70 protein-coding genes, 1 tRNA gene, 1 pseudogene and 3 riboswitches are annotated in these 81180 nt (G+C 59.1%); of the genes and pseudogenes, 40 read left to right on the forward strand and 32 right to left on the reverse strand.

The window, feature by feature from the left end:
- From KP699_RS07050 to KP699_RS07085, 8 genes and pseudogenes are all read left to right on the forward strand, one after another.
- Nucleotides 1-783: MFS transporter (locus tag KP699_RS07050; protein WP_374196899.1), on the forward strand; the 783-nt coding region annotated here is incomplete at its 5' end.
- A gap of 38 nt (nt 784-821) precedes the next feature.
- Nucleotides 822-1084: riboswitch (cobalamin riboswitch) on the forward strand.
- 160 nt (nt 1085-1244) lie between these two features.
- A complete protein-coding gene (locus KP699_RS07055; RefSeq protein ID WP_077931030.1) occupies nt 1245-1697 on the forward strand; it encodes a DUF1636 domain-containing protein in 453 nt (150 codons plus the stop codon).
- Entirely contained in the window at nt 1694-2755 is a 1062-nt protein-coding gene (cobW, locus tag KP699_RS07060) for a cobalamin biosynthesis protein CobW (RefSeq protein WP_077931031.1), read from the forward strand. Before KP699_RS07055 ends, cobW begins: the two co-directional genes overlap by 4 nt.
- Nucleotides 2756-2772: 17 nt before the next feature.
- On the forward strand, nt 2773-6462 hold the full coding sequence (gene cobN / locus KP699_RS07065; protein WP_215762097.1) for a cobaltochelatase subunit CobN: 3690 nt from the start codon (nt 2773-2775) through the stop codon (nt 6460-6462).
- Nucleotides 6459-7862: a cobyrinate a,c-diamide synthase gene (locus KP699_RS07070; RefSeq protein ID WP_252346855.1), complete on the forward strand. Its 1404-nt coding sequence runs from the start codon at nt 6459-6461 to the stop codon at nt 7860-7862. Before cobN ends, KP699_RS07070 begins: the two co-directional genes overlap by 4 nt.
- A gap of 113 nt (nt 7863-7975) precedes the next feature.
- A pseudogene (locus KP699_RS07075) lies at nt 7976-8584 on the forward strand (histidine phosphatase family protein); the annotation flags it as partial.
- Between the two features lie 107 nt (nt 8585-8691).
- Nucleotides 8692-9321 carry a cob(I)yrinic acid a,c-diamide adenosyltransferase gene (gene cobO / locus KP699_RS07080; RefSeq protein ID WP_215762099.1) on the forward strand — a complete coding sequence of 210 codons (630 nt, stop codon included), beginning with the start codon at nt 8692-8694 and terminating at the stop codon, nt 9319-9321.
- Between the two features lie 14 nt (nt 9322-9335).
- The gene (locus tag KP699_RS07085; protein WP_215762134.1) at nt 9336-10958 is read left to right on the forward strand and encodes a cobyric acid synthase; all 1623 of its coding nucleotides are present in this window, start codon (nt 9336-9338) and stop codon (nt 10956-10958) included.
- Between the two features lie 411 nt (nt 10959-11369).
- Here the strand turns inward: KP699_RS07085 and KP699_RS07090 are convergent, their stop codons facing one another.
- Nucleotides 11370-12194, reverse strand: a complete 825-nt coding sequence (locus tag KP699_RS07090; protein ID WP_208864079.1) for a mechanosensitive ion channel family protein — start codon at nt 12192-12194, stop codon at nt 11370-11372.
- Between the two features lie 364 nt (nt 12195-12558).
- Between KP699_RS07090 and KP699_RS07095 the strand changes: the two genes are divergently transcribed.
- The 4 genes from KP699_RS07095 (at nt 12559) to KP699_RS07110 (ending at nt 16636) form a co-directional block, all read left to right on the forward strand.
- Nucleotides 12559-13083, forward strand: a complete 525-nt coding sequence (locus KP699_RS07095) for a DUF523 domain-containing protein (protein WP_215762100.1) — start codon at nt 12559-12561, stop codon at nt 13081-13083.
- 448 nt (nt 13084-13531) lie between these two features.
- Nucleotides 13532-14515: a DUF1852 domain-containing protein gene (locus KP699_RS07100; RefSeq protein ID WP_215762101.1), complete on the forward strand. Its 984-nt coding sequence runs from the start codon at nt 13532-13534 to the stop codon at nt 14513-14515.
- Nucleotides 14516-14558: 43 nt separating this feature from the next.
- Nucleotides 14559-15587, forward strand: a complete 1029-nt coding sequence (locus KP699_RS07105; RefSeq protein ID WP_215762102.1) for a methionine synthase — start codon at nt 14559-14561, stop codon at nt 15585-15587.
- Nucleotides 15588-15718: 131 nt separating this feature from the next.
- Entirely contained in the window at nt 15719-16636 is a 918-nt protein-coding gene (locus tag KP699_RS07110; protein ID WP_215762103.1) for a LysR family transcriptional regulator, read from the forward strand.
- Between the two features lie 12 nt (nt 16637-16648).
- Here KP699_RS07110 and KP699_RS07115 read toward each other — a convergent pair whose 3' ends face one another.
- Nucleotides 16649-17620, reverse strand: a complete 972-nt coding sequence (locus tag KP699_RS07115) for a zinc-binding alcohol dehydrogenase family protein (protein ID WP_215762104.1) — start codon at nt 17618-17620, stop codon at nt 16649-16651.
- A gap of 675 nt (nt 17621-18295) precedes the next feature.
- On the opposite strand from KP699_RS07115, the gene KP699_RS07120 reads away from it, so the two are divergent.
- The gene (locus KP699_RS07120; RefSeq protein WP_308164893.1) at nt 18296-19171 is read left to right on the forward strand and encodes an arginase family protein; all 876 of its coding nucleotides are present in this window, start codon (nt 18296-18298) and stop codon (nt 19169-19171) included.
- Between the two features lie 53 nt (nt 19172-19224).
- On the opposite strand, the gene KP699_RS07125 is transcribed toward KP699_RS07120, so the two are convergent.
- The 6 genes from KP699_RS07125 to cbiB all read right to left on the reverse strand — a co-directional run bounded on the left by KP699_RS07125 (nt 19225) and on the right by cbiB (nt 27254).
- Nucleotides 19225-20115, reverse strand: a complete 891-nt coding sequence (locus KP699_RS07125; protein WP_252346857.1) for a LysR family transcriptional regulator — start codon at nt 20113-20115, stop codon at nt 19225-19227.
- Between the two features lie 138 nt (nt 20116-20253).
- Entirely contained in the window at nt 20254-21540 is a 1287-nt protein-coding gene (locus KP699_RS07130; RefSeq protein WP_252346858.1) for an MFS transporter, read from the reverse strand.
- A 69-nt stretch (nt 21541-21609) separates the two neighbouring features.
- The gene (locus KP699_RS07135) at nt 21610-23301 is read right to left on the reverse strand and encodes an alpha-keto acid decarboxylase family protein (protein ID WP_212375015.1); all 1692 of its coding nucleotides are present in this window, start codon (nt 23299-23301) and stop codon (nt 21610-21612) included.
- A gap of 40 nt (nt 23302-23341) precedes the next feature.
- Nucleotides 23342-25255, reverse strand: a complete 1914-nt coding sequence (locus tag KP699_RS07140; RefSeq protein WP_308164894.1) for a hypothetical protein — start codon at nt 25253-25255, stop codon at nt 23342-23344.
- Between the two features lie 377 nt (nt 25256-25632).
- Nucleotides 25633-26271 carry a 5,6-dimethylbenzimidazole synthase gene (gene bluB / locus KP699_RS07145; RefSeq protein WP_215762105.1) on the reverse strand — a complete coding sequence of 213 codons (639 nt, stop codon included), beginning with the start codon at nt 26269-26271 and terminating at the stop codon, nt 25633-25635.
- Nucleotides 26268-27254, reverse strand: a complete 987-nt coding sequence (cbiB, locus tag KP699_RS07150; protein WP_215762138.1) for an adenosylcobinamide-phosphate synthase CbiB — start codon at nt 27252-27254, stop codon at nt 26268-26270. Before cbiB ends, bluB begins: the two co-directional genes overlap by 4 nt.
- A gap of 142 nt (nt 27255-27396) precedes the next feature.
- Here cbiB and cobD point away from each other — a divergent pair, with 142 nt between their 5' ends.
- From cobD to KP699_RS07165, 3 genes are all read left to right on the forward strand, one after another.
- Entirely contained in the window at nt 27397-28443 is a 1047-nt protein-coding gene (cobD, locus tag KP699_RS07155; RefSeq protein WP_215762106.1) for a threonine-phosphate decarboxylase CobD, read from the forward strand.
- A complete protein-coding gene (locus KP699_RS07160; protein WP_215762107.1) occupies nt 28440-29255 on the forward strand; it encodes a histidine phosphatase family protein in 816 nt (271 codons plus the stop codon). Before cobD ends, KP699_RS07160 begins: the two co-directional genes overlap by 4 nt.
- Before the next feature lie 201 nt (nt 29256-29456).
- A complete protein-coding gene (locus KP699_RS07165; RefSeq protein WP_215762108.1) occupies nt 29457-29753 on the forward strand; it encodes a helix-turn-helix domain-containing protein in 297 nt (98 codons plus the stop codon).
- Nucleotides 29754-29774: 21 nt separating this feature from the next.
- Here KP699_RS07165 and KP699_RS07170 read toward each other — a convergent pair whose 3' ends face one another.
- The 6 genes from KP699_RS07170 to cobT all read right to left on the reverse strand — a co-directional run bounded on the left by KP699_RS07170 (nt 29775) and on the right by cobT (nt 34937).
- Nucleotides 29775-29978: a hypothetical protein gene (locus tag KP699_RS07170; protein ID WP_212375005.1), complete on the reverse strand. Its 204-nt coding sequence runs from the start codon at nt 29976-29978 to the stop codon at nt 29775-29777.
- A 107-nt stretch (nt 29979-30085) separates the two neighbouring features.
- On the reverse strand, nt 30086-31573 hold the full coding sequence (locus KP699_RS07175; RefSeq protein WP_215762109.1) for a glucosyltransferase domain-containing protein: 1488 nt from the start codon (nt 31571-31573) through the stop codon (nt 30086-30088).
- 122 nt (nt 31574-31695) lie between these two features.
- On the reverse strand, nt 31696-32415 hold the full coding sequence (locus KP699_RS07180; RefSeq protein ID WP_212359770.1) for a CbtA family protein: 720 nt from the start codon (nt 32413-32415) through the stop codon (nt 31696-31698).
- 21 nt (nt 32416-32436) lie between these two features.
- Nucleotides 32437-32661, reverse strand: a complete 225-nt coding sequence (locus KP699_RS07185) for a CbtB-domain containing protein (RefSeq protein WP_086656431.1) — start codon at nt 32659-32661, stop codon at nt 32437-32439.
- A 36-nt stretch (nt 32662-32697) separates the two neighbouring features.
- Nucleotides 32698-32833, reverse strand: a riboswitch (cobalamin riboswitch).
- A 134-nt stretch (nt 32834-32967) separates the two neighbouring features.
- Nucleotides 32968-33822 carry an adenosylcobinamide-GDP ribazoletransferase gene (locus KP699_RS07190; protein ID WP_215762110.1) on the reverse strand — a complete coding sequence of 285 codons (855 nt, stop codon included), beginning with the start codon at nt 33820-33822 and terminating at the stop codon, nt 32968-32970.
- Entirely contained in the window at nt 33819-34937 is a 1119-nt protein-coding gene (cobT, locus tag KP699_RS07195; RefSeq protein WP_215762111.1) for a nicotinate-nucleotide--dimethylbenzimidazole phosphoribosyltransferase, read from the reverse strand. The genes KP699_RS07190 and cobT overlap by 4 nt, the downstream gene beginning before the upstream one ends.
- Before the next feature lie 140 nt (nt 34938-35077).
- Between cobT and cobU the strand changes: the two genes are divergently transcribed.
- Nucleotides 35078-35632 (forward strand): bifunctional adenosylcobinamide kinase/adenosylcobinamide-phosphate guanylyltransferase, encoded by a 555-nt coding sequence (gene cobU / locus KP699_RS07200; RefSeq protein ID WP_215762139.1) that lies wholly within the window; start codon nt 35078-35080, stop codon nt 35630-35632.
- A 17-nt stretch (nt 35633-35649) separates the two neighbouring features.
- On the opposite strand, the gene KP699_RS07205 is transcribed toward cobU, so the two are convergent.
- Nucleotides 35650-36762 (reverse strand): glycerophosphodiester phosphodiesterase family protein, encoded by a 1113-nt coding sequence (locus KP699_RS07205; RefSeq protein WP_215762112.1) that lies wholly within the window; start codon nt 36760-36762, stop codon nt 35650-35652.
- Nucleotides 36763-37241: 479 nt separating this feature from the next.
- Between KP699_RS07205 and KP699_RS07210 the strand changes: the two genes are divergently transcribed.
- The 4 genes from KP699_RS07210 (at nt 37242) to KP699_RS07225 (ending at nt 41769) form a co-directional block, all read left to right on the forward strand.
- Nucleotides 37242-38417, forward strand: coding sequence for an autotransporter strand-loop-strand O-heptosyltransferase (locus KP699_RS07210; protein ID WP_374196904.1), 1176 nt, complete (start codon nt 37242-37244; stop codon nt 38415-38417).
- A gap of 195 nt (nt 38418-38612) precedes the next feature.
- A complete protein-coding gene (locus KP699_RS07215; protein WP_077931052.1) occupies nt 38613-40067 on the forward strand; it encodes an NAD-dependent succinate-semialdehyde dehydrogenase in 1455 nt (484 codons plus the stop codon).
- 276 nt (nt 40068-40343) lie between these two features.
- A complete protein-coding gene (locus KP699_RS07220; protein WP_086654805.1) occupies nt 40344-40928 on the forward strand; it encodes an acyl-homoserine-lactone synthase in 585 nt (194 codons plus the stop codon).
- Nucleotides 40929-41013: 85 nt separating this feature from the next.
- Complete coding sequence (locus tag KP699_RS07225; RefSeq protein WP_077931054.1) at nt 41014-41769, forward strand: autoinducer binding domain-containing protein; 756 nt, start codon at nt 41014-41016, stop codon at nt 41767-41769.
- Nucleotides 41770-41823: 54 nt separating this feature from the next.
- Here KP699_RS07225 and KP699_RS07230 read toward each other — a convergent pair whose 3' ends face one another.
- Nucleotides 41824-43287, reverse strand: a complete 1464-nt coding sequence (locus KP699_RS07230) for a deoxyribodipyrimidine photo-lyase (RefSeq protein WP_215762113.1) — start codon at nt 43285-43287, stop codon at nt 41824-41826.
- A 228-nt stretch (nt 43288-43515) separates the two neighbouring features.
- On the opposite strand from KP699_RS07230, the gene msrB reads away from it, so the two are divergent.
- The 4 genes from msrB (at nt 43516) to KP699_RS07250 (ending at nt 45887) form a co-directional block, all read left to right on the forward strand.
- Nucleotides 43516-43899: a peptide-methionine (R)-S-oxide reductase MsrB gene (gene msrB, locus KP699_RS07235; RefSeq protein WP_025826220.1), complete on the forward strand. Its 384-nt coding sequence runs from the start codon at nt 43516-43518 to the stop codon at nt 43897-43899.
- Between the two features lie 32 nt (nt 43900-43931).
- A complete protein-coding gene (locus KP699_RS07240) occupies nt 43932-44336 on the forward strand; it encodes a DUF4112 domain-containing protein (protein WP_215762114.1) in 405 nt (134 codons plus the stop codon).
- 99 nt (nt 44337-44435) lie between these two features.
- Entirely contained in the window at nt 44436-44939 is a 504-nt protein-coding gene (locus KP699_RS07245; RefSeq protein WP_077931057.1) for an RNA polymerase sigma factor, read from the forward strand.
- Nucleotides 44940-45887 (forward strand): FecR domain-containing protein, encoded by a 948-nt coding sequence (locus KP699_RS07250; protein WP_212374986.1) that lies wholly within the window; start codon nt 44940-44942, stop codon nt 45885-45887.
- A gap of 28 nt (nt 45888-45915) precedes the next feature.
- On the opposite strand, the gene KP699_RS07255 is transcribed toward KP699_RS07250, so the two are convergent.
- Together KP699_RS07255 and KP699_RS07260 are read right to left on the reverse strand one after the other, a co-directional pair.
- Nucleotides 45916-48354 carry a TonB-dependent siderophore receptor gene (locus tag KP699_RS07255; protein WP_252346860.1) on the reverse strand — a complete coding sequence of 813 codons (2439 nt, stop codon included), beginning with the start codon at nt 48352-48354 and terminating at the stop codon, nt 45916-45918.
- 184 nt (nt 48355-48538) lie between these two features.
- On the reverse strand, nt 48539-49228 hold the full coding sequence (locus KP699_RS07260; RefSeq protein ID WP_252346861.1) for a TetR/AcrR family transcriptional regulator: 690 nt from the start codon (nt 49226-49228) through the stop codon (nt 48539-48541).
- A 164-nt stretch (nt 49229-49392) separates the two neighbouring features.
- On the opposite strand from KP699_RS07260, the gene KP699_RS07265 reads away from it, so the two are divergent.
- From KP699_RS07265 to KP699_RS07280, 4 genes are all read left to right on the forward strand, one after another.
- Nucleotides 49393-50733 carry an AI-2E family transporter gene (locus KP699_RS07265; RefSeq protein WP_374196903.1) on the forward strand — a complete coding sequence of 447 codons (1341 nt, stop codon included), beginning with the start codon at nt 49393-49395 and terminating at the stop codon, nt 50731-50733.
- A 73-nt stretch (nt 50734-50806) separates the two neighbouring features.
- A complete protein-coding gene (locus KP699_RS07270) occupies nt 50807-51739 on the forward strand; it encodes a DMT family transporter (protein WP_215762115.1) in 933 nt (310 codons plus the stop codon).
- 152 nt (nt 51740-51891) lie between these two features.
- Nucleotides 51892-53517: a bifunctional aspartate transaminase/aspartate 4-decarboxylase gene (locus KP699_RS07275; RefSeq protein WP_212354735.1), complete on the forward strand. Its 1626-nt coding sequence runs from the start codon at nt 51892-51894 to the stop codon at nt 53515-53517.
- Nucleotides 53518-53847: 330 nt separating this feature from the next.
- The gene (locus tag KP699_RS07280) at nt 53848-56016 is read left to right on the forward strand and encodes a TonB-dependent siderophore receptor (protein ID WP_252346862.1); all 2169 of its coding nucleotides are present in this window, start codon (nt 53848-53850) and stop codon (nt 56014-56016) included.
- A gap of 59 nt (nt 56017-56075) precedes the next feature.
- Here KP699_RS07280 and KP699_RS07285 read toward each other — a convergent pair whose 3' ends face one another.
- The 5 genes from KP699_RS07285 to KP699_RS07305 form a co-directional block, all read right to left on the reverse strand.
- Nucleotides 56076-59198, reverse strand: coding sequence for a Hint domain-containing protein (locus tag KP699_RS07285; protein WP_252346863.1), 3123 nt, complete (start codon nt 59196-59198; stop codon nt 56076-56078).
- 1099 nt (nt 59199-60297) lie between these two features.
- Nucleotides 60298-60837 carry a Dps family protein gene (locus KP699_RS07290; protein ID WP_077931062.1) on the reverse strand — a complete coding sequence of 180 codons (540 nt, stop codon included), beginning with the start codon at nt 60835-60837 and terminating at the stop codon, nt 60298-60300.
- Between the two features lie 130 nt (nt 60838-60967).
- The gene (locus KP699_RS07295; protein WP_077931063.1) at nt 60968-61210 is read right to left on the reverse strand and encodes a bacterioferritin-associated ferredoxin; all 243 of its coding nucleotides are present in this window, start codon (nt 61208-61210) and stop codon (nt 60968-60970) included.
- A gap of 206 nt (nt 61211-61416) precedes the next feature.
- Nucleotides 61417-61493: transfer RNA gene (locus tag KP699_RS07300), tRNA-Arg, on the reverse strand.
- A 136-nt stretch (nt 61494-61629) separates the two neighbouring features.
- Nucleotides 61630-63057 (reverse strand): glycosyltransferase family 39 protein, encoded by a 1428-nt coding sequence (locus KP699_RS07305; RefSeq protein WP_215762117.1) that lies wholly within the window; start codon nt 63055-63057, stop codon nt 61630-61632.
- Between the two features lie 216 nt (nt 63058-63273).
- Here KP699_RS07305 and KP699_RS07310 point away from each other — a divergent pair, with 216 nt between their 5' ends.
- From KP699_RS07310 to KP699_RS07325, 4 genes are all read left to right on the forward strand, one after another.
- The gene (locus tag KP699_RS07310) at nt 63274-63720 is read left to right on the forward strand and encodes a hypothetical protein (protein WP_215762118.1); all 447 of its coding nucleotides are present in this window, start codon (nt 63274-63276) and stop codon (nt 63718-63720) included.
- A 9-nt stretch (nt 63721-63729) separates the two neighbouring features.
- Nucleotides 63730-64323 carry a GAF domain-containing protein gene (locus KP699_RS07315; RefSeq protein WP_252346864.1) on the forward strand — a complete coding sequence of 198 codons (594 nt, stop codon included), beginning with the start codon at nt 63730-63732 and terminating at the stop codon, nt 64321-64323.
- Nucleotides 64324-64410: 87 nt separating this feature from the next.
- Nucleotides 64411-64809 carry a hypothetical protein gene (locus tag KP699_RS07320; RefSeq protein WP_215762119.1) on the forward strand — a complete coding sequence of 133 codons (399 nt, stop codon included), beginning with the start codon at nt 64411-64413 and terminating at the stop codon, nt 64807-64809.
- A gap of 106 nt (nt 64810-64915) precedes the next feature.
- Nucleotides 64916-65263, forward strand: a complete 348-nt coding sequence (locus tag KP699_RS07325) for a DUF3147 family protein (protein WP_025829046.1) — start codon at nt 64916-64918, stop codon at nt 65261-65263.
- A gap of 32 nt (nt 65264-65295) precedes the next feature.
- Here the strand turns inward: KP699_RS07325 and KP699_RS07330 are convergent, their stop codons facing one another.
- Entirely contained in the window at nt 65296-65748 is a 453-nt protein-coding gene (locus KP699_RS07330; protein WP_252346867.1) for a CHRD domain-containing protein, read from the reverse strand.
- 117 nt (nt 65749-65865) lie between these two features.
- A complete protein-coding gene (locus tag KP699_RS07335; RefSeq protein ID WP_025829041.1) occupies nt 65866-66057 on the reverse strand; it encodes a hypothetical protein in 192 nt (63 codons plus the stop codon).
- Nucleotides 66058-66180: 123 nt separating this feature from the next.
- Nucleotides 66181-66391, forward strand: a riboswitch (cobalamin riboswitch).
- 37 nt (nt 66392-66428) lie between these two features.
- On the opposite strand from KP699_RS07335, the gene KP699_RS07340 reads away from it, so the two are divergent.
- Nucleotides 66429-68756 (forward strand): TonB-dependent receptor, encoded by a 2328-nt coding sequence (locus KP699_RS07340; RefSeq protein WP_215762121.1) that lies wholly within the window; start codon nt 66429-66431, stop codon nt 68754-68756.
- A 4-nt stretch (nt 68757-68760) separates the two neighbouring features.
- On the opposite strand, the gene KP699_RS07345 is transcribed toward KP699_RS07340, so the two are convergent.
- The 3 genes from KP699_RS07345 to KP699_RS07355 are packed head-to-tail and all read right to left on the reverse strand — an operon-like array spanning nt 68761 to nt 71120.
- Nucleotides 68761-70143, reverse strand: coding sequence for a S41 family peptidase (locus KP699_RS07345; RefSeq protein ID WP_215762122.1), 1383 nt, complete (start codon nt 70141-70143; stop codon nt 68761-68763).
- A gap of 42 nt (nt 70144-70185) precedes the next feature.
- The gene (locus KP699_RS07350; RefSeq protein WP_215762123.1) at nt 70186-70848 is read right to left on the reverse strand and encodes an SdpI family protein; all 663 of its coding nucleotides are present in this window, start codon (nt 70846-70848) and stop codon (nt 70186-70188) included.
- Entirely contained in the window at nt 70809-71120 is a 312-nt protein-coding gene (locus KP699_RS07355) for a metalloregulator ArsR/SmtB family transcription factor (RefSeq protein ID WP_215762124.1), read from the reverse strand. Before KP699_RS07355 ends, KP699_RS07350 begins: the two co-directional genes overlap by 40 nt.
- Nucleotides 71121-71281: 161 nt before the next feature.
- Here KP699_RS07355 and KP699_RS07360 point away from each other — a divergent pair, with 161 nt between their 5' ends.
- Nucleotides 71282-72580, forward strand: coding sequence for a DEAD/DEAH box helicase (locus KP699_RS07360; RefSeq protein ID WP_215762125.1), 1299 nt, complete (start codon nt 71282-71284; stop codon nt 72578-72580).
- A 132-nt stretch (nt 72581-72712) separates the two neighbouring features.
- Here KP699_RS07360 and KP699_RS07365 read toward each other — a convergent pair whose 3' ends face one another.
- Nucleotides 72713-73585, reverse strand: a complete 873-nt coding sequence (locus KP699_RS07365; RefSeq protein WP_215762126.1) for an META domain-containing protein — start codon at nt 73583-73585, stop codon at nt 72713-72715.
- Between the two features lie 257 nt (nt 73586-73842).
- On the opposite strand from KP699_RS07365, the gene KP699_RS07370 reads away from it, so the two are divergent.
- Both KP699_RS07370 and KP699_RS07375 read left to right on the forward strand, forming a co-directional pair.
- Nucleotides 73843-74103 (forward strand): hypothetical protein, encoded by a 261-nt coding sequence (locus KP699_RS07370; protein WP_077931081.1) that lies wholly within the window; start codon nt 73843-73845, stop codon nt 74101-74103.
- A 42-nt stretch (nt 74104-74145) separates the two neighbouring features.
- The gene (locus KP699_RS07375; RefSeq protein ID WP_086655883.1) at nt 74146-74532 is read left to right on the forward strand and encodes a hypothetical protein; all 387 of its coding nucleotides are present in this window, start codon (nt 74146-74148) and stop codon (nt 74530-74532) included.
- Between the two features lie 129 nt (nt 74533-74661).
- On the opposite strand, the gene KP699_RS07380 is transcribed toward KP699_RS07375, so the two are convergent.
- The 3 genes from KP699_RS07380 to KP699_RS07390 form a co-directional block, all read right to left on the reverse strand.
- Complete coding sequence (locus tag KP699_RS07380; RefSeq protein ID WP_215762127.1) at nt 74662-77325, reverse strand: TonB-dependent siderophore receptor; 2664 nt, start codon at nt 77323-77325, stop codon at nt 74662-74664.
- Between the two features lie 187 nt (nt 77326-77512).
- The gene (locus tag KP699_RS07385; RefSeq protein WP_215762128.1) at nt 77513-77722 is read right to left on the reverse strand and encodes a hypothetical protein; all 210 of its coding nucleotides are present in this window, start codon (nt 77720-77722) and stop codon (nt 77513-77515) included.
- Between the two features lie 208 nt (nt 77723-77930).
- Entirely contained in the window at nt 77931-78641 is a 711-nt protein-coding gene (locus tag KP699_RS07390; protein ID WP_215762129.1) for a S24 family peptidase, read from the reverse strand.
- A 159-nt stretch (nt 78642-78800) separates the two neighbouring features.
- Between KP699_RS07390 and KP699_RS07395 the strand changes: the two genes are divergently transcribed.
- From KP699_RS07395 to KP699_RS07405, 3 genes are read left to right on the forward strand one after another with little or no spacing between them, the layout of a single operon-like run.
- Entirely contained in the window at nt 78801-79493 is a 693-nt protein-coding gene (locus tag KP699_RS07395) for a hypothetical protein (RefSeq protein WP_215762130.1), read from the forward strand.
- Nucleotides 79490-80440, forward strand: a complete 951-nt coding sequence (locus KP699_RS07400) for a winged helix-turn-helix domain-containing protein (protein WP_215762131.1) — start codon at nt 79490-79492, stop codon at nt 80438-80440. Before KP699_RS07395 ends, KP699_RS07400 begins: the two co-directional genes overlap by 4 nt.
- Nucleotides 80441-80444: 4 nt before the next feature.
- A complete protein-coding gene (locus KP699_RS07405) occupies nt 80445-81071 on the forward strand; it encodes a hypothetical protein (RefSeq protein ID WP_215762132.1) in 627 nt (208 codons plus the stop codon).
- Nucleotides 81072-81180 lie beyond the last annotated feature (109 nt).

Genomic DNA, 81180 nt, shown 5'->3' on the forward strand with positions numbered 1-81180 from the left:
GCCTCCATGGGGGGCGTTCTGGGGGTGCCGGGGGCAGCGGCGCTCGGGCATTTTGCGGGCTGGCGTATCGCGATGCTGGTTGTGGCGGGGCTGGCAGCGTTTCTGACTGTGCTGATTGCCGTCTGCCTGCCGCCCGTTGTCAAACCGGCGGGGCGTCCGTCCGGTCCGTATAAGGCCCCGCGTGAGGCTGTGCGCGCCTTCGGGTGGGTTGTGGCGGCAAACGCCATGTTCTTCCTCGCCCATAATGTTGTGTACACCTATATCGCTCCGGTGCTGATGGCGCATGGCCTGCCCGAGCAGTCCGTGAGTCTGGCCTTGCTGATTATTGGGGTTCTGGGGCTGTCCGGCCTCTGGGCTTCCGGCCTGATGGTGGATCGCTGCCCGCGTGTGGGGATGCTCGGCGCAGGAGTGGTCATGGCGTGCGCAATTGCGCTGCTGGGCGGTACGCTGGTGCCGGGCTGGGGGAGTGTGGCGGTTGTCTGCCTCTGGTGCGCGGCCTATGCCTGCATCATTCCGTTCATCATGTCCGGGGCGATCCGCACCCGCGCCACCTCGGCGGATACGGCGGGGGCGGCGGTCAACAGCACCAGCAATATCGGTATTCTGCTTGGCTCGGCCCTTGGGGGGCAGCTTTTGTCCGCGTATGGCGTTGCGGTTCTGGTGCCTGTTTCTGTGGCGCTGTGCTGTGTGGCCATGCTGGTAGTGGTGCTGAGCGGCAATGCCTTTCCCGTCAGGCTGGCGGAGCATGAGGACGAAGAGGCGGCAGAACAGGTCTGCTCATAAAGCGCCCGGCTTACGGCTTGAAAAATACCGGTATTATGCGATGCTTGCCGCATGATGGTGTCCCGCGAGGGATGAAAAGGGAAGACCGGTGCGCAGCATCCGCTGCAAGGCCGTCGCTGCCCCCGCAACTGTAAGTGATTGCATGGTCCGCTATGGGCCTGCCGCCTCTGGCGGGCAGGTCCATGCCACCGGCTCCGGTAAGGGGACCGGGAAGGCAGCCGGACCCGCAGGCTGCAAGGTTTATTCCGCGCAGGCCCGCACGACACAAGCCAGGAGACCTGCCATCATCCGCGCTGCCCTCCGGGGCGGGCGGCTGTCTGAGGTGTCGTGTCCGGCGGGGTGCCCGGAAGACGAGGGTGCGCGGGGCTGGCGCATCACTCCTGTGCCTGCAGGAGCACTGTGCATGCACTCCGTTTAAGGGCCGCATCCTCCCAGAGCGGCGCCTGATCGGGAATTTTTTTATGCCTGCGTCTGTTCCGCATTCCGCCCCGTCCTCCCACGCGCCGCCTGCCGTGGCAGAAGGCCCGGTGCTGCATGTCTGCACCACCTGCCGGCGCGGCGGCCCCGGCATGGATCACCCTCCGGGAGCACAGTTGCTGGACCGCCTGACGGCCCTGCTGGAGGCCTCACAACAGGACTGCCCAGTCACGCTGCGTCCCGTTGCCTGTCTGGCATCGTGTGACCGCGGGTGTACGGCGGCCATTGCCATGCCGGGCCGCTGGACCTGGCTGCTCGGCCATCTGGGGCCGGAAAAGGCGGAAGATCTTCTGGCCTATGCGCGGCTCTATGCAGCCTCGGCCAAAGGCACGGTCATGCCGTCCCGCCGTCCGGCCTCTCTTTCTGATATGATTCTGGGCCGCGTGCCCGCTACCCTCTACCCTGAGGCCACAGTTTCTGAACAGGAGCCGTCATGACCGCATCCACCCGCGTTCCCGTCACCATCATCACAGGCTTTCTGGGGGCGGGCAAAACCACGCTCCTGCGCCATATCCTGCAAAAAGCGCAGGGCCACCGTATTGCCGTTGTCGTGAATGAATTCGGCTCTCTGGGCATTGATGGAGAAATCCTGCGCGGCTGCGGCGTGGAAGGCTGCCGGGAGGATGATATTGTGGAACTCACCAATGGCTGCCTGTGCTGCACCGTGGCGGATGATTTCCTGCCCACCATGGAAGCCCTGCTGGACCGGGCCGACCCGCCGGAACACGTGGTGATTGAAACCTCCGGCCTTGCTTTGCCTAAGCCGCTGCTTAAAGCCTTTGGCTGGCCCACCGTGCGCAGCCGCATGACGGTGGATGGCGTCATCACGGTGCTGGATGCCCCCGCCGTCGCCTCCGGCCGCTTTGCGGATGATCCGGAGGCCGTGGCAAAACAGCGCGAGGCCGATCCCTCACTGGATCATGACAACCCTCTGGCGGAAGTGTTTGAAGACCAGCTTAACGCGGCGGATCTGATTGTTCTGAACAAGACGGACCTGCTGGATGCCGCACAGCTTGATGCGGTGGAAGCAGAGATCAAAACCCTCTGTCCGCGCCCGGTGCGCATTATCCGCGCGCAGGATGGCAAGGTGGACCCCGCCGTGCTGCTGGGTCTGGGGGCGGAAGCCGAGGCTGATCTCCAGTCCCGTCCGTCGCACCATGATGCGGAAGATGGCGAGCATGAGCATGATGATTTTGAAAGTTTCGTCGTCACCGTGCCGGAACAGCTTTCCGTCGAACGCTTTCTGACCCTGTTGCAGGACGTGGCGGCCCGGTATGACGTCCTGCGCATGAAGGGCTTTGCCAGCGTGCAGGGCAAGCCCATGCGGCTGGCCGTGCAGGGTGTCGGCACCCGCTTCCGGCATGAGTTTGACCGCCCCCTGACCCCGCAGGAGGCCCGCACCGGCCGCATTGTGGTCATCGGGCAGAAAGGGCTGGATCAGGCTGCGATTACGGCCGCGCTGGCGGCAGATCCGTCCGCAACGTCCGCCGGTTAAGCAGGCGGCCAGCTCCCATGCACCTCCTTGTGCGGGACAGCCGGACGCTGGATGAGCAGGACGTGGCGGAAGACCTCGGCCTGCCTCCGGCGGAACTTGTAGTCCTGTCCTTTACGGAAAGTGACCTGCTCGGCCTGCTGCACGCACAGGCACGGCTGAAGGTCGGTCCGCGCGGGGAGGGGGAGCCGCTGCCCTCTCTTCAGGTCACCAGCCTTGCCCGGCTGCGGCACCCCATGTCGGTCGATCTGTATCTGGAGACCACGCTGGCGCAGGCGCGTTGTGTGGTGGTGCGGCTGCTCGGCGGGCTGGATTACTGGCGCTATGGCGCTGAGGAACTCGCGGCATGGTGCCGGGCGCACCATATCCCGCTGGCTCTGCTCCCCGGAGAAGCCCGGCCACAGCCGGATGCCGGTGCCCCGCTGTCGGATGATAGCCGTCTGGCGGATCTCTCCACCGTGTCGGGTGAAATACGCAGGCGGCTGAACGGGTTTTTTCAGTATGGCGGTGCTCACAATATGGAGCATGCCCTGCGCCTGATGGCCAGCCTCGCCGGGCAACGCGCGGATGATGGCGCACGGCCGGAACCCCTGCCGCCGTGGGGAGTGTACCGCACAGTTGCAGCATGCACAGATCTTAAAACAGAAGATGCAGCAACACTCAGTCAGGATTCTGTTCCTCTGCCAGAAGGCCACACGCTGCGGGCCACACTGATTTTCTACCGCGCCCATCTGATGGTGGGGGATATCGCAGCTCTGGACGCGCTGGCGGATGCCCTTGCCGCACAGGGCTGCGGGGTGGAGATGCTGTTTGTCACATCTCTTAAAGACCCTGCTGTTGCCAGTGGCGTTGCCGATGCGCTGAGAAATTTTCAGCCAGATATTGTCCTCAACGCGACCCTGTTTTCTTCCAGAACTCCGCAGGGGCATTCTCCGCTGGCGGTTGCCGGGGCGCCAATCCTGCAACTGCTCCAGCCGGGGGCGACACAGGAGGTCTGGGGGCGTAGCCCGCGCGGTCTCTCCCGGTCGGATCTCGCCATGCAGGCCGTGCTGCCAGAACTGGATGGCAGCATCGCAACACTCCCCATTTCCTTCCGGCAGGATGCGCCGCCTGGCCTGCCTGCGGCCCGCACGCCTTATCTGCCCGGTATCCGGCATACCGTGGCGCGGGCGCTGGCATGGGCACGCCTGCGGCATCTGGCTCCGGAGCAGAAGCGGGTTGGTATTATCCTCTCAGACTATCCGGGAGCCGGGCTTGCGCGGGAGACGGGGCATGTGGCCCATGCCGTGGGGCTGGACGGGTTTGCCAGTCTGGCCTCCATCCTCGCTCTGCTGCGGGCGGAGGGGTATCAGACCGGGCCAGCGCCTTTGCCAGACGCACAAACCCTCATAACTCTGCTGGCCCAGACGGCCCCACGCCCGCTGATAAGCCTCCCCACATACCACGCGCTGGCGGAGGAGCTGGATGCCGGGTTTATGGCGTCCGTCACGCAGGCATGGGGTGCGCCGGAGCAGGACCCATGCGTGCAGGAAGGCGCGTTCCATCTGCGCGCGCTGGAACTGGGGCACCTGACGCTTGCCGTGCAGCCAGACCGGGGGCGTCAGGCCGACCGGAAAGCCCGGTATCATGACCCGGATATCCCGCCCTGCCATGCCTATGTGGCGTTTTACCTGTGGCTGCGCAGCGTGCGGCGGCTGGACGCGCTGGTGCATCTGGGCACGCATGGCACGCTGGAATGGCTGCCGGGCAAGGCCGCAGCCCTTTCCGCCGCCTGCGCGCCTGCGGTGTTGACGGAGTCTTTGCCCGTTATTTACCCGTTTATCGTCAATAATCCGGGTGAGGCCGCCACCGCCAGACGGCGGCTCGGGGCCGTGACCATTGGCCACATGACGCCTCCGGTCCGGCAGGCTGACCTCTCGCCCGAAATGCAGGCGCTGGAACGGCTGATTGATGAATATGCCGAGGCCGATGGTCTGGACCCGCGCCGTGGCGCATTACTCCGCAAGGAGATTCTGGAAAAAGCCGCCCGGACCGGCGTGCTTTCAGAAAGTGGGGTCCGCCCCGGTGAGGAGGATGAGGCCGAAGCCCTCGCCCGTCTGGATGCATATCTGTGTGATGTGAAAGATTTGCAAATCCGGGACGGCCTGCATATTTTTGGCCAGACCGCGCCCGAGGCCGAGACCCTCGCTCAGACAATTCTTCAGGCCTGTGCGCCACAGGCAGACACACCACAGCCAGACAGTGCGCAGGGTCTTTCCGGCCAGATGGATCCACTTCCGTCAGAGCAGACCGCACCCCTGTTCCAGACTATTACCGACCGCATCCGTCAGAGCGGCCCGGCGGAAGCGCAGGCGCTTCTCGCGGCTCTTGCAGGCCGGTTTGTCGCCCCCGGTCCCGCCGGTGCGCCTACGCGCGGGCGGCTGGATGTTCTGCCCACCGGGCGGAACCTCTTCACGCTGGACCCACGTGCGCTGCCAACGCCCTCCGCCATGGTGCTGGCTGAAAAAATGGAAAAACTGCTGCTCACCCGGCATATGCAGGAGCAGGGGGAACCGCTGACCCATCTGGTCATGGATTTGTGGGGCTCAGCCAGCATGCGCACCGGCGGGGAGGATATGGCCCTCGCACTCCGGCTGATGGGGGTTACGGTGCAGCGCGCCGCAGGCACCGGGCATGTCAGCGGGTTTGAAATCATTCCGCTGCCCGTGCTCAACCGCCCGCGGGTGGATGTCACGTTGCGTATTTCCGGCCTGTTCCGGGATGCCTTCCCAGACCAGATCGCCCTGTTTGATCAGGTGGTGCAGGCCGTTGCCAGCCGTCGGGAAGCCGCGGAGTGGAACCCTCTGGCCGCCAGCGTACAGGGGCTGGAGGGTGCGGCCCGAACCCGTGCGACCGCCCGCATTTTTGGCGCAGCGTCCGGTTCTTACGGCACGGGGCTGGAGGACGCCCTGCACACCGGCACGGGGGCGGATCAAGCGGCCCTTGGTCAGGCATGGCTTGAAAATTCCGCATGGACTTACGGCGGCGGCCGGGATGGCGGGCAGGATACCGCGATCCTCGCCCGGTTACTGGGGCAGGCGGATGCCGTGCTGCATGTGCAGGACCACGCGGAAACCGATATGCTGGAAAGCCCGGAAAATGCCGCGCATGAGGGCGGACTGGCCGCAGCGGCGGCGGCCCTCGGAGCCAGCCCGGCTCTCTGGCATGGCGATACCTCCCGGCCGGAAAGCCCGCGCCTGCGTGCCACCGCGCAGGAAGTGGCCCGCATTGTGCGCGGGCGGCTGGCCAACCCGGACTGGATTGCCGGGATGCAGAAGCACGGCTACGCAGGCGCTGCGGAACTGGCGCGTGGGCTGGAGGCCCTGCATGGGTTTGCCGCCACCCTGCCACAGCGGTTTGACCAGCAGTTTGACAGGGTTTTTGCCGCCACACTGGGGGATAGCGCGTGTGATACGTTCCTCCAGCGCACCAATCCCGCCGCGCGGGAGGCCATGCGCGCCCGCTTTGCGGACGTCTGGCAGCGTGGCCTGTGGCACCCGCGCGGCAACAGTGTGGCGCAGGTGCTGGAAGGCGGTCTGCCGCCCGTGCTGCATGCCGCCGCCGGCCCGGAAGTTTCCCCACAAATGCCCGAAGACCAGATGGTCCGCGAACAGACGTTAAATGCGCAAGGGTCTCAGCAGAACTCTCACACGCCGGGGGAGCGCGCATGAGCGTCCGTGCAATTATGGTGGCCGCCCCGCGCTCCGGCGGCGGGAAAACTACCGTTACGCTGGCGCTGCTGGCGGCCTTCCGGCGGCGCGGTATCCGGGTGGGGGCGGCAAAAACCGGCCCGGACTATATTGACCCGGCCTTTCATGCCGCCCTGACAGGCCGCCCCGGCCTGAATCTGGATAGCTGGTGCATGAACCCGGCCCTGCTGGCCGCAACGCTGGAGGCTGCCCGGCAGGATGTAGACCTTGTGGTGGTGGAATCCGCCATGGGGTTGTTTGACGGGCTTGTGGCACCGGAGGGTGCACGCGGCGCACCGTCAGACATCGCTTCGCGCTTCAATATTCCCGTGCTGCTGGTGCTGGATGTCTCAGGGCAGGGCCAGACGGTCGGGGCCGTGGCGCATGGTTTTGCCACATGGCAGCCGGAGGTGCAGGTGGCAGGCGTCGTGCTGAACCGCGTGGCCTCTCCCCGCCATGCCCGCCTGACAGAAGAGGCCATTCGGGCGGCGGGCCTGCCGGTCTGTGGCACCTTGCTCCGCCAGCCCGGCACTCCGCTGCCGGAGCGGCATCTGGGGCTGGTGCAGGCGCGGGAGCATCATGGCCTGACAGACTGGCTGGAAGATCTGGCGGACAAGGCCGAGCGGGAACTCAACCTCGACGCCATTCTCGCCACTGCCCGCCCTCTGCCGGATACGCTTTTGCAGGCTGAAAACTCTCAGAATGGAAACCGTCAGGCCGCCCCCCTTCCGCCCGGTGCGCTCCCGCCGCCCGGCCAGCGGATTGCGCTGGCGGATGATGCCGCGTTCTCATTCCTGTATGGCCATCTGGCCCTGTTCTGGCGGAGGGCAGGGGCCGAGATCGTGCCGTTTTCCCCACTGGCGGACGAGGCCCCGGACCCGTCGTGTGATGTCTGCTGGCTGCCGGGCGGATACCCGGAACTCCACGCCGGAAAGCTGGCTGCGGCGGAACAGTTCCGGCGTGGTCTGGCCACATTCGCCACCACCCGCCCGGTGCATGGGGAATGTGGGGGCTTCATGGTGCTGGGTGAGGCGCTGGAAGATGCGCAGGGCACGCACCATCGCATGACGGGCCTGCTGGGGCACGTCACATCCTTTGCGCGCCGCAAGCTCAATCTGGGTTACCGGGAGGCGACCCTGCTGGCACCCTCGGTACTGGGGCAGGCTGGCACCACCCTGCGCGGGCATGAATTCCATTACGCCACAGTGCTGGAGGCCGGAGCCGATGCGCCGCTCGCGCAGCTGCGGGCGGGGGATGGTACGGACCTTGGCCCATGCGGCGGGCGCAGGGGCGGTGTGTCCGGTTCATTTTTCCATGTGCTGGCTTGTGGTCCTGCGGCGCTGCCCCCACATCCTGCCGTGCCTCATACCGGCTCTGCCTGAAATGCACGGAGCCGGGCGGGGCAGTGCTGCGTTGAACAACGCGGGTTGTAACAGCAGGCCCGCGCGCGCGCCGGGGCGATACCGGCCATGCAGGTCTGCCTGAGGAGAGAAAAATGGCGCAGTCTTTCCCCGTTTTGTTAGTGCGCCACGCACCGGTCATGGTGCCGGAGGGCGTATGTTACGGGCGGCAGGACGTCGCCTTGCGTCCGGGGTGGGAACGGGTCACATCCGGGCTGGCCGTACTGGCGCAGGGCGCAGTCTGCCGGGTGCTTTACACCTCTCCCGCCGCCCGTTGCCAGCAGATGGCCCGCAAGCTGGCAGCCTCCACAGGCATGGAACTGCGCATTGACCCCCGGCTGGCGGAAATGAACTTCGGGGAATGGGAAGGTCGGCTCTGGCAGGATATTGACCGCGGCTTACTGGATGCATGGGCGGCGGACCCGGAAGGATTTGTCCCGCCGGGTGGTGAGAGTGGCCGCGCGTTATGCCATAGGGTCCGGGCATTCTGGCAGGAGGTGCAGCAGGCAAGCACCCCGGCCTGTGTCCTGTCTCACGGTGGGCCGCTGCGGGTGCTGAGTGCGCTTGCCGCCGGAATACCGCCCGCCTTGCTGGCTCCCTCCATGCCACAGGGGTTTGCGCGGCTGTTTATGGTCAGCGCCTCCGCAAACCTCTCGCCGGAGAAGGAGGAGGCGGCAGACCCTCAGCGTCCTTCCCGGCTGCATACTCCGCGCAGTGCGCGCGTCGTTCCGCTCTGGCCACGCAACGCCCGTCGCGCAGCGGCCGAGAGCCATTTCACATTCCCAAAAACCGACACAGGCCCCGTTCTGACATGATCTCTGCCATACCCCCCTCCACCCCGGAGCAGGACGCCGCCCGCCACCGCGAGAAAATGCAGAAACGCAAGGCCGTGCAGGATCAGGAAGTAGCGGGTAAGCAGATCGAAAAAGGTCTGCTGATGGTCCATACCGGGCCGGGCAAGGGCAAATCGACCGCCGCCTTCGGTCTGGCCCTGCGCACCGTAGGGTATGGTCACCGCGTCGTGGTGGTGCAGTTTATTAAAGGCGCGTGGGACACAGGGGAGCGCCGGGCGCTGGAACGGTTTGAAGACCTTGTGGCGTTTCACGCGCTGGGGGAAGGCTTTACGTGGGAAACACAGGACCGCGCACGGGATATTGCAGCCTGCCAGCAGGCATGGGCCGTCGCGAAAGAGGCCCTTTGCCGCCCGGATGTGGCTCTGGTCGTGCTGGATGAACTCAATATCGCCCTGAGGTATGATTATCTGCCCCTGCCGGAGGTTCTGGCCGCCTTTGCTGCCCGGCCTCCCGGTCAGCATGTTGTCGTGACAGGCCGGAACGCTAAACCGGAGCTGGTCGAGGCGGCGGATCTGGTTACGGAAATGTCTCTGGTCAAACATCATTTTAAAAATGGTGTGCGCGCCCAGCAGGGCGTGGAGTTTTGAGCGCACGTGTTCTCATGGTGCAGGGAACAGGCTCAAGTGTCGGTAAATCAACTCTGGTGGCGGGGCTGGCGCGGGCCTTTACCCGGCGCGGCCTGCGGGTGCGGCCCTTTAAACCGCAAAACATGTCCAACAATGCAGCCGTAACAGCCGACGGCGGGGAAATAGGGCGCGCGCAGGCCTTGCAGGCCCGTGCGTGCGGCGTGCGCCCGACTGTGGATATGAACCCCGTCCTCCTCAAACCGCAGGGTGAGACCGGGGCGCAGCTTGTGGTGCGCGGGCAGGTGCGGCACAGCCTCGGCGCGCGGGACTATCAGAACCGCAAAGACACACTTCTGCCTGTGGTGGCCGAGAGTTTTCAGACTCTGGCCGCACAGGCCGATCTGGTTCTGGTGGAAGGGGCAGGCTCCGCGTCTGAAATCAATTTACGGGCGCGTGACATTGCCAATATGGGCTTTGCAGAAGCCGTCAACGCCCCGGTCGTGCTGGTGGGGGATATTGACCGGGGCGGGGTGATAGCCAGTCTGGTTGGCACGCAGGTTGTCCTGCCCCCGCAGGATGCCGCCCGTATCAAAGGCTTTATTGTCAATAAAATGCGCGGTGATATCTCACTGTTTTATGATGGGATGGACTTCATCGCTCAGCGCACCGGCTGGGCTGCTCTGGGGCTGGTGCCGGACCTTCCGGCTGTCCGCTCTCTCCCGGCGGAAGACGCTGCCGACCTTATGAGCACACTGGCAGCCTCTCAGTCGGCATCCCGGCCAATATCCCGGCCCGCATCCCAGAAGGTCTCTCAGTCTGCCCCTTCTGCGGCCCCTGTGTACATCCCTGTGCATAACGGGGATGATAAACCCCCATCCCGCCTGCGTATCGCAGTAATTCTCCTGCCAATGATTGCCAATTTTGATGATCTGGACCCGCTCTGTTCAGAACCCGGCGTGCAGATCCTGCCTGTGCAGCCCGGCCAGAGCCTGCCGGAGTGTGAGCTTGTCCTGCTCCCCGGTTCCAAAGCGACACTGGCGGATTTAGCAACATTCCGCGCGCAGGGCTGGGCAGACGCTCTCAAGGCCCATCTGGCGCGTGGCGGGCATGTTATGGGGCTTTGCGGTGGGTATCAGATGCTTGGGCAAAGCGTTGCAGACCCACACGGCACGGAAGGCGCCGCCGATGTGGCCTCCGGTCTCGGCCTGCTGGCGGTGGACACGGTGCTGAGCAGCAGCAAGCGCCTGCAAGAGGCATCCGGCCATCTTGCCGGAACAGATCATGCAGTCTCCGGATATGAAATTCATACAGGCCAGACTACCGGGCCGGACCGTGCCCAGCCGCTTCTGGTCCTGAACGGGGCCAGGGAAGGGGCTATCTCTGCCTGCGGTCAGGTTTGCGGCACGTATCTGCATGGGGTGTTTGACCATCGGCCTGCCCGCATGGCTCTGCTGGCGCGTGCGGGCGGAGCGTCTTTCCGCCCCGGTGGCTGCTGGTATACGGCCAGCCTGCCAGAGCGGCATGAGGACGTTGTGGAACAGGCGCTCGACAGGCTGGCGGACCATCTGGAAGCCCACATCTCTCTGGATGCGCTTCTCGCTCTTGCGACCGTGCCGAGTTATGCAAAGTGCCTGACAGAACAGGTAGTTTCTTCGTAAGGGGTCACAGCCGCCTCAGCATAGGGCACCCCCAAAGCCAGCAGATCAGTCTCAGGGGTGTTTCATAATGCCTTTCCAGCGGGCCACGTCCTGCGCCATACCGGCGGTGGACGAGGTGTCAGTCTGGATATCGTCCGTGCCGGTCACAATTTTTACCCAGTGGTTAGGTACTAATTCCCCCGCTCAGAGCACCACATTTTCCCTTTTTCCAGTTACTCTCTTCATCCGCATGCGCGAGAGAGACAGAAGAAAACGTGATAACAGCGAGAGCCCCACGGTATTTTTTATCAGGCATCCATAAGGAGAAATAAAAAAAGACCGTCAGAATACCAACCATAAAAAAACGCGGCCTTCCGGAACAGGAAAGCCGCGCCCAGAACGCTCAGGTAGAGTGTTCTGTTGTCCCCGAGCTTAGCTGGCCGGAGCCGTCCGTGCCGTGGTGCCGAGACGATACCCTTCGCGTTTGAGGATCTGGATGGCCGTTTCAGAATATTTTCCCGTCAGCGGTGTGACATCCCCCGGCGCACACCAGAAGCTGAGGGTTACGGCAATATTGGCAGGCTGCGGCAGAAAGCCGACAGCGGGGGCCGGTGTTTTGAGAACAAGCGCATCATTCTCAACCGCTCCAAGCAGGAGCGCACGCGCTTTATCAATATCATCGTTATAATCAATCAGCACCGTAACGGATGCCTGAAGCCTGTCAGACTGAGAGCTGTTGACAACGATATTATTAGAAAGAGTGCCGTTGGGCACATAAATCATCTCGTTTTTGGCGTCACGCAGAACGGTGCGGAACATCTCAATGGATTCCACCGTTCCGGCGCTGCCGCCAGCCACAATGGAGTCCCCAACCTTGAAGGGGCGGAACAGCAGGATCAGCACACCACCGGCAAAGTTCGCAAGGCTTCCCTGCAACGCCATACCCACGGCCAGACCAGCAGCACCCAGCACAGCAACAAAGGATGTGGTGGCAATCCCCACCATGGAGGCCACGCTGATCAGCAGCAGCGCCTTCATCAGCAGCCCCGCAACGCTCAGCAGAAAGCCCTGAAGTGTGGGCTCAATATGGCTTGCGGACATCATCCGGCCCATGGCGTGCGTCACCATGTTGATAATTTTCCAGCCGACCAGCAGCACAATAAGAGCCAGCACAACTTGCCCCGTGTAGCTCAGGACTGTCGGGAGCCAGGCATTCAGCTGGACCCATAATGAATTGACCTGATGTTCCATAACCATCCCTGAATTGTCTGTTCATCACGCGTACGCACCAGCGCACTTCCCTCTTTAGTCCAGCCTATTATGGGCAATTTCAAGACCAGAGACAGGAATTGTGACTGCATAAAACCCCTCGCTTCCCCAAAACTCTCTCGCTGAGCCGCGTTCCAGCCACATCCGGCCCTCGGTATGGCGGAGCAAAAGCCCATAGTCTCTTTTTCGATACAAAGTGAAGGAGAAGGTAAAAAATTCTAACATATTGAAAAAATGAAATATTTCAGAAAATCCGCAGCCGGAAGAGTTTTAAAAACCCGTAACAGGGGTACCCCTGAACCCGTTTCTGACATAAAACAAAGACTTTACTGCCAGACAGGAAGCAAAGCCCGTGTCAGCCCCAAAAATTCTGATCAGCGCCTGTCTGCTGGGCCGTCCAGTCCGTTATAACGGCTCTGCAAAGACCGTTCAGCATCCCGCTCTGGCTGTCTGGCAGCAGGCTGGCCAGCTTGTGGTAATCTGCCCGGAAGTCGCCGCCGGGTTCAGCACGCCGCGTCCCCCTGCGGAAATTACACACGGCCAGTCCGGCCCCGACGTGCTGGCACACACCGCGCGCGTGCAGGATACAACCGGGGCGGACGTCACAGCCCAGTTTCTGATGGGAGCCAGAGCCGCTCTTGCACTCGCTCAGGACCATAACTGCCAGTTTGCCATTCTGACGGACGCCAGCCCCTCCTGCGGCAGCAGCCATATTTATGACGGGTCATTTAAAGGCAAAAAACATCCCGGCATCGGTGTCACCACGGCCATCCTTCGCGCTCATGGCGTGCAGGTTTTTGCGGAAACGGAAATTGACCAGTGCGTGCATTTGCTGAATCAACGGGAACAAAAAAATTTTTCGTCCCGAGAAAAATAAAATCCTGAAAAAATAGAATAAATATCAATAAATTATAGTAATACCATTTTTTATCTTAACAAATAACAAGCTCGGCAGCTTAATTCTGCAACCTGCAACCTGCAACCTGCAACCTGCAACCTGCAACCTGCAACTTGCAACTTGCAACCTGCATTTCAGGGGTTGTCCGGCTTGATTCCGGACGCCAAAGCAAGCTCTTGTGCTGGTTTCTTTCGTGCAGGAACGGTGAGCACTGCGGACGGGGTTGGGATAAGCATGAACAAAATTCATGGTTCAATGAAATCAAATCATTTTTATTCAATAGCTTGCTCAGGCATATATTCCGCACCGTTCCTAACATGACGACATGAAGAAAATTACAGGCTGAAAGACCAGAAGAGCGCGGGAGTATCCCAGCCCTTTTTGAAAAAGAGTCTGATTTTTCGGGTAATGAAGGCAAGATATCGCGATGATTACAGAGTCCAGCTTCAGTATTAAACGCGTTCGTTTTGATGAGGCTTATCATCCGCTCGATAAAACCCGCCTTACAACCAATTTCGCCAATCTGGCGCGCGGGGAAAGTCGTCAGGAAAACCTGCGGAATGTTCAAGGCATGATTGATCATCGTTTCAATGCCCTTGCCTGCTGGGATAATCCCAAAGGGAACCGCTATGCCGTTCAGCTTGATATTATTTCTGTCGAAATGGTAGTTGAAAACGCAGGGGGCCGTGACCTCTTCCCGCTGATCGAAGTCCTGAACACGACAATCCTTGATAAAAAGGAAGGCAAACATATTGCCGGGATTGTCGGGAACAATTTCTCTTCTTATGTGCGGGATTATGATTTCAGTGTCCTCTTGCCAGAGCATAACAAAGGCAAAGCGGATTTCAGCACGCCGAAGCATTTTGGAGACCTGCATGGAAACCTGTTTAAGTCTTTCCTAAACTCTTCTGTTTACAAAGAAAGCTTTAGAAAACTTCCGGTTATATGCCTGAGCGTTTCAACCAACAAAACCTATCACCGGACTGAAAATGTTCATCCTGTGCTGGGGGTTGAATATCAGCAGCCAGATTTTTCGTTAACGGATCAGTATTTCGGAAAAATGGGCATGCAGGTACGCTATTTTATGCCGCCAGGCAGCGTCGCACCGCTGGCATTCTATTTTTTTGGTGATCTGCTGTCAGATTATACCCCGCTGGAACTGATCAGCACAATCAGCACAATGGAAGCATTCCAGAAAATCTACCGTCCTGAAATTTACAACGCCAATGCGGCAGCCCCGAAAGACTATCAGCCCAGCCTGCGGCATCAGGACTATTCCCTCACGCGCATTGTGTATGACCGTGAGGAACGTAGCCAGCTGGCCATTGCACAGGGTCAGTTTACAGAAGAGCACTTTATCAAACCTTACCATGCGCGCCTTGCGGAATGGTCCGCCAGTTTTGCGGCCTGATCCTTCAAAAACACGCAGTTCTTAAAAACAAGGTCTTACTCTTATGAAAACACTTTTACCCACGTCCACGGCTGGCAGCTTGCCCAAACCCTCATGGCTGGCGCAGGCGGAAACGCTCTGGTCACCCTGGAAATTGCAGGGAGAGGCTCTGGCAGAAGGCAAGCAGGACGCGCTGCGTCTGTCTCTGGATGATCAGGATCGGGCCGGGATTGATATTGTCAGTGATGGTGAGCAGACACGCCAGCATTTCGTGACGACCTTTATTGAGTATCTCGGCGGCGTGGATTTTGAAGATCGTCAGACAGTCCGGATCAGAAACCGCTATGATGCCAGCGTCCCGACCGTCGTTGGTGCTGTCACGCGGGAAAAGCCTGTTTTTGTTGATGATGCCCGTTTCCTGCGCACGCTAACAAAAAAACCGATCAAATGGGCACTCCCCGGCCCCATGACCATGATCGATACGCTGTATGACAATCACTATAAAAGTCGGGAAAAGCTGGCATGGGAATTTGCCAAAATCCTGAATCAGGAAGCCAGAGAACTGGAAGCCGCTGGTGTAGACATTATCCAGTTTGATGAACCGGCCTTTAATGTCTTTTTTGATGAAGTGAATGACTGGGGTATCGCAACACTGGAAAAGGCGATTGAGGGCCTTAAATGTGAAACAGCCGTACATATCTGCTACGGTTACGGCATTAAGGCCAATATCGACTGGAAAAACTCTCTCGGCTCGGAATGGCGGCAGTATGAAGAAATTTTCCCAAAACTTCAGAAATCACATATCGATCTGATTTCACTGGAATGTCAGAACTCCCGTGTGCCGATGGATCTGATTGAACTGATTCGCGGGAAAAAGGTCATGGTCGGTGCCATTGACGTTGCAACCCGCACTATTGAAACTCCCGAGGAGGTTGCCAGCACTCTGCGCAAAGCTCTTCAGTTTGTGGATGCCGACAAACTTTACCCTTGCACCAACTGTGGCATGGCTCCGCTGCCGCGCGCCGTCGCCAGAGGCAAACTGAGCGCGTTAACGGCAGGGGCGGCAATTGTCCGGAAAGAACTCTCGGCCTGAAGAGCGTAAAACAGGCACCTTTGCTGGCATCCGCCGGGGCAGATTTTTGCGTCAGAAGACGGTTTTATAAAAATGTTCAGGAATGATATGGTGTCCTGAGACCTTGATAATCTGCCTTGACGGAGTGGGGTGTGGACGTTCTTGAGCGAAGCCATCTGAAAATCATTCAGGAAGTCGCCCGTGAAGGCTCCTTAACGGCCGCGGGCGCACGGCTGAATCTCACCCAGCCCGCCCTCAGCCATGCAATCCGGAAAATTGAAACCCGGCTTGGCGTAAAAATCTGGCGACGGGAAGGGCGCTCTCTCGTGCTGACGCAGGCGGGAACATGGTTGCTGGCCCTCGCCAATCGCCTGCTTCCACAGTTTGAACTGGCGGAAAGCCGGCTGGAGCAGTTTGCAAATGGGGAGCGTGGCACGCTGCGGATCGGCATGGAATGTCACCCCTGCTACCAGTGGCTTCTGAAAGTTGTCTCACCCTATCTGGATCGCTGGCCAAAGGTCGATGTCGATGTGCGGCAGAAGTTTCAGTTTGGTGGAATTGGTGCTCTGTTCAGCAATGAAATTGATATTCTGGTTACTCCTGATCCGCTTTATAAACCAGAACTCAACTTCACGCCGGTGTTTGATTATGAACTGGTTCTGGTCGTCGGGCCGGAGCACCCTCTGCGGGGGGAGACATATGTTGTGCCGGAACAGCTTGCCGGTGAGACCCTGATTACTTACCCCGTGCCCTCAGAACGGCTTGATATCTACACCCAGTTTTTGCAACCGGCAGGAATAGCACCACGGCAGCAGAAGCAGATAGAAACGACGGATATCATGCTGGTCATGGTAGCGCATGGCCGGGGCGTTGCCGCACTTCCCGGCTGGCTGGTGGAGGAATATGCCGCACGGTTTGACCTTTATCCCGTAAAACTGGGGAAAAACGGAATCATGAAACAGATTTTCCTTGGCTGCCGTGAAACGGACGAGGAAATCCAGTATTTGCAGAATTTTATAGAATTTGCCGCCTCACCGTTCTTAACACAATCCCGCACGGAAACGTCCTGACTGCATCAGGCCTTAACAGCGCAAAAGGATGCTCCCTGTTGCGCGGCGTGACGCAAGCCGGTCATACGCTGCTTCAAAATCGTTCAGGGGCCAGATGCTATCAATAGCCGGACGGACCTGACCGTTTACAATAAAACCGCGCAGAGCCTCAAAAGCCTGAGCAACTGCTTCATCCGTTTCAAGCCAGGCATCATACCCCAGCAGACGTTTTTCATGAATAACAACGTCCGTCAGTGTAAGAGTGCTCTCTATCCCTCCGACAAACCCGATAGAAACAACTGCACCGCGCGGGCGGAGAGCGGCCATCAGGTGCGGGAGCAGGCTGCCGCCTACCGGGTCAAACGCAAGATCAGCACCCTGACCGTCAGTTGCGTCTAAAACGGCGTCTTGAAACGTATGCTCCGAAAAAACAAGAACCGTTTTCACACCACTTTTTTGAGCAGCCTCAATCTTGCTGGCGTGGGAGACAATGGCAATCGGAACAGCCCCAAGGCTGAAGGCCAGCTGGCTTAAGGCATGCCCGACAGAACCAGACGCTCCTGAAATCAGAACGGTCTGACCGGCTTTAACCTGCCCCACACGCGTCAGAGCCTGATACGCAGTGATAAAATTGATGGGGAGCGCTGCCCTTTCCTCCAGACTGAGCGTGTCAGGAAGAACAAAGAGCCGTTTATTTTCAACGCAAACCCATTGCTGCTGCAACCCGTCCTGCGTAATGCCGAGTTCTCCGCCCCCATAAATGGCAACCCGCGTGCCTGCGGGAAATACAGCGCTTTCTTCCACAGTGCCCGAGCCATCATTGCTGAGCACACGGGGCGGCTGCGCGATAGCAAGCACACCCTGCCGGATTTGCGCGGAAAGCGGATTGACCGTGGCGGCGTACATTTTCACCACACTATAACCGGGTTTCCCGACAGGCTTAGGCCGGTCTTCCAGACTCATCTGTGGGGCTGTGCCAAAGCGTGTTGCGACCAAAGCTTTCATGGTTATTCTTTGCTAATCGGTTTCTCTGAGTGGGTGCCGGGTGAAGAGTGATCAGCTTCTGTCATAAAGCGGCGGGATGTTTTGAGAGGGGGCAAGACTGTTGACCTGAAGCCTCAGTTCTCGTGCTTCGTGAATGATAATTTCAAAAGCTTAATTTCAAGGAATCAATTGGAAAATAAAAGAACGATAAAAGATACAGAACAACAGAACTCTAGGAACGATTTGATGAATTTGTGAGTTTGTAAGTTCCGCTCACGCACTATCTGTCAGCACAATTTTTTGAATCCTATGTAATACTGAAAAAGCTCCTACATCAGGAAATCCACACGTATTGTCAGGAGTCAGTGTTCCAGAACACGAAGACTCCTTCTTTGGGTTTCCAGAATTCTTTCGGACATCATCATGATGTCAGCCCTCTGATCCTCCCTTAATATAATAAAAAAGGATGCCATGACTATAGAGTGTTTCATCAAGATGATAATGAATATTTTTCAGGAATAGAGATCTATGAAATACAGATAATTCATGAAAAGATGATCAGGAATGAGAGCGTTGGCGCAGGCTCGTCTCCTGTGCGGCATAGCTGCATCGGGGTCTGATCAGACTGTTGCCTGATGATACAAAACCGCAAAAATATGCAGACGTTCTCTGGTCCGCTATTTCAGGAGAGAAACTGTGTCGAAGCAGGATAAAAACACACTCCGTCTGATTTTCCCGCAATGGCAGGGCGGGGATAATCCTCCTTATTATCTTGGGTCCCGGTTGCTGGCATGGCTCGCCCCTCCGGCCACTGGCCCGGTGGAAGAAGTGCCGGTTCCCGCACCCACAGACACACCCCTGCCGCTTGAAGAGGATATGCGGGGCCGCACGGTGCTTGTGAAGCAGATCCGTGAAGCCCGCGCTCTTATTGAGCGGCATAATCCGCAGTCTCTTGTGGTTCTGGGTGGTGACTGTCTGGTATCTCTCGCCCCGTTTGCCTGGCTGGCGGAACAGTACGGCGATAAGCTTGGTATTCTCTGGATTGATACGCATCCGGACGTCCAGACACCCGCCCAGTATAAAAACGCGCATGCGCATGTTCTGGGCGCGTTAATGGGGCATGGTGATCATGATCTGACGGATGCCGTCAAAAAACCTGTGCCCGCAAAAAACGTCATGATTGCCGGTATTCACGACCCCCTGCCGTATGAAGCACAGTTTATTGCCGAACATGGGATTCCCACCTGTTCCCCGCAGGAGGTGCGGGATGGTGCGCAGCCCGTCATGCGCTGGCTGAATGAGAGCGGGATTGAGGTTCTGGCAATCCACCTCGATCTGGACGTGCTGGACCCGCATAGTTTCCGTTCCCTTCTTTTTGCAAAACCCGGACGTGGAAAGCATGATTTTGGGGATGTTGCAGAAGGAAAGCTGACAATCCCGGATGTTTTAAAACTGATTGGGGAAGTCACGACAGAAAAACAGGTGGTCGGCATGACGATTGCCGAACATATGCCGTGGGATGCCCTTAACCTTCAGGAAATGCTCAAAAAACTGCCGCTGCTCGGCGCCTGAGGCGTTAGGCCTGCGTGCGGCTCATGGCTCGCTCAGTATGAGCCTCGCGCAGGTTATTGCAGCTTCATTTCTTCAATAAAGAGAGAAAGCGGCATGGAATGTTGGTTATGGCGAGGGTAAAAAAGGTGAAACCCGACATGAGTCGGGCAGAATTTTTCCAGAACCGGAACCAGCGCGCCGGTCGTAATATGCGGCTCGGCAACAACTCGCGGGATATAGGCCAGCCCTATCCCGTCAAGGCAGGCATCGCGGGTTGAAAACACACTATTGCAGGTAAACTGGCCATCCGGCTGGAATTTAATATTTTTCCCATTCTGCCGGAAAAGCCATTTGTAAATTTTTCCATAGGTTGGCAGCCGCACCCCAATGCAGTTATGCGCGGTCAGGGCATCCGGTTTTTTAGGGGCTGGATTCTCAGAAAAATAGGTGGGTGCGCCAACAACCACAAAATCTATGGCGGGAGAAATCGGCACAGACATCATGCCGTGCGAGACCATTTCTCCAAGTCTGACACCGGCATCAAACGATTCCTCTACAATATCGACAAGCTTGAGGTTGGCTGAAACCTCCACCCTTATATCCGGATATTTTTTCAGGAAGTCTGCCAGTCTGGGCCGCAGGAAGCAGGATAACGCTTCCTCTGTGACAGTAATCCTAAGTGTACCGCGTGGAACGCTCCGGAATTCATCCAGACTTGAAAGCCTGTTTTCTATTTCATCAAACAATGGCTGGATTGTGCTGAGCAGATATTCCCCCGCACTTGTCGGCACAACCCGGCGCGTTGTTCTGGTCAGCAGGGTTACGCCTAAACGCTCTTCCAGCAGCCGCATGGTATGGCTCAGGGCAGAGGGTGTAACCCCGCGCCGGGCGGCCGCGCGGGTAAAACTTCTCTCCTGAGCCACCGCAAGAAAACTGAGCAGTTCATTAAAATTCTCGCGGGACATTCTGGAAAACCTGATCATTCTGAAGGTCGGGCAGCATAGCGCATCCCCGGCCTGCATGGCCAATTGTCCTTTGCGACATAAAAAAAGGCGCGGCCCCCGTAAGGTCCGCGCCTTTTTGTAAACCCGACTGGCAGAGGCTTATTTCTGCACAGCCCAGCCTGTTTCACGCAGGCGGAAAGCCAGCAGGATCGCCACAACAATGCCGATCACCAGCGGCAGGAAGGCCCGGTGGAAGACTTCCATGGAATCCCCGCCGCTGCCCATCAGGGCGGAGACCATGGGGGAGAGAACACCGGTCGTGCCAAACACGAGGAAGTTCATCACACCCGCAGCCGTACCCTTCACTTCCGGCGGATTGACTTCCTTCATGGCGGAGAAGGGGATCATGGCCGCACCGGAGGCAATGCCCATCACCAGCGCTACAGAATAGCGGGGCATCACGCCAACCGGCACGTACAGTGCGCACAGGGCTGCTGCCAGCAGCACAATCGCGCCGCCAATCAGCACCGGCTTGCGGCGGCCGATCTTGTCAGAAATCCAGCCCAGAAGCGGGCAGCCAATCACCCAGCCAATTGGCACCATGGAAATGTCAGAGGCCGCAAACGCCATGGAGACATGCTCGCCCTTGTTGAGCATGGAAGCCCCCCAGCCCAGTGCGCCAATGGTTGTCGGCACAAACAGCAGCCCACCGATAATCCCGGCATACCAGCTCTGCGGGTTTCCAAAGATGATCTTGAACGGCCTGAGCAGGTTTTCCGTGGAGAGATGGCCGTGGTGGGCGGAGCTGTCCCCGGAATCACGCGGCATGACAAACCATGTGGCAATGGCCAGACAGACGCCAATCACCCCAAAGCCCAGCCACACGGTCTGCCAGGGCAGATGGAAGGACCCGGCAGGGTCAATCAGAATACGGGTGGGTTTGGAGCCAAACGCGGCCCCGGCCATGCCAAGGCATTGTGTCAGCCCCACAAACAGGGCCAGTGTGCGGGCGGGCAGGTAACGCGCGGCGACGTAGGAGGACCCCACAAACGCGCAGATGGCGCCCAGAGCCTGAATAACATACCCGCCAATCCCTGCGGCCACGCTGCCCTGTGCAAAAATCAGGCAGCCAACACTGGTTACGGCAATCCCCACCGGCATAGTGGCATGCGCACCATAGCGGTCAAGCAGCACGCCTACGGCCAGAGCAGCCAGTGCATAAACAATGTAATAGGAGGCAATCATCAGCCCCAGATGGCTGTTGCCCCAGGCCTGCGTCAGCTCGTCCTGCATAATGCCGGGGGCTGAGCGGATGGCGTACTGATAGAAGTAGAACAGGGCGCAAAGAAACCACGCCAGCACATAAAGCGGCTGTATTTTCTGCGGCTGGCCTGCCGGCGCGCTTTGCGGCTGCGGGGCGGCGCTGGGTGTGTTGGAAGCCGACATTAAAAATCGCTTTTCAAAAAGGTGCAGGCTGTGCCCGTGCCTTGGTGGGGCACAGCCATGCAGGTTGACTTATTTTGCAGGCGGACGGCCGTTTGCCGTGGCCACATGGCGGCCCCAGGAAATCAGCTCGGACGTGCAGTCATCACGCGGGATCACACATTCAATCAGCGTCGGGCCTTCCTTGTTGTCCAGCGCGACCTTTACGGCATCTGCCAGTTCACCCGCCGTTTTGGCGCGCAGACCAATGCCTTTGCCATCTTCAGCGTTAAATGCGCTGATGATGCCTGCGTAATCCCAGTTCTTGATGTTGTTGTACGGACCATCATGAATTTCAACTTCAATGGTGTAGCCCGCATTGTTGATCAGGAAGATGATCACCGGCAGTTTGCGGCGGATCATCTGGGCCACTTCCTGCGCTGTCAGCTGGAAGGAGCCATCACCCACCATCAGAATGGTGCGGCGTTCCGGAGCCCCCACAGCGTACCCAAAGGCGGCCGGGACAGACCAGCCAATATGGCCCCACTGCATTTCCAGTTCCACACGCGCACCGCGCGGCAGTTTGGTGCGCATCACGTTAAACCAGCTATCCCCCGTTTCACCAAGAATGGTGGTGTCGGGCGTTACAAGGCTCTGCAACGTCTGCTGGATGTCAGCGCGGGTCAGCGTATCATCACCGGTGCCGGTGGTTTCAACCGTTTTACCGGTATGCACACGCTTGTACTGGACCAGCGTGGACTCCTTCTTCGGCTTGTTCTGGAAGTAGTCTGCCAGGCCTTCCAGCAGTTCCTTCAGATGGATGTTGTCGAAGGAGTAGCCGTGCAGTTTGGTGATGTTCTTGTCCAGAACAGCCACGTTCGGGCCCTGCGGCCATGCCGTCCAGCCTTCGGTGGAGTAATCGTTAAAGATGGGGGCCAGCGCAATAATGCTGTCCGTCCAGTTGAAGATTTCATTCACACCCGGGGTAGAGGCGCTGCCCCAGTAGGTGCCAACGTAACCGGGGTGATCTTCCGGGAAGAAGCTTTTGGCAGCCGCCATGGTTGCCACAACGCAGCCCAGAGCATCAGCCAGTTTGACGGCGGCCTCTTCCGCACCGGCGGCGCGCAGGCGGCTGCCAACCAGAAGGGCAGGCTTTTCATGTTTTTCAATGAATTCCGCAACAGCTTTCACGGCTGCGTCCAGCGTGTCCTTGTTGGAAGCCGGGGCATCCAGAACAGCGCTGATGGGGCCGGGGGCGGCACAGGGCTGGGCAGAGACGTTACAGGCAATTTCAATATAAGCCGGTTTCTTCTCGCGCAGCGCGGTGCGGATGGCGTGGTCAATCTTTTCCGGTGCATCATCAGCGGATGTGATGGACACCGCAGCACAGGTCAGCTTTTCAGCAATCTGGAGCTGGTAGGAATAGTCCGTGGTGCCAATGGTGTGGTGCAGGATGTGCCCGCTGCCGTGATCATTGGAGTTCGGCGCACCGGAAATCAGGATAACCGGCAGGTTTTCCGCATAGGCGCCACCAATGGCGTTCAGGGCGGAGAGCGCACCCACGCTGAAGGTCACAACGGCGGCCCCGGCACCGTTTGCACGGGCATAGCCTTCGGCAGAGAAGCCGCAGTTCAGCTCGTTACAGCAATAGACCTGTTCACAGTCTTTATTCATCAGAAGCTGATCAAGCAGAACGAGGTTGTAATCCCCGGCAACTGCAAAATGGTGCTTCAGGCCGATCTGGGCAAGACGCTCAGCAAGGTAAGTACCAACTGTATAAGACATTGAGTTCTCTCTCCTTTGGCGAGTATTTTGCCACTCCATTTTACTGGAACGGCAAATATCGGAAGGTGACGTAAACCGTGTTGCCCGATGTTGTGGGGTAGACACTGTTGCCATTGCCATCATTGCCTCTGAAGGCAAACTTCCGGATATAAGTATATTGCAGGCCGCCCATCACGCTGCCGTAGCGGCCTTCCACAAAGTGCCACCAGCCCCCGGCGGTCAGGGACGCCAGCGTGCGGGTCTGGGCGTTACAGGTGCCGAATTCCACATCGCACCCGCCCAGATTGAGGTCATTCACCCCGTACCCGTACTGCGCGCCATCCGCCCCCATGTAGCGTTTACGCCCGGCTGTCTCGATCCCCCCGTAGGTGTAAAGCAGCACCGACGGGGTGGGGTGGCCGATAAGACCAAGTGAGCCCATCAGCTCCGGCACGGGGGACAAAGCGCCACGCGCATTGGGGGTGGTATCCGGGATCAGACTTGGCCCGTAACGGCCAATGCCTTCACCCGCTGTGACATTGCCCGCCATCTGGAGTTTTTTGGTGCCCAGAGGGACCGTCATGCCAGCCCCGACGCCACCACCAAATGTGGTGTGTTTGCGGGTGGTGGTCATGCCCGGCTCCACCGCGAGGGAGCGGAACCAGCGCGCCAGACCAAACACTTCATAATGCCCGATGGACGTATCCACAGCGCCTTTGAGGATAATGTCCGGGGCCGGGTTGTAGGTATATTGCGCGCTCGGGTTCAGCAGCACGCCGCCGCTGTTGGCGTAATACACCCGCGCGCCCACTTTCTCCCCATACGCTGCGGGCAGGGTGCCGCCGGAGGACAGTGCGGAGGAAAACGCAACCGTCGCCTGCGGGTCTTCCACAGACAGGCCCAGCCAGTATTTCTGGTGCCAGTCCTTGCCAATGCGGATCTGCGGGACGCGGGTAAAGGTAATACCGGGGATCTGGTTATTATCCGTTACCGCGGGCAACTGTTCCTGCCGGGGCAGGATGCCTTTGGCGTAGTTGGTGGCAAGGCTCCACGCCTGCCCCATCAGGATATGCAGGCCCCAGTCCTTCTGCGTGAAAGTAAAATAGCCCTGCCGCAGGCGGGGCGTATAACCGCTGATCTGCACACTGTTTGTGGTGCCCGCGGAGCCGCCAAAATCACTTTCCACATAGGCCTGCAACCGCACATCTTTGGAGGGGTTCGCCTCCATCAGCACAGACATACGGCTGAGCTGCGCGGACATGCGTTCTTCACTCAGCCCGTGGTTGGGGCTGTTGGCGTAAGGGAAGTTGTTCCAGGCCGTGGCGGGGCCACTGGTCATGTTGGAATCACGCCAGATGTTGGAAAATTCCACAAACCCGCCAAGTTTGACGGAAATGCCGCCAATACTGAAAATAGGCGGCAGGCTGTCCACATCTGTCTGGGTAATGGAGGACGGGCTGGAGGATGTGAGGTCAATGGACGATCTGGACGGCGTATGCTCCGGCTGCTGCGGCAACCATCGGAACCCCGCAAAACCGGAGCCACTGTTCAGTGCGGGCTGCCCGGCATTCCCCACCTGAACAGGCTCGCTCCCGCCAGAAAAATGGATCCCCGGATCAGCCGGGCCATCGGTCCGCAGGCCGGACGGCACGCCGGAGAAACCGCCCTGCGTGGTGGTTGCGGTGCGTACCCCGCTGTAAGAGGGCGTCCTGCTGGCAGTAGCCGTATGGCGCGCCCCGCCCACAGCCCGCGCCGAGGCAGCCTGATGCCCGTTTTTGAGCGCCTGCCGGTGTTCAATCGCTTCCACCTGTGCGGCCAGCCTGCGCATCTGCTCCTTGATGGCGGCCAGTTCCTGTGCGTCATCAGCCCGCGCGAGGGAGGGTTCGCTCAGAACACAGGTAAGAGCCGTTCCGAGCAGAAGCCTGAAATCCAGCTTTCTGGTGTCGGAAAAGCCCGGGAACACAGGCGGTTTCACGCTAGATCCTCTGAAAATTATCAAACTTTGTTATAGATAGGCCTGTTTTCTGTGCAACAGGTAGAAGTCTCAATGATCCACATCAATATTACATAGGGTTAATTATATCAAATTGCGCCCGAAAATAATTCAGAACACAGGATTTATAAAAATAAAGTATATGCCGTGAGATCTTAAAATAAACTTTATAGTTTTCTGGTGCGCTGAAACTGCTGGAAAGAGGAAATAACTGCGTTCTTCAGACGATATTCAGATTTATTTTTTAGAGCCTGACAGAGAATGATTGATAGGAAAACATCATAAACCGTCAAAAAAGAGTCATGCCTGCCAGCACCTATGCAGGACATTAAAAGAAAATTTCATAATGTGCGATGGCTTTAACGGATAATCCACCGCCTGCGTGCCGGGTTGCGCTGTTCCCACCCCCGGCGTTCCAGTTCCGGTGTGTCGGCCTGTTCCGCCGGATAGCCCACGCACAGATAGGCCAGAAACTGCCAGTCCGGCGGCATGCAGAGCGTGCGGCTGGCTTCATCCGGTTCCAGAATGGACACCCACCCCAGCCCGACGCCCTCCGCCGTTGCCGCCAGCCAGAAGGTATGGATGGCCATCACGGCGGACCACACGGTGGTTTCCGGCATAGTGCCGCGCCCCAGCCCGCGCCCCTGTGCGGGGTTGGTGTCACAGAAGACGGCAATCTGGTGCGGCGCATCATCCAGCCCCGCCAGTTTCAGGGTGGCGTAGCGCCGGGCATCTTCCCCGCTGTGGCCGGTCAGGGCGTCGGTATTGCAGCGGGCAAAGTTCTCCCGAATGGCCGCCCGGCGGCCCGGAGCCTCCACCCGCACAAAACGCCAGGGTTCGCTCAGCCCTACAGAGGGCGCAAGGCAGGCGGTTTCCAGAAGGCGCGTCAGCACGGCTTCGGGCACCGGGTTCGTGCGGAAATGGCGCACGTCCCGCCGCCAGGTAAAAAGCTGGTCCAGAGATGCACGGAAAGCGGGGGGAAAAAGCGGGCCTGTCATGCCGGGATCATGAAGAGAAGTGCCCCCACCAGCAAGACCCCGACCAGAATAAGGCAGGCGCGCCGATACAGCACCAGCCCCCGGTCCAGATCGGCTACGGTTGCGTCCGGCGTGCCGTCCCCCATCCACGCATCGTCCACCCGCACGCCTTTATACAGGCGCGGGCCAGCCAGCCGCAGCCGCAGCGCCCCGGCCATGGCGGCCTCGGGCCAGCCCGCATTGGGGGAGCGGTGGCGTGGAGCATCCCGCCGTACGGCCGCCCGCGCCGGCGCACGGCGTTCTGCCGGGGCGGCCAGAATCAGGCACAACGCGGCAAGGCGGGAGGCAGGCAGATTCACCACATCATCCAGCTTCGCCGCAGCCCAGCCAAAGGCGGCATGGCGCGGGGTCAGATGGCCAATCATGCTGTCCGCCGTATTGACAGCCTTGTAAAAGACCGCTCCCTGCAGGCCGAACAGCGCCGTCCAGAACAGGGGGGCCACCACACCATCGGAAAAATTTTCGGCCAGACTTTCCAGTGCGGCCCGCACAATCCCGGCTTCATCCAGTGCGACGGTGTCCCGCCCGACAATCTGCGCCACGGCCTGTCGCCCTCCGGCCAGACCACCCTGCCGCAGGCCGGTGCCCACGGCCCGCACATGCTCCCACAGGGATTTCTGCGCAACTAACGTACAGGCCGCCACCGCCTGCACGCCCAGCATGAGGGGCGCAGGCAGAACACGAGAGCCCAGATCCAGCACAGCTTCCGTCACCCAGAGCGGCACGCCTATAATCAGGATCAGCGCCAGAATGCCCATTATCCGGCGTTTCTGCTCAGAAAAATCCGGGCGGTTGAGGGCGGTGTCCAGCATGTCTATCAAGGCGCCGATCCACATTACCGGGTGCCCGATGGCAGGCAGTAGGGCAGGCGGATACCCGCAGGCCGCTTCCAGAACGGCGGCAAGGGCTGCTACGGGGAACGTGACGGAAAGAGGAAACACCATGCGGGCAGCAGACTCACTCAGCGGGCAGGCCGGAGCAGAACCGGCCAGAAACGTGCAGGCAAGCCAGCAGACTACCACGCCCGCCTCTTCCAGGTCGATGCCCGTGCCGCCGCCCGCAGCATCATGCGCATCCACGCCCGTCATGGTATCAGAGGATCTGCCTCTTCCTTCCCACGGCGGACAAATGCGGGCCGTTATGGCGCATTTTCCTCAGGCTCCCCGGCCGGCTTATGACCTTTCAACTGGCATCAGTCCCTACACCTATCCGTTGCGTCTGCCAGATGTATCCGTGCTGGCCCGTCTCCCGGAAGAAGATGAAGAAGCCGATCTACAGGCCGCTGCGGCCGCTGCATATGGTCTGGCTAGCCCTGCCATGGTCGTTGCGGGGGCGGGGAGCCAGAGCCTGATTGCCCTGTTGCCGCGCCTGCTGCCCGCGCAGCGCGTGTGTCTGCTGGGGCCAACCTATTCCGGGCACGCCCAGACCTGGCACATGCAGGGCGTGCCGGTGCAGGAGGTGACGGACCCGTCAGACCTCCTCCACGCGGCCCGTCACCCCGGCACCGTCTGTGTCGTCTGCAACCCCAATAACCCCGACGGACGTCTGCTTTCCGCGGACTGGCTGCACACACTGGCAGACCAGTGTGCCGCCCACGGAAACATCCTGATTGTTGATGAAGCCTTCGCGGATTTTGAGCAGGAGAGTGTCGCCCCCCTTCTGCCCCATCCGGCGCTGCTGGTGCTGCGGTCTTTTGGAAAAACCTACGGCCTGCCCGGTGTGCGTCTGGGGTTTTTGCTGGCCAGCCCGGAGCGCGCCGCGCTGGCCCGTGCGTTTCTGGGGTCGTGGCCGGTTGGCAGTCTTGGTCTGGCAGCAGGGCGGCAGGCTTTGCGAGACACCGCATGGCTGTACGCCGCCCGCGCACAGGCCTGCGCGGCGCATGGTCGTCTGACGCGACTTCTGGATGCCGCCGGTCTGTCCCACACCGGGCAGGCCAGCCTGTTTACGCTGGTGCTGTACCCCACGGCTCCGGCGCTCTGGCGGCATTTCTGCACCTACGGCCTCGTGACACGCATTTTTGCAGACCAGCCGGGCCGTCTGCGGATTGGCCTGCCCCCGTCCGAGGCTGCATGGTCCCGGCTGGAAAGCGCTGTGCAGGCATGGGCTGCCCGCCCTGTGGGTGATGCCGAATGACCCGCGTCTCTACCCCCCAGACCCTCCGCCTGATCTGCCTGACAACCAGCCTGCCGGACGCGGTGAAGCAGGGCTGTATTCCCGCGCGCGAGGCATGTGGTCTGGTGGCTCTTCCCACGAATACGGGCGGCTTTTCCCTGCCGCATCTGCGCAAACCCCCGCAGTTTAGTCAGATCATTCTGGCCGAAGACTGCGTCTGTCTCCCCGCTGACCCTCAGGCAGACCCACTGTCTGACCCGGACAGCGCATCTCCTTCAGTCCGCTCAGGCAATGCACCCTTCCTACCAGCCGGAGGAGCGTCCTCTTTGCAGACCGGGGAGGCACCGGACGACATACCGTTTATTTCTCCTGAGATCCCCATCACACATGAAACGCCCATCTCACACACCGCAGCCCTAAGGGATCGCGATTACGGCACATGGCACGGACAGGCTCTGAAAAGCCTTGCGCCTGAAGCCCTGCATGCTCTGCTGCATGACCCGGATTTCGCGCCGCCGGAGGGGGAAAGCCTGCGTCAGTTCCACGCGCGGGTCGGGACCGGGCTGACCACATTGCCGCAGGAAGAGGCCGCGCGCGGTACGATACTCGCCGCTGCCCGCCCTGCCGGTTCCGGGGCACAAACGCTGCTGATTATTGCGCGCCCTGCCGTTGTACGCGCTCTCGCCTGCGCAATTCTGGGAGGCGGGCCGGAGATGGCGGCAAAGCTGGATATCCCGCCCCAGACCACCAGCCTGTTCACCCGCCACGCCGGACACTGGCGCGTACGGGCACTGGGGGCAGGGCAGGATACCGGGCCTGACTCTCAGGGCTGATCTGCCGCACTGAGCAGGCCAGATTTCCAGATTTATTGTCTCTGCGCGGCTCTCATTTTCACCGCCTTCGTCACAAGCAGAGTACTGATTTGCGCCAGTGCAAATGTGAGCAAGACAGTCGGCCAGAAGGCGTCCCGGATCTGGAAATACCGCATACACGCCACATCCAGCGGGATAAAAATAAGGGCCGCCCCAATAAAAATGACGATTTTCTGTGTGGTGTCTGACAGTTCTGTCATCTGGCGTATTTCAAAATCTTCCATGGATCGAAAATGTGCGGACCAACTGGAACAGGCCGGGCTTGTCAGCCGCCATGTGCAGCAGATTATGCCGCCAAGCGTGGAATATCGGCTGACACCCGCAGGCCAGATTTTTATTGAACCGATAGAAATGCTCTACACATGGGCCATAGACCACACGGCAGATCTTGACGCTCTGGCCGCCCAGCAGGCCGCCGGGTCCACAGCCCAGACGGCGGACGCTGAAGAGGACCCGTAACGCTCTGCCTGAGCGGCAGCGTTATTTTTTACGGGTTTTCTGGCGGTAAACGGCGAGGACCAGCAGCAACTGCATCCCTGCCAGACCACCATCAAGCAGCCCTTTTTCAAAATCTGCGACCGGAAGATTTGAGACAGCCAGCATCAGTAACGGCGCGAAGGGAATGAGAAGCAGGGTCTGCAAGGACTTGTTTTCAACAGCTTTTGCTTTGCACCGTGTACGCATTTTCCAGATCCTTTTCCGGCAAACGACTCACTGACAAACCGTAATAAAAAAGCTGGCATATCCTCAGGCAGGGCGCAAGAGCCTTTGCTGCGTGGCCGCTCCGTGCGTCACAGCCCTGTCAGGCGTGAGGCAAACCTGTGCCCGTCCCGGTACACCGCAAAGCGGGGTGTTTCATGCAGCAGGTGGCTGGTCTTCAGCAGGGCATGCGCCGTTTCCCATTCCGCAGGCGTATGTTCCCGGCTGTCTATGCCCACCTGCCGCAGGCGGATATAGCCAAAAAACGCATCATCACTCATTTGCTGGCGCGGCAGCACGTCCGCCAGATAGGGCAGGGCGGTAATAGCGTTCCGCACAATGGGGGCCTCTGCTTCCGTGCCGTAGAGGAACAGATCATCTCCGGGGCGGAAACCGGCTTCATCCAGCATGCTGGCCAGCCGTTCCACCTGCTCCTTTTCAAACTGTTCCTGGGCCTGCATGGCGTTTCCAAAATCAAAGGACACCACATAAAAATACAGGAGCGGCACAACCGCCAGCCAGCGGAGTTTCTGGCCCACAGCCGTCTGTAGAAAAAACAGATTGGCCAGAATAACGCAGGCGGAAAAGGACATAAAAATCCGTGGCGCAATGACCGTATCCGCCAGAATCAGCACAATCCCCGGCACCAGCAGCACAAGGAGAAATGGCACGCTCACCAGTGCCAGCGCGTTCAGCTTTGCAACTCTGTCCGCCCGGCGCAGGGCTGGCAGCACACCAGACCACACAAACGCCGCCCCGAGCGCATAAAACAGGCCCAGAACAACGCCCGGCCCGCCGTGCAGAAGGGAGGCCAGCAGGGCGCGCGCCTGTTGCAGGTTGCTCCACAGCATTCCGGACAGCACATCATGCAGGCTCATGGTCCCGCTATGGGGGCCAGCGTAGGAGCCATGCACAAAATGGCGGATAATCACAAAGTGATACACACCATAGGTTACGCCCAGTGCGGCCATCCGCAGGCCCAGCGCCCGCCATGCCGCCTGATCCCGCCCCTCACAGGTGTCACACACAAACAGAAGCACGGCGAGGGCCAGAAATGTGTTCAGCGCTGGCTGATAAAAACACATGACCGCAAACAGAAAAGCCGCGCATGTGGCAAACAGCCGCCGACCAGACCAGCCCTCCGGCACCAGCGCCGCCAGAACCGCGCAGCTCTGGGCCATAAGCATCGGCAAGGCGTCGAATTTATAAGACAGATTTTCCAGAAAAAACGGCTGCACCGCCAGCGGCAGGGCGCACAGGCAGACGGAAAGATCATCCATCCTGCGCCCGCGCAACAGCCGCGCGGCCAGCAACGCCCCGCTGCATGAAAGGGCCAGCAGGCCCAGAATCTGCCCCAGCGGAGCAAGATCAAGAACATTGCGGCTGCGCAAACCCAGCGTGTTCATCAGGAATGTCGAGAAAATGCGCCCGCTGCGGCTCCATGTGTAGCCGTATAAAACGCGCGCGTTATCATCCATATACGGCACGTTGACCAGAAAAATGGGCAGAGCAAACAGGCAGCTTAACAGGAAAAGCAACCAGACATGTCTGGAATGTAGTTTAGGCCAGCTCTGGTCCATATCCGCCACACAGCTCCTTCTGGTCACTAGGGTGCTGGTGTCTGTTATCGCATCATCTGTTTTTCAGAAAGAGCAGGGAGGGAGAAATACCCCTCACCTGCGCGCCACGCAGCGGGAGAGGCTCAGCTCCGGCTGCGGCCCAGCAGCACCGGCGTTGCCAGCGCGCCAAAAATCAGCCCCATGCTGCCCCACAGCACCACCTGCATGCCAAGGGCGGCCTCGCGGAAACGCCACAGCACCACGGCAGGAAATCCGTCAGGTACCTCATTCACATCCGGCAGGCCAAACTGCACAAGGGCGGCCAGCCCCACAAAGACAGCGCCACCGCACAGCCAGCCGGTCCAGTTATCGCGCACCTGCGCCACTTTCTGGCCAATCAGGCAGGCAATGGCCGCCACACAGATGGAAAGCGCAATCATGACAAAATAGGTTTCCGTCCGCAGCGCCAGCGTGGCGGGGTTCCCCACGGCAGGCGGGTTGGGCGGGTATTTCAGGTCCGGCACCAGCACCACGGTCACAAACCCGGCGGCAGCCAGCAGAAGCGCCAGCACGCGGGGGGAGGAGAAAGAAAGCCGCCCGTAGGCAAAGGAAAACACCAGCGCAAACAGCCCACCAAACCCCGCGCCATAAAGCAGCGTGGCGGTGGCCAGACCATAACTGGCCTGCACGGACCGGCTGACCATTTCCGGCTCCGGCGCAGCCCCTTCCGCCGCGCTGCGCGCAGCCTCAAACGCAATGGCCAGCGCCACCTGTGGTTCCCCAAACAGGCGGGCAAACGCAAAGGCAAGTGCAGCCGCAAGGCACCCGGCAATCATGCCGCGTGCCAGCAAACGTCCAGCAATCATCAGAAAAAACCCTGCGGTTTAGTGGCAGGGAAAGCCCAGCAGATGGCGGCCATCATGCACAAATTCATGCACTTCATGCCCGGAAATCAGGGAAACAGCCCCCTGTTCCGCCCCCACAAAATACAGCATCAGCACGGACAGCAGCAGGCCAAACACGGCCCAGGGCAGCAAGGCGCCAACGGGAATGGCAACGGGGGCAGGTGCGGCAATACCCTGCGCGCGGGGGGAGGAAGGATGCATCATCAGACAGGCTCCGCTGGTAAAAACGCGTTCCGCGGTGAACAGAAAAACAAGGCTGGAGGTCTGACTTCCCGCTTGCAGCAAGCGGATTACAGTGGCGCGACCGTGCCGGATTTCCACCAGCTTCCCCAGATCAGCCTTTAGTCTGAACGGCCCCTGCGCCCCTGTCAATTTATTCAGCCTCCGTCTGACACCCCTCGTCTGGCACCCTCCGTCTGGCAACCGCCCGTCTGGCGTGCATCCACAGGGCTCTTGCCTGCACTGTCTTAATTGTTCTTGCGTGTTGCCCGGTTTTGCGCGCGGTGCGCCTCAGAGCACGGTTGTCAGAGCGGGCAGCACACAACATTCCGTAACAATTGCCGCGGCGCCCAGCACATCTCCCGTATAGCCTCCCAGCATCCGGCGGGCCGCGCCTCCCACCAGAAAGCAGGCCATCAGAGCAGCCCCCGTAGCTACAAGCCCGGACTGGAGCCACATCAGATTTTCACGGGAAAGCCAGCCGCCCATCGTTGCGGTGGGAGCGTAGAGCATTTCCCGCAGTATCCCGCCCATACACCCCGCAGCCAGAAGCAACCCCAGCCATAGAGGCCTGCGCGGCAGCGGACTGAGTGAGCGGGCCAGACCGTCGGGCCGGGCCGGGGGCAGGCAGGCGGCCAGAACCAGCAATGCCACGCGCGCCAGACAGCCGGACACAACCAGCGCCAGCACCGCCATAGTTGCAGGAAGCGCCGCAACAGCGGAGGCCCGCACCAGCAGGCTCAGGCTTAAGGCCAGCACGCCGTAACTGCCAGTCAGGCTATCGCGCATAATCTCCAGCCGACGCTCCCGCGTGGCCCCGCCGCAGCCGTCCGCCATGTCAGCCAGTCCGTCCTCATGCAGGCCGCCGGTCAGCACACACTGGAAGGCCAGCGCCAGCCCCGCCGCAGGCAGAGCCGCCATATGGCTCAGCCGCAGCAGCCAGAACAGCATCCCCACCAGCCCGCCAAGGCCCGCGCCGATCAGCGGCCAGCACCAGATAGAACGGCCCATAGGCCAGAGCGCCGTGCTGGCCCGCTGCGCGGGGGACAGCAGCCAGCTTACCGGCAGGCGCGTCAATAAACTCAGCCCACAGGCCACATCCAGCCGCACCCGGGCCACACAGGATTCAGCCGGGGCAGGCTTCATTCTGTACGGCCTGAAACCGCAGCCTGCGTAAAAGTCGCCATGCCATTATGGCACGCCACCGCCGCCCGCAGCAGCGGGACCGCCAATGCCGCGCCGGAGGCTTCCCCCAGCCGCAAACCAAGGTCCAGCAACGGCACCAGCCCCAGCTTTTCTGCGAGCCGCGCATGGCCTGCCTCGGCGGAACAATGGGAAAGGCGCGTATGGGCCAGTCCCCCCGTTGCAGCCAGCCGCGCCAACGGAGCCACCGCAGCCGTGCAGACAAATCCATCCAGCAGCACCGGAATGCCGGAATGCCGCGCCGCCAGCGTCGCCCCCAGCAAAGCCGCGAGTTCATACCCGCCGAGCCTGCGGGCTATTTCCAGCGGGTCATAGGCAGGTGTTACCGCGCCCAACCGCTTTGCGTGTTCGCTCTTCGCCGCAGAGGCCCCCTGTGTCGCCGCCACTTCTGCCTTATGGTGCGCCAGAGCGGCATCAATCACCCGCGCTTTATGCGCCACGCCGGGGGCATCCAGCCCGGTGCCGCGCCCGGCCCAGTCGGCCCCGGTGCCGCCAAACAGAGCCGCCGCCAGAGCCGCTGCCGCCGTGGTGTTGCCAATGCCCATTTCTCCCAGACACAGCAGGTCACATGGACGCAGCACGGCGTTATACCCTGTTTGCACCGCGTCCAGAAAGGCTTCTTCCGTCATGGCCGGGGCCGTGGTGAAATCCGCCGTGGCAGCCAGCCCGCGCACAGGCACAACCTGCAACGTCGCACCCGCCACACGGGCAAGCTGGTTGATGGCAGCCCCGCCTTGTTCAAAATTCTGCACCATCTGGGCCGTCACATCCTGCGGCCAGGGGGAAACGCCCTGCCGCACGACGCCATGATTGCCCGCAAAAATCAGAATCTGCACCCGGTCCAGCCGGGGCTGCGCCCGCCTCTGCCAGCCGCCCAGCCACTGTGTCAGCTCTTCCAGCCGCCCCAGACTGCCCGCCGGTTTGGTCAGTTCGGCCTCACGGGAGGCAATCTGCTGCTGAGCCACAGCATCCACCCCCGGCAGCGCGAGGCATGCAGCGCGCAGGGCGGCGAGGGACGCAAACGGAGGAGCAGGAGTGGGGGAGGAAGCTGGTGGCATGACCCTGAATTTATGCTGTTATAAACGCCATACTGACATGGCAGCAGGAAAGCGGATAGCGCATGAACACTCTCTCGCTCAAGGCAGACACTGCCCCTCCGTCGGGCCAGCAGCCCACAGCCTCGCCCGCTGCGGCGGTTATGCCGGAACAGGAGACAGCCCTGCTCCCCGCAGGCCTGCCTGGCACAACATTAGTTCTGGGCGGTGCGCGGTCTGGCAAGAGCCGCCATGCGGAAGCCCTGATTACAGCGTTGCCCGCCCCGTGGGTCTACCTTGCCACAGGCCGCGCGTTTGATACGGAAATGCAGGAGCGCATTGCCCACCACCGTGCCAGCCGGGCGGAGGGCTGGCAGACAGTAGAAGAGCCATTTGCCGTGGCCGATGTTCTGCGCGCCCACGCCACGCGCCCGGTCCTGCTGGATTGCCTGACCCTGTGGCTGACCAACCTGCTGCTGGAAGAGCGGCGTATTCCGGACGCTACACACGCGCTGCTCGCTGCACTGGCGGAGCGGCGTGCCCCCACTGTGCTGGTCGGGAATGAGGTCGGGCTGGGGATCGTGCCGGAACACAAACTCGCCCGGCAGTTCCGGGATGAAGCCGGTCTGCTTCATCAGCGGCTGGCCGCACAGGTCGGGAAAGTGCTGTTCATTGCGGCCGGATTACCGCTTGTCTTAAAAGAACCACCCCCGGCCTGACATAGCGGGTTCTCTGCTCAGAGCTGATCTACCGCCATCCGGCCAATTGCCGGGTCGTCTGTAAAAAACCCGTCCAGCCCCATATCCAGATACCGCCGGATATCGGCAATAGACCCGGCGACATTGCGGGCGGCGTCGCCCTCTCCATTGCGCAACTGGCGCGGCAGGAAATAGTTTTCCGGGCGGCAGGTATAAGCATGCACCAGCAGGCCCGCCGCATGGGCATCCTCCACCAGAGAGGACGGTTCAAGCCAGTTCCCCTGTGCATCACGCGGAATAAGGTCAGTCAGGGACGGGCCAATCACATCCGCATAGCGCCGCACGTCTTGCAGGCCAGCGGGGGTCATCAGGTCCGCGAATGTGGTTTTCTCGCCCAGGGCGGCCAGATCAGGCGGCACTTCCTTCCGCTCTCCCATCAGCAGCATCAGCCGCGCCTGCGGGTTGATGGTCCGCACATCTGCCCCGATGCGTTTCAGGTTGCCTGTTTCAAAGGACTGCACTTCCAGCGGAGCCGTGCGGGTATAGTTATGCGCGGCAATCGTCCGTAAAAACACCGCTTCCGGGTCAAACCCGAGGGCGTGGAAATGCGTGGAGTGTTTGATCTCGGGGATCAGCCCCAGAACACGCCCGCGCGCCGCGGCTTCCGCCGCAACGCAGTCAATCATTTCCTCAAAAGTCGGAATGTCAAAATGCCCGTCATAGCGGGTATTATGCACCCGCAGTCTGGCCAGCCGTTCTTTCGCCCGCAGGGTTTTCAGTTCGGCGAGGGTAAAGTCCGTCGTAAACCAGCCGGTTTCTGTTTTGCCATCAATGCTGAGGCTGCGTTTACGGCTGGCAAATTCCGGCCGCTGCGCCACGTCGGTCGTCTCGGCAATATTGGCTTCATGGCGGCAGATCATCACGCCGTCTTTGGTCATCACAAGGTCCGGCTCAATAAAGTCCGCCCCGTCCGCAATGGCTTTCACGTAGGAGGCCAGTGTGTGCTCCGGCCGCAGGGCCGAGGCACCCCGGTGGGCAAATAGCAGCGGACGCGGCGCGAGGGACGGTGCCGCCACGGCCCGCCGTACGCTCCCGCAGAGTGCGGCGGCACAGGAGGCCGCCAGAACAGAACGGCGTGAAAAACTCTGCATCAGAATGGCCTTAAACGTGAAAATTTCACGATAGATTGGTCTTGCTGCACTGTGATCATTCTATGAATATCGTGCAACAGTACCGCATGATTTATGACATTTCAGAGAAAATCCGGAGGAACTGACCCAGTCCGGAAGTAATTTTTGAGAAAATATTAAAAAACACATAACATTTCCACCGTATCGTCCTTCTGATGCTCAGAGAACGCACAAACTATAAAACGCATGGACAAATCTTAAGTGTTCCTGCACGGGTTTAATTCGTAAATTTTTTGTCACGAATTTTCCGTCTCTTTATTTTCGTCTCTTTCTCTGGGGAACAGTCTTTGTCCGAAACTGCCGTTCTCGTTTCTTCCGCCACAGAGGCTCCCCCGGTTGCCGGTCAGCCTCAGGCTGCGCCAGCTACCCCGCCGCAGGAGGCTGCCGCCGCCTGTGCCGCCGCACAACCCGCGGCCAAAACCCCGGATAAACCCGCCTATCTGCCCCCGCCCGCGCTCCCGGTGATGGAAGGGCCGCACGGCATCCGGTATGACTTCAATCTTGGCGCGCGCGTGCATGTGCCCGAGCGTAAGGACGGAACATGGCGCGTCATCCTGCGGGATCTGGATACAGGGAACATCCTCTTCCGGCATGAAGCCGCCGGGGCCACCATCACGTCCAGCAAACGCTATTATGTGCGCTTCGGGATTGAGGTCACGGATATTGGCGCAGACGGGGTGGAACGCCCGGCCTTTACCTGTGAGTATGATGCCCGCGGGCAGGACGTCATCATCCAGCTTCCCGTCGGCACGCTGGGGGATACGCTGGCATGGTTCCCGTATGTGGCGCGCTTTGCGGAAGCACACGGCGCAAAAGTGACCTGCCTGCTGTCCGGCGTTATTCTGCCGCTGCTGAAAGACGCGTACCCCAACCTCACGCTCATGACATCGGAAGACGCGGAGAAAGCTGGGATCACGGGCAAATCCTACGCTACGTACTGCATCGGTCTGTTTTTTGACGATAAAGAGTGCAACCAGCAGCCTACGGATTTCCGGTTTGTCGGCCTGCACCGCACGGCAGGCTATATTCTGGGCGTCTCCCCGCATGAGGAAGCCCCGCGCCTGCATCTGCCCGATGAGAGCCGCCCCATCCCCGAGCCCTATGTCTGCATTGCCGTGCAGGCCAGCACCCAGTGCAAATACTGGAACAACCCGACCGGCTGGCAGGATGTGATCGCCTTCCTGAAGAGCAAAGGCTACCGGGTTATCTGTATTGATCAGAAAACCGTGCACGGCACCGGCCTTGTCTGGAATCATATTCCGCATGGAGCGGAAGATGAAACAGGTAACCGCCCCCTTGCAGAGCGCGCCCGCTGGCTCAAACATGCGGACGCCTTTATCGGCCTGAGTTCCGGCCTCGCCTGGCTGGCCTGGGCCGCAGGCACAAAGGTGGTGATGATCTCCGGCTTCACGCACCCGACCAATGAGTTTGAAACACCCTATCGCGTCATCAACTGGCACACCTGCAATTCCTGCTGGAATGACTCCAGTGAGCGGTTTGACCACCATAATTTCCTGTGGTGCCCCCGGCATGAAAACACGCCACGTCAGTTTGAATGTACGCGCCTGATTACCAGTGAGCATGTGATCAACGTGCTGAAAAAGCTCCCTGCCTGACGGAGGGGCAGCAGGCGCTGCCCCCTTGCATCTGCCTGCTGATGGTGCTTTTTCCTCAGGACTGCTTCAAAAATTATCGCATTCAGGCGCAAAATTTTCTGCCGGATCTCCGCTGCGGAGTTTTGAAACAGCCTCTTAAAGTTATAAGATAACGCCAGAGCAGCACGTCTGTCGTTCCAGTCGGGGAGATACGCAATGTCACAGGATTTTATCAGCACGCAGCTTCTGGTGGCCGGGCAATGGCAGGACGCGGCAGATGGCCGCACCCTGCCGGTCTTCAACCCGGCCACGGGGGAAGAAATCGGTAAGATCGCCCACGCCTCCAAAGCGGATCTGGCACGGGTGGCGGACGGCGCCGCACAGGGCTTTGCCGCATGGCGCGCGCTCACAGCGTGGGACCGCTTTGTTATCATGCGCAAGGCCGCCAATCTGCTGCGTGAGCGTGCGGAGAGCATCGGCCGGATTATGAGCCGTGAGCAGGGCAAGCCGCTGGAGCAGGCCATTATCGAAATCAACGGGGCCGCTGGCGTCATCGAATATTTTGGTGAAGAAGGCCGCCGCCTGAATGATACGCTGATCCCGCCGCGGGTGCCGAATGTTGAGCAGCGCGTGCTGCACCGCCCCGTGGGCGTGGTCGCGGCCTTTACCCCGTGGAACTTCCCCATCAACCAGATTGCCCGCAAGCTGGGGGCCGCGCTGGCCGCTGGCTGCGCCGTGATTGTCAAAGCGCCGGAAGATACCCCCGCATCCCCTGCGGAACTGCTGCGGGCCTTTTGTGATGCTGGCGTCCCGGCAGGGGCTGTCTCGCTGGTCTACGGGGACCCGGCGGAAATTTCCGAATATCTGATTGCTCACCCCGTTGTGCGCAAAATCTCCTTCACCGGCTCCACGCCGGTTGGCAAACATCTGGCCGCACTGGCTGGCGCGCAGATGAAGCCCGTGACAATGGAACTCGGCGGCCACGCCCCCGTGATCGTCTGCGAGGACGCGGATCTGGACGCCGCTGCCCAGCGCCTGTGCGCCGCCAAGTTCCGTAACGCCGGGCAGGTGTGCATCGCCCCCACGCGCTTCCTGCTGCACAAGAGCATTGCGTCCAGCTTTGTCGATAAGTTCAAGGCGCAGATGAACGCCCTCAAGATCGGCTCCGGTCTGGATGAAGGCGTGACCATGGGCCCGGTCGTCAATGAACGCCGCCTGAAAGCCCTGAATGAACTGGTGGCCGATGCGCGGGAAAAAGGGGCAACTATCTGGCAGGCCGACGTGCCGCTGCCCAATGAAGGCTGCTTCTTTGCCCCGACCCTTGTGCTGAACCCCACGCTGGCCATGCGGATGATGCAGGAAGAACCGTTTGGCCCGATTGCTATTGTATCAGAATTCACCTCCCTGACGGACGCCGTGCAGGAAGCCAACCGCCTGCCGTATGGTCTGGCCGCCTATGCCTACACCCGGAACGAGCGCACGGAGCGCCTGCTGGGAGAACAGGTGGAAGCCGGGATGATCGCCATCAACCACCACGGTCTTGGCGTGCCGGAAGTGCCGTTTGGCGGCATCAAGGATTCCGGTTACGGCACAGAAGGCGGCCCGGAAGCCGTGCGGGCGCATACGCTGATCAAATTTGTTTCAGCGGAACATGAAAAAGCTGCCTTTTGAACAGATAAAAGTCTTAATGTATAAAACGGGGGGCGGGCACGTCTTTTAGTGCCCTCCCTCCGTATTCAGCACAATTCTGCTTTCTTTTTAGCACAAAAAAGACGTCTTATAATAAGATCCTCTTGGAAATAATATTTTTGATTTCTTCCAAAGTTTATGGGGTGGTTTTGTCGGTTTGAACGTCAGCACACGTACTGAGGTGCTTAAAGCCGTCAAAATAATCCGGAGAACATCATTAAATATCAGATGCTATGAGATTAAGAGCAGGCCTGTCACATGATTTACCATTTTTCCTATAATGAACGGAACCATTTTCCAGAAATTTATGAGAAAATATTATACTCCCGTCGTGTATTCTTTGAAAAAAACTCAGAATGGAACGATTTTTTTCATAAAACCCCGGAAGAAGACCGGTATGATCTGGAGTGCAACCCCCTCTACATCGTCGCGGTGGAAGACGGAGGGGATGCCGTAGCGTCCGTCCGTATTCTGCCCACAACGGGGCCGACCATGCTGCGGCAGGATTTCGCGCCCTTCTTCAAAGGCTGCCCGGATATTATCAGCCCTGATGTGTGGGAACTTTCATGGTTCTGCACCTCGGCGGATACGTCCTCGCCCACAGGGCGCAACCTGCTGCTGGATGTGTTGAAAACCGTGTGTGAGTATAGTCTCGCGAATGATATCCGGCAGATTATCGGCACCTATCCCCGCGCCAGAATGCGGCTGTACCGGCGCCTTGGGGCGGTGCCCTATGCCCTGTGCTCAGGGGAAATCAGCGGGCAGGAATTTTGTGTGGGCGTTCTGGATATTACCCTGCTAACCTTGCGGCATGTGACGGAAGTGCAGCAAAGGCCATTTTAACCACATCATCGTCTTTTCAGGGTGCGGGGTCTGAGGTCAGTCACAGGACGCCCGGCCCGGCCCAAAGTATGTTAGAGTCAGGGTCATGCCATTTAAATATAACCCGCCCACCCTTATTCTTCCCACCGCCCTGCAGGAGCTTGTCTCGGCCATCAGTACAGCCCATTCTCTGGAAGAACTGTCAGACGTCGTCAGGACTATTCCTGAAAAATGCAATATGTTTCATGTTGTCTATTATTTCGCCGGTTCGGGCGAACAGCTTCTGGACCCGCATAATTTTATCAGCACCACATACCCGCGCGCCTGGCAGGAACGCTATTACACACACGGCTATCTGCATGCGGACCCGGTCTTAAAGCGGAGCATGGAAAGCGGCCTGCCGTTTGAATGGCGGGAGCTTGAGGTAGAAAAAGGCACGCTGGCCGATACCATTTTGCAGGAAGCGCAGGACTTTACCCTCGGCCATTCCGCGCTGACCCTGCCTCTCGCCGGGGTGGACGGCTCACACGGTCTGTTCGTCATTACCAGCCTTGACCCCACAAAGTTTGACGGCATCGCCCGCATCAGCGCGGTGCGTGATTATCAGATGCTGGGCAACCATGTGCATGAGGCCTATTTGCGGATTACCGCCCACCAGTCCTCCAGTCAGGTCGATCTGTCTGATGAAGAAAAATCATGCCTGAAACTGGCGGCAGACGGGCTGCTGGGGGCGGAAATTTCCAAAAAACTCAAACTGCCGGAATCCGTTGTCCGGCTCTGCCTGCGCGTGGCCCGCTACAAGCTGGGCGCAGCCACAACGGATATCGCCATTTTGCACGCCACCCGCTCCGGGCTGATCTGACCTTAATCTTATCGGCCCTGACCCCGGCTCCGTATTTCGGGCAGGGCGTTTTGGTCAGTTCTGGGTCTGGTCGTCTTTTTTCAGCGTTCTGTACCGCTCCAGCGCAATAGCCCGCGCCTGCTTCAGGTCCACAATCGGGTGCGGGTAGGTCTTGCCGGGCACAAAGCGCAGGGAGCGGCTCAGGGCTGCATCCACTTTCCACGGGGTATGGATCAGTTTGTCCGGCAGGCCAGCCAGTTCCGGCACCCATGTGCGGATATAGGCGCCTGAAGGGTCAAATTTTTCAGACTGCCCCACCGGGTTAAAAATACGGAACCAGGGGGAGGCATCAATGCCTGTCCCGGCACACCATTGCCAGTTCATGGCATTCAGCGCCGGGTCTGCGTCCACCAGCCGCTCATAAAACCAGCGTTCGCCCTTGCGCCAGTCTGTCAGCAGATGTTTGGTCAGAAAGGACGCTACAACCATCCGCACCCGGTTATGCATGGTGCCGGTGGCCCGCAACTCCCGCATCCCGGCATCCACCAGCGGATAGCCCGTGCGCCCTTCCGTCCAGGCGGTAAAGGCTTCAGCGTCATTCTCCCAGGGCATCTGGTCGAATTCAGAGCGCAGGTTACGGGTGGGCATATCGGGTTCATAAAAAAGCTGCATCCAGCCAAAATCCCGCCAGCCCAGCTCAGACAGGAATTTTTCTGTATTCAGGTGGTCGCCGCTGCGGGCTTCCGCCTGCCGCGCGGCCTGCCAGATCTGCCGTGCGGAAATCAGCCCGGCGCGCAGATAAGGGGAGAGACCAGAAGTTCCCTCCCGGTCTGGCCGGTCCCGGTCTGTATCGTAATGCGCCAGCGTGTCGTCCAGAAAATCTTCCAGAATGGTGCGCGCCTGCTCTTCACTACAGGGCCAGTACTGCGCGGCCTGTGTGGCATCATCGGGCAGGGCAGGGGTCAGCAACGCACCCGGAGCAAGGTCTTTTTTAAACCCGCGCGGCACAGGAGCAAACCGGATCTCCTGCGGGGCGGGCAGGGGGCGTCCGGGTTCACCCAGTTCCCGCGCCGCCCGCCACCATGCCGTAAAAATCCGGTAAGGCTGCCCGGCCCCGGTCCGCACGGTCCAGGGTTCATGCAGCAACCGGGCGGAAAGGGAATGGACGGTCACGCCCCGCTCCGTCAGAGCCGCTTTCAGGGTGGTATCACGCTCTTTCCCCACGGGGTCATAACGCCGGTTCCAGAAAACATCTGAAACCCCGGCAGCTTTTGCCAGATCCAGCACAACCGGAAGTGTTTCCCCGTGCGGCGTCACAAGTGCGCCGCCCTGCTGGCTCAGGGCATCAGCCAGCGCCGCCGCGGCCTGCCCCAGCCACCAGCCAATCACCCCCTGAGGCATGCAGGCATCATCCTGCACAAAAGCGCACAGCACAGGCTGCCCGCTGGCACAGGCGGCATGCAGGGCCGGGTTGTCGCTCAGGCGAAAATCATCCCGAAACAGGACAAGAACAGGGGCGGCGGGTGTGGAGGCCATCATGGCCGGAGAGTGCCGTTATCCTCCCGCTTATGCAATGGCCTGCCGCCTCCGCGCAGGCGGGGCAGCCCTGATGCAACCGTTTCTGGCCTGCGCCGTTAAATGTCTCCACCGCACGGCAGAAAAAACCTGCTGGAAGCCCTGCCAAAAAGGCGGTACAGGCCAGACAGTGCCCCGGCACAGGCCCAATAAGCAACAAGAAACACGCAACAACCACAAGGACATTCCCGCATGACCCAGTCCTGTTCCCCTACCGGTTGCGGCCCGCTCACGCCCGAGCAGGAGCATATTCTGAAAGGCCACGGCACGGAATATCCGGGCTCCAGCCCACTTAATCATGAAAAGCGGCCCGGCCTTTATCATTGCGCGGGCTGCGGTCAGACCCTGTTTGATTCAGAGACCAAATATGAAAGCGGCAGCGGCTGGCCCTCGTTTTACGATGCCCGGCCCGGTGCGGTGGAAACCACGCAGGACACCCGGCACGGCATGGTGCGTACGGAAGTGCATTGCGCGTCCTGCAAGGGGCATCTGGGCCACGTCTTTCCGGACGGCCCACTGCCGACCGGCCTGCGCTATTGCATGAACGGGCTTGCGCTGGCGTTTGAACCCTCTTGAAACGGCAGGTCGCCCATCCCACTTCCAAAATCATGACATACGCTCATACCATGGCCGGAAACGGCGCGTTCCATACCGCTGAGGACATTGCGCACCGTCTGCGCCGTGTCCGGCGTCTCGCATGGATACTGGATGCCGCATTCCGGCTGCCCGGCACGCGCTTCCGCGTGGGGGTGGATGCCCTCGTCGGGCTGCTGCCGGTTGGTGGCAGCGCGGTGATGGGCCTCGTCTCCCTTTATATCGTGTGGGAGGCGTGGAGACTGCGCGTCCCCACGGCTCTTCTGGCCCGCATGGTCGGCAACGTGCTTCTGGAAACTGTTGTGGATACGGTGCCGGTGGCAGGGGATCTGTTTGACGCCGCCTTCAAGGCCAACCTGCGTAACGTGGCGCTTCTGGAGCAGTATTTCGGGCAGACTGGCCGCACGGCACCCGGATGAAATTGCTTTTCAGGAAGAGAGCATAATCTTTTCCTGAAATTGCGAATTATTCTTAAGTATGCTAGCACGACGCAGGCTTCATCAGGCGCTGGTCAGATCATGCAGGATACTCTCACAGTCTTAACACAACTGATGGTGGCGGAGCGGCCCACGCTGCTGCGCCTGATGTATCGCATCATCAAAAACCGGGATGCGGCGGAAGATGCCGTTCAGTCTCTTTTCGAGAAAATACAGCGTGTTGAACAAACCCTTATTATAGGCAGCCCCAAAGCCTATCTCTACCGGCTGGCCGCCAATCTGGCGATTGACCATGCCCGCAGCCTGTGCCGGCGGGAAGATGTGCAGGACAGTATTGATGAACTGCTCTGGCTGGAGGATGATACACCCACCGCAGAGCAGTCTACGGCTGCCAAAAAGCAGCTCGCCCGCGTGGAGGATATGATTGAAACCCTGCCAGAACCGATGAAGACGTTTTTCTGCCTCAACCGCTTTCACGGTCTGACACAGACAGAAATCGCCCGCAGGTCCGGTAAGTCGGTGTCCATCGTCAATCGTTATATCCATCAGGCTCTGGACCGTCTTTCCGCAGTCCGCGAGGATTAAGTGGTTTATAAAGAACAGGATACGGCCGAGGCCGCGCGGGCGTGGATTATCCGCATGGCGTCCGGCGGCATGACAGCGGAGGATCTGGAGGCTTTTCGCCAGTGGCGTTCTGACTCTGCCGAGCATAACAGAGTGTTTGAAGAAGAACGCAGGCTCTGGCGTGCCGCCGCCCTTTCTCCGCAGCAGGATCAGGCCGTGCAGGCCTCATGGTCCCGTATGGGGCGGCGGAGACTGATCAGGAAAAGCTGCTTTTTTTCAACTGCTCTTGCCGCGTCCATTGCCCTGTCTTTCTACGCGCCCATGCTGAAAACATGGGCTCAGGCTGACCGGTGGACCGGGAATACGGTGCAGACACTGATGCTGGCGGATGGGTCAGAGGCCATTCTGGATAGTGATACCGCAATCGCCCTGCATTATTCACAAGGCCAGCGAGGGGTCACGGTGCTGCGCGGGAATGCCCTGTTCAAAGTCAGGCATGATGCCGCGCGGCCTTTTACCGTTACGGCACAAAATGGCACTATCCGGGATGTCGGCACGGTGTTCGAGGTGCGGGACGCGGAAGACCACGTCACGGTCTCAGTCAGTCAGGGCAGTGTGGACGTGCAGACACCACAGGCCGCCATCGCCAGACTGCATGAAGGGGATCGGCTGGTTTACGGCAGAGAAAAAACATTTACGGTCGATCACGCCGTCAGTCCGGAGGAGATTGCCGCATGGTCCCGCGGGAATCTGATGCTGGACGGGGCGACAGTCAGAAACGCCATCAGGACCATTGCCCGTTATCGGCGCGGCGCGGTGTATGTCTGGGGAACTGTCTCTGAAACACGCCGTATCAGCGGCGCATTCCGTATTGATCATCCTGAGGACGCGCTGAAAACCGTCGCCACGATTGCAGGCCTGAGAATGACGCAGCTTCCGGGCAATATTCTTCTGCTGCGCCCTGAGTGAGGGCCAAAAGCCCTCACATTTCTGGTTTTTACCAGTGATACCCGATCGTGCCATAGGCAACACGCTTGGCACCGTAATAGCACATATCGCTTGATCCGCACTGCACATATGTCTTGTTGCCAAGGTTACTGATACTCAGCCGAACATTCAGCCCTTTTACAGACTGAAAGAGTTTTCCGGCATCCCAGTTAAAGCCGCCATCAAACAGGACGTAGGACGGATTGCGGAAGGAGTTTGCCTGATCCGCCCAGCTTCTGCCCTGATACCGCCCGCCAAAATTGATGGAAAGTCCGGGCGCAATCGTATCAGGAAAATGATAGTCAAGAAAACCGGATGCTGCGTTTGTCGGCTGCTGGGTCAGGTGTTTTCCCATAAGGGAAACAGTCTGACCGTCCAGTGTTTTACCTGTCAGGTTTGTACGGGAATTATAGACCCGGTTCCAGGTGTAATTGAGGATAAGGTCAAGCCCCTGAGCAAGGTTGGCGTGCGCGGAAACTTCAACCCCTCTGGATTTCACCTGTCCGATTTCACTGCTGTAGTTAGGGAAGTCAGGATTACCGACCAGAACATTGTTTTCTGAAAGATCATAATAGGCTGCGGAAATAAAAGACTGGATGTATGGGATCTGGTATTTCAGGCCCACTTCCCACTGATGGCCGGAAAGGGGATCGGGCTGCCTGAGTGTTCCGGCACTATAGACATTCCCTGTTTGTGGCATGAAGGATTTGGCATAGTTGAAATAAGGGGCCAGCCCGATTTTGGAAACATAATTGATGCCTGCGTTCCATGTGAAAGGCCGGTTGAAAAGGTCCTTTCCACCATATCCGTTCCAGTCCTGTCGCCCTGCAAGAGTGACATAGAACCGCCGCCAGTTCATCTGATCCTGAAAGTAAACAGCGTCCTGCCAGTACGGATATTTGGTCCACGTAAATTTACCATTGGTGGCGCGTGTATAATCTGTTGATGTATACTGGTGATATTGCGGATTAAGAATGCTGACATCCGGCACGGTATTGAAGTCAAACCCCCAGTAACCATCCGCCCACTGGCCTCTGTAATCCACACCCACCAGAAAAGAATGGGAAATTGGCCCGGTGCGCACTTTATAGCTGAGATTTGCGGTCATTTGAGAACTGCGGCCTTTATACTGGCCACTGCAAAAAGCAGATCTGCTGATCGTCATGGTTGTGAAGTCTACATCACCAAGGGTCAGGCGGCATGCACTTCTGCTCTGCTCGTCAAAACGTGCCGTAGCGTTAAATTGCAGATTTTTTGTAAATTCGTGGTGGAAGAGCGCCTCCACCATATATTCGCGATTCCAGCTGTTACTGAAAGCCGGGTCACCATAATAGCGTGAAACAGGTATGCGACCAAAGTCCGCTTTAATCAGACTACCATATGCAGGAACACCAATAGACGGATCTACGGTCTGCGGATCGTAAGAAAACTGTCCGATAAGCGTAATATTGGTTTTATCGTCAATTTTCCATTCAATATCCGCCTGAGCGGCCAGCCGTTTGTAATGGTTATAATCGACCTGTGAGCCCTGAGTAATGCCAACCCCAATCACGCGGTAGAGCAGGGTTTTGCTTTTATTAAGCGGGCCGCTAAAATCCAGTTGCCCTTCATAACGCCCGTAATTGCCAAACCCGACGTTAAATTGCCCCTGGGCTTTTTCAGTCGGGCGCTTGAGCGTCATGTTAATCAGGCCGCCGGGGTTCGCCTGCCCGTACATCACGGAGGATGGCCCGCTCAGAGCTTCAATCCGATCCAGAAAAAACGGATCACTGACAGATGTGCCATTCAGCAGTCCGTCAACAAATGTATAGGATTCAAAACCACGTTGCCGGACAGGCTGAAAAAGGCTAGCGGACGGGGTGTTGCTATTGGCCGTTGTGCTGACAATCCCCGGTGAATATTGCAGCGCCTGCCCGATGGTCAGGGGTTGCAGATCATCCATCTGCTTGCGGGTAACAACATAAACCGATTTCGGGACCTGTATGAGCGGCGTGTCCGTGCGCGTGGCGGAGGCACTCTGCGTGGCCACAAAGCCCACCCCCGGACCATAGGCAGACTGGCCCACCCCGGAGGAGGCCGCCGTGCCTCCCACCCGCACAGGCCCGAGCATAATGGCGGAGGAGGCCTTACTCAGCACAACACTGCTGGCGCCCGTAAAGCGATAGGTCAGCCCCGTTCCTGCCAGCAGGCGGGAGAGTGCGTCCTGCGCGGTCAGTGTCCCGCTGACTGCGGCGGAATGAACATCCCCCGCGTCAGACGTCGGATACGCGACCTGAATACCGGATTGGGCCAGAAAGGCATGGAGTGCGGTGCGTAAAGGCTGCGCGCCAATTGAAAAGTGCCGGACGGTCCCGGCACCAGCACCGGTATCGGTCCCGGCAACGGATGTTTCTGCGTGGGCCGTGTGGGTCAAAAGCCCGGCAAACTGGCCTGATGCCAGCAGAGTCATCAGACAGACTCCAGAAACGGACGCCGGTTGGCGGCGCGATGTGTGACCCATCTGTAAACGTTGCTCCCACATGCAATTGAGAAGAATTCTCAAAAAATAAGCTTATAATGGAAGACGAACTGGCGGCGCGGATCTCCACACCTCAGAGGGTATTTTTTTGGAAGGGATGTTTTTTTAACGGAAGTCAGGCGGGAGCCGCGCCAACACCTTTCAGGAACAACGCCCACGCCTGCTCAAAAAACGCATCGCGCGCAGCGTCATCTTCCAGCGGGTTCAGGCCAAACAGGCTCTGCTTCATGGGCCAGCCGGTCAGCATCCCGGCCCAGAGATGCGTCGTGGTGGAATCCGCATGCCCGGCTCCAATCTGTCCGGCTGCCTCCGCCGCCCTCAGCAGGCGCAGGAAGTTGGCATGGAACGGCTTGTTGATGTTCTCAATCGCATGGTCAATCAGGCTGGGGTAACGGTACGCATCAGAAATCAGAATCCGATACGTCCCCAGCGCGTCCGGCCGCAGCACAAAATCCAGCATCAGGCGACTGATCGTCTTCAGCTCCTGGAGCGGGTCTTTCAGCGGTGTCTCCGCCATGGTGCGTAGCAGGCAGGCCGTGACGTTGGTAATCACCGCCTTGAACAGTTCTTCCTTGGAGGGGTAGCGCCGGTAGAGCGTCTGCTTGCTGGCCGAGGCCTTGCGCGCAATCTGGTCTACCGATGTCCCGGCATAGCCATGCTCGACAAACAGGCTGGCCGCCACCTCCAGCAGATGCTGGTCAAGCTGTTCCGTGCCATAGGGGGTCGGCCGCCCGCACCGACGCTTCTTCCCCTCAAGGCAGGGGTGCGCCATGTCCAGATGACTGGCTGCGTCAGGTTTCGTCATAAAGCAACGGGCCTCAAAGAGCGGAAAAAAGCGTGTCAGGTGTGTGGCGGAAAGGCGTTGTCTCGCTTTTTTTGGCAGGAAAGACAAGACCAGCCCGGTCCTGCCTGCCACCATGCCCAAATCTGCCATGCTGATAAAGCCTGTCCTCACCTCTTCTCCTATGTGTGACACTCAGGCCGCTGGCGCACCTGCATAAAGCGGCGCAGGATTACGCAACGCTGCACCGTAATCCGGCAACAGGGCAGCAGGAGAGACAGAAAACCATGGTGCCGCCCACCCCAGACCATCAGGATACGCCCGGCGGTCTTTCCCACGCCCCCAGGCCGGAAGGCGAGGCAGACCGCACAGGCCTGCATGGCGCCGCGCAGCCCTTTCCCGGTCCGTCCTCTCCCCATCCGGCCGCCCCGGCAGAGGCGCATCTCCATACGCCTGACACACAGGCTCTGGCCGCCATCCTCGCGCTGGACCACACGCTGGCGCGGTTTTACCGGCTGATCATGGTCGTCGTGGTGCTGGCGGTGCTCGCCGTTGTTATCAGCACCGGTGGTCCGGTGCTGATGGTTGTATGTGCGTCCGCACTGGTGGCGGTGGTGCTGCACGGGGCCGCCCGCTGGATCACGCATCTGCTGCGCCTGCCGGAATGGCTGTCTGTCATGCTGCTGGTGCTGGCTCTGGGGGCGGCCGCTACGGCGCTGGTGCATGTGTTCGGGCCGGAAATTGTGGTGCAGGCCGCGCATCTGCGCACCGCTCTGGTCTCACAGATCAGCGCCCTGCATGACCGGCTGAACAGCGGAGACTTCGGCCGCCTGATTCTGGATCACGTGCCGCAATCGCTCGGCGGCAACCAGAGCGGGGCAGGCAGCCGCGCGCCGGGGCTGGATTTTGCGGGGTCCATGACCAACGTGCTGACGTCCACCTTCGGCTCCGTCGGCACCCTGATCGTTATTGTCATCGCCGGGATCTATTTCGCCCTTTCACCCCGCCTGTATGCCAACGGGATTCTCAGGCTCACGCCGGAACGGCACCGGCCTCTGGTCCGTTCCCTCCTGCAAACCATCGCGCATACGCTCTCCGCATGGGTGGCGGGGCAGATGCTGGATATGACGGTGGTGGGTGTGCTGACATGGCTCGGCCTGTGGGCTATCGGCATGCCGCTGGCGCTCCCGCTCGGGCTGGTGGCGGGCACTGCCAATTTCATCCCGTATCTGGGGGCTTTTGTGGGGGCTATTCCGGCCTTGCTGATCGGCCTGTCCGTCGGCACGCAGGAGGCGCTCATGGTGCTGGGCCTGTATAGCGTCATTCAGGCGTTTGAAGGGTATATCATGTCGCCCTTCATCCAGAAGCGCGCCGTCAGTATGCCGCCAGCCCTCACCATTCTCTCACAGACCATTTTCGGCGCGTTTCTGGGCATGTGGGGCTTTATTTTTGCGTCCCCCATCACCGCGGTTCTGCTGGCGGTCGCCACCCGTCTGGCTTCCCCGCTTAAAGAAAAAGATATGCTGTAAATCCGCTCTTTCCCCTTCTCCGTGCATACGGCATAGGGTGCGCCGGATGACCGTGCGGAAGGAAAAAACGGGGATGAACACGCGCAAGCCGCTGGACGCAACAGCCACCAGCCTGATGGTGGGTCTGTGCTTCTGCTTCGGCCTGCAACAGGTGGCGCTCAAAGCCGCCGCGCAGGACATGGCCCCCATTTTGCAAATTTCCCTGCGGTCCGGTCTGGCGGCCCTTCTGGTGGTGGGCCTCATGCTCGCCCGGCGGGAACGTCTGGTGCAGATCAGCCGGACATGGAAGCCCGGTCTGGCCGTGGGCGTCCTGTTTTTTCTGGAATATCTGTTTACCGGCCAGTCCCTGCGCTACACCTCCGCGTCCCGCTCCGTGGTGTTTCTGTATACCTCCCCCATTTTTGCAGCCCTTATCCTGCACTTCATGGAAGCGTCAGAGCGGATGGGCCCGCGTCAGTGGGCGGGGATTCTGCTGGCCTTCTGCGGTATTGCTGTCGCGTTTCTGGGGCATCAGGCCGTGGCAGGGCAGGGGGCGGATCTGTCTTTGCTGGGGGATGCACTGGCCCTGCTGGCCGGGGCAAGCTGGGGGGTGACAACCGTTGTGATCCGTATGTCCAGTCTGGCCACTGTGCCCGCCAAACAGACTTTGCTCTATCAGCTTGCCGGAGCCTGCGTGCTCCTGTTCCCTATGGCGGTGCTGCTGCATCAGACAGACTGTACCGTCACGCCCATCCTGCTGCTCAGTCTGGGTTATCAGGTCTTCATTCTCTCCTTTGTCGCGTTTTTGCTGTGGTTCTGGCTGCTGCGCCATTATCAGGCCTCGCGCATTGGCGTCCTGTCCTTCATGACGCCCCTGTTCGGCGTGCTGCTGGGGGCTGTGCTGCTGCATGAGCCGGTGGAACCGGGCTTTGTCACCGGGGCCTTACTGGTTGTCGCCGGGCTGGTGCTTGTCAGCGGGGCCGGGTGGATCAGCCAGAGCCTGAAAAAATTCAGACACCCCGCCTGAAGGGCGGAAAAACCGCACGGCAGAGACGCCGCATCACATCCCTGAGACCCACCGGCCTGTTTGCCTGACATGTGTGCAAAAAGGTGGCGAGCGGCACGTTTTATGTGCATGTTTGGCCCCTTCTTTGCCTTGCCCCGTCTCAGGAACCGGCCATGACGTCTTCGTCCGAGTATGAAAAATTCAACACTCTCAGCCCGTTTGAACTGAAAGACCAGTTGATCAGACTGGCCTCCGGTCGTGCCCAGCGCGCCATGCTGGATGCCGGGCGGGGCAACCCCAACTTTCTGGCCACACTCCCCCGGCAGGGTTTTTTCCAGCTTGGCCTGTTTGCCACAGCGGAATCCGAATTGTCGTTTTCCTACATGGCGGAAGGCATTGGCGGCTTCCCCCGGCGGGACGGAATTGAGGCGCGCTTCAACGCCTTTGTGGCCGACCATAAGGCGGAACCCGGCGTCGCCTTCCTCCGCCGTGCCCTGTCCTACGTGCGGGACCAGCTTGGCCTGTCCGCCGAGGGCTTTTTGCAGGAAATGACGGCAGGCATCCTCGGCTGTGACTACCCCACACCCCCGCGGATGCTGAAATATTCAGAGCAGGTTGTCCGTCATTACCTGCTGCGGGAAATGGCGGGCGGCACCATGCCGGACGCCACGACGGACCTGTTCGCGCTGGAAGGGGGCACAGCCGCCATCAGCTATATTTTCGCGTCCCTGCGGGAAAACGGGCTGATCCACCCCGGCGATAAAGCTGCCATCGGCATGCCCGTCTTCACGCCCTACGTGGAAATTCCGGAACTGCGGGATTACCAGTTGCAGGAAGTGCCCGTCTACGCCGCACCGGAAGCAGGCTGGCAGTATCCGGACAGTGAGCTGGATAAACTGCTGGACCCGGCCGTCAAAGTCTTTCTGGTGGTCAATCCCAGCAATCCGCCTTCCGTCAAAATGAATGATGCCGGGCTGGCCCGCATTGCGGAAATTGTCAAAACCAAACGCCCCGACCTCATTATCGTCACGGATGATGTCTACGGCACCTTCGCGGATGATTTCCGCTCTCTCTACAGCGTCTGCCCGCAAAATACCGTTCTGGTCTATTCTTTTTCAAAATATTTCGGTTCCACCGGCTGGCGTCTGGGCGTTGTGGCGACCCACACGCAAAACGTGCTGGACCGCGCTCTGGCCGCCCTGCCGGAAGCAGAAAAGCAGGTGCTGGATAAACGCTACGCCTCGCTCACGCCGGATGTGCGCGGCCTGAAGTTTATTGATCGTCTGGTGGCAGACAGCCGCAGCGTAGCTCTGAATCACACAGCTGGTCTCTCCACCCCGCAGCAGGTGCAGATGGTGCTGTTCGCCCTCTTCGCGCTGATGGACGGGCGGGACGCCTATAAAGCCGCCCTGAAAAACCTGCTGCACCGGCGGGAAATTGCGCTTTATCGGGACCTCGGGGTGCCCGCGCCCAATGATGCAGGCAGCACACATTATTATACGCTGATTGACCTCGCCAATGTCGCCACCCAGCTTTACGGCACCCGCTTTGCCCGCTGGCTCATGACGCGCGTGGACTACCAGACCATCCTGTTCCGTATTGCGGAGGAAACAGGTGTGGTGCTGCTGCCCGGCATCGGGTTTGCGGCCCGTCGCCCGTCTGCCCGCGCGTCCCTCGCCAACCTGAACGAATATCAGTACGCTGCCATCGGGGCCGCTCTGCGCCGCATGGCGGATGATTATTACGACCGCTACAAACGCGAAAAAACGACTGACACATCAGGAAAAAACACACCCTGATCTGATTAGCCTCCCTGCGGGGAGGCAGCGCATCAGCCGTCGCCGGGGGCAGGAGAGGTCTCCTCGCTCCCGTGCGGTGGGGCACAACTGGCTTCCGCAGTGCCGTAGAGCAGTGTGGTTTATACGTCACGCTCCGCTTTTATTCCACTATTGAAATAGTATAAAAATAATACAACAAAAATAACGCAACGAATCATAATGTGCGCATTGACGGTGTGGTTTATTCCCGATATCCCCACTCAGGAATACACTAAATATGGTCGTGCTATGATGATATCACCAAGACACTTAGTTTTTATCGGGACTGTTTTGTCGTCTTGCGGGATGAGCATGGCCATCGCGCACGCGCAGGATACCGCGCAGGCCACCACGGGCAAAACACGTCCGGAACTCCGTAAAGCGGACAGGAAAAAGGCCGCCACCGTACCGGCATCCGCGTCCGGTACTCTGCGGCATGGAACGCCAGCACCGGCGAAAGCCCGGACCACCCCCGCCAGACGGGAAGAACTGGAAGTGCATGGCAACGCAACCCCCGTCTTTTCAGGAGGCGCGCTGGGCAATAAAAGGCCGCTGGATACGCCGTTTTCCATTCGTACGGTCACCAGTGCGGAAATACAGGAACGTCAGGTAAAATCCCTGTCCAGATTGCTGTCTCAGGACGCCTCCGTCGTAACAAACGGGGATACCTATTCTTTCAACGCTTATAGCGTAACCGTGCGTGGTGTCCCGCTGGATGATTACAACGGCTATAAAATCAACGGCTCACCCTTTTACATGACAACGGTGGAACTGCCGCTGGAAAGCTTTGAAAATGTCCAGCTTCTCAAAGGTGCATCCGGCTATATGTACGGATTTAACGCGCCCGGCGGGATCATCAATTACCAGACCAAAAAACCGACGGAACAAAGAACCTTTTCTGTTGATGCGGGCTATAGCTCCGCCGCCATTGCCAGTGAGCATATTGATACCGGCGGCCGCCTGTTTAACAAGGTCTTCGGATATCGCCTGAATCTGACGCATGAAAAAGGCGAGACCTATAACGGCTCGCATGTGGAACGCTATTCCGGCTCTCTGGGCGTGGATGCCCGGATTGCCAAAAACCTGCTCTGGACAGCGGACGCCATTTATCAGGACCGAAAAATACGCGGTCTGGTGCAGGATTTCTTTATCGACCCCACAACCTACCCGTCAAACAGCCTTCCTGCCGCCATCAGCGGCAATAAGGACCTGAACTCCTATCCCGGTTCCATGTTCACATCGCACGTCCTGTTTCTGACAACAGGGCTGAAGTGGGATATCAGCCGCAACTGGAAATTCCATGTGGATTACAGCCACAGTCAGGACTGGCGTTCATACCAGAGTGAATGGATGTCCCTGAACAACAGGCAGGGGGATTATGACTCCTACCTGTCCACAGACCCGCGGAGCTGGTCAGACTATAATCAGGCGCAGGGTATTCTGGAGGGGAGTTTCCATACTGGCTTTGTCAAACATGATTTCTCACTCGGGGCAACATGGCAGGGGCTGACCAAATATCTCCCCACCAGCAGCGAATACGTGAATATCGGTTCGCAAAATATGTTCGCCCCGATTATCCCGCGCCCGTGGGCTATCAATAATGAGTCCTCGGTCTACCGGAACTACCGGTCTGATCAGGTCGGCCTGTTTTTGAGCGATACCGTGACCTTCACTCCGCAATGGTCCCTTCTGGCCGGTGTGCGCTACACCAATTTCCAGCAGAACAGCTACAGTGCGGCGGATGTCAGAACAGCGGCCTACAAGGTGAATCCCGTCACCCCGACAGTCGCGCTGCTGTATCACCCGGTCCATAACATGACGGTCTATGCCAGCTACGTGCAGGCACTGGAAAATGGCGGCACAGTCGGAGATACTTATAAAAACGCCCGCCAGACACTGGCGCCCATCCGGTCCGATCAGGTGGAAGTCGGGGCAAAAATCACACGCAGCACATGGGATCTCACAGGTGCGCTTTATCGCATCACCCGTGGCGCGCAATATGCCAATGCGGAGAATTACTACGTCTCCAACGGGACACAGGTTTATCAGGGGTTTGAACTGAACGGCCATGTGGACCTGCCGCTCGGCTTTGTCGTAACGGACAGTCTGGGAATTGAGTCTTCAAAATATAAAAAGACCGACCCCTCCATTCAGGGGAACACAGCGGAGGCTATTCCTACTTTCCAGAACATGTTTACGCTGACAAATAATATTCGGGCTGTACCGGGTCTCTCGGCGTCAGCAGAAGTGCATTACACCGGCAGAATGTGGGGAGATGCCATGAACGTCTATCATATTCCCGGTTACACCCTGCTCAATCTGCGGGCCAGCTATCGCACGCATATCGGCAAACATCGTGTTACCTTCAGGGCGGAGCTGGATAACGTCGCCAACACGCATTACTGGGGCGTCCTCGCGTCAGATTACTTTTATGTCGGCGCGCCCAGAACCGTCTATCTCAATGCCCGGTTTGATTTATAAACAGACCAGAAAAAAAAGCGCCACTCCCGGAAGAGTGGCGCTTTTCTCCTGATACTGGCTTACGCGGAGCGGGCCAGTGCCGGAGCAGCCTGCTCAGGCTCAGCAAGATACCCGTCAGCCAGATCGGCTGTAATCATCAGCATCCCCATCTTGCCGTCTGTCTGTTCAGACAGTGGCAGAACAGCATTGCCGTTTGTCCAGACAGAGATCTGCCCCTGTGCAGGATACCAGCCATTCAGCGTTGCATCATCCCGGTAGGTCGTAACCTCGGTCCGCTGCGTATTGCTGATAAACTGGATGGCACGGACAGCAACGCCCAGAGACCGGCGATCATCCACAAACGGGCCAACCACATCACTCGGGCGGCTGGCGCGAGAGAGAATACGCACGGTCTCTGTCCCGGCAGGCAGCATGAAGCTGTAGGTCTGCCCATCATAACGGACGGGGCGAATAACCGCGCCATTGCCCATCATCAGATGCAGGTCCGCATCCCGGTGCAGCGTTGCTGGAGCCAGAGGCGTCTGGCTGCCAGCGACTGTGCCGGTCCGGTCTTCCAGAGCGCGGAACAGCGGTTCTACAAAAGAGCGGCTGACACACAGCGGTGCGGCGGCGTCCTGGTCCCAGGTGCGTTTGCCTGCTGCGCGGAGAGCCGCAACCTTGCCTTCCTGACGGAAGGATGCGCGGTTGCCAGTGTCCAGATAGCTTTCAGTCAGCATACCATCCGCAATGATCACGGAATGGTCCTGCGTTTCGACGTGATAATAGTCGTAAGAGGTGATGCTGGTGTCATAAAAAACGGAACGTCCGTTTACAAGCATACGCACCGGCACAAACTTGTCTTCAAAAAACAGGCAATGTTCCGCTGTAATCAGCATATCTTTGTAAGGAACACCGTCGGCAATGGCGTCTTTCAGAACGCGCACCGGGTAGCCTGCTTCATCTACCGGAACGCCAGAACGGACCGTAGTGTGGGCCTTAGCCACCCAGACAACGGTGCGTGTTGCGTCACAGCCATTTTTCCAGTCAAAGGTCACCAGCCTGTCACCCAGACGGATCTCTTCAACACGGACATCCCCGCTGACTGTCCGGATCATGCTGCCAGCCAGGAAGCACGCCTCAGAGCTGTCGCTTTCAATCAGCCAGCCATTATTGGCGGAATCTTCCACAATCTGGGTGGAGGACGGCACATACCCATCAGTCGGCGTAATCGTGCCGTAGGTCACGGTGTTCCCGTTCGCAAGCCCGATTGTCAGGGTGTAGGATGTCTTGTCCGCATTCAGCGTGTACGTGGCGGAAACCGGCTTTGACGTCAAATCGGCAATGCCAAAGCGAGTATTTTCAGAAACACCGTTCAGCGCGACATTCCCGGTCTGCGTCTTATCACCGGGATTGTCGATATAAACAGTATTGACCGTGGTGGGGTCCACGTTAATGGTCGTCAAGGTGTCGTAGCTGATACCCGGCTGGGCAAACAGCGTGCTGTTCTTTGCCATGTTGACCGTGCCGCCCTGTACCCAGACAGGCTTGTCCACAGTCCCCAGTGAGGCATTGATCAGGTTCAGTGTGCCGGCATTGTTCAGAGCGCCACCATCCAGCGTGACGTTACCCTGATTGTTCAGAATGGTAATGACACCACTTTCGCGGTTCATCGTGACACCACCCAGCTCCACATTGGAGGGGGTATCAATAATAATGGTCCCGTTATTTTCAAATCCGGCCGTTGCGAACACGTTGCCGACATAACCTAAACCAGCCTGCGCCGTAATTTTCAGCACACCGCTCTGCCAGACGCTCAGACTACGGATCTGGTTATAATCCACGACGTTATCAACAACAATCTGCGGATCGTCGGTGCTGTTCATCCCGCCGATATTGACGTCGGCGTTCTGCTCAGACTGCGGAATGGGGTTGCTGGTCCACACGTCTGTGTTGGACGTATCAACAACATTCCCTGTGCTGTCCAGCAGGGTCCAGTTTGCGGAATCGTTCCAGTCGCTGGACTTCGCCCCTGTCCAGTGCCAGCTCATGTCGTGCTGGTGGAAGTCTTCAGCCGAGCTGCTGTACTGAGACGTATCCCCACCGGCATCCGTCGCAGTTGTCGCGGTCGTGACCATCTGCTGATGGAGCGTGTTGTCCGTATAGCCGCCCGTTGCCGGGGTCGAGGACGTATCTTCAATATCCCAGCCGGATGTGGCGCTGTCCTGCACAATGTTCAGCGATGCCGGGGGCGTATAACCAGCCGCCATGTGAAGGTTTGTGTATGTCAGGTCACTGCCATCAGCCATGGCGATCTTGAGGGTGTAAGACCCGTCAGTATTGGCCGTGTATGTTGCGGAAACCGGGGCAGTCGTCAGTCCGGCAACGCCAAAACGCGTATTTTCTGAAACACCATTGATCGCGGAAGTCTGATCATTGGTGCTGCCGGTGCCAGTATGCAGGAAACCATTGTCCTGAACATAAATGGTGTTAACAGTCGCCGGATCAACATTGATTGTGGTGCCAGCGCCGGAATTCAGGAAAACGCTGCTGTTCTGCTGGAGGTTAACCGTTCCACCGTTGACCCACATGGGCTTGCCAGCAGAGCCGAGCGAGGCATTGATCAGGTTGAGCGTGCCACCGTTATTCAGCGACCCATCATCAAAAACAACATTCCCATGGTTGTTCATGATGGTAATTGTGCCGTCACCACGGTTCGCAGTGACGCCGCCAAATTCTACAAGAGACGGCGTATCGACAATGATGTTGCCGTCATTCTCAAAACCGGCGACGGCAAAGACATAGCCATGCGTTCCCTTGGAGCCCTGCGCCGTAATTTTAAGCGTGCCATTTTCCCAGACGCTCAGACTGCGGAACTGGTTGTAAATGGGGGCATTGGCCACAACCGTAACAGACGATGCTGTGCTCCCGCTGGCCCCGATGCTGACATCAGCATTCTGCTGAGACTGCGGAATGGCGGAGCCGCTGATGGTGGACGTATCAACAACATTCCCGGTGCTGTCCGTAAGCACCCAGTTTGCCGGGTCCGTCCAGTCCCCGGTTGCGCCGCCGGCCCAGCTCCATGTCATGTTATGATGATGGTAGTTGGCTTCGCCACCTGCATACTGGTCTGTGCTACCACCAGCGGAGACGGCATTCTCTTCAATCTGCTGAAAATCAACGGATGAGTCGGATGTAGTGCTCAATGTCGCATTCCTAATCATTAACACAAAGCTAACCTGAGAGGTCAGATTTGTTAAAAAGACGATAACTTTATTAAAAAAGAAAAATTGTTAGGGCAATGGAAACAAAACAACTTATTTATAATCTGTATTAAACAAGATAAGAATAAATCATAATCGTAAAAAGAATGATTGTCTTTTTATTGAAATTTATTGCTTACCAGAGACGCCTTCTAGTCTGCAAAAAATAGTGGCTATGAAAGGACTTTGACACCTTAAGTCTTTAATAAAAATAGAGAATTCTAAAAATTCGGCATGAAGTCCGCAGAGGATTTTGTAGACTAAGATACGTTTTGTCGAAAAATAAGAATTCAAGAAAAAAAATGATACTATGGCGTTTCTGTGAATGGAGTTTTATTAGAAAGAATTCTAGATCGGAATTTGTATTCTATAAAAAATAAAATACTGCAAATTTATATTAAAACAATTTCTATTATGTTCATGATTACTGAAAAATATTTCTATAATGATGATATAGCCTCATTCTTATCAATGCTAAACCTGATCTGATCAAAGAAACCATAAAAGAAAAGAGAGCCAGAAGTAGAAAAACCACAGATCAGCGCGTATGCGCCCGTATCGAGCAGGAGGCAGAAAAAACAAGAGCTTGCCCGGCATGGGGCAGGCGATTTCTTCCGCCAATCCTCTCATGATGGGCCTTTAGCGACGTTGCCCATCGTGTGTAAGGCTGATCACAACGGATATTCATTTATTTATGGAGGGAAAATAAAAAACAATTCTTTTATATTGAAAATACAAAAGACAGATGGAAGATTATTCATGATTAAGAATTCGTTCATGAACAGGGGTGTGGCTCAAAAAAGGCATACGCGATAGGAAAATATTTTCAGAGATTTATGTATTTTTTCAATTTTTTTATGCGCGAAAATAATTGGCTTTATCAGTTTGTTAATGTCCATGAATAAATGTTATTATTTTCCGGACAAAGCAGAATTTTAAGAAAAATCTTCCGGTCGTATTTTTTTTAATACAGAGTTTCGGAAGGGTTTTTACCCGATTCGGGAGCCTCGCCGGCCAGCGGCAAGGCTCCTTACTTCTAACGTCAGTCGTTTTTACCAAAAGCCGGGCGTGTGGCTTCAAACAGGAACCAGGTGCGGCGTTCCGTTTCGTCAATCCAGTTTTCCAACAGGCTGGCGGTCGCAACATCATTGGCATCATCACAAACAGCATGTACTTTGCGCATCCGCGTTGTCAGCGCCAGATTGTCATCGCGCAGTTCGGCCAGCATATCTTCCGGCGTCACATACAGCGCGTCATTGTCCGCCACCTGCGTACGGCGGCCAATTTCACCAATGGAGTGCAGGGTCGTGCCGCCGATTTTGCGGGCCCGTTCGGCCATCGGGTCGGTCATGGCAAAAATCTGCGCGCTCTGTTCGTCCAGCAGCAGATGATAGTCACGGAAGTGGCGGCCGCTCATATGCCAGTGGAAATTCTTTGTTTTCACATAGAGCGCAAACACATCGGCCAATGTGTCGGCCAGACCGGCAGCAACCTCCTTAACGGCGTCGGCCTTCAGGTCTGTCGGGGTGCCAAGATATTCACGAATATGTGCGTCTTTGGCGGTGGAGGCTGTTTTCGTCATGATCCTCGTCCTTGTTGTCTCAGGCGCTACAGATGCAGCGTTCTGCTGTTACAAATGACGTGGGAAGGCAAAAGTTCCGCCGCAAGGCGCATGGAGCCAGCCATGCCTGATGCGCAGAGATAAGCGGAGATCAGGCGCTCAGCGCGCCGCCCTGCGCAGCTGCGGGCAGGCACGCGGCATGGGCCAGAGCTTCAGCGGCCTGAAGCTGCCGCATCCGCATTTCCTTGAGCATACAGACCACGCCCGGCACGCAATTCCCGCACTGGGCCTTGCAGCGTTTGGCGGCATAAATTTCACTGGGGCGGGTCGCACCGTGCGCTACGGCTGATTCAACGTCTTTATGAGTCAGGCTGTTGCAAGAGCAGATAACCATTCAGAAAGCCCCATATCTCTGATGAGAGCCTGATTAAAAGCACGAATGAGAACTATTCGCAATAGCTTTTCAGAAAGAGCTATGCCGCCAGTGTAAGGCCGGCCTGCGCCGCGCAGTCGCGCTTACGCGTGACAGTGGCAGACGCGAAAACAAGACTGGCAAACTGCCAGCTTAACCTGTTGTTTTCATTTTATTTTTTAGGAAAATGGTGGACCCGAGAGGATTCGAACCTCCGGCCTTCAGATTCGGAATCTGACGATCTATCCAGCTGATCTACGGGTCCGTGGGCTTCTCCCTAGCGCAAAGGCGGGGGGCTTGCCAAGCCCGTATTGAAGGGAAGAGAGAATTTCCCCGTCAAACCGCCAGGAACAGAGCAGAATGCTCCGCTTCACAGCAGGGCAGCCACCCCGAATCAGCCGTCAGTCCCGGTAAAACAGATCAAACTGATCACCTCTGGAAACTAGCGCGCATCCGTCACACGCTCCGGCGTCTTTCTGGCGGATCACCAGAGTGTGTGGAGTATGGTCGTCCGCGCCGATATGGATCGCCCCCGGCGCAACAGGTAGGTAGGTCAGCAGCGCGGCATAGTCATCCTGCGTAATGAGAAGGTCTTTTTGCACCCGCATCATCGGCAGTTGTGCCGCCGCCTGAAGCTGGGTGTAGAAAACCGGCAGCACGGTTGCTCTGTCCCGCTGTAAACAGGCGGAAAGGGAGAGCACGAACAACACCGCCGCAATCCCTCCGGCAAGCGTTTTTAAAACAGGCCCGAGAAGCGCAAAGAAGTAGGTCATCAGCACGCACAGGATCGGATACGCCGGAAAAGTGTACCAGAACAGGCGCGTCTGCGCGGCGCTGAACATCCCGAAAACACTGACAATCGTTACACCCAGAATCAGCATTTCTGCCTTCAGGGCAGGGGGGATGCCGGGGCGGAAACAGGCTGCCCGCAACGGGGGCCAGAAGCAGGCGGCCAGAAAGGCCAGCGTCAGCAGTCCAAGCTGCCAGAGCAGGTCAGGGTGGCTCTGCACAAAATCCGTCGCATAGAGAAGAGCCGGGCTGTTATGCCCCTCTATCGCCATGCTGCCCCGCTTTAGCAGATCATAAGTCAGCATGCGTAGCGGGAATTTTGAGCCATCTTCGGAGAGCCGCGCTGCCAGCCAGAGCAGGATAGGGGCCAGACCGCAGAACATCCCTTTCATGGCCAGACGCAGGGAGCGTCCCGTCATAAAATACGTTACCACCAGCGTCGGGATCAGCGTTAAAGTGTGCCAGCTTTTGCTGAGAAAACACAAAGCGGCCATCAGGCAGGCCAGACAGAACGTGTCGCCAGTGCGTTTCAGGCAGAACAGGACGCAAAACAGGTAGAATGTATAATATAATGCGTCCGCATCCGCCTGCCGGAAGCCATGCAGAACGACCGCCTGCGCCCAGGTTGAGAATAGCGTGATGGCGTAAAGCCCCTCCACGCGGGAAAATCTGCGGGCAACAAACCAGTATAGCCCGATAATACTCGCCACAAACCCGAGCAGAGAGGGCAGGCGGGCCGCCAGAAGTCCTTTGCCAAACAGTTTGACCGACACAATAATTGGTAAAAAACTCAGGACTGGCTTCAGATTCCAGTAATCTTTCTCATTCTGCCAGTAATTGACCACATACTCGTGCCGGAACAGCATTTCATAGGCCGAGCCAATATGCCGCGCTTCATCCCATGCCTGTATCCTCTCAGACCCGACATGATAACATTCCGCAAAAATAAGCAGGCTAAAAAAAGCGACTATACAAAAACAAGAGAGAAAACGGCCGAAACGCCCTGAATTCTGCGGTAATAAAGAGGTTTTATAAGGCATGGAAAGAAAGGGCCTTTAGAGAAAACGCTGTCTGCATACTAATAAAAAGGATCACTCTGGAAACAGCCTCTGTCTTACTGTCTTTCGGGGCTCTTTACTACCCGCTGCCATCCCCTCGCCCGATGCAGGGCTGCCCGACCTTGCTGATCCGGGGCGTCTGTCCTTATCCTGTCCCCTGCAATGCTGTTTGGCAGATCTCGAAAAGGAACCTCGCGTATGCTGAAACTCCGCCCTGTCTTTCTGGCCCTCACTGGCTGTCTGGCCCTGTCCGCCGCTCTGCCGCAGGCCCATGCGACCGCCACAGCCGGGGTGCTGACGGTCGCTCCCGGCCCCGCTCCCATGACAGCCGCCACCGCGGCCCCCGGCGTGCTGGATTATGATGGTATTCCCACGGTTGAACACGCCTCAGCGGAAAATGTCGGCGGCCTGATGTACTATTGTGATTCCCACAAACTGGTGACGGACACCACGGTCCGCTCCCTTGGGCGTCAGCTTGCCGCGCGTGAGGGGATCCGCACCAACCCGGCCTATGCCTGGGGCGGGCAGGGGCGGCTGATGCTCAGCCCGACCGTTATGTTCGATATCACAACCCTCAACCGGGACCAGCAGGAAGCCGTGTGCAGCCGCTCCGCTCTGCGCGGCCCGGATCTTCTGGCGCACTAAGCCGCTGCCATGAGCGCTCCGAGCACCCACCTCACCCCGGAGGATCTGCTGTCCGCCGCCACCGGCTTGCTGGCGGCGGAGCAGGACCCGCTGGCCAATATGGCCAATCTGTCCGCCCTGATTTTTGAGGCCCTGCCGGACCTCAACTGGGCCGGGTTTTACCTCTATCGCCCTCATGTGGCGGCACCGGCGAGCCTCTTCACGCTGGCCTCCGGCGGGTCAGGCGGGGCGCACATCCAGCCGGTGCTTCAGCCAGTCTCACCTGATGCCACAGCGCAAGGGGAGGGCGAGGGGGAACTCGTGCTCGGCCCCTTTCAGGGGCGCATCGCCTGCACGCGTATTGCTATGGGGAAAGGGGTGTGCGGCACGGCCGCCCGGACGCGTACCACACAGCGCATCCCGGATGTTCATGCCTTTCCCGGCCATATCGCGTGTGATGCCGCTTCCGCGTCTGAACTCGTTATCCCGCTGGTCGCGCACGGCCAGCTTCTCGGCGTGCTGGATCTGGACAGCCCGCGGAAAGACCGGTTTTCGCCAGCAGACCAGCAGCTTCTGGAAACACTGGTCGCAGCCTTTCTCGCAGCCCTGCCTGTGGCGGCATAACCGCCGCACACATTGTCTCCGCGCCCCGATTTGGCTACGATACGGCCCGTATCCACCTTATTATCTGGTGGAAGAAAGGAAACACGCATGCGTCGATTGATCACTCTGAGCGTTCTCGCCGCTCTGGCTGGCACAACGGTTACCGCCGCACAGGCAGAACCGGGTGGCTGCCTGAAATATGGGGCCGTTGGTGCTGTCGGCGGCCATGTTGCCAACCATGGCGTACTGGGTGCCGTCGGCGGATGCATTACCGGCATGTATCGCCGCCACGTCTATCGTAAGGAAGCCAAGCAGAAGGCTGCTCTGTACGATCAGGAGCATCCCGGCGCAAAAGGCACCTATGCCCAGAAAGCCACGGCTTATGACGTGGAACACTCCACTCAGCCCGGTAAAATGAACCCGGATGCAACGCCCCAGACCGGCGCGCAGCCCGGCCAGACCCAGCAGGCTCAGCCCGCTCCCCAGCAGGGCGACGCCCACTTCTAAGTCCTGATATCCCCTCCACCGCGTTCTCAAGCGGGGGAGGGGCCGGGCACCCTCCGGCGTCGTGCCGGGTGTGCCCAACATTTCTGACACCGGACAGAACACCCGCATGTTTTTCTGGCTGAAGGCTTTTCTCTCGGGACTGACCATTGCTCTGGTGTCCTCCCTTGCCCGCCGCTATCCCGGCTTTGGCGCGCTGATCGCGTCTCTCCCCCTTATCTCCGTTTTCGGGATGATCTGGCTCTGGCTGGAAACAAAAGACCCTGCCCGCATGGAAGCCCATGTGGGGGCCACGTTCTGGTACGTTCTGCCATCCCTGCCCATGTTTCTGCTTATTCCGTGGGCCATGCGCCAGGGCATGCCATTCTGGCTCGCCCTGCTGGCCGGATGTGGCGTGACCATCCTGCTCTATCTGGGGATGGTCTGGCTGGCCCCCAAACTGGGTATCCGGATGTAATCCTCCCGGCCTTGCGGCCAGCGGTGCGGTGCTTACTCACTCTTCCCCAGCCACGCCCGCGCCTCTCCCCCCGGATAGGCTTTGGTATGCAGGTTCAGGTAAACACGCCCGTCCTGCAGGTCACGCTCTGTCTCGCTGCTCAGCATCACGCTGCCGCTCAGCGGGCTTTTATAGGGGCCATGCACCGTCACCATTGCTGGCGCATCCGGCGCATCCTTGCCGGGCAGGGCAGGGCCATGCAGATGGGCCATGGTCACCGGGCCGGTCAGGCCGTCCCATGTCACGGTGTAGCGCAGCACATGCGCGCCGGGGTAATACAGCGCCATCACTTTGCCCAGCATGTGGGCGGGCGCGCCATGCTCAGGGGCCAGAGTGCCGGAAAACAGCATACTGCGCTGGGCGTGTGCCGGAGCAGCCGCCATACCAGCGCCAAGCAGGCCAGCACCCAGCACCAGACTTAAAACCGGTTTGCGGGGCAGGGTCATCACGGCAACGTCCTCATTCCGTTAGAAAACGCGCAGCACCCGAAAAAACGGGCACCGCCACACTTTCAGAACGTCTCAGAGAAAAGACCGTTGCTTCTGCTCACAAAACGTGAGCGGTCATTCAAAATCCCGCATCACGCCTTCACGGTCAGGCAGGCGGTCCGGTGTGCGGCTAAAATGGACGCGGGGCTGCGTGCCGTCCGCCTTCATTTTCTGGCGCAGTGTTGCCAGCCACCGCTCCGTAGCAGCCTCCCGCAACGTGAGGACCGGGGCAGTTTCTGGTGCGGGGCTGGAAGACTGAGGCATCATCGTGCTCACAAGGCAGAAAGATTTCAGACGCTCTCTTCCTATACGCTTCGGCCCCTCGCACGGTGTGACGTTTTTTTGAAATCACCATCCCCCAACCCTTGACCGGCCCGGAACCCATCCCCTACCTCTGCGGCTGTCGAAGGTCTCGCGCAAGCGAGTGAAAAGGGAACGCTGAAGAATCCGGCCGGGCCATCAGTCCGGGGTTCAGGCAGCGGCTGCCCTCGCAACTGTAAACGGTGCGCTGATGCCTCACGCCACTGGCCCCAAAGGCTGGGAAGGCGCATCAGATCCCCCTCCGTGAGCCAGGAGACCTGCCTTCGTCGCTCAGTCATGATAGCCGGACGGGGTGCGCCGGATATCGGGGAACAGGTATGGTCCACGTCGTGTTTCCGCGTCCTGCCGGGCGCGGGCGCTCTCCGTTTGTCGTCGCGCTGCTCTGCGCCTCCGCTTTCACCACCCTCACGGCACAGGCGGCCCATCGCGCAAAACCCGGCGGAGGGGCTGCCAGACGCACAACCGCAACCACAACCACAGCCACAGGCCCGCATGCCCCCCAGACCGGCGTTCGTGCGGCTTCCGCTCAACGCACGCGTGCCACGTCCGGTACCCCCTCTGCGGGCCGCCGTCCCCCGGTTTCCGCCCAGAAGCTCATCGGCCACAAAACGGCTGACGCCCACGGGGAAGAACATCTTCAGGTGATCGCGTCTCACACAGATCCGATCGGCCGTGCGCTCACCGCCAGTCAGGGCAGCATTACCGCCAAGGAACTCCGCCTGCGCCCGGTGTATCGCGTGGGCCAGTTGCTGGAATCCGTGCCCGGTCTGGTTGTCACGGCCCATTCGGGCGAGGGCAAAGCCAACCAGTATCTGCTGCGTGGCTTCAATCTTGATCACGGCACGGACCTCGCCAGTTTTGTGGATGATATGCCGGTAAATGAACCCACCCACGCGCACGGGCAGGGCTATACGGACGTCAATTTCCTCATGCCCGAACTCGCGCAGGGGATCGACTACACCAAAGGCCCGTTTTACGCGGATGTGGGGGATTTTGGCGTCGTCGGGTCCGACCATATCCGCCTGACGGATGATCTGCGCGGGCAGGCCACCGGCAGCCTCGGCACGCTGGGGGACCAGCATGCCTTTATTGGCGATACAGCCCACTTTAAAAATGGCGATAAGCTGCTTGGCGCTTTCTCGCTCGACCATCTCAATGGCCCGTGGGCGCACCCGGATAATTTCCTGGGCATCAAATCCGCCGCCCGCTACACCCACACAACAGAACACACCAAATTCAACCTGACCGGCCTGTATTACCGGGGCCTGTGGAACAACACGACAGATCAGCCTCTGGAAGCCTATCAGAAAGGCCTGATCAGCCGTTATGGCTCTCTCGACCCAAGCGATGGCGGCTATTCAGAACGGTTCAGCGTTTCCGCCCATCATGTTCTGCATCAGGATAACTGGCAGCTTAAAACGTCCCTCTATGTTGTGCACAGCCGCCTGACGTTATGGAATGATTTCAGTCATTACCTGAATGACCCCATCAACGGGGATCAGGAACAGCAGGATGAAACCCGCACCACCTTTGGCGGCACGTCCGCCTACCAGCGGCATGATACAGTGCTGCACCGCGCAACAGACACCACTTTTGGCGTACAGGGCCGCTGGGACAGTATTTATATTGACCGCCGCCACACCCACCAGCGGAAAGTCCTGCCGGACTGCCCGGACAGCAGCGTGCCCACAGGCCGGTATGTCTGTAACGCCGATACAGTGTCTCAGGGCAATGTCGGCCTGTTTGGCCAGAATATTACGCACTGGCTGCCCTGGCTGCGCACTGTTGTCGGCCTGCGCGGGGATTATTACGGCGGTTCAGACCACAGCCTTGTTTCCGGCTATAACGGCAAGGTGCATCAGTGGCTTTTCCAGCCCAAGGGCAGCCTGATTTTTGGCCCGTGGTACAAAACGGAGTTCTATATCAGCGCCGGGCAGGGCTATCATTCTAACGATATCCGTGCCGTTCTGGGCACAGTCCCGACCGACGGCATTGCCAACGGGGCCATCGCCACGCCCTTCATGACACGCGCCACCAGTGAAGAACTGGGTGTGCGCACCAACATCATCCCAAAACTGAATTTGCAGGCAGCTTTTTTCCGGATCGACTTCAGTTCGGAACTGACCTATGACGCGGATGAAGGCGTGAATGACGCCGGTGCCCCCAGCCGCAGGCAGGGGTTTGAACTCTCCGGCCAGTATCACCCGCTGTCCTGGCTGGAGTTGAATGCGGATATCGCCTCAACCCATGCCCGTTACTTTACCGGTAATCCCGGTGTGTATGGTCTGCCGGGGCTGTATGTGGCCAATGCCCCCAATTTTATCGGCTCGTTCGGCCTGCTGGCGGACCATCCCAGCGGCATCTTTGGTGGCGTGCAGTTCCGCTGGCTCGGCTCCTATCCGTTGATTGAAGATAACTCCATGCGCTCACACGGCTATAAGGAAGTGAACCTGGATGTCGGTTATCACATCACAAAATACCTTCAGGTGCAGGCCAGTCTCTATAACCTGACCAACACCCACGCCTCTGCCTCCCAGTATGCTTATGATTACCGCCTGACCCCCACATCCCCGGTTGAAACAGGCTCCACCTATCACCCTCTGGAACCCCGCTCCGCCCGCTTCTCCGTTACGGCGAACTTCTAAAAATCTATGGGAGTGTTTGAGGAAAGCTCTTCTGCATCCACTCCGCCGCCGCCCGTAACGCCGCATCCGGGTCAGCCTGCACGTCATCCGGCTGCACTGGCCCCTCATAGCATTGCCCAGTCCGGTCACATTCATGCTCGGTCGCCAGTGCCAGCATCCCACCGTCCGGCAGGGTGAAGGTTGTGTTACCGGTGGTCTGGCCGTGTGTCGCGTGTCCAAAAAACCGTGTCTGCGGGCGGCCTTTCAGCGCAATGGCAACCGCCTCGCCCGCGCTGGCGGTCTGCGGGCCAATCAGAACCGCCACAGGCACGCGGGCCAAATCCGGCCCGGTTGCCTGCATCTGTCCGCTCCCCTGTATTTCAGCGCGCCAGGGTCTGGACCGCTGGCCTGTCCGGTCTTCAAACACGCCCAGATCCCCAGAGCCAAGCAAGGGTTTTAAAATCCCGAGCATCGCCCACATATTCCCGCCCCGGTCACCGCGCAAATCCACAATCCAGCCCCGCATGTCCGGCGCCTGCGCAAAGATCGTGTGCCCTGCGGCGGAAAAGGCCGTCATGGCCTCAGGGTTGTGGGATGTAAAATCAGGAACCGAAATCATCCCGATGTCAGAAGAGAGTTTCGTAAAAACTGGCAGCGTCGCAGGCCGTTCTGATAATCGTCTGGCTCTGGTGGGGGGCAGTATAAAACTATGCCCGTCATGCAGGTCCGCCAGCAGGTGCCGCATCTCGGCGTAAAGATCGTCCTCACTGGCGTGTCTGGCCAGATCCAGCAGGGCCGGGCTGCGTGTGCTCCAGTCAATCGCAGCACTGTGCAAAGCACGCTCCCGCACAGTATCAAGAACAAAACGCATGGTCCTGACGGGCAGAGAGGACTCAGAAGCCTCCCTGTTTTCCGCAGGCGCAGGAGCCTCCATGCGTAAGCCGCAGGCGGTCACGCTGCCTGTGCCCTGTAGCGTGACACCATACACAATGCGCGTTGTTTGCGGGGGCACCCAGAGCGTAATTGTCTGCGTACGGGGCAGATCCTCCCCGCGCACCGGGTCTTTCTGTGTGTTTCTCAATGCAATCTGCTGCGTGCCGTCATACAGCCCAACCCAGAGCCCGGCTCCGGTCTGCACCGCCCGCACATGCAGTGTGGCCTGGAGCTGGAGGGTCGTGTTCCGCATCTTCTCCGCAGGCAGTTCGGTCCGTGTGGCGGCAAATTGGTGCGGGCTGGCGGTGGCGGACTGGAGCGTGATGCCCGGCCCTCCGTCCGCGCAGCCTGTCCCGGCAGAAAGCGTAAACTGATGCTGCGGGTCAAAAAGCGTCTCACGGGCAGGCGCGGCAAAACCTCTGGCAGGCGCTAACAGCAGCATAGCCGCGCAGAGCAGAAAAACCTGTGTGTTCATAAGCTCTCTTTCCGGAGAAACGGTCAGTCTATCCCCGGCACCTTACCCGTATTTTTGCTCCTGCCGCCAGTAAATCCATGAAAGCCCATAGCAGAGCGCAACCAGCCCCAGCAGGCAGAGATTCATAATCGTCCTGTTTAGCGGTGCGCCCAGCACGCCAAAGCCGGTGGCCGTCAAAAAAACGCCGGTCAGAATAAAAAAGGGCGCACAGGCCCGGTGCGTGCGCTCCCACACCCGCACGCTGGCTTTTGTCCACGGGGTGCGCAGCCCCAGAACACTATTGGGGCGGATCTTTCCCAGACCATTTCCCACAACAATAAAGAAAACCCCGAGCATGACAGAACTGAGTGACCCCAGAGCAATTTTTATCCCCAGTGCAGCCTCCATACAGCCCACGGCCAGAGCGCACAGCAGGGCTGTCAGCGTTATCCACGCCTGATCATACACCCTCATGGAGGCCTGAAATCCGCTGTGGTTCCGCAGTCCATACGCCAGAGAGCGGAAGAACAGCCAGAGTGCCGCCAGCAGCCCGAGCCAGACTGTCAGCGCATGGGCCGGGGTTGCAAACCGGTCCGGCACCCACTGGCCGGAAAAATGCACAGGCACAAGCGCCCCGTCCGGCGCGCGCCAGAGAAGAACCAGACCAATGGCGAGCGTGGCGGCGCTCAGCGCGAGGGTGATGCCGGGGCCGTATCTGTGCTGCATGGCGGGGCGTCCTTTCCAAGGCGCATGGTGGAGGCAAGGCGCAGCCAGGCCTCTTCCAGAACTGAAAGTTTCAGGTGGTACACAAGCGTTGTGCCAATCCGTTCCCGGTGCACAAGGTCCGCCGCCAGCAGCACGCCCAGATGGCCGGAGAGGGTCGGCTTGGAGAGCGTAAAGCACGCGGCAATGTCCCCAGCACTCATGGCGCGGTCCCGCAGCATTTCCAGAATGGCCCGGCGGGTCGGGTCGGCAAGGGCTTTAAACACGTCATTCATGATTCGTTATTTAGCAAATTACCAAATTAGAAACCATATAATTTTTGCACAGCCCCGTCTTTTGGTTGACGCACCGCACCCCCGGCCCGTAAAAGGCCCCGTTCCAAAACCGCGATGCCCCACCCGGCGCAGCCTTACTGAGCGCCGGAGGCGCTGCCTGCATGTCCCCGTCTGTTACATTTGCTGATCTCCCTCTGGCGCAGCCCCTGCAGGATGCTCTGGCTGAGGCAGGTTACACCAACCCCACGCCCATTCAGGCACAGTCCATTCCGCTGCTGCTGGAAGGGCGGGATCTGCTGGGCATGGCCCAGACCGGCACCGGCAAAACAGCCTCCTTCGTGCTGCCTCTGCTGCACCGCATGGCCCAGAACCCGCGCCCGGCCCCCAAAGGCGGCGCTCGCGTTCTGGTGCTGGCCCCCACGCGGGAACTGGTCTCCCAGATTGCGGAAGGGTTTGAAAGTTTCGGCCGCCACCTGCCGTTTACTGTCACCACTATTTTTGGTGGCGTCAGCCCCATGCACCAGATCAACGCGCTGAAAAACGGCGTGGATGTGATTGTCGCCGCTCCCGGCCGCCTGCTGGATCTGGTCACGCAGGGCGAATGTGACCTCTCCGGGCTTGAAGCCCTCGTGCTGGATGAAGCCGACCAGATGCTGGACATGGGCTTCGCAAAACCCATCGAGCGCATTGTCGCGACCCTGCCCAAAGACCGGCACACCATCCTGCTCTCCGCCACAATGCCCAAATCCATTGCGGCGCTGGCGGAAAGCCTGCTGAATAATCCGGCCAATGTCGAAATTGCCCCGCCGTCCACCACGGTAGACCGGATTGAACAGTCCGTTATGTTCATGGATGCGGCGCATAAGAAGGAAGCCCTTCTGGACCTGCTGCGCACCCCCGGCATGGGGCAGGCCGTGGTGTTTACGCTGCAAAAGAACATCGCGAACGAAGTCTGCGCCTTCATCACCGAGGCCGGGATCACGGCGGAAGCCCTGCATGGCAATAAATCACAGGGCCAGCGGGAACGCGCTCTGGACGCTTTTCGTGCTGGCACGGCGCAGGTTCTGGTCGCAACAGACATCGCCGCGCGCGGCATTGATGTTGATACGGTCACGCATGTTTTCAATCATGACCTGCCAAGCCTGCCGGAAAGCTACGTCCATCGCATCGGCCGCACAGGCCGGGCAGGGCGCAGCGGCTACGCCATTACCCTGTGTGATGCCGAACAGCGCGCATGGCTGCATGATGTTGAGCGTGAAATTGGCCGCACCCTGACCATCCACACCGACCACCCCTGGCATTCGGAAGAAGCCCGCACCTCCACTAAGCGCGCGCCCGTGCTCGGTGGCGGCCCGGTCAAGCAGATCAAACCGCAAAAAGTGCGTGAACGTAAAATCTGGACCGAAGAAGAAAAAGCCGCCGCCCGCGCCGCCGCTCAGGCCGCCCGTACCGGGGCCTGAGTGTAAAACAGGCTGTTTCAAAAACCCTCAATGCGCACACAGCCGTGGTGCTTTTAACCGTGGTGCTTTCAACATTGAGGTTCAGAAACAGCCCGTAAAAATCCTGAGTCAGAAAAAGCTCAGGTGTTTTCTTTAGAAAACCTGCCGCAGCCGCACAGTTTTCTTATCCGCCGTTTCCAGCACCAGCGTTGTGCCTTCCATCCGCCAGTGCGTAGCCGCACGGGTCAGGGTGGAGAACTGCCGGGCCAGTGTATCACGGCGGCCGGGGCAGGCCATCAGCGTGCTCACGCCGCCCTGCGGGGCCGCTTTCACCCGGCCATCCTTGCCAAATTCCAGCCCGCCCACATAGCGGTTACAGCCGTCAGAGCCAGATACCTTCCCGCTGTCATTAATATCCAGCGTCGGGGCCATGTCCGGCGCACCGGCTTTCAGGCCCGGCTGGTCGGTCGTGCGGTCAGTGTCAGAAGGTGCTTTGCTGCCATCCACCAGCCGCTGTCCGTCCAGCGCGGTGACGACCCAGCGCGTGCCATTCAGGCTGTTCGGGGCCAGTGCCGCGCCGCCACAGCCAGTCAGTGTGCGGTTCTGTGTCACAATCCGTACCGTATCGGCATAATTCTGGCCACTCATACTGTCAGAACAGGCTTTGGAGGTGATCTCAACTCGCGCGGATTTCGTTTCATATGTGCGGTCCCGCCCTTCCGCGTGCGCATGCAGCACAGGGGCCGCCGTGCGCGGGCCGTCCGGCGTTTCCAGCGTCAGCATCTTCTGCGCCAGCGTCATATTCCAGGACGGCTCATTGCCAGAGGCCTGATAAATGCCGTCCGGCTTGCCAGACACCGCAACAGGCTGCGTTGCATGCTCCCCCGCGCAGCCCGCCAGCATTCCGGCAAACCCCAAAGCGAGCAGACCAGCCCGGAGCGGCTGCGGCCGTCTGGCGCGCCCTGCCTGTTCTGCCCGCGCCCGCTGTGTGCCTCTCTGTGCGCTGTCCGTCCCAAGTCTGTGCATCTGCGTCCTCATCGTCCTCTGGTCAGTCTGCACCGTCTCAACACAGGGCGGAACAGATCTGTTTTGTCCCCGGCATCTTACTGTCATTCCGGCCTACAGGGCCAGCCTGCCGCTAACGTGCGGCACCCGCCCGCGTTGCCTCCCGTTGTCCCGCACCGTGACGCCCCGGCCCGCCGGGTGTATGCTCCCTTTTTCACGCGGCGCGACGCACCGCCCGGAGAGAAAACCACCGGCAGCACACCACAGGGGACGGCACCATGCCTGAGAACAGCATCGCGCAGAAAATCGCCATTGGCGTGTTCAGCCTGCTGCTTGCCGCAGGCACTCTCGCGGCAGGGATTTACTGCGCCGGGGTGGCGACGGATATCCTGCTGCACAGCTCAAAATGGCAAAATCTCAGCCGTTACAGCAGCCTGCTGGTTGTGCCGCTCGGCCTCGTGCTCTATCTCCGGCGCCGCAAACGCGGCCAGAAACCGGAAGACGTGCAGGATGATCCGTATGGCGGCCTGCGGCGCTAAACCGATATTTCTAAACCAGACAGGACACTCAGAAAGACCATTATGATTATTCAGGGCTATAATTTCTTCTGCGATATGCCCGATGACATGCGCTACCTGCGGAACAGCACCCCGGACGAAAACTTTATTGAAGAAAACATGATCTTCATTCTGCCGGACCGGCTCAAAAAATTTCGTAAAAACCTCTGGCATGTCCGCAGGAACGCCGGAGCAACCCATATTTACCTGCCCCTGTTCCGCGTCAAGACCATTCTGGAACAGGACCCCATTCCACCGGGGTATGAAGGCCCGCTGGATGTTTTTCCGTTCTATACCCACACCTCCAAACGCCGCAGCCGGGCGCTGGATTATTATCTGCTGTTTGTCTTCCGGCATAAGGAGACGTACGTGCAGTGCAAATCCCTGCTGAAACCGGAAAAATCAGCCTGACACTCAACCATACTCTGTAAAAAAACCCAGACAACATCCCAGACCAGATAAGCGCTCTTCAATAAAAAAGGGCGGGGGTCTCACACCCCGCCCCAATCCTGTGCCCGGTTTTACTGTCAGGCAGACGGCTCAGAAACTCGCATCCAGTCGGCCATAGTAGTAGCCCCCCGTAATCGGCACCTGCAGAGAGAACTGGTCATAAATCTGCGCACCACGTGAATTGTTAATCTGCGGCACCCGGCGCGGCCGCACGTTCAGCAGGTTGTTCACACCCACGGCCAGATGCCAGCGCGGGCTGAAGCGATAGCCAATTTCAATATCCGTCAGCCAGCGCGGTGAGTTCTTGAACTGCGCAAAGCAGGAGTTGGAGTAAGCCAGTTTCCCGCCGCTTGCGCAGGGCAGTGTTTTGTCCGTCCAGTCATAATAGGTCAGCATGCTGGTCGTTTCACCATACCGGGTCTGGCGCACGTTAAAGTCCCAGTTCCGGTAGGTATACAGTGCGTTCAGAATAATCTTGCTGCGCGGATACGCCGTGGTGATGTAGCCAATATTTTGCGCGTTCAGCAGTTGCTGCCCTTTGCTGTCCGTGCCGTTATGGTGCAGGCGGGTGCGGTTCAGGTCCAGCGCCATGCTCAGCGTCAGGTTGCCCGCTCTTTCAAAGCGGAAGGTATAGTCAGCTTTAATATCCAGACCCTGCGTGCGGGTGCTGGCCCCGTTGGTCATGTAATAAGCGGAGACATCCTGCACGTTCATGCTGTTCAGCGGCAGCGTATAGCCCATGGCTTCAATCGCGCTGACAGCCGCATCGCCCTTCACCGTGCCGCCCCCCACAATGCGGTCCCGCAGGTTGATCTGATACACGTCCGCTTCCACATGGAAGCCCCGCACAGGCTCCAGCACAATCCCGCCACTCTCGCTCACGGAGCGTTCCGGCTTCAGCGGGCTGGCACCCAGAACCTGCGCCGCGGTGGAGCTGACTGGCAACAGGCCGGATGCCCCGGTCGGGCTCACGTTCATGGCGCTGTAGTGCTGTTCCGCCAGCGTCGGCGCACGGAAGCCGGTGCTGATGGTGCCGCGTACGGAAATAAAGCGGTTGATATCATAACGGGAGGAAACCTTACCGTTCACCGTGTTCCCCACATCCGTATAATGCTCGAACCGGCCTGCAAAATCCAGATCCCAGTGCTTCAGCGGGTGGAAGTCTCCATCCACATACGCCGCCCAGATATCACGGCTCCAGTTGCCAGCACTGTTCGGGCCAAGGCCCGCATAGCCCTGCGTGCCTCCCAGTTCATAGGAGGGCGGTGTGCCAGCCTTGATCTCATAAGTTTCCAGACGATGCTCACCACCAAACGCCAGCGTCATGGGCACAACATGCGCGATGTTGAAGTTGCGGCGGAAGTCCAGATTATTGGTCCACTGGGCCATACGATAGGTTTCGGCCCGTGTGGTGTTGGGGGACCAGCCACATCCGTCTGTGGAATAATAGGATGACGTCGGATCGGTCGAGCAGGTGCTGGCGAGCATCCCTGTATTGGCCGTATTCTTGTTGCCAATCTTGTTGCCGTCTGCGCCGTATGTCGTGCTCAGATCCCAGTCAAACCCGAAAAAATTGTCGCCTTTCAGGCCAAGTGTCGCGGCATAATCATTTTCTTCAGACGTTTCGAGCGGGGAAAACCCGGCCGGATACATGCTCGGCGCAATATTGGGCGTGCGATAGTTTTCATACGCTTCGCCATGCCGGTGCATATAGGTAATCAGCCCGTAAAAATTGATACCGTCAGTAATTTTCTTGCCAAAATCAATCGCAAGGCTTTCCCGCGTTTCTTCAGGCGTGCTCATAATCTTGTTGGAATCGCTTGGCACATTCATAGCGCCCGGAACAACACCGTTATAATAGCCCGTGGTTGTTGCGTTGGTCGGCCAGCTTCCCAGCAGGCGGTGGTCATGCGCCCCCACAACCATATGGTCGGTGTGGTACATCTGGGCACTGATATGCATATAGCCGTCCTGACCCAGCTTCAGCCCGCCATCGGCGTTCAGCTGATACTGCCAGCCATCACCATTATAGGCATTGGCCCCGGTCTGCGCGGACATATGCAGCCCATGATCCTGCTTTTTGGTGATGATATTCACCACCCCGGCAATCGCGTCAGAGCCATACATGGCCGCCGCGCCATCTTCCAGTACTTCAATATGGTCAATGGCACTTGCCGGAATGGTGTTCAGGTCCGCGCCGGTAGAGCCAAACTGCGGCCCGGCATCAGCCGTAATGTTTGCCGTATTATGGCGGCGCTTGCCGTCCACCAGCACCAGCACTTCATTCGGGCCAAGCCCGCGCATCTGAATGGAGGAGGTCAGGGCGGCGGAATCCGCGCCCATGGCCTGCACGTTGATGGAGGCGTAAGTGCGTGTCAGCGCATCCGCCACGTTCATCATGCCAGAGCGTTTCAGTGTGGCAGCAGAGACAACGGTGACAGGAGATGTGCTTTGTCTGGCCTTACGGTTTGTGGAATGTGTGCCCGTCGTCACGTTAATGGTTTCGGCCTCTCCGGCATAAACCGGGCCGCTTTTGTGGACTGTTTTGCGGGCAACGGGGGCGGCAGAAACTGTTGCAGCCGGTTTGACGCCTGCTGGTGTGCCCGTTGTGTGCGCCGTACCGGAATGTGCCGTCACATGGTGGCGCGCCGGGGTGGTTTTCCCTGAGGCAGACGTTGCAGCCTCAGCCGTCAGGCAGGGTGCGACGGTGCAGACTGTAGTGACAAGAAGGGAAAAACGACGTTTGACTCTCATAGGGGCTATCCGTGCTTCCACATCACGGTGATCCGTCAATTCGGAACCGTTCCCCCTCAGAGTGCCTTAAAACCGTTTCATATCCATTACAAAAATGAGCCTGTCGCAAAAGGGCTGCGCATTTGTTGCAGGAAAGCAACAGAATCCGACCAGCCTCAATTCTGTCTCAAAAACAGAGGCATTGTTCTTAAAGAACCTGTAGCTGCTCCCGCCCGCGTTCTGTTATGGTCTGCACATCATCCTGCTCCACCTCCTGCGCCAGCGCCTCCAGTGTGGCGCAACAGTCCAGCACGGCAAGCGGCGCTGCGCGAAAATAGAGCGTTTCAAGTAATGGCGTAATCTGCCCCACAGTGCCGCGCAGGCACGCCGCCACCTGCACCAGCGTCGCGCAATCCATCCTCACCTGTTCCCGCACATAGGTCCCGCTCCCCGGCAGAGGGCTCCATGAAGATTGATTTTCTGGACAGGTATTTTTAGAAAGTCCTGTAATGGACGGACGTGTCATGGGCAGCACTCACACAGATCATCAGAACCAGAGACCTGTCTAAGCCCGACTATTATGCACCGCAGTCTTTAATTCTGCATGCGGGGAACACCCCGCCCCATTACAGTCGCCGCGCAAACCACACAACACGCCCAATAATCTGCACCTGCTCAGCCGGGACCTCATAAGGGGAAAAACGCGGGTTTTCGGACTTGATGCGCACCATCGGCTCCGTCGCCTCATGCGCCCGCTCGGCCCATTTGCACACCACGCCATCCCCATCAAACAGCACAAAAATGCCCGGTTCGATAATGGATGTCTTGCGCGTATCCACCAGCACCATATCCCCGTTCTGGAGCATCGGCTCCATGGACTGGCCTTCTACCTCAATCACCCGCAGGTCGGACGGGGAGGCCCGCAGCGCGCCGCGCACAAACTCTTCTTCAAAAAACTTGGGGCGCCCCAGCAGCCGGTCTTCCACATAGCCGCAGCCCCCCATGCCCGCCCGGAGCGAGATATAGGGCACCGCCACATAGCCCGGCGGGTTCAGTTCCACAGTAATTTCCGGCTGGTCCGGGGTTGCAATGTAGGTGGACCGCGCTTCCCGCGCCACAGTCTGCCCCCCGGCGGGAAAGAGCAGATCCCGCGCCGTGCAGCCCAGAATCGAGGCCACGCGCTCCAGTTTTTCGCCCCCCGGATTGCGGGATTTTCCTTTCAGAATATCGCGCACATAGGTGTCCCCCACCCCGGCATTCCGGGAGAGGGCTTTTTGCGTCAGCCCCAGCAGGGCCATGCGGCGTTCCAGTTCTCTGGCAACAGATGAGCGATTCATAAGGGAAGTATCCCACGCCATCCCCCAAAGATCAAATGGGATATATCACCATAATATCCCCTTGACGGTGTGTGACTGGTCACCCTACCGTCCCCCTTAAGCCTCACCGTCCGCGCTGGGGTCATTTTTTTTTACCGCCTATTCAAAGGAAGAGTGCCTATGCCGGCCTCACAGTCTCCCGCCCTTTCCATTTCAACGCCAGTTTCTGGTAATTTTTCTGCTGTTTCTTGTCATTCTGTCCAGTGCGGACCACACGCACGGCCTGCCACACACGCCCGTTCCTCACGTCATCAGGCCCCTGCCGCTGCCCGCATCGCCTCAGCCTCTTCCATCCCCCCTTATCCCCCGTCTGTCCCTCAGCGTAACACAGCATCGTCCCCACCGAAGTCTGCACGGCAAAAATGTGATAAATCCCCCTACACGCGCGACTCCCTAACCGTTACCTGCCCAGACGCAGCCTCCCATGACGCGCCCCCCCATAAAGCGCCCTCCCATCAGCCTTCCCCCGTCCGGCAGACCGCTGATGCCGCAGGGGCCAAACCGCACCCGGACACAGCCCTCCACACCGCTGCCCGCCCCAAAACAGATGCCGCCCTGCTGGAGCAGATGGTCACCCTGCGTCGCGCCGGGAAATCCCTGCGGCAGATCGGGCGGCAGACAGGCCGCTGCATGGAGGGCGTGCGGCAGGCGCTCCTGCGGTATGAGCAGGCGCGCGCGGAAACCCCGGCACAGTACGCGCAGGATGAGGACTGGCATGAACCCCTGCGTGACCCGGACCCTCTGCCCGCCGGTCACCCCATCGCCACACAGGCCATCTGGCGCGGTCTGGAACACTGGAGGGACGTGGTATGAGCAAGCGGCGCTGGTCCAAATTCTGGTGGCAGGATTACGAGCGAGACCCCGCTTTGCGGCTCTGCTCACTCGCCGCACAAGGCTTGTGGATGCGCCTGCTGTGCCTGATGCACGAGGCCGAGCCGTACGGTTATCTCTGCGTCAACCATCGCCCGCTGCACACCCGCCAGCTTGCGCAGATGCTGGGTGTTCCGGCCCCCCAGATCCAGCGCCTGATGGCCGAACTGCGCGAGGCCGGGGTCTATAGCCTCACGCCGGACGGGCTTGTTTTCTGCCGCCGTCTGCTGCGGGACAAAGCGGCGTCAGACCTCGGTGCCCAGTGGGGCCGCACGGGCGGCAACCCGAGCCTGAAACCGGCCGCCAGATCAGCTCCCGGCCCCTCTCCGGCGGCTGGTGTTTCACCCCACCCAGAGGCGCAGCCAGAGTCCCACCCAGAGCCTCAGCCAGGGGCAGGGGAGGGCTTAACCACAGCCCCGCACGCGCCCCTTAAACACCAAGAAGCAGAGGCAGAGTCAGAAGCAGAGTCCTCCCTCACTGCGTTCGGGCCGGACGGGGATGCACGCACGCATTTATTCAAAACAGGCCTGTTGTTTTTAAAACGGGTCACCGGCAGACCAGAACGATCCTGCCGTGCCCTGCTGGGCAAATGGCTGAAAATGCTCGCTGATGATGCCGCCACCGTGCTGGCCGTGCTGGCGGAGTGTGAGGCGTTCAACCCGGCGGAACCCGTCTCATGGCTTGAGGCCACCGTCCGCCATCGCCTCGCTGCCGAGGCCGCCACCGAGACCGCAGCCCCAACCGCAATCGCAACCGCAGCCGCACCGGCAACGGTTACCACCGCCACCGCCGGGCAGAACAGCCTGACACCGGATACCCCACCCCCGGCCTCGCCCCACGCCCAACGCATGGCCGCATGGGCTACCGTGCCTGATCTGGAAGGAGTCTGATTCCATGCCCGCCGTCACGCCAGCCATGCCGCATAAGCGCCCATCTCCCCCGCCACCCGCACACGCTGTCCTGGTCACGCCCTATGCCGCGCCACCCCCTGCCGTGCGGGCCATTCTGGCCGCTCATGCTGACGGTATTCCCCTCACGCGGCAGGACGTTCCGCCAGATCTGGTCGCGACCCTGCACCACCACGCGCAAAGCCTGCACACAGCCCTTCAGCCCGTCACGGAGCTGCACGTCGCCGCATGGCTCAAAAAGCTGGGGCGTCTGGTCACCAATCCGCCGGGGGCAGGGCAGGCGGCCAGCCAGTGCCGTGCCATTTTTGAAGTCTGCGGGGATATCCCCACCGGCGCATGGGGGCCGGAAGCCCGCCTCGCATGGACGCGCCAGCCGCCGAGGGACGGTTACCCCGTTGGGGCCCGCTGGCCCAGCCCGAATGAACTGCGGACCATCCTGCTCCCCTTCGCCAACGCCCTGCGGCGGGACGCAGCCGCCAGCCGGACTCTGCTGGCCAGCCTCCCGCTCTCTCTGCGGATGCAGGCGGCCCCATCCCCCCACGCGGTCAAACCCGCAGACGCCCCACCTCTGCCAGATCGTCACGCCCTGTCAGCCACGTCCCCATCCCCATAAACAGCGCGCCGCCATAGCGCACCCCAGTGCGTCACATCCTACCCCGTCCACCCACACCAGACCCCGTCCCACCCCAGCCAGTCCCCATACCTGTCTCTTATACACATCT

The organism is Acetobacter sp. P1H12_c (genome assembly GCF_018811975.1).
GTDB classification, from domain to species: domain Bacteria; phylum Pseudomonadota; class Alphaproteobacteria; order Acetobacterales; family Acetobacteraceae; genus Acetobacter; species Acetobacter persici.

Bases quoted from the DNA above. Each gene is read 5' to 3' on its own strand.
- KP699_RS07055 (WP_077931030.1), top strand. From the start codon at position 1,245: ATGCCTGCGTCTGTTCCGCATTCCGCCCCGTCCTCCCACGCGCCGCCT.
- cobW (WP_077931031.1), top strand. From the start codon at position 1,694: ATGACCGCATCCACCCGCGTTCCCGTCACCATCATCACAGGCTTTCTG.
- cobN (WP_215762097.1), top strand. From the start codon at position 2,773: ATGCACCTCCTTGTGCGGGACAGCCGGACGCTGGATGAGCAGGACGTG.
- KP699_RS07070 (WP_252346855.1), top strand. From the start codon at position 6,459: ATGAGCGTCCGTGCAATTATGGTGGCCGCCCCGCGCTCCGGCGGCGGG.
- cobO (WP_215762099.1), top strand. From the start codon at position 8,692: ATGATCTCTGCCATACCCCCCTCCACCCCGGAGCAGGACGCCGCCCGC.
- KP699_RS07085 (WP_215762134.1), top strand. From the start codon at position 9,336: ATGGTGCAGGGAACAGGCTCAAGTGTCGGTAAATCAACTCTGGTGGCG.
- KP699_RS07090 (WP_208864079.1), bottom strand. From the start codon at position 12,194: ATGGTTATGGAACATCAGGTCAATTCATTATGGGTCCAGCTGAATGCC.
- KP699_RS07100 (WP_215762101.1), top strand. From the start codon at position 13,532: ATGATTACAGAGTCCAGCTTCAGTATTAAACGCGTTCGTTTTGATGAG.
- KP699_RS07105 (WP_215762102.1), top strand. From the start codon at position 14,559: ATGAAAACACTTTTACCCACGTCCACGGCTGGCAGCTTGCCCAAACCC.
- KP699_RS07115 (WP_215762104.1), bottom strand. From the start codon at position 17,620: ATGAAAGCTTTGGTCGCAACACGCTTTGGCACAGCCCCACAGATGAGT.
- KP699_RS07125 (WP_252346857.1), bottom strand. From the start codon at position 20,115: ATGTCCCGCGAGAATTTTAATGAACTGCTCAGTTTTCTTGCGGTGGCT.
- KP699_RS07130 (WP_252346858.1), bottom strand. From the start codon at position 21,540: ATGTCGGCTTCCAACACACCCAGCGCCGCCCCGCAGCCGCAAAGCGCG.
- KP699_RS07135 (WP_212375015.1), bottom strand. From the start codon at position 23,301: ATGTCTTATACAGTTGGTACTTACCTTGCTGAGCGTCTTGCCCAGATC.
- bluB (WP_215762105.1), bottom strand. From the start codon at position 26,271: ATGACAGGCCCGCTTTTTCCCCCCGCTTTCCGTGCATCTCTGGACCAG.
- cbiB (WP_215762138.1), bottom strand. From the start codon at position 27,254: ATGGTGTTTCCTCTTTCCGTCACGTTCCCCGTAGCAGCCCTTGCCGCC.
- cobD (WP_215762106.1), top strand. From the start codon at position 27,397: ATGGTATCAGAGGATCTGCCTCTTCCTTCCCACGGCGGACAAATGCGG.
- KP699_RS07160 (WP_215762107.1), top strand. From the start codon at position 28,440: ATGACCCGCGTCTCTACCCCCCAGACCCTCCGCCTGATCTGCCTGACA.
- KP699_RS07165 (WP_215762108.1), top strand. From the start codon at position 29,457: ATGACGATTTTCTGTGTGGTGTCTGACAGTTCTGTCATCTGGCGTATT.
- KP699_RS07170 (WP_212375005.1), bottom strand. From the start codon at position 29,978: ATGCGTACACGGTGCAAAGCAAAAGCTGTTGAAAACAAGTCCTTGCAG.
- KP699_RS07175 (WP_215762109.1), bottom strand. From the start codon at position 31,573: ATGGACCAGAGCTGGCCTAAACTACATTCCAGACATGTCTGGTTGCTT.
- KP699_RS07185 (WP_086656431.1), bottom strand. From the start codon at position 32,661: ATGATGCATCCTTCCTCCCCCCGCGCGCAGGGTATTGCCGCACCTGCC.
- KP699_RS07190 (WP_215762110.1), bottom strand. From the start codon at position 33,822: ATGAAGCCTGCCCCGGCTGAATCCTGTGTGGCCCGGGTGCGGCTGGAT.
- cobT (WP_215762111.1), bottom strand. From the start codon at position 34,937: ATGCCACCAGCTTCCTCCCCCACTCCTGCTCCTCCGTTTGCGTCCCTC.
- cobU (WP_215762139.1), top strand. From the start codon at position 35,078: ATGCCGGAACAGGAGACAGCCCTGCTCCCCGCAGGCCTGCCTGGCACA.
- KP699_RS07205 (WP_215762112.1), bottom strand. From the start codon at position 36,762: ATGCAGAGTTTTTCACGCCGTTCTGTTCTGGCGGCCTCCTGTGCCGCC.
- KP699_RS07215 (WP_077931052.1), top strand. From the start codon at position 38,613: ATGTCACAGGATTTTATCAGCACGCAGCTTCTGGTGGCCGGGCAATGG.
- KP699_RS07220 (WP_086654805.1), top strand. From the start codon at position 40,344: ATGATTTACCATTTTTCCTATAATGAACGGAACCATTTTCCAGAAATT.
- KP699_RS07225 (WP_077931054.1), top strand. From the start codon at position 41,014: ATGCCATTTAAATATAACCCGCCCACCCTTATTCTTCCCACCGCCCTG.
- KP699_RS07230 (WP_215762113.1), bottom strand. From the start codon at position 43,287: ATGATGGCCTCCACACCCGCCGCCCCTGTTCTTGTCCTGTTTCGGGAT.
- msrB (WP_025826220.1), top strand. From the start codon at position 43,516: ATGACCCAGTCCTGTTCCCCTACCGGTTGCGGCCCGCTCACGCCCGAG.
- KP699_RS07240 (WP_215762114.1), top strand. From the start codon at position 43,932: ATGACATACGCTCATACCATGGCCGGAAACGGCGCGTTCCATACCGCT.
- KP699_RS07245 (WP_077931057.1), top strand. From the start codon at position 44,436: ATGCAGGATACTCTCACAGTCTTAACACAACTGATGGTGGCGGAGCGG.
- KP699_RS07255 (WP_252346860.1), bottom strand. From the start codon at position 48,354: ATGACTCTGCTGGCATCAGGCCAGTTTGCCGGGCTTTTGACCCACACG.
- KP699_RS07260 (WP_252346861.1), bottom strand. From the start codon at position 49,228: ATGACGAAACCTGACGCAGCCAGTCATCTGGACATGGCGCACCCCTGC.
- KP699_RS07270 (WP_215762115.1), top strand. From the start codon at position 50,807: ATGAACACGCGCAAGCCGCTGGACGCAACAGCCACCAGCCTGATGGTG.
- KP699_RS07275 (WP_212354735.1), top strand. From the start codon at position 51,892: ATGACGTCTTCGTCCGAGTATGAAAAATTCAACACTCTCAGCCCGTTT.
- KP699_RS07280 (WP_252346862.1), top strand. From the start codon at position 53,848: ATGGCCATCGCGCACGCGCAGGATACCGCGCAGGCCACCACGGGCAAA.
- KP699_RS07290 (WP_077931062.1), bottom strand. From the start codon at position 60,837: ATGACGAAAACAGCCTCCACCGCCAAAGACGCACATATTCGTGAATAT.
- KP699_RS07295 (WP_077931063.1), bottom strand. From the start codon at position 61,210: ATGGTTATCTGCTCTTGCAACAGCCTGACTCATAAAGACGTTGAATCA.
- KP699_RS07305 (WP_215762117.1), bottom strand. From the start codon at position 63,057: ATGCCTTATAAAACCTCTTTATTACCGCAGAATTCAGGGCGTTTCGGC.
- KP699_RS07310 (WP_215762118.1), top strand. From the start codon at position 63,274: ATGCTGAAACTCCGCCCTGTCTTTCTGGCCCTCACTGGCTGTCTGGCC.
- KP699_RS07315 (WP_252346864.1), top strand. From the start codon at position 63,730: ATGAGCGCTCCGAGCACCCACCTCACCCCGGAGGATCTGCTGTCCGCC.
- KP699_RS07320 (WP_215762119.1), top strand. From the start codon at position 64,411: ATGCGTCGATTGATCACTCTGAGCGTTCTCGCCGCTCTGGCTGGCACA.
- KP699_RS07325 (WP_025829046.1), top strand. From the start codon at position 64,916: ATGTTTTTCTGGCTGAAGGCTTTTCTCTCGGGACTGACCATTGCTCTG.
- KP699_RS07330 (WP_252346867.1), bottom strand. From the start codon at position 65,748: ATGACCCTGCCCCGCAAACCGGTTTTAAGTCTGGTGCTGGGTGCTGGC.
- KP699_RS07335 (WP_025829041.1), bottom strand. From the start codon at position 66,057: ATGATGCCTCAGTCTTCCAGCCCCGCACCAGAAACTGCCCCGGTCCTC.
- KP699_RS07340 (WP_215762121.1), top strand. From the start codon at position 66,429: ATGGTCCACGTCGTGTTTCCGCGTCCTGCCGGGCGCGGGCGCTCTCCG.
- KP699_RS07345 (WP_215762122.1), bottom strand. From the start codon at position 70,143: ATGAACACACAGGTTTTTCTGCTCTGCGCGGCTATGCTGCTGTTAGCG.
- KP699_RS07350 (WP_215762123.1), bottom strand. From the start codon at position 70,848: ATGCAGCACAGATACGGCCCCGGCATCACCCTCGCGCTGAGCGCCGCC.
- KP699_RS07355 (WP_215762124.1), bottom strand. From the start codon at position 71,120: ATGAATGACGTGTTTAAAGCCCTTGCCGACCCGACCCGCCGGGCCATT.
- KP699_RS07360 (WP_215762125.1), top strand. From the start codon at position 71,282: ATGTCCCCGTCTGTTACATTTGCTGATCTCCCTCTGGCGCAGCCCCTG.
- KP699_RS07365 (WP_215762126.1), bottom strand. From the start codon at position 73,585: ATGCACAGACTTGGGACGGACAGCGCACAGAGAGGCACACAGCGGGCG.
- KP699_RS07370 (WP_077931081.1), top strand. From the start codon at position 73,843: ATGCCTGAGAACAGCATCGCGCAGAAAATCGCCATTGGCGTGTTCAGC.
- KP699_RS07375 (WP_086655883.1), top strand. From the start codon at position 74,146: ATGATTATTCAGGGCTATAATTTCTTCTGCGATATGCCCGATGACATG.
- KP699_RS07380 (WP_215762127.1), bottom strand. From the start codon at position 77,325: ATGAGAGTCAAACGTCGTTTTTCCCTTCTTGTCACTACAGTCTGCACC.
- KP699_RS07385 (WP_215762128.1), bottom strand. From the start codon at position 77,722: ATGGATTGCGCGACGCTGGTGCAGGTGGCGGCGTGCCTGCGCGGCACT.
- KP699_RS07390 (WP_215762129.1), bottom strand. From the start codon at position 78,641: ATGAATCGCTCATCTGTTGCCAGAGAACTGGAACGCCGCATGGCCCTG.
- KP699_RS07395 (WP_215762130.1), top strand. From the start codon at position 78,801: ATGCCGGCCTCACAGTCTCCCGCCCTTTCCATTTCAACGCCAGTTTCT.
- KP699_RS07400 (WP_215762131.1), top strand. From the start codon at position 79,490: ATGAGCAAGCGGCGCTGGTCCAAATTCTGGTGGCAGGATTACGAGCGA.
- KP699_RS07405 (WP_215762132.1), top strand. From the start codon at position 80,445: ATGCCCGCCGTCACGCCAGCCATGCCGCATAAGCGCCCATCTCCCCCG.